We start from the raw sequence: 115343 nt of genomic DNA, 5'->3' as shown, positions 1-115343 counted from the left end.
GCAACCACAGCCATTATCAAACAGGTACAGCAGTTAGCAAACTCTCGAAAAGGTGTATTAATTTTTGCAGCCACCGTTCGTCATGCTAAAGAGGTCCTTAAATTATTGAATGATGATGCCGCGCTTATTACGGCAGACACACCTCATATTGAGCGCGACGACATTATCAGTCTGTTCAAACAACAAAAACTCAAATTCATTGTCAATGTTGCGGTATTAACCACAGGCTTTGATGCTCCTCATGTGGATTTAATCGTGATATTAAGACCAACGGCATCTGTAAGCTTATTTCAGCAAATGATTGGCCGAGGCTTACGCTTAGCACCTGATAAACAAGATTGCTTAGTGATCGATTATGCGGCCAACGGTTATGACTTATATTTCCCTGAAGTGGGCCAAGCTAAACCCAATAGTAAATCCGTACCAGTGCAAGTGCATTGCCCTGTATGCAAGTTTGCCAATACTTTTTGGGGTTTAGTTGATAATGATGGCGATATCATTGAACACTTTGGTAGGCGCTGTCAGGGGCTTATAGACACTGTTAATTCTGGTGTTCAACAATGTGACTTTAGATTCCGGTCGAAAGCTTGCCCTGATTGCGGCGTAGAAAATGATATTGCTGCGCGCATTTGCCATAGCTGCCAATCAACGCTCATTGATCCTGATAAACGCTTAAAGCAGGTATTGTCATCTCAACATCATCATTTGTTTAAATGCCAAGAAATGCAGCTCATCGAAGAAAACAGCAAACTTGTGGTGCAGTACTTTGATATTGAATCAAATGATTTTAAAGAATACTTCAATATGGACACGCCAGCTCAGCGCAGAGCCTTATTTGCCATTTTTATCGCCCCTCATTCTCGCACTCCGGGCATGAAGCATCCTCAATACAAAAAACCTGCTGATTTAATTGCTCATGCTGAGCACTTCAAAATGCCTGACTTATTGCTGTTAAAGAAACAGAAACATAAATGGGATTTAGTCGAAAAGTTTTTTGACTATAAAGGCCGATATAAAACAATCAGTGATAGCAGTTTTTAACCAACGCACTGATACATTACCAATTAGATAAAACTTATGGTATAAATCGTCAAATCAAAAAAAGGAGTCACTATGTTTGTTGTTATTTTTGGCCGTCCAGGCTGCCCATATTGTGTTCGTGCTGTTGAATTATCAGAAAAATTAACTGCACAACGTGATGATTTCAAATTCAAATATGTAGACATTCATGCTGAAGGTATTTCTAAAGCTGATTTAGAGAAAACAGTGGGTAAACCAGTTGAAACTGTGCCGCAAATCTTCGTAGATGAAGTTCATGTGGGTGGTTACACTGAATATGACAAACATGTTCGTGAAAACAACTTACTTGCTTAATAAAGCACTGTTAAAGTTGATCAGCTAATAGCTTTTACTTTTCGCTGACAAATAAAAAGGGTTAATTCAATGAATTAACCCTTTTTTGTTTCTATAAGCTTTTTATACAATAGTGTCTATGAATGTCTTAACTCAAACAATTTGCAATTGTTTATAGAACATATTTCGCTGAGAATAAGATACGGCTTAAATCACCATCAGTTCCATTTTCTCTTTCATTCATTGCATACATATATTCAACACCAAATGTTAATGGCTTAGTTGGAGAATAAAGTAAGTTAATGTAACCTGAGTAAGAGCTCGAATTCACAGCATCACTTGATAGCGTCGTATCATTATCTGCTTCAAACGCTGCAAAAGTAACACTACTGCGCCACTTATCACTCCACCAATGACGATATGCTGCATAACCACCATATGATGAAATCGTTTGAATCTCACCTGATGCATCCAAGTTACCCGCATTAGCGTAATTAAGCGCCATATAACGGCCTAAACCTTCACCATAAGTTGCTGAGAATTTAAAATCATCATTCCCAACAGGAATAACACCAGCAATACTAGCGCCATAACCCATCTCAGATGAATCCACAGCTTGTGCACCTACATTTTTCTCAACGTTAAGTTGACGTAAAATAGCTGCAACAGAAATAGCTGATCCACCTTCAGATTTAAAGTTATAACGTGCGACAACATCAGGAACCATGCCACTGCCACTTGTCACTCTCGTTGCGGTTTCATACTGGTTAACTGTTGTTTCAGGATTCTCTACTGCTAACTGGAACCCACCATTGGTATATCGGACCATTGCCTGACGCACAAACGGAGTACCATCAGCAGCGCCTACAAAGTCCAAGTTTTCTGGTAATGCACCAGGATTTTGGAAAGTAGTCCAAGTTTGACCCACCGTCCAATTGTCATAACTGACAAAGGCTTGGCGAATACGTGGTGAGTAACTGTTTGATACTCGCTCATTACCATCGGAATGAGTCATAAAATCAAGTTCAATAAAACCTGATAATTTATGGCCATCAAAGTCTGAGACGGTTTTAAAGTTAAATCGCGTTTCACGGGCCTGAAAATCTACAACTTCTTTACCATTACCTTCTGTACCATAAATAGTACCTGGTACATAAAATTGTCGAGATAAGTTACCTGAGTCTGGTGCCCCATTACCATAACTGCTGAACATCACATCAGCTTTTACGTAACCACCAAATTTCATTTCCGTATCTGCATAGCTCACATTACTAAGTGCCAGTAATGAACACCCTATTACTAAACTAACCTTTGTTTGTTTCATCATGCTCTCCCTATTCTTATGATCCATAGCAATATGACCCACTTAACAAGTAAGCAACATTAGCAATAGGTCTATTAGACAAAAGTAGATAAGAGCAGACTTAAATAAATCTAAAAGATGACAGTAATATCGTTTATTTAAATCTTTAGCTTAAAATTAGAAATTGACGGAATATTAAATTGAGGTAAAACGAATAGGATAGTTGTAAAAAATGAAGATATTTTAATAAAGATAGAGTTGAAAATTAAATTTTTGAAGCGGGAACAAAGTGAGGTAATACGAGGATGAAGCTAATCTGAATTAAAGCCGGACTGGCAATCTCACTTTCAGAAAAGTGGTGGGCCGTGAAGGATTCGAACCTTCGACCAATTGGTTAAAAGCCAACTGCTCTACCAACTGAGCTAACGGCCCATCTGAGTTTTACGTAACGAGGGGTTACGTCTGAATTAAAGCCTAACGGGCAATCTCACTTTCAGAAAAGTGGTGGGCCGTGAAGGATTCGAACCTTCGACCAATTGGTTAAAAGCCAACTGCTCTACCAACTGAGCTAACGGCCCATCTGGGTTTTATCAAAACTGATGTTTTGATTGGAACATAAGCCAACTGTCTATTCTTGTAAACAAGAGCACAAGCAACTGAGCTAACGAACCATGTCCATTTTACGTAACGAGGGATTACGTCTGAATTAAAGCCTAACAGGCAATCTCACTTTCAGAGAAGTGGTGGGCCGTGAAGGATTCGAACCTTCGACCAATTGGTTAAAAGCCAACTGCTCTACCAACTGAGCTAACGGCCCATCTGAGTTTTACGTAACGAGGGGTTACGTCTGAATTAAAGCCTAACAGGCAATCTCACTTTCAGAAAAGTGGTGGGCCGTGAAGGATTCGAACCTTCGACCAATTGGTTAAAAGCCAACTGCTCTACCAACTGAGCTAACGGCCCATCTGAGTTTTACGTAACGAGGGATTACGTCTGAATTAAAGCCTAACAGGCAATCTCACTTTCAGAGAAGTGGTGGGCCGTGAAGGATTCGAACCTTCGACCAATTGGTTAAAAGCCAACTGCTCTACCAACTGAGCTAACGGCCCATCTGGGTTTTATCAAAACTGATGTTTTGATTGGAACATAAGCCAACTGTCTATTCTTGTAAACAAGAGCACAAGCAACTGAGCTAACGAACCATGTCCATTTTACGTAACGAGGGGTTACGTCTGAATTAAAGCCTAACAGGCAATCTCACTTTCAGAAAAGTGGTGGGCCGTGAAGGATTCGAACCTTCGACCAATTGGTTAAAAGCCAACTGCTCTACCAACTGAGCTAACGGCCCATCTGAGTTTTACGTAACGAGGGGTTACGTCTGAATTAAAGCCTAACGGGCAATCTCACTTTCAGAAAAGTGGTGGGCCGTGAAGGATTCGAACCTTCGACCAATTGGTTAAAAGCCAACTGCTCTACCAACTGAGCTAACGGCCCATCTAGTGAGAACGGAACAAACGTTCCATTGACTAGCGGTAGGTTAATTGAAGACTATAAATAGCTATCAATCAATCTGTCATCAAAATAAGTTAATCTAACCTGTTCAAATGACCCCAGAACGTCTCTCCGTTCTGAGGGCGCCTATAATACCTTTTTCATCTTCTCATGCAAGCGCAATTTATGGTTTTTTTCCTGTTTGCACTAAAAACAAACTAAGAGGCTGTTTTTTAGTTAAATTAGCCTTTCAAACCGGAAAGTTGTTGCTGCGCTAAACGAGCAGATGCGCTATTTGTATATTCTTTAAGCACACGATTGTAAAAAGTCGTTGCCGAGGTATTATCGCCTTCTTTTTCAGCGATCATGCCTAACTTAACTAAACTGTCTCCGCGTTTATTCGAATTTGGGTATTTAGTTACGACTGTATCGAAAGCTTGCTTAGCTTCAGCAAAGGTTCCTTTATTAAACAACAACTGTCCCAACCAGTAATTTGCATTAGCAGCGTAGGTAGAATCTGGGTATTGCTTGATGAAATCGCTAAAAGCAGGAATAGCTTCATCATATTTACGTTCTTTAAGGACTAAGTTAACCGCTTGTTCATAACTGCCAGTTTCACCAAGACTCGATTGACCTGCAGAAGCTGCACTATTATCAACCACAGTTACAGACGCAGCTGATGCACTTGCAGATAAATTAGCAATTTCTTCATATAACTGACGTTGACGCTGCAGCATTTGACTAATTTGATAATCTTGCTGTTCCGTTACACCTCGAAGATCTAGCACTTCACGTTGCAAAGCATCTAAACGTTGCTGTGCTTCAAATTCCGTTTGTTGCTTCGCTTTAATAATACGCTCTAAACGAGAGATACGATCATCACTGGAACCACTGGCAATATCTTGCACTGGCGCTGGAGCCGCGGTTGCACCAGCAGCAAAGAACATTGCAGCAACTAAAGCAGCATGTTTCATCAATAAACTCCTAAACTGGCCAGTAAGTACTGGCCTTCCTTAAACGTCTGTATTGTCGTTACGATTAGTAAACTAATACACCACGACGGTTTTTAGCAAAACCACTTTCGCTACGAGAAAAATCTAACGGTTTTTCTTCGCCGTAGCTTACTACACTCATTTGGCTAGGCTGAACACCCATGCCTTGTAGATATTTTGCGATAGCTTTAGCGCGTCTTTCACCTAATGCAATGTTGTACTCAGGCGTGCCACGTTCATCCGCGTGCCCTTCAATCAATACGCGTACATTTGGATGTTCAACTAAGTAGTTACCATGTGCTTGAATAATTGCAGCATTTTCACTTTGCACTTCACTACGGTCAAAGTCGAAATAAATAACGTTCTGAGCGCGTAGCTCTTCTTGCTCGATACGTTGTTGTTCTTCAGGGGTTAAAATTGGGGCTGCACCGCCAGTTTCGACACCACCAGAACCATACTCACCGCCAGTAGTCGTGGTTGTTGAACCGCTTGTAGAACCACTAGCATCAGTTTCAGACTCTGAAGTTGTGCTACATGCACCTAATGCCATAACAGGTACTACAACTAACATAGCTTTAAACAACTTATTCAGATTCATTGGAAATCCTTATTAATTTTATAAAAATGGAGACCAGGCTGGTGACTTAACTTCACCTTGGCCTGCAGGTAATCTTGCTTTGAATCGTCCATCCATAGATACCGCGGCTAGTACTTGCTTGCTTTGGTGTGTTGTACCATAGATAACCATGGTTCCATTTGGTGCAATACTCGGTGATTCATCAAGCGTAGTCGATGTTAACACTTGCATAAAACGGGTTTGTAAGTCCATTCGGGCAATATTATATTTACCATTTGTGCGATTAACAAAAATCATGCTGCGCCCATCAGGAGTCACTGCACCACCTAAATTCCACTCGCCTTCAAATGTCATACGTGAAATTTTACCCGTGCTTAATTTGACTTGATATATTTGCGGTTTACCACCACGTTCAGAGGTAAATATTAAAGATTCACCATCTGGCATCCACGATGCTTCGGTATCGATAGCATAATGGTTTGTGACGCGTTTAATGGCTTTAGATGCAATATTGATAACGTAAATTTCAGGCTGACCGTCTTTCGATAGTGTTACTGCCAATTTTTTACCATCTGGAGAAAAACTTGGCGCACCATTAATACCTGTATGCGAGCTAACTTTAGTCCGTTCTTGAGTATAAATGTCTTGTACGAAAATCTCAGCTTTACGGTTTTCAAAACTCACATACGCTAAACGTCTGCCATCTGGAGACCAGCTTGGTGACATTAGAGGCTCAGGCGAACGCAATAACATTTGTTCGTTGTAACCATCATAGTCAGCAATCATCAAATGATATGGTGATTTTTCACCTTGTTTCACTACCACATAAGCAATGCGACTTAAAAATGCACCACGAATGCCTGTCAGTTTCTCATAGACGATGTCACTAATACGATGACCGTATTGTCTAAACTGCGCTTCACTGATAACCGTTTCGCGGCTTTCCAGCAATAGGTCACTACTTGGCATTGGACCTTTATCTGTCGCTAACTGTGCTTTAACTAAATCAATTAGGTCAAAACTCACCAAATACTGGTTTGTACCATATGGTTTAATAGAGCCAACTAGCAATGCATCGGACAATGCTTCATTCCAGACTTGAGGCGTAAACTCTTTAACCGAACTTATATTGGTTTGTGGCAAGCCACGGGCATCAAGTGGGCTAAAAGTACCACTGCGCGCTAAATCACTGGTGACAACATCACTAATTTGTTCAGGTGCAGGACCTGTACCTTGCCATACAAATGGCATAACAGCGATTGGTCTTGCGGCATCGACACCTTCAGTAATAACAATATCAAGTGCAGCATTAACGTTGCTGCTTATCAGTACTACAAATAGTGTTAACCATTTTGCCAAAATCTTCATGTGACTCCTTTAATTAAATTCCGGTGATACGGTTAAGTTAATTTCTTTCATTTTTTCATATACATCAGCTTCGGAAGAAACGGGTAAACGCCCTGCTTTGTTTATTGCAGTTTTTGCTGCACGGCAAACCACAGGATCACCGCTTAATGTTTTACTTGAAGTCACAAAGCCATCTTTAGCCAAGCGAACGTTAACTACACAGCTCTTTCCTCGCATTGATTCATCGACAATTAAACGTCGTTGTATTGCTGATGTAATCATTGCAGTGTATTTATTAACTTCTGATACAACTTGCCTTCCACGAGTGGCGGATAAAGCGACCTGCTCAGCAGCCATTGCTTCTGCCATTTCATTTTCTTGACGTTGACGCTCTGCGTCTTCAGCTTTACGTTTACGTTCAGCCTCTTCTTTACGTTTTCTGTCGTCTTCACGCTTTTTCGCTGCTGCAGCTTCTTCACGCTTACGCTTTTCATCTGCTTTTTGCTCAGCCGCTTTACGTTCAGCTTCTTGCTGTTTACGCTGTGCAGTGGCTTTTTCTGCTTTGGCTTTTTCCGCTAACTCTTTTTGTTTAGCAGCTTTAGCTGCATTATTGGCAGTAATGGTTTCTTGTTCTTTTTGCTTACGTTGAATTTCAAGCTGTTTGATACGATTTTGTTCTTTACGAACTTCGTCTCGGGCCTTTTTAGCCTGCCTATCTAAATCTGCTTGACGCTCTTTTTCTTTACGCTGGGTATCTGCACGCTGCTTTTTAAGCTTTTCAGCATGATCGTTTATACGCTGCTGATCAACAACCACTGCTTGGACAACGGGTGCCGATTGCGCCATTGGCATATGCTTTGGTTTATCATCAAAACTAATGCCCAATGCAAGTGCAACAATAACACCGATATGTATACCAGCAGATATGACTACAGGTAAGGTTAATTCAGATTTAATGGCCACCATATTACTCCTCTGGTGAATCAGTCATTAAGCCTACTGCTGGAACACCAGCACCTTGTAGACTGACCATTAATTGAATCACGCTCTCATAAGGAATACGGCGATCGGCTTTTACAACTACAGGTCTTTCTGGCTCAAGCTGGATCATGGCGCCCACTTGAACGGATATTTCGTCTAACTCAAGAGACTCATTATTAGAACCACTACCAATATTAAGGAAGTAATCACCGTTTTGATCAATTGATGCCACTATCGGTGGCTTACTTTCAGCGGGTAAAGCCTCAGCTTCGCCCTGTGGTAATTCAACATTGACACCTTGGGATACGATGGGTGCAGTCACCATAAAGATGATCAATAACACCAACATCACGTCTATATAAGGCACAACGTTAATTTCTGCAACTGGACGACGGCGCTTACGTTGATACATTAAACAGCTTCCTTCTCGCTGTAGGCTTGGCGCTGTAATATGTTAGAAAATTCTTCCATAAAGTTAACGTGAGCCATTTCAATTTTTTCAACTTGTGTCGAGAAGCGGTTATAAGCAATAACGGCAGGAATAGCGGCAAATAACCCCATAGCAGTTGCAATCAAGGCTTCAGCAATACCAGGAGCTACCATTGCAAGCGTCGCATTTTGAACTGCGCCCAATGCAATAAATGAATTCATGATGCCCCAAACCGTGCCGAACAAGCCAATATAAGGGCTGGTTGAACCAATGGTGGCGAGTAAAGGAAGGTGTGTATCAAGCTTTTCAACTTCACGCGATAAACTTACTCGCATAGCACGTGATGTACCATCCATAACCGCTTCAGGCGATTTACTGTTTGCAGAGCTCAGACGTGAATATTCTTTAAAGCCCGCAACAAATAACGCTTCTAAACCTGCAAGCGGTTCACCACGAACGGACAATTCTTTATAAAGTTTGTTTAAATCGACACCAGACCAAAAAGTATCTTCAAATTTTATTGATTTAGCTCTGGCGGTATTCAGCAGTTTACGGCGCTGGATAATCACTGCCCAAGAAGCAATAGATAAACTCAATAACGTTAGCATTACCAGTTTAACGAGAATACTTGCCTCTAAAAAAAGACCAATAAATGAAATTTCAGCTTGCACGATTAAACTCCTGCACAATATTAGATGGAATAGCCCTTGGTCTCATTCTAGATAAAGCAATACACGCGACAATAATGGTAGCTTCGCAATATATCGTCCCTTTATCATCAACCAAGCACTGCTTAAAAACCAAAGAGGCTTTCTTTAATTCTATGACCCTTGATTCAACAGTTAAGTTCTGTTCGAATCTTGCTGCAACTTTAAAATCTAACTCAGCATGTTTCACTACGAAGGCGATATCTTCAGCTAATAGCTTACTTTGATTGACTCCCATCGCTTTTAACCATTCCGTGCGCGCACGTTCGAAAAAGTTTAAATAATTTGAATGATAAACAACACCACCAGCATCGGTATCTTCATAATAAATAGAAATAGGCCATGTAAACATAATTAGCGATTGTGAATTTTGCGTAATAAAAGATGGCTTACTATACCGAGTACCACCACGCTTGTGAACAAAGCGACGGGTTATTAAGGTCATTATTTTAGGCTTTAGAGCTTAATTTGCCATTAATAAATGGCTTTTGCAGGCATTACACTAACAAATGAAGAAACTTTAATGTTAGTGATTGATAAGTTTACATTCTGTTAACGGTAAATTTGAGATTAGCACTGCTATACGATTGGAGAAAACCAGAATAATAGTACTAACCTCAAGCGTTATTTACATACAATGATGACTAAAAATTATCACTGGCAAGATTAATCAATCTTAGCGGGGATTGATAAACCAAAGCTTTGCCATAAAAAACTATAGATATCGGCAGATTCGTCTATCTTCATCGCTGTGGGTTTGCCGGCGCCATGGCCTGCATTTGATTCAATTCGCATAATCACAGGTTTATCAGCTTGCTGATACTTTTGCATCATTGCTGCAAATTTAAAACTATGTAGCGGCACCACGCGATCATCATGATCGGCCGTCATCACCATAGTTGCAGGGTAGTTACCTTGCTTTACATTATGATATGGCGAATAAGCTAGCAAAGCAGGAAATTGCTCAGCAACTTCAGCACTGCCGTATTCACTGGTCCACGCCCAACCAATAGTGAATTTTTGAAAACGCAACATATCAAGTACGCCAACTGCAGGTAACACTGCAGCAAATAGATCAGGACGCTGGGTTAACACTGCTCCCATCAATAAACCGCCATTACTTCGACCATAGGCACCTAACTTTGATTTGTTGGTGTATCCCTTCTCGATAAGATATTCAGCTGCTGCGTAATAATCGTCAAATACATTTTGTTTTTTATCGAACATGCCCGCTTGATGCCAGCTCTCACCGTATTCAGCACCGCCACGAATACTCGGCACAGCATAGACGCCGCCCATATCTAGCCAAGCGATGTTCGCAGGGCTAAATCGTGGTGTTATCGATATCGCAAAACCACCATAGGCATAGAGTAATGTCGGGTTTTCACCGTTTAAGGTCACACCTTTTTTATACGACACCATCATCGGAATGCGAGTGCCATCTTTACTGGTGTAAAACACTTGTTCAGACACGTAATCATCAGGATTGAAGGAAACTTTAGGCTGATTATATAAACTGGTTTCGCCGGTTCTAAAATCAAACTTATAAATAGTTTGTGGTTGAACATAACTATTAAAAGCAAAATAGAAATAATCTTTGCTGCGTTTACCGTATGGTCCTAAAACGCGACCTTTACCAGGAAGTGCAACATCTTGTCTCTTTGTTCCATTTAAACCATATATTGATACTTTTCCTAATACGTCATGTAAGTAGCTCACGACAAAATGGTCATGCACAATGGCAATATCATTAATGGGATCTGCTGACTCTTCAATAATCGTTTGCCATTGTGATTTCTCTGGACGATTAATATTAATCGCAATCACTTTGCCATTAGGCGCATTTAGATCCGTTTTAAAATAGAAAAACTGGTTATCGTTACCTAAGAAAATATACTCTGCTTCTAAATCGGCAATTAGCTCTACGACATCTGTATTAGATTCAGCTAAGGATTTGTAAAAAAATCGATTTCGGCTATCAGTGCCTTGCGAGATAGACAGCAATAGATAATCCCCCTTCTCGGTCACTTCAGCTGAAAATCCCCAATCTTTATTTTGAGGACGATCATAGATAAGCGTGTCTTCACTCTGTGGTGTACCAAGCTTATGATAATAAACCTTTTGATTGAAATTCACATCCGCCAATACATCACCACCTGCTGGTGCATCGTATCGAGAATAATAAACACCTTGATTGTCTGAATCCCAATTCGCTGAGGAAAACTTAATCCAATCCAATGTGTCTGTCAGTGCTTCACCAGATTCAATATCAATAAATTTCCATTGCTGCCAATCTGAGCCAGACTTAGAAACCCCATAAGCCAGGGTTTTACCGTCATTACTTACAGAAACGCCAGAAAGCGCAACAGTTCCATTATCTGATAAGGTGTTTGGGTTAAGTATGGCTTTGGTGTTACCCGCTTTATCGGTGACATATAAAACAGACTGAGACTGCAAACCATCGTTGCGGTAGAAAAAGGTATTTTGACCATTCTCAAATGGCGCTGATACTTTTTCAAAATTCCATAGTTCAGTAATACGATCAACAACAGCCTGCTTGTTAGTAATATTATTTAAATATTGCTGACCAAAATCTTGCTGTGCTTTTACCCATGATTCAGTTTCGGGTGTGTTCTCTTCTAAATGCCGAAATGGATCAGCAACACTGACACCATGAATTGTCTCGACTAAGTTTTGCTCTCGCGTATTTGGATAAGAATATTTAGTGCTATCGATCACTTTATCGACTTCGCTATCTGGGGCATGCTGGCAACCTGCCACCGCAGTAGCCAGTACAATTGCGAGCAGTGAACCTTTTAATAAGGGGGTTTTTATTATCATTTTTGCTAACCTTGTTTTTGCATTACGGCTTCTTGCCTAAAAGTAATATACCCAAAATATGATTTTTTGCGACTTTCTCAGTTTAAATGGTGATTTCAAGCCTATTTCATGGGGTTATAAGCAGATATTTTTATCTCATTAGTTTTTATATGCAGCCCAAAGTGGAATATTTAACATTTGTTTATCAAAGAGAGTTGACTGTTTTCGATTAAATATGCACGCAGTATGCTTATAACCCAACAGATTAGGCTTTCAGGTCATCTTTAAGTGCTTACACTCATTTTCTTGATTAAACTAAGCATTAGTAATACTAATCCTAAATCGAAATTTTTCTAGTTTGCCAGATTAGAGTAATATCTCTAATATATATCTTGTTTTCAGGACATAGCTTAATTGAGTTATTGAAAACCAAGAACTTCAAGTTGATGTACCCCAATACCTCAACTTATCCCTGGTTCTTATGCTTGACTTCCTTCCTTGAATTTGTGAATACAAATTATTTTGCCTACTTACTTTAAGTAGGCTTTTTTTTGTCTTTTTTTCGGACCAAAATTTTGTTTCGCCCATAAAAAATGACTCAATCAATTGAGCCATTCTTTCCTGCGGGTTATCTAAATTTTAAATAGACTTGGATATTTTGATCACGACCCTTCGGTTACGCGCTCTTTCTTCAGTTAATTGATTCGACGCCACGTGCCTTCTTTCTCCGTGGCCCGTTTTATGGATTCGACTTTGTTCGATTCCGCTTGCGACTAATATGTCAGCCACGTTATCTGCACGCTTATCTGAAACTCTTTGGTTAGTTGAGCGACCGCCATAACTGTCTGTATATGCATCAACAAAAACTAAATCCACATCTGAATCATATGACAAATATTCCTGTACACGACTTAACTGATGTTTAGAGAAACGAGTAAGTTGTGTGCCACCTTCTTCATAATTCAATACAGTAAAAGCTATATCATCAAAACTGTACGGTAATAAGGTTGATAAACAAGAACGAAACTGGCGATATTGGCCACCAAAATTTGCCGCAGACAGCCCTACTGCCACTTTATCCGACTGGTTATACCAATCAGCATAGTAAAAGGTGGGTTGCATACCTTTACTTAACTCAGACAGCATAGACCAGGCAGCTTTCTTTGGTACTTCACCATTAAACTGTTTATGGTATTGAAGTTTGGTAATTTCTTTCGCGTTTACACCTGGGCGCCATTGTGGTGCCTTACTGATAAGGTGTGCATCGGTTATTTGATCAGGCTTATTCCACATATCTAACGTGAAATTCAAATTTAAATCTTTGCCCGCTGTGCTAGTAAAAATGGCTTTGCCATAATCTGGGATATCGTGCTCGAGGCGACATTCGATGGGGCTATTCTCACTAATACGCCACATTGAGTTATCTAGGGATGCTACATAGTGTTGCAAATCAGCTTGCGCTGAAGAGACAAAACAAAAACTCGATAATAAAAGAAGGTTACGCCACATAAAATCATCCCGATTATTGGTCACATTACTTTATCGGCTCTATTTAATTAATCTTTAGCAGATAAATTAGCAATCGAGCATGACACTTGGGCGCAGTTTTAGCATAATAGCCGACATAATGAAGAATGAGGTTTTTAATGAGCGATATCTGCGACGCAAACAAATTCAAACACCGCTTTAGAGGTTACTTCCCTGTCGTCATCGATGTTGAGACTGCTGGATTTAATGCTGCAACTGATGCGTTGCTAGAAATAGCTGTCACCACCCTTAAAATGAATGATGATGGAGTAATCGAATTAGATAAAACGATTCACTTTCATATAGAGCCTTTTGAAGGGGCTAACCTTGAGCCTGAAGCATTAGCGTTTAATGGTATTGATCCAACTAATCCATTACGCGGTGCTATTGATGAGAAACAAGCTTTTCTCGAAATTTTTAAGATGGTGAAGAAAGCCCAAAAAGCGGTTGATTGCCATCGAAGCATCATTGTGGCCCATAACGCGGCATTTGATATTGGCTTTGTGAATAAAGCCATTGAACGTTGTGATTTAAAACGTTCACCTTTCCACCCTTTTGCGACTTTTGATACTGCAACACTTGCAGGTCTTGCTATTGGACATACCGTATTAGCTAAAGCTTGTAAGATGGCAGGTATCGATTTTGATAACAAAGAAGCACATTCAGCACTATACGACACAGAACGCACGGCTGAGTTATTTTGTTACATCGTCAATAGATGGAAAGCGCTAGGTGGTTGGCCAATGCCAACAGCTGATGAAACAGAAGATGGGGAAGATAAAGAGAAACTTGTTGAGTCAACGAGTGCTGAATCTACCGAAACAAATTCTATCGAGTCTGACTCAGAGTAATAGATTTTTTGGTAATAACCATTCAAACTAATTTTTGAAACTTTGTTATGGAACAGATTGTTTAACAATGATAACTGAATCTTTATTTGCCTAAAACTGAAATAAAAAAAGCTGCCAATGGCAGCTTTTTTTGTTCTAATTCGCTAACTTAAAGCTGGTCAGAATTATCTTTTAAGTAAGAAGCAACACCTTCAGTTGTTGCAGTCATACCTTTATCGCCTTTTTCCCAACCAGCTGGACAAACTTCACCATGCTCTTCGTGGAATTGTAATGCGTCGATCATACGCAGCATTTCATCAACGTTACGACCTAGTGGAAGATCGTTAACCACTTGATGACGAACCTGACCTTCTTTGTCAATTAAGAAAGAAGCACGGAAAGCAACACCTGCTTCTGGATGCTCAACATCGTATGCTTTACAGATTTCGTGTTTAACGTCAGCAACTAGTGTGTAGTTAACTTCGCCAATACCGCCTTTATCTACTGAAGTGTTTCTCCAAGCGTTGTGTGAGAACTGAGAATCGATTGAAACACCGATAACTTCAACACCACGTTTAGTGAACTCTTCAATACGGTGATCAAATGCAATCAACTCTGAAGGACACACGAAAGTGAAATCGAGTGGGTAGAAGAAAACAACTGCTGGCTTACCTTTAATCGCTGTAGATAGGTTAAAACTATCAACAATCTCACCAGTACCAAGAACCGCTGCGGCAGTAAAATCTGGGGCCGGACGGCCTACTAATACGCTCATTTTGTATCTCCATCTATGGATTGAAAAAATTTAAAACAATGCCTGTTAATCTGAGTAGCATTATACTTAAACTTGAGCAATATGCGAGGCAGCTCGCATAAATGCATACCTAAATATGTATATCAATTCGATAATCGGTCTACACTTTACCGCTAATTGATTAAAGAGATAAGCCCTTTAAGATGAAATATGTTTTACCTGCTTAAAAATACTTCTTTTAAATTACTCGCTGATGACAAAGAGATTAAAATCAACATTACTACAAGCCCTGTTACATCAATGAAAAACCCTACTTACATGCATACAATAAATTTAAACTCCTTATAGATAAACTGGACATGTATTCCTATACAGACAAGAATAAGCTCAGAATAATTATCAAAACATAACTTAATAAGAATTAAATAATATGAATGCAGTCGTAATTGCTGTCACCTTAATGCTTGCATTAAGTCTCATGCGTGTGAATGTTGTCATTGCGCTTACTGTTAGTGCCCTTGCAGCGGGTCTTTTTGGTGGTTTAGATATCCATCAAACAATCACAGCGTTTAATGATGGACTTGGAGGCGGGGCTCAAATCGCGTTAAGTTATGCGTTGTTAGGTGCTTTTGCTGCAGCATTGTCCCATTCTGGTTTAACCACACTTATTTCACACAGTATAATTAAGAAAGTAGGCAAAGAGCCGAACAGTACTAATACGCTAGTCGTACGCTGGTTAATCTTGGTCGCTATTCTATCAATGGCAATCAGCTCACAGAATATTTTACCTATCCATATCGCATTCATCCCGATCCTCATTCCACCACTTTTACACGTATTAAGTAAATTGCAGATAGATCGTCGTTTGGTGGCTTGTATCATTACATTTGGTCTTGTAACCACTTATATGATTTTACCTATCGGTTTTGGCGGGATCTTCTTAAATGATATCTTACTGGCTAATTTGAACAATAACGGCTTAGGTGCAGTTAAAGAACAAATCCCTATGGCAATGATGCTGCCAGCGTTAGGTATGATTACCGGTTTATTAGTCGCTGTTTTCATTACTTACCGCAAGCCTCGTCAATATGCGATAACTGAAGTTGAATCAGCAGAAAAAGAAGTCAGCATTAATAAGAAAACCATCTTCATTTCACTATTTGCCATTTTTGCTACCTTAGTGGTGCAACTGCAGACTGATTCAATGATTTTTGGTGCCTTAACCGGTTTTATCATCTTTAGATTCTCAGGCATTATTAAGCCCGATGTTAGACAAGATATGTTTAACCAAGGCGTATTGATGATGGCAAATATTGGTTTTATTATGATTGCTGCCGCGGGCTTTGCAGCGGTGGTAAAATCTACCGGTGAAGTCAGCACCTTAGTGACTTCATTAGGCGATATCATTGGTGATAATAAAGCGCTTGCGGCATTACTAATGCTCATTGTGGGCTTATTAATTACCATGGGGATTGGCTCTTCTTTCTCTACGATCCCCATTATTGCCACTATATATGTACCACTTGCACTGACATTCGGTTTTTCTGTGGCGGCAACCATTGCATTAGTCGGCACAGCTGCGGCACTTGGAGATGCAGGCTCCCCAGCATCAGATTCAACCTTAGGGCCTACGGCTGGTTTGAACGCTGATGGCCAACATGATCATATTCGTGACAGTGTTATTCCAACATTTATTCATTACAACATCCCACTGATTGGATTCGGTTGGATTGCAGCAATGGTGTTGTAGTTCGTACTACAAGCATAAAAAAGGGAGCCAATTGGCTCCCTTTTATCGATTATATATTTGGACTTATCACCAGATTAAGCGCTAAATAAATTAAGCCTTATTTAGTTCCAAATATTTTGTCACCCGCATCACCTAAACCAGGTAAAATATAACCTTGTTCATTTAAGCAATCATCAATAGATGCGGTATAAAGCTCAATGTCTGGATGAGCAATCTCTAGCGCTTTAATACCTTCTGGCGCAGCAACAAGCACTAAGGCTTTAATTGACACACAACCACGACTTTTCAATAAGTCGATAGTCGCAATCATTGAGCCGCCAGTTGCAAGCATTGGGTCAACAACAATCGCTACACGCTCATCGACATTACTAACAAGCTTGTCAAAATAAGGTACTGGCTCAAGTGTTTCTTCATCGCGGTAAATACCGACAACTGAGATTTTTGCACTTGGCATATGTTCGAGAACACCATCCATCATACCAAGACCAGCTCGCAGGATAGGAACAACGGTGACCTTCTTACCTTTGATTTGCTCAATTTCAACAGGACCGTTCCAACCTTCGATGGTCACTTTCTCTGTTTCAAAATCAGAAGTAGCTTCATAAGTTAATAAACTACCAACTTCTGTGGCAAGCTCACGAAACCTTTTAGTACTAATATCAGCTTCACGCATTAAGCCAACTTTATGGCGAATAAGCGGATGTTTTACTTCAACGACTTTCATTTTGCACTCCTAATAATGAGATATTTTTCGCAAATTGTTCAAATTCTAGTTTATTTATCCTCGGTATAAAACATAAAGTTTCATATTTGCAGGCAATCTCACGCTAAACCAATAAATCTATTACGAAAAACTGTTTTCATAAACGTATAAAGCTAAATCATGGCTTTCGACTAGTAACACAAGCTGTTAGAATATCGCCGCATAAAATCCCATAAAACGATGTACCCTAGAGGAAACTCCGTGACTACTCCTACACCACTTAGTTACAAAGATGCTGGCGTTGATATTGATGCTGGTAATGCATTAGTCGATAACATTAAAACTGCGGTAAAGCGCACTCATCGTCCAGAAGTTATGGGCAATTTAGGTGGTTTCGGCGCATTGTGCGAGTTACCCACTAAATATAAACATCCAGTTTTAGTTTCTGGTACTGACGGCGTTGGTACAAAGTTACGCTTAGCCATTGATTACAAAAAGCATGACACTGTTGGTGTCGATTTAGTTGCTATGTGTGTTAATGACTTAATCGTATCTGGTGCTGAACCATTATTTTTCCTTGATTACTACGCAACCGGCAAACTTGATGTTGAAACAGCAACATCCGTTGTTAACGGTATCGCTGAAGGTTGTTTTCAGTCGGGCTGTGCACTAATCGGTGGTGAAACTGCTGAAATGCCAGGCATGTACGAAGGTGAAGATTACGATTTAGCCGGCTTTTGTGTTGGCGTTGCTGAAAAAGAAAACCTCATCGATGGTACTAAAGTAAAATCAGGCGATGCACTAATTGCACTGGGTTCTACTGGTCCTCATTCAAATGGTTATTCTTTAATTCGTAAAGTACTTGAAGTGAGCAAAGCGGATCCTAAGCAAGATTTAGCCGGTAAGCCGCTCATTGACCATCTTTTAGAGCCAACAAGAATTTACGTTAAGCCATTATTAAAATTGCTAGAACAAACTGAAGTTCATGCAATGGCTCACATCACTGGTGGTGGATTCTGGGAAAATATTCCTCGTGTACTTCCTGCTGATTGTAAAGCCGTCGTCAAAGGTGACTCTTGGCAGTGGCCTGTTGTTTTCGATTGGTTAATGGAAAACGGCAATATCGAACAATTTGAAATGTACCGCACCTTTAACTGTGGTGTTGGTATGATTATCGCTCTTCCTGCAGAAAATGTTGATGCTGCATTAACATTGTTAAAAGCTGAAGGCGAAAACGCTTGGTTAATCGGTGATATTGCTGCTCGTCAAGGCGACGAAGAGCAAGTGGAGATTAACTAAATGACTGAATGCTGTCGTGTTTTAGTTCTCATCTCTGGCAATGGTAGTAATTTACAAGCCATTATTGATGGTTGTGATGACAATGTCAGCGCTGAAGTTGTTGGTGTTATTAGTAACAAACCTGATGCGTACGGGTTAACACGTGCACATCAAGGTGAAATTGACACCAGTTGCGTGATTGTGCGCAAAGATGAAACACGCCAGCAATACGATCAACGCCTACAGCAAGCTATAGAAAAATATCAACCTGATTTAATCGTGCTTGCTGGCTTTATGCGTATTCTATCTGATGAATTTGTTAGCCAATATATGGGGAGGATGATAAACATCCACCCTTCTTTATTGCCTAAATATGCTGGATTGAATACCCATCAAAGAGCAATCGATGCTAAGGATGCTGAACATGGTGCCAGTGTGCACTTTGTCATTCCAGAGCTTGATGCAGGTCCTGTTATTCTTCAAGCTAAAGTACCGGTTTATGAAGAAGACAATGTTGAGACACTTTCTGCACGTGTACATGAACAAGAACATGCCATTTATCCTTTAGTGGTTAAATGGTTCAGCTTACAACGTTTAAAAATGGTTGACAACATCGCCTATTTAGACAATGAAAGTATTGGTATCCATGGCTTTGCACCTGATTAAACCAATTTAGTTCTGTATCTTGCTTAAATAAAAAATCTCGCTAAGGCGAGATTTTTTATTTCTGATGGATTATGTTTTGGCCGTTTTACCTTACAGGTAAATCCATATCAGCAAACATGCCATCAATTAATTGTTGGTCTCTTAACGCAACCGCTTTTTCTACCACATCTCGTGTCAGGTGCGGCGCAAAGTTATACATAAAGTCATACATATAACTTCTTAAGAAACTACCTCGTCTAAAGCCAATTTTAGTGGTGCTATGGGCAAATAAATGTCTCGCATCTATCGCCACAAGATCTTTATCAATCACCGGATCAATAGCCATAGAAGCAATCACTCCAACACCTAAACCTAATCGCACGTAAGTTTTAAGTACATCAGCACTTGTTGCACTGAAGACGACTCTTGGCTCAAGATTAGCCTCATTAAATGATTTTTCAATTTCAGACGCTTTATCGAAACCAAAAACATAAGTAACAAGTGGAAATTCAGCTAAATCTTCAATGCTTAGGGTTTTACGGTTTGCAAGTGGATGATCTTTGGTGACGACGATAGAGCGATTCCAGTGATAACAAGGCAACATAATCAAGTCTGAATACAGATGCATGGCTTCAGTCGCAATCGCAAAATCTGCATCACCGCGGGCTGCTTGCTCACTGATTTGTGATGGAGTACCTTGATGCATATGCAAATTAACTTTTGGATAGCGTTTTATGAAAGGTTTAATGACTTGTGGCAAGGCATATCGAGCCTGAGTGTCTGTAGTCGCAATATTCAACTCGCCCTGATTTGGCTGAGTGTATTCTTCAGATACTTTTTTAATGCTTTCAACTTTACCTAAGATATCATTCGAGATATCAATGACAAGCTGGCCGGCTGGTGTAACATGAGTGAGGTGTTTACCACTTCGACCAAATATCTGAATACCTAGCTCATCTTCTAGCATTCGCACTTGCTTGCTAATACCCGGTTGAGAAGTATAAAGATCTTCAGCAGTGGCTGAGACATTCAAATTATGCTTTACCACTTCGGCAATATATCTTAGTTGCTGTAATTTCATGTTACTACCTTCACCTTTGCCATACACATTTCATTTTAACCTTATATCTAAATGTTATAGAACATCTAGATTATTAATGCAAATAGTAATAACGAGTTTGAGAATTTTGCATGATGCAAGTCACTAATGGTAATCTTGAGGTCTGTGTCGATATTTATGATAATTTTCGCTATATAGTACGACTTTTTTACGACACACTCTTTGTCATAAGCTAGAATGTAAGCTTTAGATGTACATAAAAGTGGCCTGTTAGCCACTCTGCAATTTTAATTAATGGATCCCATATGACCTTTACTTTGGTATTGATTCTTTTAGGTGCACTTTTCATCCTAATTATCGGTATAAGTGTTATTCAACAGCAAAAAGAGCGTGCCGAAGCCGAACGACGTACGGAACTAAAACGTCAGCGTGCGATAATTGATGAAACCGAAACGGTTCTGTCAAACACGGGGTTAGCTTCTTTTCCTAGTAGCATTATTCTTGTTTTATATAAAAGGATAAGTGAAGCGCTAGAAGTGTCTATTTCACATCTAGAGAAACAACCTCAACAAGCAGATTACCAGCGCAGACTTAATGATATACAAGCTCAAATAACCACATTAGCGTCTAGCCAGACTCAAGCACTTGCCATAGAAAACTTTCGTTTACCTGATAATGACAAACAAATCCTTGAACTGGTTCAAATGCTCAAGAAGTTAAAGGCTATTGTCCGTGCAGAAAACAACAAAGGTAAACTGGACCCACAGGTATTTGGTGAAGCAGAGAATAGAATTGATAGCTATCAGCTTCGAATAAATGTTGAATCTATGCTTTCAAGAGCTAGAGCGGCAAATTCATTAAAGCAGTTTGGTTCATCGAAACAAATGGTCTCTAAAGCGCTTTCAACTCTCCAAGCCATCAAGGCTAAAACACCTAATGATCCTTTTATCACTAAAAAAGTAGATGAAGCAAAAGAGCTACTAGCTGAAATTAATGCCCAGCAAAAACAACTCAACCCTGAAATCGTCACAGCACAAAAAGATGATGGTGATGATATCGATATGTTGTTCCAGCCGAAAAAGAAATGGTAAAGATTTAACCAGTAAATATTTCTAATTAAAGCCTCTTCGGAGGCTTTTTTATTGCATGAAATTAATTTACTCCAGTGTTTTTAATACTGACCTTTTAATACTGAGCTTTTACTTCGACGCTAGCTTATTAGTGTGACCAACATAAGCCTACGAAAAACAGTTAACTTTTCATTGCAGGCTTGCTGGGATAGATACTTAATGGGAGATAGTTTGAGTTTAGAAAAATATCTTAATGCTCATACCTGAATAACTGAATATAGGTATTAGATTTATAAATCTAAAGTTAATTGGCTTTATCGAGTTAGCGTCATTAACTAAAGCGACTTAAACTAATGCGTTCTAAACTAGAACGCTATTTTTAGTTTCATTTTAGAAACCATTTCATATTGAAAAAATAAGCCATAAAAATGGGACCCTAAGGTCCCATTTTCTGTTCAATAGCCAACTTGATAGTAAAGAATATTAATCCTCTTTCTTCTTCACTGCCTTCTTCGCAGCAGGCTTTTTAGCCGCTGCTTTCTTAGCTGGTTTCTTCTTAGTCGACTCGCTTACCCACTTACCGCCAATAAACTTAGATGACCAACCAGTGGCTTTACCATCAACTTCAGTAGCAACATATTGCTCTTTGGTTTTACGGCTAAATTTAACTGACGCTTTATTACCATCATCATCTGTTACTGGCGCATCGGCTAGGAACATATACTTAGGCCATAATTGCTCACGGTAGTGAACTAACTCTTCAACAAGCGGAGCACGCGTCTCTCGAGATTTAGGGAACGTACTTGCAGCCAGGAAAATACCCGCAGCGCCGTCACGCAACACGAAGTGTGCATCAGACTTAGTACATTTTAAATCAGGTAAGAAGATAGGATCTTCTTTAGGCGGCGCAGCTTCACCAGATCTCAATAATTTACGCGTATTTTTACATTCGGTATTAGTACAACCAAAATATTTACCGAAACGACCATTTTTAAGTTCCATGTCATTGCCGCACTTATCGCACTCAATGATTGGACCTTCATAGCCTTTGATCTTGAACTGACCCGCTTCAATTTCGTAACCAACACACGTTGGGTTATTACCACAAACATGAAGTTTACGTTCTTCATCGATGAGGTAACTGTCCATGGCAGTGCCACAAATACCGCAGCGATGCTTAGCACGCAGTGCATCTGTTTCAGCATCTTCATTATCGCTGACAGCTTCTTCACCTGGCGTTAGGTTCATCGTAGTTTTGCAGCGCTCTTTTGGCGGCAATGCATAACCAGAACAACCCAAGAACACACCTGTTGTACCAGTACGAATACCCATAGGGCGTCCACAGGTTGGGCACTTAATGTCTTCAGCAAGCACCATGTCATTAAGACGCATGCCGCCTTCTTCAGGATCTAACTCAGCATGTTTAAGTTGCTTGGTTAAATCACCGTAGAAACCATCAAGCACTTTTTTCCACTCAAGTTTACCTTGAGCGACATCATCGAGTGTCTGTTCCATGCCAGCAGTAAAGTCAAAGTTCATAATGTCACTGAAACTTTCAACTAAACGGTCACTGACAATCTCGCCCATTTTTTCAGCAAAGAATCGACGGTTTTCAACTTTAACGTAACCGCGGTCTTGAATAGTTGAAATAATCGTTGCATAAGTCGACGGACGACCAATACCGCGTTTTTCAAGCTCTTTAACCAATGATGCTTCACTAAAGCGCGCAGGCGGCTTGGTAAAATGTTGTTTAGGCAGTAATTCATTCAGATCTAATACATCACCTTTGTTCACAACCGGTAAGGTATTATCTTCTTCATTCTTTTTACCCATTGGCGGCTGAACTTTAGTCCAACCGTCAAAACGCAGCGTACGACCACTGGCTTTTAAATCATATTCACCCGCTGTAACAGTCAGGCGAGTTGCATCGTATTTAGCTGGGTTCATTTGGCAAGAAACAAATTGGCGCCAAATCAACTCATAAAGACGCTGAGCGTCTCTTTCCATATCAGACATCGTAGCTGACTGAATTTTCACATTAGACGGTCTGATAGCCTCATGCGCCTCTTGAGCACCTTCTTTGCTACCATATCGAATAGGATTCTCAGGTAAATACGCATCACCGTATTCTGCAGCAATCATTTCCCTTACGCCTTCTACCGCTTCTTGACTTAAATTAGTCGAGTCGGTACGCATATAGGTAATATGACCAGCTTCATAAAGGCGCTGTGCCATCATCATGGTTTTCTTCACCCCAAAACCAAGGCGCGTACTCGCAGCTTGTTGCAGTGTAGAAGTGATATACGGCGCAGATGGCTTGCTTGATGTTGCTTTATCATCACGACCGGTGACGACAAACTTCTCACCTTTTAACGCATCTAACGCAACTTGTGCTTGGGCTTCATTAATCGGACTAAACGCTGCCGATTGAAACTTTGCCACTTGCATCTTAATTTTTTGCGCTTTAGGTGTTGCTAAGTCGGCATGTACATCCCAAAACTCTTCAGGAACAAATGCCTTAATCTCACCTTCACGTTCGACCACAAGCCTTACTGCCACAGATTGAACGCGACCTGCGGATAAACCACGGGCCACTTTCTTCCATAACAATGGTGAAACCATAAAGCCAACAACACGGTCGAGGAAACGACGTGCTTGTTGTGCATTTACCATATTGGTATCAAGTACTGATGGTTTGCTAAAGGCATCTTGGATGGCTGTTTTGGTGATTTCATTGAAAACAACGCGTTGATAGCGAGATTCGTCACCACCAATAATTTCCTGCAAATGCCAAGCAATGGCCTCACCCTCTCTATCCAAATCGGTTGCGAGATAGATGTGGTCAGCATTTTCAGCTAAAGCTTGTAGTTCTTTAACTACTTTTTCTTTGCCTGGAAGAATTTGATATTTGGCAGCCCAGCCTTTTTCAGGGTTTATCCCCATACGAGCCACTAGCGCACGTTTATCGCGCTGTAGTTTGTACTTGGCTTTCTCTTCAGGCTCCATTTTCCTAACTTCAGCAGGCGTTTTAGTCGCAACCTTGCTGTCAGGAGAAGATGATGTAGGCAAATCACGGATATGACCTACACTCGATTTAACGATGAATTCTTTACCAAGGTACTTATTAATAGTCTTGGCTTTGGCCGGCGATTCGACAATAACTAGCGATTTACCCATAGTTTTATTTGCGCCAAAAAGTCTCTAACAGATATAAATTGGTTCCATATATAGAGTGTTGAGACGAATGTTTCAAGTAAATACCTCTAATATGTGTCCAGCGAGCCATTTTTTAATCAATTATAAAAAAAGGAGAAAAAATAATATTCGTTTATAAAAAGTAATATTTCATTATTTGGGGTCTAGCAAGTAAAACTTGTGCATGTTTAGTCACTTTTTCAATATTTGCGACAATCGTCACTGCTTGTTAACCCTTCTATCATAAGTATACTGGCAATAATCTCGCACAACCTAACAGCAATAAACGCAAATTCATAACAATAATAAATACTTTATTAAGGAAAATAGATGAAGCACTTCGAAGCAAACTTCGATGGTCTTGTGGGACCGACGCACAATTATGCAGGTTTATCTTTCGGTAATGTCGCCTCATATAGCAATGCGGCGCAAGCATCAAATCCAAAGGCTGCTGCGAAACAAGGTCTTCAAAAAGCCAAAGCGCTAGCCGATCTTGGTATGATTCAAGGTGTATTAGCACCTCAAGAGCGCCCAGACCTTTATTCACTGCGACGTATAGGTTTTACAGGTTCAGATGCTGAAGTCTTAAACCAGGCAGCTAAACACGCTCCTGCATTACTCAATGCTTGTTGCAGTGCATCATCTATGTGGACAGCCAATGCAGCAACCGTTTCACCAAGTGCAGACAGCCGCGACGGTAAAGTTCACTTCACCCCAGCCAATTTAGTTGATAAATTACATCGTAGTATAGAGCCTATTACTACAGGTAACATTTTAAAAGCCACATTTAAAGACGAACGATTCTTTAAACATCATCAACATTTACCGGAACATGCAAGTTTTGGTGATGAAGGCGCAGCTAACCATACCCGTTTGTGTAATGATTATGGCCATGCTGGTGTTGAGCTTTTTGCCTATGGTCAAGAAGCGACAAATCCAAATACAGTAAGACCTAAAAAATTTCCTGCTAGGCAAACGTTAGAAGCCTCAAAAGCCGTTGCGCGTTTACATCAACTAGATGAAGAAAGCTGTGTTTTCATGCAGCAAAACCCTGACGTTATTGATCAAGGTGTTTTTCATAATGATGTCATTTCGGTGGGTAACCAAAATGTATTGTTCTATCACGAACAAGCATTTTTAAATACTGCTGAGAAGTTTGAAGAAATTAGCCGAAAAATGAATACGGATGTTCACTTTATTAAAGTGGCGACTTCACAAGTGTCCATTAATGATGCGGTTAAAAGCTATTTATTTAACACGCAAATCGTCACTTTACCTAACGGTGAAATGGCAATTATCGCGCCAACTAACTGTCAAGAAAATCCTGCCGTACATGCTTATTTAAATGAACTTGTGACTTTAGGTACCCCAATTAAGCAAGTGAAATACTTTGATGTAAAACAAAGCATGCAAAATGGCGGAGGCCCTGCTTGTTTACGTTTACGCGTTGCAATGAGTGAGTTAGAAATTTCAGCGGTAAATCAAAATACATTAATGAATGATGCTTTATTTAATCGCTTGAACCTTTGGGTAGATAAGCATTACCGTGACAGTTTAGTCGTTGCCGACTTAGCAGACCCTCAATTAATTATTGAATCACGTAATGCATTAGATGAACTGACTCAAATATTGAAACTTGGCAGTGTTTACCAATTTCAGAAGTAAGTGAATTTCAGCTAAATCTATAAACAAAAATGCCGCTCAACGAGCGGCATTTTTATAGAGAATAGCTAACTAAAGAATATTGATTCCTATCGCTAATACTTCAGTTAAGACTTCTCCAGGAGTTTCTGTTGTTACAGAGAACACTCCAGAATTGGGTTCATCTTCACCTTTTAGCGATACTGCAAAATTTCTACCGCCGTTATGGTTAGAGCTTGGCCAAGTAATAGTTGAAGTACTCGTTACAGATCCTGCAGAAGCTGAAAAGGTAACTTTAGTACCAGCTGGTAATTGCTGATTATGTAAATCAGAAAGAGTAAAGTAAACCGTTGCAGCTCCTTTACCTGTAATCACTATCGGGCTTGTTCCGTTATGTACGCCATCATCAACGATTAAAATTTCAGAAGGTAACGTCTTAACAGCGGTACTTCCAGACATAACAAGAACGAGGCTACGTCTAACAAATAATGACTTAGAATCATTAACTCCATCAGCACAACCGTCATGTACAGGGTCGGAACAAAGCACACCATTATACAAGCCGTCAGCTTTATCAAAAACAGTATTAACATTAAAGTCGATTAGTTCTTCAAGCGAACCGCCATCAAGACCTTTTAGTGCATCATCAGCTTGTGGGTTAAAAACAGTATCTTCATTGTAATCATTGAACGCATCGTCTAAATCAAACTTCTCACCTGTCACATCAGTTCCAGTTAAAAACTCATTCATTTCATCAGCGTCAAAACGACCATTACCATTTAAATCTGGAAATGATTCTTCTCCAATGGCTGTAGCAGTGATAGTTGCGCGGCCACCGTATGGTTGTCCATAATAGTTACCGTAAACAATGTTGTCTTCTTCACAAGTTGGATCTTCTGATTTATCCGCTAACTTATAACATTTTTGATTTTGAACAGGGCTTAATATTTGATTACCTAAAGCGTCATAAAAACTCTTACCTTCCGGACGTGGCATCTGAGAAGTCCACGTCACCGAACAAGCACCATTGATAGTTTGACAAGCATCTTCGATTGAACCACCTTCAGTGGTAAACGAAACAGTTGTTCCATCAGGCACAGGGTTATTAAATGCATCTGCCATACGCGCAGTCACTTGAACCTCTGTTCCATCTTTATTCCAGCCTTCAGCATTTAGAACTGTTGAAGACAATGAAAAGCTATCTTGATCAGGAATACCCGTTGAGATAACTAGCTGGCTTGACTGACTTGATATAACAGGTGATGATCCTTGGATAGTACCAGTTACACGTACTGATGTTGCTACCGTACCTGTAGTGACAACAGTTTGAACAATACCTTCATTGTTTGTTGTTGCCGTAACAGGGTCAATTGAAATACCACCCACGACTGTATTTAATGAAAAATCTACAGCTTGATTCGCTACCACATTACTATTTTTGTCTAAGACACGAAATTTAACAATTGATGATTCAATACCACCTGTACCTAGAATTCCAATGTTTTCAGGCTGTGCAGATACAAACACAATACTACCAATATCAGCTTGTAAAATATCCAGAGTTGCTACTGCAGATAAACTAATGCCACCCGCATTGGCTGTTACATTAATTTGATCTTCACCTACACAACCTTGAGCAAGATAGGTAGAAATTGCAATACCATTTGACGATGAGACAGGCGAACTTAGCTCAGCTTGCGCTGGCGATTTAGTCGCACAAGTCGATGAGAAATTAACATCGATAGGCTGAGTGAACGGATTACCACTTTCATCTTGAATAAGTACTGTAATAGTTGCCGTGCCACCTGCAGACAAACTATCAGTACTGACTTCTGCTACGCCTTTTTCAAAAGGGGAGCCGCTGCCCATTTCGACATTAGTTGCACCTACTACAACAATCGTCTCACCTTTTTCACCAGACGAGAGACTTGCTGTTACAATGCCCGCCCCAAGTGAACTACCGGCATAAATATCAACCGATGCTTTACCTTCATTATTGGTTACAGCTGATGTAATCGGCAAATCTCCGATTTCAGATGAAAAAGAAACGATAGTTGCTTTATTGATACCAGTTACTGTCGCAACTAATACGCCAGGAGACAATGTACTAATCGTATCCACTGATTCACCAGCAGCATTGAATAATTGAACACTAACTTGTGCCCCGCCACCTGCTTCACCACCATCTCCAACCATTGAGAATGCAACGCTTGCACTTTCGCCGGTAGCGATAGACGCAACCACTGAACCTGAACCAGCGATTTCAGCTGAATACAGATTGATTGTTGCAATACCATCAGCATTAGTGACTGCCGATGCTGTAGCATTGTCAAAAGAACCTAAATCAGAATTATTAAGTTCGAAGGAAACTAAAGTACCATCAACTGCCCCTGTAGACGAATTAGTAACTGTTGCAGTTAATACTGCGCCATTGGTCGCATCTACATCTTGTGTTGAAATACTTAAACCAACTAAAATAGTTTCAGGAGTCGGTGTCCCTCCATCGCCATCATCAGTAATGCTTCCTCCTCCACTACAAGCAAAAAGAAATATTGAACTTAAAAGCGCTAAAAATAGTCTTTGTGCTGACCTCATTGTCAGTCTCCCTGTTACATTAAAATCGTACTTAAGATTTATAATAGTTACTTATAACGTTATGTTACACAAAAATTTGGTAACTTTTTTGTTACTGTACTGTTTTATTCGGCATTTTTCCTCATAAACTTTAACTTTTATGCCATTTCATAAGATTTATTTTCCTGCTAGGCTTTAAAACGTAAAAAATATACTTATAAAAATAATGGGAAGGATGTAGTTTTGATTAATAAAAGTAAGCTTGGTCTAACAAGCAAAATACTGATAGGCATGGCAGCGGGTATTATTCTCGGTTTAATACTGAGAAATGGTTTCCCCGATAGTCTATTCGTAGAAGATTACATTACCGAAGGTATACTTCATGTTGTAGGTACCATCTTTATTTCAAGTTTAAAAATGTTAGTTGTGCCGTTGGTGTTTGTATCACTGGTTTGTGGTACCTGTTCATTAAGCGACCCATCCAAATTAGGGAGACTTGGTGGTAAAACAATTGCGTTTTATATGTTCACAACAGCAATTGCATTAACCGTTGCTATCTCATTAGCCATTTTAGTACATCCTGGTAATGCATCTCTTGCAACATCAGCAATGGAGTTCAGTGCAAAGGATGCTCCCAGTCTTGCTGAAGTTGTCATTAACATTGTTCCAACAAACCCTATTGAAGCTATGAGCCAAGGCAACATGCTGCAAATCATTATTTTTGCGGTTATCTTTGGTTTCGCTATTTCACACATTGGTGAACGCGGTGCACGAGTTTCTGCTTTATTTAATGATTTAAATGAAGTCATCATGCGCGTTGTAACATTGATTATGCAGTTAGCGCCGTACGGCGTATTTGCCCTAATGGCCAAACTCAGTTTAACCCTTGGGTTAGAAACGCTGGGCAGTGTTGTTCAATATTTCTTCTTGGTTATCTTTGTTTTACTTGTCCAAGCATTGGTTGTATACCCAACACTATTAAAAGCATTCTCAGGCTTAAGCCCACTAATGTTTTTGCGTAAGATGCGTGATGTGCAATTATTTGCATTCAGTACCGCAAGTTCTAATGCAACATTACCTGTCACCATTGAAACCTGTGAACACCGTTTAGGTGCTGACAATAAAGTAGCTTCATTCACATTGCCACTAGGTGCGACTATCAACATGGATGGCACCGCCATTATGCAAGGTGTTGCAACCGTGTTTATCGCACAAGTATTCGGTATCGAATTAAGCTTGATGGACTATGTAACTGTCGTCGTTACAGCAACTCTTGCATCGATTGGTACGGCTGGAGTTCCTGGTGTTGGTCTTATCATGCTTGCCATGGTACTCAACCAAGTTGGTTTACCTGTTGAAGGCATCGCGCTTATTATCGGCGTTGACCGTTTATTAGATATGCTACGAACCGCTGTTAACGTAACAGGTGATTCTGTTGCAACGATTGTTATTGCTAAATCTGAAGGCGAGTTCAATGAAGAAGTATTCAATGACTCACAAGCTGGTAAGGTGAGCGCAACTTTTGAAGAACAAGTTAAGAAAGCATAGATAACTCGCTTTTAGAAATAAACTCTTAGAAATAGACTTTAAGGCGCCATTTTATGGCGCCTTTTTTATTTCTGTTATAACCTACTCAATCTATTGATTTACTGATGAGATAAAAATGGATTTTGCCCTCCTTTCAACCCTTGCGGTTATTCACGCTCTTGCTTTAGTCAGTCCAGGTCCCGATTTTGCCATTATTGTAAAAACGGCGACACAACAAAGCCGTACAACGGCAATCATGTGTGCAGTAGGTATAAGTGCAGCTATATTAGTTCACTGTCTTTTATCTCTGTTGGGGATAAGCATCATGATCCAACAATCGGAAGTTGCATATATTCTTGTACAAGTTATTGGATTAAGCTATTTGGCATGGATGGGCTATGGGGCATTAACGGCAGCGATAACTGCATTTAAAAGTAACCCAAATCAAGCTAGTAATAATGAAGATATCCTCACTGATAATTCAACATCAATATTGTCCACTTTTACATTACCTCCTCTCAAAGGTTTTCAAATAGGCCTTTATACCAACTTACTAAACCCTAAAGCGTTAATTTTCTTTATCACTATTTTTACCGTATTAGTCACCCCACAAGTGACAATCGAAACAAAAATCGCCTCAGCGACCATGCTGTTTGTATTGTCATTAATGTGGTTCTGCTTTTTGGCAGTCATTTTAACAAACCCTAAGGTTCAACGAAAAATGGCCAAAGGTAACAATATTATCAATGCAATAACTGGCATCATCTTTATCGGCGTAGCAATGACTATTGCTATATCATTAATTTCAGAGCATATTTTAAATTAAAATAAACGCCATAAAAGTCAGCTATCGTTAAGGATTTACCTGATAATATCTAATAATTAACCGTTATAGAGAAGTAAACATGAGAATTTTGGTAATCGAAGATGATCCTATTTTGTCGCATCATCTAAATGTGCAGTTGACTGAGCTTGGCAATCAAGTCCAAGTGGCCTTAACGGCAAAAGAAGGCTTTTATCAAGCAACAAATTACCCCATTGATATCGCAATTGTTGATCTTGGTTTACCCGATAAAGACGGTATGACACTCATCTCTGATATTCGTAATGCTGATGTCAAAGCTCCAATTTTAATTCTAACCGCCCGTGTTAATTGGCAAGATAAAGTTGAAGGGCTTAATGCTGGCGCAGATGATTACCTGGTTAAACCGTTTCAAAAAGAAGAATTAGTTGCAAGACTTGACGCATTGGTTAGACGCAGTGCAGGCTTTGTAAAACCGACCATTAGCTCAGGTGCGCTTCAAATTGATTTGGCCGCTAAACAAGTGACATTAAATCAAGAGCACATGGAAGTAACCGCCTTTGAATATTTAATTCTTGAGTATTTAATGCGCCATTGTCATGAAGTCGTGGCTAAGCAGCGATTACTCGATGTTGTCTATGGTGATAAAGAAGGTGACCCAAATACTATCGAAGTGATGGTCAGCAGAATACGTAAGAAATTAAATAACGGCGGTATCGATAACCCTATCGCAACGATTCGCGGCCAAGGATATAAATTTAATTTACCATGCGCTTAATATTCAAACCCAAGAAACGCCTGCTCACGAGGATGTTGATTACCTCTTTAGCCATTATCGCACTGGTTGGGTTTGGTCTTGCGTGGTCAGTGACTATTTTGCATGCCCAAAATAGTTATAACAAAGAAACCTCGCAGCTTATTGCTGAAATGCCACAAATTGCAGCTGAGCTCAGAGAGAATGATTTAATCCCGCAAAACAATGATTGGCTGCAAGAAAATAACAAACAAAAACGTTATCTCATGGCCAGTTGTGATGAGAACTACCAAGGCGTTTGGACTTCATCTTTAGCCATAGATAACAACCTAGTTGATATATGTGAGCGTTTTAAGTCGATAGCGGACACTACTCCTCCTTACTACATCAATATGGCAGATAATAAATCCTATTTCGCCTTCAAGTTACCTGTTGAACTGAACCAAAATCAATACAATATGGTGGTATTGAAAGATGCCGACTCAGTAGAAAATGACTTTAAACGCTTTAAACGATTAACTTATTTACGTCTAGCTGTCGTATTAGGATTAGCCTTTATCCTATTGATAAGTGCCGCTTATTGGGGAATGCGTCCAATGGTACGACTTAAGCAAGAATTACAAGCTATTACTGATGGTAAAAAACAAGCCTTATCAGATGGATACCCTCAAGAGTTGGAAGGTGTAACTCAAGCGCTTAACCAGCTTCTTATACAATCAAGCGAGCAGCAAACTCGCTATCAAAATGCCATGAATGATTTAGCCCATAGCTTAAAAACACGCCTTGCGGCTGTGTATGCCATTACTGATGACGACAAACTCAGTAAAGCCGATGCCAGTGAAAAAATTATGCAACAGGTGGGTCAAATGGATCAGCTGGTTAAGTATCAACTAAAGCGAGCTATGTTAGGGCGCCAGGGCTTGATACATGAACAAACTCAAGTATTACCTATGGTTGAACAACTATCACAAATGTTATTCAAAATTTACCATGAGAAATCAGTGAAATTTAGTTGTGATATTGAATCAAGCATTAGCTTCCCGATGAATAAAGGCGACTTAATGGAGATTTGCGGGAATCTAATGGAAAACGCATTTAGACTCTGTATAAGCCAAGTCAGCATTTCAGCCCAAATTGACCACAGTGGTAACGCAATACTCATAGTTGAAGATGATGGACCGGGTGTTGAAGAAGCACTTAAAGAAAGAATTATTCAGCGAGGAGTACGCGCCGATACACAATCGCCAGGACAAGGTATCGGACTTGCGGTTTGTAATGAAATAGTCAACAGTTACCACGGTATTTTATCGATCAACGAAAGCCATCTGGAAGGGGCAAAGTTCACGATTAAAATACCCAATAATTAACCTGTTAACTGTTATACAAACAGATTAAGACTGATAAGAATGGTGACTTTATTGTCACCATTTTTTATGACTGCCATCCATAACCAATAAACTCGTTAAATCAATTTGGTGTTATCGGAGCATAAAGCTGCTCTGCTCGATTAAACATAATCCATGAAGTGGCAATATACTTATCATTACTAACTGGTGTATTACCCTTGTGCGTATGGGTAAATCCAGCTGGTGCGATAACCATGGTTCCTTTTTGGGGTTTTATCAGCTTGTTCTGATAATAAAACTCGGTTTCGCCACCCTCTTCGACATCATTCAGATAAAACATATAAAGCAAAACTCGATGTAAAGCTTCATGAGAACCTTGCTGGGGAAAGTGCTCTGAATGCCAATGGGGGTATCCGCCTACATTCTGCAGATACTTTTGCAAATTAATACTACCGCTTCGATATAAATACTTTGTTAAAACCTCTGCCCTATGAGCTCCTAGCTTATTAAAATTATCAGGGGTTAATGTGACAGGATCACCTTTTTCATCAGCAACTGTAACCGATACAGCCCCCATTAAAGCTATAGGATATTGTTTAAAATAATTTGCTGTTAATTTTAACGTATTCTGTAAAAGCTCATTTTTCAAACCGGTGAGATTATTATGTAAATCAAGGGTTAAATCTAAACTTTTCTTTTTTTCGTGATCTACACCCTGCCCAGTTTTCCCTTCTGTGACAGAAGGGTGCTTGTCAAACGCCTCACGCAATCTATCGCATAAATCATCGCTAATAGCATTGGGAATAATTTCAATAAAATCCATATTAAATAAGCACTTTTTAATTTTGTAATGATATTATGCTGCATGCTTTATCTTAATCTGTAAAGCAAACTGCTTTTATATCGCTGTAATTATTAAAATCAATCTTGGCAGACCATGTTTAACTTATGAATAAAAATACAAAAGTATCGGTTGATCACATTCAAGTAGGTAACTTTATCCGCTTACCGGTTTCTTGGAAAGATCACCCTTTTCTCTTCAGTAGTTTCAAGGTTAAATCACAATCACAGATTGAATTAATCAAAAGTTTAGGTATTAAAGACGTCATCTTTGATTCTGAGCGCAGTGATACAGATCTGCTTAACACTCCAAATCAAGCATCGATAACATCAACAGATATTAAAAGCGATGTAAGTCAGCTTAAAGATCAAATGGAAGCCTATAAACAGGCTCAAATTGAATCCCAGAAAAAATTACGTCGAAGCTTAAAGAAAACAGAACAACAATTTGATCGTTCCTTAGCCATGATGCGCTCAACCGTTTCAAAACTCGGCAGTCGCCCTTTAAACTCCGTCAATGATGCTAAAGACATGATCTCTAACATGACAAGTATGCTAATGAGTTCTGATGATTTAGTTTTACATTTAATGAGCGATGTCAAACCTGGAGATTTAATTTATCACCATTCGATGAATGTCTCAGTCATGTGTATGATGCTGGCTAAGGGTTTAAAATGGGAACGCGAAGAGATCGAGTTGGTCGGCCTTGGGGCGCTATTTCATGATGTCGGCAAACTAAAAATTCCCAGTAATATTCTTAATAAACAAGTTCCCTTAAGCACACCTGAAAAAAACTTGCTTAAACAACACCCATTGATGAGTCTGAATTTTTTAAAATTAGCCGACACCTTTCCTGAACCAGCAAAAGCGATGATTGCAAACCATCACGAGTTTCTTGACGGCAGCGGCTACCCTAAAGGGTTAAAAGCTGACAAATTAGATAAATTTTCACAACTCATTACTGTCGTCAATGAATACGATGACCTTTGTAATGGCACCAAATTATCTAAGTCTAAAACGCCTTATGCATCCCTTGGGTTAATTTATAAAAACTATCAAGAAAAGCTCAATCCTGAGTACGTAGGAAAACTCATCAAAACCATTGGTGTGTATCCGCCAGGCAGCATTATTGAATTATCAAGCGGCCAGTTTGGAATTGTCATGTCAGTTAATCTCAATAAAATTTTATTCCCACAAATCATGGTCTACGACCCAATAGTGCCAAAAGAACAGGCTCCAATCATTGATTTAGAAAAAGAAGAAATTAGCATAGTACGATGTTTGCCGGTATCGGCGTTGCCAGAAAATATAATGAAGTATCTTAGTCCACGCGAAAGAATAAGTTATGGGATTGGAAACGCTTAAATTGCAAGCAAAAATAAAGCCATTAACTGCAACAGTTAATGGCTTTAATCAAAATAGATTTTTAACAAATAAGTACTCGCTAAAGTTAATCCAAACTAAGCTATATAGGTTATAACCAACCCTTACGCTTAAAGAAAAAGTAAGTCCCTGCGGCACTTGCTAACATCATCCCAATTGCCATAGGATAACCGAAACGCCAATCTAACTCAGGCATATTAGCGAAGTTCATACCATAGCTGCTGGCAATAACTGTCGGCGGTAAAAATACCACGGCGGCAACTGAGAATATTTTAATAATTTTAGTCTGCTGAATACCACTAAAGCCCATTGCAGCATCCAGTAAAAAATTCAACTTGTCGAAAATAAACTGACTGTGCGGCATTAATGATTCGATATCAGATAACATTTCACGTAAGTCTTTCATGTTCTCTTCAGACAAATTCTCACGGTAATAGCGCTGTATGTAGCGCAATGAACGTTGAGTATCAAGCAAACTTAAGCGGATTTTACCGTTAGAGTCTTCCTGTCTAGTGATGAGCTTAAATACGTCATCAAGTTCCTGATCTTCAAAAACCTCTTCGCCCACGCTTTCAAGTACTGAATACACATCTTCAATTAAATCAGATAAATAATCGACTTTTAATGTGAATAATTCCAACATTAACCCTTGAGGCGATGTCACATCAAGTTTACCTAAACGCAGGTAGTTTCGAAGTAAACGGATCAGGCCAACATCATCCTCACGAATTGTCAGTAAAAAATCTTTACGTAAATTGAATGAAACGTTAATCCCTTTTACTTCAGTTCCTACACGTTGGGGAAATAAAGAATTGATGTGTAATCCATCTTTACTCTGGAAAAAACGTGCTGAAGCTTCAATCTCATTAATGTCTTCTTCGTCGGGAACTTCCTCTACGGAAAATCGGCTTAACCATTCCCTTTCATCATCATTGGGCTTGAACATGTCTAACCATAATGTTTGTTCGGGTATACTGTCTTGAACATTCAGTTCGTGAACAGTTAACTTGCGATCTTTATAAACATAGGCAGTAATCATGTATCCCCCAAAGTGGTCGCGTTGATTGCGTCCACCGCTATTAGGCTAAAAATTTTGGCTAGTGTACTAAATAGAACAAAAATTGAAATGATTAAAATGTATTAATAGCCAAATATGCCGAATTATGTATTGAAATGGTTAAATACATATATTAATTGCAAAAAAAAACGCCCGAAAGGACGCTTTAATTGTAGATAGATGATTTATTCACCTTTAAGACGACGGTCTAATTGGTCTTTCAAATTAGCGGGAACGCCTTTGATCAAAAGTGTATCAGAAATAGGATCATAGATAACCCGCTCGCCTAAATGGCCACCGTCAAAACTTAAAGTTACACCGCCACCTGTACCCGAAAACTTCTTCAAGGTACGTAGACTCGCCTTATCAGCAGGAAACTCTTCATCAAGCTCGTATGAACCACCACAAGCAAAATCATAGAATGAATCCATGCCAGTATCAGCAAGTTCATCAGCTAAATCTTTAACTTCAATGTCCGCGCCTTCGTCAGCTCTTTCAGAGCAGTAGTCAAAAACTTTATCACGACACTGTTGGCGCTCATCTTTGGTCAATTCACTGCTAGCAACAAAATCTTCAACGGCATGCATCAAGGTTTTATTTTGCGCTTTAGTATTCACGCCTTCAACACAACCCATAAAATCAAGGAAGAAGTCAGCAACTTTACGCCCCGCTCTGCCTCTGACAAAAGAGATATACTTACGTGATGCTTTATCAGCTTGCCATTCAGTTAAATCAATGCGAGCAGCAAGCTGAACATTGGTAAGATCTAAATGGTTATTTTGAGATAATTCCATGTCATCAAGCACTGTCATTGATGGCTTAGCATTAAGTAAAGCAACAAATAAATAATCACTAGTCATATTGGTATAGCAAGACATCAATAAAAATCCGCCTTGGCTAAAATCATATTTTGCTAATTCTTCTTGCAGTAACTTGCTCGCGGCACTACTAAATTCAACAAATCCCAGCTCGCCACTACGGTAATCAGTTAATGCATCTGAAAAAGCTGGATTTGCTTCACCATCTTCTCCATGAGTACCAAAAAAACCAAACCCTTTACCTGCTTTACCTGTATAGGTTTGGTGTAACTCTTCGAGCATGCTCTCAACAGCGCTGCTATTTAATAATGGCTGAGGTCTTAAGCGACAACTTAATTGACCCTGACTATCTTGAGAGATTTCGTGAATAATTGCTTGTTCGATATTGATGCTCATAAGCCCTAACTGATCTGTGTAATGGAAGCGAAATAGCGATAGATATCATAACAGACCCATTTCATAAATCTAAAAATAAAATACTTAAATAATCAGGAATTGTTATCTGTCACTAATCTCATTAAATCGTTAATCACGATTTAATATCAAACATGAATAACTGACAACATTCTTACTAATTTAGCTCAATAGAAACTTGCAGCGTAGTAGAGGTAAATCCGATATAATAATTAGCCAATTCATTACTTTTTGAACTTTTTCGAATATGGCTATCCAATCTAAATACACTAACACCCAAGTTGAAGCATTAATTTCAGAGTTATTAGCTGTGCTAAATAAGCATCAAGCGCCAACAGATTTAAGCTTGATGGTTCTGGGTAACTGCGTTTCTCACTTACTAGAAAACAAAGTACCAAGTGAGTCTCGTCAAGCTGTTGCAGAACAATTTGCTAAAGCATTAGCACGCTCTGTAAAAGTCGATTAAGTACGACTATCAGTAGTATTAAAAGCAGTAAAATTAATCCATTTTATTGCTACTTTTGATTAATCAGGATTAGGAAAACGACTTCACATGGTTGAGCGTAAAAAACAAATGGCGCGCGACAAAGTGTCGCAACTTGTTAATTGGGGCCACTGGTTCGCCTTCTTCAATGGCTTTTTGGCCATGATTGTTGGAGCTCGATATCTCAGTAGTGTCGGTTACCCAGAAAGCTTAATTGGTTGGAGCTATCTTGCGATTAGCACCATTAGTCATTTCAGTTTTCTAGCATTTATCGTTTATGTCGTTTTTCTGTTTCCTGCCACGTTATTATTACCCTACTCCAAAATACTCAGAGGTTATGGCGCACTTATCGCGACCTTAGGTCTGTGTGTATTGTTATATGACACCTTAGTTTATGATGATTATGGCATTCATTTAAGCCCATTTGCATTTGATCTGGCGTGGACCGATCTCAATGCGATATTGGGTAGCACCTCTTATATTGCGACTCCAATAGCCATCATACTCATTGAGTTAACTGCAGCTAATTTCATCTGGAAACGGGTTACAAAAATTGAGAAGAAACAATTGGGTAATAAAGCTATCGCCATTATTGGAGTTTGTTTTATTGCCAGTCATTTGGTGCACATTTGGGCAGATGCGTCGGATGTCACTCAAATCACCCGCTTTGATGATACCTATCCACTATCTTATCCAGCCACAGCTCGGTCATTCATGGAAAGTCATGGAATTGAAGGCGCGTCCATTTCAAGTAAAAGTTACCAAACTAAAGCCAGAAAGCTCAGTTACCCCATAGCACCGCTTCAATGTCAGGCGCAAGAGCAGCTAAATGTTCTTATTATTTCAATTGACGGTTTAAGGGCTGACATGGTTAATGCTCAGACAATGCCTTTTATGACTCAATATCAACAAAATAATAAACAGTTTACAGAACACTTTAGTGGTGGAAACCAATTTGAATCTGGAATGTTTACCTTATTATATGGCCTTCAAGGAAACTACAGCGATAGAAAAGAGTTCTTTCATACTCCCCCTGTAATGACTCAAGTTTTAGCACAACAAGGTTACCAACAAGCCATATTTCTGCCCCAAGAAAATGCCGACACTTTTGCCCATAAAGACATATTTTACGGTGTTGAGGTGCATACCAGCCAAAGTGATGAAGGCAGTGCGAAAACGGATATTCAATCAATTAATAAGTTTACTGAATGGCAATCTAAGCAAGATTCACATTGGTTTTCTTTAGTTAACCTTACAGCAACCAAGCACTACGACACCCCGGTCGGATTTTTAGGTATTGAAACGATTAAGCCTCATATTGACATAAAGCCAGCCCAAAAAGTGCTATATAACCAATATCGACAATCGCTATTCTTCATTGACCAACAATTAGCAAAGTTACTGAGTGATGTTGATGACCAAACCGTGGTTATTATCACAGGCACCCATGGTCAAGTATTTAGTAGTAATCCTACTGAAGTAAATCAAAACCTTTCTCCAGGTAATGTCAAAGTGCCGTTTGTGATGCATTTACCCAATACTGCCGCTGATACGGTTAAATATCGCACCAGTAACTACGGTGTAGTACCCACCATTATGGGGCAAGTTCTTCATTGCACGAACCCTGTAACTGATTACAGCTCTGGCTATAGTTTGTTAGAGCCAAATGAACAAAGTTGGATTTATATTGGTAACAGTCGCACATTCGCTATTTACCAAGAAAATGAAATCACCGTCCTCGACAGACACGGAAAATATCGTATTTACGACATCAATTACGATAAACGTCTCAAGCGAAAAATGAGTGCGCCTGAGCTTATTCAAGTGATGCGAGAAGGAAGAAGACTATATAATCAATAAAAGGAGGTAGGCAGGAAATAATTATGCCTAAATAGTCCAATTAACCTCACGGTAAATGACTGTTTTATCATCACTTAGCACCTTTTATGTCTATTTTATCTTGCACTATAAAAACCTTATTGCTAATTTACGATTAGAGTAATGCTCGGGATATGGCCTAGTCCGGTAAGGCGCTTGTCTGGGGGACAAGAGATCACAGGTTCAAATCCTGTTATCCCGACCAATTCTCTAATTCTACCCCTCTTGAATATTCTGATGACTTTATTATCCAAAACACAGCAATATCATCAAATATTCAATCGTTCTTCTGAATAAAACAGTCTTTTTATGTTGTTGTCTAAAACTGTTATTTTGCCTATTTCCTTCCATACTTTGAACTGTATCCTCCTATTAGCTATTCACCATTTGAATATGTGATTCAGATACAAGAAATCAAGCTCTCATAACGCTATATTGCGCACATATAGTGTTATATTTTGGAGAATACATTTATGTGGTGGCGCATAGCATTAATAACATTCGCGTACATTCTTCTTAGTGCACATTTTTTACGATACGGGCAAACCTCACTCGCGATTACTTGTGCGGCTTTACCCTTGTTGCTCACCTTAAGAATCAATATTATTAGTCGTTTAATACAAGTCGGTCTGGTATTTGCTACCGTCTCAGTTTGGGGCGTCAGCACATTTCAATACATTGATTTTAGAATGTCAGTGGAACAACCTTGGTACCTACTTGCTGTCATTATGGGCTCTGTCATACTCTTTAGTTTGTTTGCCAGTTACTCCATTAACGGCTTACTTAAGCAAACTAAGCGTAAAGATTGCCTATTCAGATAAGTAATCTACAGACATAAAAATACCGACATCATGTCGGTATTTTTTATTGAAAATGATAACCAAGCTCTTAGGTAGCATTAGCTCTGTGAATCAGCTTTCGCACTTACCTTTGACACTTCTGTTGGCGTTTCTTTTTTAATTAGCCACATTTTGATTTGCCTTCTTCGGATCCACAACAAAAACATAATAATGCCTATATAAATACTCGGTTCTATAATCTCAGATTTCACAGACCAGTAGAAATGAATCGGCGCTAATACGGCCAGAACATATACCCAATTATGTAATGACTGCCAACGTTTACCCATATTACGCTTAACAGCTTGAAATGAAGTAATAGTAAGTAATGAAGCGATAACAAATCCCGTAAAGCCCACTAAAATATAAGGCCGTTTGATAATCTCTTCAAACAAAAATCCCCAAGCAAATAATAAATCTAAGCTGATGAACGCAGCGATATGCAAACAAGCATAAGCAAACACGTACAAACCCACTAAACGTCTTGTTTGAAGTAGTAAACCTTGTTTAAATTTCTTCGCTATAGGCGAAATCAATAGGGTGACTATTAGTGAGTTAATCGCCCCCATACCTGTAAAGTGAATTATGTACTGCACCGGGTCGCCACCGGCATTATCTGTTAATACTTGCACGATTAAGTAAATTATTGGCGACATAAAACAAAGGTGTAAAAAACCTTTAAGCCAAAATAATCCACGTGACGTTAATCGCATTAATAATACTTCCTCAAGTCTAGGTTTTTGTATAAGTCAGCCACTGAATCACCATAGCCATTAAACATTTGAGTAGGTATACGTTTAGCCGAGAATAAACCGCCTTCGCCAATACTGCGTTCAGATGCTTGTGACCAACGTGGATGGTCAACTTCAGGGTTCACATTGGCATAAAAGCCATATTCACTGGATGCTAACTGATTCCAACTGGTTGGTGGCTGTTTGTCAGTAACACGGATTTTAACCACTGACTTAATGCTTTTGAAACCATACTTCCAAGGTAATACCAATCTCACTGGCGCACCGTTTTGTGGTGGCAGTGTTTTACCATACAGCCCGACAGCAAGAAACGGTAACTCATTCATCGCTTCAGCAATGGTTACGCCTTCAACATAAGGGTAATGAATACCCCCGCCCATTAAGCGATTTTTCTGTCCTGGCATTTGGTCAGGGTCAAACAAAGTTTCAAACGCAACGTGGGTCGCCTTGTTAGACACCCCAGCCATCTTCAATAATTCCGCTAGTGAAAAACCAACCCAAGGCACCACCATCGACCAGGCCTCAACGCAACGTAAACGATACGTTCTTTCCTCAAGTCCGAACTTAGTGGTCAAATCATGCAAATTCAACGTTAACGGTTTATCAACTAAGCCTTCAATTTTCAGTTCCCAAGGGTCCACTTGAAAAGACTGCGCATTATCAAAAGGATCTTGTTTACTGGTGCCAAATTCATAAAAATTGTTATGACGAATAATTTTATCTTCAGGGGTTAATTTATCATTGATTTGAAAAGCGCTCGGTTTTGAATAATCAAGACCTTGCACAGCAAAAGCGGGTTTATCGTCACTGCCAAACAAATCAAATAAACCTGCTTGAACTTGCCCTGGCAAGCTTGCCCCTAAAGACCCCAACCCAAGTGCTTTGACAATATTGCGGCGGTCTCGAAAAACCCCTTCAGGGGTAACTTGATGATCTTTTAATGCCCATGATGGTGGGTTCGCAATCCCTTTAAAAAAACCTTTCTTTGACACCATAGGTCACCTCTTTCAATTATTGTTAGATTATTAAAATAGTAGACAGTCTAATACGCGTTAAAATTTCAAAGAGTTTACTATTTTTATCCTTTGAGTTTAATAATTAAGCGCTTAAGTAATAATTAGCCCCTTTGTATCTTGCACAGTGCTCCCCTGCATGAGAATCTTAAGCATCATTTTTTGCAGGGTTGCAGTATGCCTTTTCCGCCGAATTTAACTATCCCAGAAATTATCGTTTTAGCCGCCGTCGCTTTTCTATCTTTACTCATAGGCGCTTTACTTAATCAACGATTAACCCGTCTTCGTTGGGAGCAGCATAAACAACGCATCACCGAAGAAATGGCCCAGTTAACCAATGACTCCAACATCAAACAACAAGCATTAACTGAACAAATCGATGATAAACAAGATGCACTGATTTTGGTGCAAAATAAAGTAGAAACATTAATTGCTCAGTTCGCAAAAATGGAAGCACAAGCAGAGCGTATTCCATCACTGGAACAACAACTAAATGATGGCCAGCGAAAGTTCATGGAAACCCAGCTCGCGCTTTCTAAATCAAATGCCATGCAACAAAGTATACAAGCACAAGCCGATATCGAAAAAACGGCACTGAATGACAAAATAGTTTTACTTGAAACCGCAGAAGAAAGACTCAAGCTGCAATTTGAAAATCTGGCAAACCGTATATTTGAAGAAAAAACTGAAAATTTCAAAAAGCAAAACGTGACTCAAATGGACGGCGTGCTTGGACCATTAAAGCAACAGTTAGAAGGTTTCAGGCAACAAGTTAGGGAATCCTACAGCCAAGAGCAGACCGAGCGCAGTGCCTTAAAACATCAACTGGATGACCTTAAAGCCCTTAACCTTCAAATGAGTCAAGACGCGGTTAACTTAACCAAAGCATTAAAGGGTGATAATAAACAACAAGGCAATTGGGGAGAAGTCATTCTTGAGCGCGTACTGCAAGAAAGCGGCCTGCGTGAAGGACATGAATACGATACCCAACAAGATTTAAAAGATGAACAAGGCAAACGCTTTAAACCCGATGTCATCGTCCACTTACCTGAACAAAAAGACGTTGTTATTGATGCAAAAATGTCTCTTATTGCCTATGAGCGCTTTTTCAACAGTGAAGATGAGCTGGTGCAGCAACAAGCGATTAAAGAATTAGCCTTATCAATTCGTCAGCACATTAAAGGCCTGAGCCATAAGGACTATCACAAGCTCCATGGCCTAAAAAGTCTTGATTATGTATTAATGTTTATTCCCATTGAACCGGCATTTTTACTCGCGTTAGAGTCAGATCCCAGCTTAGTCAATTTCGCACTGGATCATAATATTATGCTAGTGAGCCCAACTAATCTACTGGTTGCGCTGCGGACCATTAATAATATTTGGCGCTATGAATACCAAAATCAAAATGCCCAAACTATTGCTGCACAAGCGGGTAAAATCTACGACAAACTGTGTAGTTATGTCGATGACATGGATAAACTGGGCCGCGCGCTAGAAACCGCCGATAAAACCTACCAACAAGCCATGAACAAGCTATCCCAGGGTAAAGGTAACTTAATCAGACAAGCCCATGTCATGCAAAAACTTGGCGTTGAGACCAGCAAAAACCTCGACCCACAATTGATCAATAAAGCCATGGATGATTCAAAAGAGTCATAACGGTATTCATAAAAAATTATAAGTATATTGATTAAAACTATGAGCAATAAAATGTGATTGCACTATCATTTCCCTTGCAGTGAAAACACTTTAAGGGAAATAATAGACTCTCGACTTATATCGATAAATTTGATTTATCGATATGATTCAAGAAAGTTAGTTCGCAAAGATGTCGTACTGAGGCGGAGATTCTCATTATTATGCGCAACATGTTAGTTAATTCATTTATAGTAATGGCGTTTCTGAGCATTGCAGTTCTCCCTAAACTGGCAGATGCAAAAGAATCAAGCTATACCACTGCGCAGCAACAATACCTTGATGCTCGAAAAGCGTTAGATAAAAAACAGATGACCACTTACCAAAAGCTGCGTAAGCAACTGGGTGATTATCCTTTAACCGTCTATCTTGATTACCATGAACAACTAGCCAACATTCTTACACTACCAGGCAGCGAAGCTCATGAAGCCATCGAACACTTTAATACCACTCCGCTTTATAACAACTTACGTTACCGTTACTTAAAAAATGCCGGAAAACGCAAACAGTGGCAGAACTTTCTCGCCATCTCCCCGACCACGCCTAATGATGTCACATTGCAATGCTATTACTATCGAGCACAACTTGCACAAGGTAATGAAAAAGCCGCTTATGACGGCGCTGAAAAACTGTGGTTATATGGCCGTTCGCGTCCCGAAGAGTGTGATGTTTTATTTGATGAATGGACTAAAGCAGGTAAACGAACTCAACCCTTAATTTGGTCGAGAATGCTGCTGAGTTTTAATGACAGCCAATATGGACTCATGCAATACCTCGCCAGAAAAATAACCAAAAACACTGACTATGCTGATTTATTAATATCAGTTTATCGCGATCCTAACAGTTTGCGCCACACCAAAAAGTTTTCCTCTAAAGCGCCGATAGTGGCTGACATTGTCAATGTCGGGCTGAGAAAGCTTGCAAGAAAAGACTTAAAACAAGCCGTTAAACTGTATAATAAATATGATAAAGCCAATCGATTTACCGCCATTAAAGGCCAGCAATTAAATCGATATATTGTTCGCCGCGCTTTAATCAGAAAAGAGAGCGACTTACTTGATCACATTGATGCTAGCCTGCCGATATTGGATTCAGATGATTTGTTTCAAATCCGCTTGCGCTGGGCCATTAGCGACCAAGACACCAAGACCATCACACATTACCTTGGCTTACTCAGTGATGATGTTATCGATGATGCTCGTTGGCAATATTGGTCTGCCCGAGATCTAAAAACATCAGATAAAGTCAAAGCCGAAAAAGTCACAACACAACTAAGTCAGGCAAGAAACTTCTATGGCTTCCACGCAGCTCAATCTATCATTGCGCCATTAGCGTTAAATGACGACAAGTTACAATCATCACCTGAACTTGCCAGTAAACTCAATGATGATCCTGGACTTGCCAGAATCATAGAGTTAATAGCCATAGATAAAACCCGTGATGCCCGCAGCGAATGGGTTCATCTATTACGTCGGCACAATAAAGACATGCAAGCTGAATACGGTTTATTAGCCCTTAAAAACGGCTGGTTTGATTACAGCGTTGAAGCCAGCATCCAAGCAAGACAATGGAACAGCTTAGCGCTGCGCTTTCCTGATGCTGCCCAACAAGATTTTGAGCAAGCCAGTAAGCAATACAAGGTCAATATTGACGAAATTCGCGCTATCGCCCGTCGTGAAAGTGCTTTTTATCCTTATGCCACCTCTGGTGTAGGCGCACGCGGCTTAATGCAGCTCATGCCAGCGACAGCAAAAGAAACCGCTCGCAAAAATAAGTTAAGTTTCAAAAATAAGAATGACCTTTATAAGGTTAATTATAATATCCAACTCGGTAGTGCTTATTACGGCCAATTACTGAAACAGTTTGATCAAAACCGCGTATTAGCTACAGCAGCTTATAATGCAGGCCCACATCGAGTAACACGTTGGTTAAAAGAATCGGATGGCAAACTCGATGTCATGAGTTTTATTGAAACCATACCGTTTAAAGAAACCCGCGAATATGTCCAAGCTGTCATCAGTTACCGCATGATTTACCAACAACAAAAAGGCGCTGATGCATCCATGTTCACCGATGCTGAAAAACAATACTTGTACTGATCACAACAGACTAACCCTTGTACTTTCGATGTTTATTATTGAAGTTGGCCATTAAGCGTGTAGCAGTGATTATTTGAATTGCAGAATAGTCACTAGATTCCCCCACTCAGGTTAATTACTTTTTTAAAGCCGAATCACTTTCCTTATTTCGTTTAGCAGGTTAACGTTAAGTATTCGATGTTTTTGTTATCAAAATCGCACATTTATTAAGCGCTTTAGTTAACTAACGGAGTGCTTAGTGCCTGCAACAAAACTACAATCGCTATTAAAACAATTAGAAACTGTATTATTAGGTAAGCCTGAGCAAATTAAACTTGCCCTCGCCTGTATCTTAGCGAAAGGTCATTTGCTGATTGAAGATCTACCTGGAATGGGTAAAACCAGCCTGTCTCAAGCCTTAGCAACATCGCTAGGAATGAGTTATCAGCGCATTCAATTTACCAGCGATATGTTGCCAGCCGATATACTAGGAGTATCGATATACCAACAACAGCAACAACAGTTTCAATTCCATCCTGGTCCAATTTTTAATCAAATGCTGTTAGCGGATGAAATTAACCGCGCCAGTCCGAAAACCCAAAGTGCCTTGCTTGAAGCTATGGCAGAAAGACAAATCACCATTGATGGTGAAACACATCCATTGCCACAACCCTTTTTTGTTATCGCAACCCAGAACCCTATTGAACAATCAGGTACGTTCCCATTGCCCGAGTCGCAGCTCGATCGCTTTATGATGAGAATATCTATCGGTTATCCAAATGAACAAGCTGAACTCGAAATGCTCAAAGGATTAAACCAAAGAAGCTCTGCTGCGCCCATAGAGCAATGTATCAGCCCAGCCGAGCTGATGAGCTTACAAAGCCAAGTACAAAAAGTCAGTGCATCTGATGCCGTGCTCAAATACTTAATCAACCTTGCGCAATATTCTCGCCATCAAATCCCAGGAAATGGACTGTCACCGCGGGCAAGTATTGCCTTACTTGATGCATCTAAAGCATGGGCATTATTAAACCATCGTAATTATGTCGTCCCAGAAGATATTCAAGCGGTATTTCATTGTGTGGCAGAACATCGGATCAGAACTAATAGCCAGCAACGTGGCCAAGCGCTGTCAGATCAAATCCTTGCTAGCGTTAATCCTATTAGCTGAACAAACGAGAACTAGTGCGAATAATTTAATATGACCAATTCAATATGACCTTTTCAACGACTTCGAATAAGTGGTATTCACGCTTTATTCCGGCGCGCATTAAACAGCGCTGGAACCGTTGGTTAGATAAACGCATTCCTGCTAAAAAACAAATCACCTTAACTCACAGAAGTATTTTCATTCTGCCAAGTGGCTTTGGTGTTGCTTGGTTTGTATTGATTATCGTCTTGTATTTATTCGGCACCAACTATCAAAACAATCTCGTTATTGGCTTAAGTTTATTGCTCGCCAGCGTGTTTCACAGCTGTATTATTTACAGTTACAAAAACCTTGCAGGCCTAACACTTACCTCATCTACACCTGAAGAAAGTTATGCCCATACCAGTATGAGCTTCCCACTCACTTTATCGGGTAAAGTCACCAAAGATAATAGTCACACCAGCCACCAGCAAATCTGTTTAAACCTCGCGGGTCAACGTCATAGTCGTATTACCGATGTGGGCGAAAGCTTTGACACTAGCGTCAGTTGTTCAGAGCAATCTCGTGGTCGTTATAATCCAGGTAGAATTGAAGTGTCATCTAACTTTCCTCTCGGATTATTTAGAGCTTGGTCATACGTTGATTTGAATATAAACCACATTATTTATGCCGCACCGATGTCCAGTAATGTCTCCCTAACCAGCGTAAACAGTGACAATCAAACTGAATTTGAACATGGTAAATTGCAACCTGGCGTCGATGATTACAAAGGGCTCAAGCCTTACGTCGAAGGAGAATCTCTAAAACAAGTCGCTTGGAAACAATGGGCCCAAGGACGCGGCATGTTGACTAAAGAGTTTGCTCAACCTGAAGGCAAACCTGTGTGGCTAAGTTTGCAGCGCACACAAGGTGACAGTATTGAACAAAAGCTGAGTAAATTAGCTTACCAAGTCGACCTACTGTCTCAATCCCAACAGGTTTTCGGCTTAGCCCTGCATCAACAAATTATTGAGCAAGACAGCGGCGAATCTCATAGAAAACGATGCCAACAACTAATCGCCCTATATGGTTCAACACCTCATCAGCACACCCAAGCTAAAGCTGGCTCTGACTCACAATCACAATCACAATCACAATCAAACTCTAATTCAAGTTCTAATCCAAGCTCGAATAAAGAGCCGACACAAAATGCAGGGAGCAAAATATGAAGTTCCGCTCAGCTGCATTGTCAACAAAACACAGCAAATACAATGATGAGTTTAATGAAAACATTGGCAGAAACACCCTTTTCTGGCTGCTCATCACCAACGTGGTGGTGCTGTTACCGCTCTATACCAATGCCACATTGTGGAGTTTAGGTATTTGCGCAATTTGTTTTGTTTGGCGAGTGGGTATCTACCTAGGTAAAGTCGCCGCACCGCCTAAATTGCTGGTCACAGGTTTGGCCATTGGCGCAGCCATCACGCTGGCTTTGGTGTCACAACAAATAGGCTTACTTAACGCATTCGTTAATTTACTGCTGCTAGGCTATGCCCTTAAATACATTGAAATGCGCCAAATACGTGATGTCAAAATCGTCGTGCTTGTGGGCTATTTTTTAATTGGCTTTGCGCTGTTAGATCACCAATCAATCTTAGATACGTTGCATTTAAGCTTTGTCGCCATGATCAATACCTGCGTGCTCATCAGTATTTATCAGCACTCAAGTAAAAAAACCAACTTCAAATTTGGCCTCAAATTATTCGCCCAAAGCCTGCCTTTGGCGATTCTACTGTTTGTGGTATTTCCGCGTATTCCGCCACTGTGGTTATCACCCAGTATGAAAAATGCCACTACAGGTCTGTCTGACGAAATCTCATTAGGCGATATCAGTAAATTGACACGCTCACCGGATCTGGCCTTTAGAGTCGGCTTTGATAATGAGATCAATAACACCAATAAACAGCAGCTCATCACCAATGATCAACTCTATTGGCGTGCATTAGTCATGGAAGATTATGATGGTCGAAGTTGGACCCAATCAGAAGCACGCAAAAGTGAACAGCGCAGCGCCTATGGGATGCGTCCTAAGCGTACAAAACCAACAGGTAGCGGCTTAGCATCATCACTCAGTTATCAAGTAATCACCGAGCCGACATATCAAAAGTGGCTATTTGGCTTAGACCAAGCCTATAGCCAGTCTGACAATATTGTTGAGTTAGCTGATTTTCGTTTATTTTCATTGCGTAACATTGACCAAAGGTTGAGTTATCAAGTCAGTTCTTACCCAAGCAGTGTACTTGACCCCTTTTTGTTGCCATATTCAAAACGAACTAACCTAGCACTGCCACAAAACACTAATTTGAAAACAAGAGAACTTGCGGCGCAATTTGCACAGGACTACCCGCAACCAGAACAACGCATTAATGCCATGATGCGCTACTTTGCCGAGCAAGCATTCTATTACACCTTAAGCCCGCCAAGGCTAGGCCAGCAGCAAGTGGATGATTTCTTATTTACTAATCAAGCAGGGTTTTGCTCCCATTATGCTTCTGCACTGGTGTTTATGGCCCGTGCTAGCGGTATTCCGGCAAGAATGGTCGCTGGATATCAAGGCGGCGAATATAACCCAAAAGCTGGCTATTACAGTGTTTATCAATATATGGCACATGCATGGACTGAAGTTTGGATTAAAGGCAAAGGCTGGGTAAGGTTTGACCCTACCGCAATGATTGCACCGGAGCGGATCCTTGATGGCTTTGATGCCACCTTTACAGGCCAAGACAGTTATCTTCAAGACAGTCTATTTACCAGCCTGCAAGTAAAGAATATTCCATGGTTAAATGATATTCGTCTGCAACTGGCCAGTGTCGATTTTTATTGGAGTGTCTGGGTTCTGGGCTTTGATGAACAACGTAAGCAACAAATACTCAGTAAACTGCTGGGCGAAGTCACCAGCAGTAAAATAATCATCATGATGATTATAAGCTTTGGCTTAATCGCCTTGGTCATCGCTTATTTTGCAGGGGTATTTACACTGCAGCCCAAACAAGATCCTTACATTAAGCGCTACAAGCAAATTCGTACAAAATTGGCTAAGAAGGGATATCAGCAAGACACTTTGCCAGCGGGGGCGTTTGCTGAATATATCGATCAAGCAATAGGTGAAAAACATCCGAAACTTGCAGAAAATTTTAATACCATGAGTGAGCATTTTATCGCGTTGCAATATCAACCTTTGTCGGTGAAACAAGTTGTGTTTCATCAACGTTTGTTTAAGCGCTATTTTAGAAAGGTTAAAATGAATTTGCTTAGCTAAATCTATTTTTAGATTAAATTTTAAAGTTGAAGCGTCTGAAACTAATGAAGTTTTAACTTTTGGTTTGTTACCTTATTAATGAGGTTTGAAATAGATCAAAGTCGTGGCGCTTCGCCCACACCAGAGCCAAGGGGGAAAACACTTGTCCCCCTTAACAATCCCTCAGCGCCTCAACGAAATTATTCTTTCAAAGCGAATAAGCCTCATACTTATTCGAAAATAACTAACGCTTCAGATAGGCCATCCATGGCCAACTAAAGCTAACCTGACGTCCTGTCAGGTTTACGCTATTTCCTTCAACGTATTTCAGCAATTTCAATGAGGACTATTTGAGCCTGCGAGTTTATTTTCTCAGCATCTAATATGCTGCTTAAAAACTTCCTGTAGCTACAAATAAAGTCAAATCGAAGAGGTAACAATTCCGGTGTAAGCGCGGCAGTGACCGTCCATGACAAGGCTAAGTTTCACAGTGTGCAACGCTCTGAGCGAGAGGCAAGTAAATGCATCATATAAGCTAGCCTGACTTGCTGTCAGGCTCATGCTATTTCTCTGTTCTTACTATTTATAAATAAACTAAAGTACGTATTTAGCAGAAAACATCACGCGATTAAGTTCGCCTTCAATACCGTTTTCTTTGCTATTTTTAGCGTACATATATTCAACACCCACAGTTAAGGGTTTCACGGGTGAATAAAGTAAATTCACATAGCCAGAATATGAGTCTTTATTAACATTTTCGCCCATCAAGCTGACATCATTATCCGCGCTAAATGCTGATGCTGTCACACTGGTTCGCCATTGGTCATTCCACCAATGGCGATATGCAATAAAGCCACCATAAGAGGTAATCGCCTCAATATCGCCATCGGCATCGATAACTCCCGCATTAACATAATTAAGCGCCATATATCGGCCAAGACCTTCACCGTAAGTCGCAGTAAATTTAATATCATCTGCACCTACGGGTAAAATACCGCTAAAACTGACGCCGTAACCCATAGCCGTTGAATCAAATTGAGTATCGCTAATGCGCGTTTCAATCTTAAGTTGCCTTGCAATACCAGCAACAGACAATTTAGCACCAGCCTCTGTTTTGAAGTTATAGCGGGCAACAACATCAGGTACCATGCCACTACCACTGACAATTCGGCTAGCGCTTTGGTAATCATTTAAGGTTGTTTCTGGATTTTCTACCGAAAATTGAAAACCGCCATTGGTATAGCGTATTTGAGTTTGGCGCACAAATGGGGTGCCTTCTGCAGCACCAACAAAATCAAGGTTCTCAGGTAAAGCGGCTGGGTTTTGAAAAGTGGTCCATGATTGACCAACAGTCCAATTATCAAAACTCACAAAAGCATGGCGAATACGTGGCGAATAGCTGTTTGACACACGTTCGTTACCGTCAGCATGAGTCATAAAATCCAGCTCGATAAAGCCGGTTAACTTATGGTCATTAATATCTGTAATCGTTTTAAAGTTAAATCGCGTTTCTCTCGCCTGAAAATCGACCACCTGATTGCCGTTACCCTCTACGCCATATATTGTCCCAGGTACATAAAACTGTCTAGAAATCGACCCAGAATCGGGAGCACCATTACTATAATCACTAAACATAGTGTCGACTTTAATGTAACCACCAAAGTGTACATCGGTATTTTCAATAACTGACGCGTTTGCACCTGTCACTGAAAGCGCACTAGCGACCAATACTCCAATTAAACTCAATCCTATTTTAGTATTATTAAATTGACTATTTTCCGAGTTGTTATTGATTCCGAATAAACGTTTTTTCATCACATCACCATTATTTTTATTGTTAAAAAAACCTTCTCTAATAATTGGGGCTTTAAAGAAGGTGCCTTACCTAGAAACTATGTGTAATCAATGATGTGATCATAAAACTGGAACCAATTCCAAAACGAGGGTTGCTATAGGGTTTACAAAAAACACCTAAACTGTAATCAATAAGTTAAATCTTGGTTCCATAATTGTATTTAAAGTGACAGCGGTTGCATTTTGGCATTAATGCCAAAATGTGGACTAACGCTTATTAAACATAGAAGTGAATCTAATGAGGATTGACTGGTAACTTTTAGACTTTTAGACTTTTAGAGAGCATTTTATTGCGCTGTTGTACCAACCTTTACCGGTGAAACAAGTTGTGTTTCATCAACGGTTTTTTAAGCGCTATTTTAGGAAGGTTAAGATGGGTCTGTTTATTTCTAAACTTCGTTTAGATTAATGATTAGATCAAAGTCGTGGTGCTTCGCCCACACCAGAGCCAAGGGGAAAAGCGCTTGTCCCCCTTAACAATCCCTCAGCGCCCCAGACGAAAAATGCTGAAAGGCGCATGATTTTCGATGGGGATTAATCCAGCTTTTAACTTCGTTTGTAGATGGCTTTGGCCATTGTCGAAAAAACCTAACGCTTCCGATGGGCCTTCCCTGGCCCAACGAAAGCTAGCTTGGCATCCATGCCAAGATCACGGTCTTTTCTCGATGACCTCAATTAAAGTTGAGCCAGAGACAAAAAGATATTCAACTTTTTTCGCTGTTACTAATCGCAATATATAAAGTTAAATCGAAGAGATGAAAATTCCGGTGTAGATGCAGCAGCGAGCTTCCAAAACAGGGACGTTTTGGCAGAGCTTACACGGATGTACTTGCAGCGTCTCGCAGTTGTATCTGCACATAAGCCTGCGGCAGGCAATAAGTTAAAATGAAGCTATTTGTTTCCCATAACCTAACCAATACAATTACGGTAACTTACCTATGCCCCCAAAAAGTTGATAATTGAAAAGTTAATTATGGGTGTCACAAATAATTAAAGTTTTGTATGGCTTTTAGTTTAACCCACTGCAACAGTTTGATTTATAAGAACAAATAATATAAGGTGAATATAAAGATTTAAGTAAGCTTTGTTATTAATAAAAAAGCAGAGAAACATATAAAACAATGCTGTTTAAAGTAATCAAACTGGAGTAAAAAAATGCCAAATGTTAATTTGGACGCGTTAATTTCTCGTGAAGATTTTGAAGTAATCGAAAGTAATTCAAGAGCATCATCTTTTAATCAAAATGTTAGTGTTAAAGACTTAGAAAGAGGTGAATTTTTTTATGCTGGGTTAAGAAAACCGGATTTTCAACGTGAAACATCTGATTGGACTGATGATCAACTATGTGAATTTATTCAAAGTTTTATTGATGGAGACCTTATTCCCGCTGTCATTTTGTGGAACTCTGGCCCTTACAACTTTGTAATAGATGGTGCACATCGATTAGGTGCATTAATCTCTTGGATTAATGATGACTACGGTGATGGTGCACTTTCTCAAAAATTTTTTAATAATGATATAGATGAAGAACAAAAAGATATTGCAAATAAAACAAGAGAAAAAATAAATAACTCTGTAAAGTCATATAGTGAATATAAAAATGCGATTTCAGATAGTTCCAACTGCGATAGGGAAATACTCGAGAAAGCTCTTAGCTTAGGAAGAACTTCTATACAACTACAATGGGTGACTGGTGGAGCAGAAAAAGCTGAGCTTTCTTTTTTCAAAATAAACCAAAAAGCATCAAAAATTAACGATACTGAAATTGAATTACTAAAATCACGTAGAAAAGCTTTCGCAATAACATCGAGAGCGATAATTAGAGCTGGGACAGGACACCAATATTGGTCCAAGTTTGATTCTATTATTATGAAAGACATTGAACGCTTAGCAAAAGAAATTCACAGTTTAATATTTCTTCCTAAGACTCCTGGGACAATAAGAACACTTGACTTACCTTTAATAAAGAAACATAACTCACCTCAAACTAATAGTTTCATATTTGACTTGGTAAAAAAATGTAACGACGTTCCAACTAATACGAATAAAATATCTGATGACGAGGATGGGATTTTAACTGTTCAGTATCTAAAAAAGGTTCGTAAATTTCTAAATAGGATTAATTCTTCACATCCTTCTTCATTAGGCTTACATCCTTTAGTCTATTTTTATAATAAACGTGGTAACCATATATATTCTGCAATTCTCGCATGGGTTGATGTGATTAAGAACGTTGAGAAGTCAGCACAAACATTAAACTCTTTTACTGTTATCCGATACGACTTAGAAAAGTTCCTTATTAAATATAAGCATTTCATTTCGGGAGTCAATGCTAAATATGGAAGCGGAACAAAGAGTTATAAACACATATCTAAAATTTACATATTGGTTATTAGCCAGTTACAGAAACAAGAATTAGAAAAAACAATCGTTGACTCAATTTTAAATGAATACGGTTTTCTGAGTGAGTTAGATGAAATTAATATCACATCTACAAGGTTTTCTATGGACGTAAAATCACAAATATACATTCAAGAAACATTACCTAAGAGCTCTACCTGTTCCCATTGTCGAGGTTTAATTCACCAAAATTCAATTTCTTTTGACCACATCATACGAAAACAAGATGGCGGTACAGGGAATCCTAATAATGGAGCTTTGATGCATCCATATTGCAATACATCAGCGAAAAACTAACATTTCTAATATTATCTAAAACGGTAAAACAGTTAATTTTACCAACGAATGCTTATAGCATTTGGTTGGTAAATTAGCGCTTAAACCCTCGATGTGATAAAAGCCTTTCAAACCTAATAACAACCTCTTAGAATGGTTTTTATCATCATTTGTAGAGTCGATTAATGCTTAGATTAATTCAATCAAATCAGATGGAAGTTCTTTCTGAACAGCTGTCTAAAATGTTAGCAATTCCATTGGATAACGCTAATTTGCTCGCAAATGAACATATATTGGTACAAAGTCCGGGGATGTCGACTTGGCTGCGCTTAGAAGTGGCCAAATATAATGGTATCGCTGCAGCCCTTTCCTTTCCGCTGCCTTCAAGTTTTACCTGGCAGTTATGCCATGAACTGTTGCCAGATGTGCCTAAAGACAATGCCTTTACTAAAGCGGCGATGACGTGGAAGTTAATGGATTTATTACCGCCATTACTTGATGACCCAGATTTTGCCCCGCTGCAAGCCTATTTAGCCCCTGTTGAAAATCAGCACGCCAATAACACTGATGAAGCGCTACCTTATGTGCAAGCGGGCAGTTTTGATGCGATTAAGCTGTATCAATTATGTGGCCGTATTGCTGATATTTTTGATCAATACTTGGTGTATCGCCCTGAGTGGATTTTAGCTTGGGAGCAAAATGAGCAGCCACTAAAGCTGGAAGAAAACCAGCGCTGGCAGCCTAAGCTCTGGTGTGCGCTGATTGAATATAACCAGCACCACCTTCATGCCAGTACTTACCATCGCGCTAACTTACATCAACATTTGATTGCGGCGCTGCAAAACCCTGAAACGGTGATTAAGTCACTGCCTGAGCGTTTATTTGTGTTTGGTATTTCTTCTATGCCGCCACAAACCTTGCAAGTGCTTTACCACTTAGCTGAACGCATTGAAGTGATTATGTTCTCCTTGAGTCCGTGTCAGCACTATTGGGGCGATATTGTTGACCCTAAAGCCCGCGCGCGAATGGCGCTGCAATACAGCGACAGAAAACAGCTGGGTGAGGATTGGGAAAACAAGCTTGAGGTGGGTAATCCGATACTGGCTAACAATGGCAAGATGGGCCGTGAATTACTGGATTTAATGCTCGAACTGCCGCCAGAACATACTGACTTTAGTTACGACTGTTATATTGAACCCGATCAATCGCCTGACAGTTTAAACCTGCTGCAAGGGGTGCAATACGATATTCTGCAAATGGAAACCCTAGGCCAAGCTCTTGGCCCTGATGCTACGCTTTATCAAAATGTCAGTAATAGACGCTCACTCAAGCAGCAAGACCAATCCATTACCTTACGCAGTTGCCATAGTCCGCTACGCGAAGTCGAAACCCTGCACGATCATTTACTCGAATTGCTGTCAACCAATGCGAATGACAATGGTAAAGAGTCACTAAAACCCAAAGATATCGTGGTGATGATGCCCGATGTGGCGGCTTATGCGCCTTATATTGATGCGGTGTTTGGCACCAGTAATAGCGGTTTACATAGAAGTAATGACGATTCAGGCAAAGCAGCCAACTACTATATTCCTTATGCGATTGCGGATAGAGGCGCGGCCCAAGAGTCACCACTAATTAACAGCTTTCTAAATTTACTCAATATTAACCAAAGCCGTTTTGGCCTCACTGACATTATCAGTATTCTCGAAGTCCCAGCGATTTTACGCAAGTTTCAGCTTGATGATGATGCCCTACAACTCATTAGACGTTGGCTAGATGATGCCAATGTGCGTTGGGGGCGAGATGAAAAAACCAGATTACAACAAGGGGTTCCGGCATTTAAGCAGAACTCTTGGGCATTTGGTATTAGCCGCTTAATTCAAGGTTACGCCTTTAACGATGAATCAGCGCTGTATCATGACTCCCTGTTAGTTCAAGGGGTTGAAGGACAATCGGCGCAAATCCTTGGTTACTTACTCAACTTCTTAGAAGCCATTGATGAGTACCAACTGCAACTGGCTAGCCAATGTCCAACCCTTGAACGTATTGAGCAGTTACAAGGTTTATTAGAGGTGTTCTTTGATGCTGATGATGACGAACGAGAACAAGTTCAAACCATTCGCGAAGCCTTAGTCACCTTAAGCACTGAACTTGAAGATGCGGGTCATCAAGGTGAACTCGATGTTGAAGTGCTCAAGCAATGGTTTAATCAAAACCTTAATGAATCTCGAGTTGGTCAACGCTACCTTGCCGGTAGTGTTAACTTTTGTACCTTGATGCCGATGCGCTCAATTCCTTTTAAAGTGGTGTGTTTACTAGGTATGAATGACGGGGTTTATCCACGAGTACAGCATCCTGTTGGTTTTGACTTAATGGCCCACAATGGCGCCATTAAGGGTGACCGTTCACGTCGATTAGACGATCGTTACTTGTTTTTAGAAGCCTTATTATCCGCTAGAGAGCAATTTTATATCAGCTACATTGGGCACTCTGAGCGGGATAATGCTGAGCGTATCCCTTCTATGCTGGTGTCTGAATTAACCGAGTATTGTCAACTGTGTTATTTTGCCGACTACTTTTTTAATAAACAGAGTGCGTTTAATAAAGAAAATGGCAATAACCAAGAGCTGGAACTAGAACTAGAACTAGAAAATCGCCAAGGCTTACGCCAAACCATTGCAGTCAGTGATGCCGATAAGGCGCTATTAACTCATTTGATACAGCAACAACCTTTGCAGCCTTTTGACGCCAAACTGTTCACCCCAAGAGATGCCAATGACCATCAAGATAAACATGTTCTGCAGCAAAGTTATAATCATCAATGGTGTCCACCTAATGCAAGCGATGCCAAAGCCTTACGTAATAACAGCCGCTTCTTTAACTCTGCAGCGCCGTTAGATTTATCCGCTGATGACAACTTACTTGAAGCACTATCAGGCCAAGACTTACAGATGCAAGTCATCGAAGTCTCTGCCCTATTACGATTTTTTAGAAGTCCGGCGCAATTCTTTTTTAATCGCAGCCTAAAAATTGATTTCAATTTACGCATTCAAGCTGACGATAATGATGAGCCATTTAACTTAGATGCCTTAGAGCGCTATAAACTGCAATCAGCACTGATTGATAGCGCCGTTAATAATCAACTTGAACATGCGGATGTGGCGTTCATTAATCAACTTAAAGCCAGTGGTAGTCTACCGATGGCGCCATTTGATGATGTACTACTCAACCGCTATCAAAATGACATTAAATACGTGATTGGTAGAGTGCTGTATCTGACTGGCGACATGAAGCACAGTCAAGAAGTGGATATTGATTTAGTGTTTGAAGGGCTGTGCAGCTCTCAAATCTCCGATACCACTAAGATCAATCTTATTGGTCGCATCGATGATATTTACGCAAAAGGGCAAATCAATTATCGCCCTGGCACGGCCCATGGCCGAGATTTCATCAGGGTTTATTTACGTCACTTATGCCTCAATGCTGCAGGAATCGATAAACATAGCTACCTGCTGGATATTGGTCACTTCCATGCATTTACCGCGATTACAGCAGGATCTGCTCAGCAATTATTACAACAATTCATTCAGGCTTATCTCAATGGCCAAGCGCAGCCGTTATGCTTTATGCCACGTACCGCACTGGCCTATGTAGAAACTGATGGTGACCATGTGGAAAAACTCCGTGCAGCTCAAGCATTATGGCTAGATGAACAGTCTGGTTTTGGTGAAGGTAACGACCCCCATAACCGCCGCTTATTTAGTTTCCCAGAGGACTTTAGTGAAGATGAATTTGGTAAAACAGCCGCCATGTTATTACAACCCATGCTGAGTATTTATCACAAAGGCACCCTCGCCGAGCTTGATGAATATGTTAACCAAACGCTCAACGTATCAAGTTCATCAGGGGAGCAAGCTTAATGACTCAATTACAGAACGATGACATCACTAACGTTGAAGCTGCTAGCTCTGAAACTAATAATTCAGAAACAAATAGCTCAAAATTAGAAAATAAAGTCATTAAACTGGATCCACTGACGCTACCTTTTGCCGGTTCAAGCTTAATTGAAGCCAGTGCCGGAACCGGAAAAACCTACACCATTTCGGGGCTATATTTACGGCTATTATTGGGTGATAAAGACAAAGCCCCGCTGACTTGTGAGCAAATATTGGTTGTGACCTTCACCAATGCCGCCACTGAAGAGCTGCGGGATAGAATTCGTAAACGGATTCAAATTGCCTTTAAATGCTTTATTGGTTTAGACACCAATGATGAATTTGTAGAAGCTTTATACCGACAAGTACCCGAGTCTGAGCGAGCTATTGCCCTTAGACGCTTAGATCTGGCATTAAAGTCCCTTGATGAGTCAGCCATTTTTACCATTCATGGTTTTTGTCAGCGAATTTTATCTGACATGGCTTTTGAGTCATCGCTATTATTTGAATCAGAATTCACCCTCGATGACAGTGAGTTTTTACACCATGCGGTGCGCGATTTTTGGCGCGAGGTGTGCTATCCGCTGCCGCAAGTATTAGCCCAGGTGATTGATAACGAGTTTGGCGACCCTGACACGCTTGCATGGCAACTCAAACCACTACTTGGCGCCACACAAGCTCAAATATCGTTTGCGCCTAAAGACTTTGGCAAATTATCCGATGAGCTAATACAAAGCCTTGCGCGATTTAAAATACGCTGGCCAAAAGACAGTGAAACCGAATTAGAGTTACTCCACAGCCTGCCGCTCAATGGCGCTCGATTTGGCAAAAAAGCCGACAACTATCCCAAGCTTGCGGTGATGTTAGATCGCTTAACCAACTGGGTTGCCTCTGGTCATGGTTTACCGCCAGTCAAAGATTTAGAGATGTTGGCGCTTTCAGGGTTAAAACTTAATAAAGGCGGCACTGTACCGACCCCATCTGAAGCGCCCTTATTGGATCATATTGAACGTTTATTTGAGCTAATAAACCAGATAAAACCGGCCTTTTTAATCCGTGCTCGTGACGGTATACGTCTGCGGTTTATGCTGCAAAAAGCCCAACGCAACTTAATGACCCCAGATGATCTATTGATCACCTTGGCAGCAGCCCTTGAATCAGGAACTGGATCAGAAGCTGAATCAGAAGCTGATGCTGAGTCATCAACAGCGCACCATTTAGCCAAAGCGATTGCGACGCGCTTTCCGGTAGCACTCATTGACGAATTCCAAGATACCGACCCGCTGCAATTCAACATTTTCTCAGCCATTTACCAGCAGCAAGCACAACATGATGGTTTGAGCTTATTAATGATTGGCGATCCAAAACAGGCCATTTATGCCTTTCGCGGCGCAGATATACACACTTATATCCATGCCCGTAAGCAAACTAAAGCGCACTATAATCTCGAAACCAATTACCGTTCATCCACAGCATTAGTCAACGGCGTTAACCAACTATTTAGCCAACATAAAGACCCGTTCATCAGCGATGCGATTCCATACGATGTGGTCAATACCCCTGCGAGTGCTGACAATAAAAGGCTCACCGAAGCCAATGACAATCAATCAGCGCTGCGGATAAAACTGTTATCAGAAGATGAAAATGGTTTAAACAAAACCACTGCGCGTCATGTACTTGCAAATGATGCCGCCAGTGAAATAAAACGCTTATTAACTGAAGCGCAAACTAATCAATGCCACATGAATGGCAAACCACTAATTGCCAAAGATATCGCGGTATTAGTACGAGATAAAAACGAAGCCTCGGTGATTAAACAAGCGCTGAGTGATCGTAATATCGGCGCAGTATTTTTAAGTCGAGATAGCGTATTCAATACCCAAGAAGCCTTTGAACTGGCCATTATCTTGCGCGCCATAGCCAGCCCCAAAGACGAGCGTTGCCTACGAGCAGCATTAGCCACTGAGTTAATGGGTTATAGCGCTCAAAAAATTCATCTGTTCAACCAAGATGAAGAGCAGCGACAATTTTTACTCGACCAATTCGCTGACTGGCATCAAACCTGGGTTAAGCGCGGCATCATGCCAGCGTTGTTGAGTTTGGCTAACCAAACTCAACTGATTAAGCGCTATTTATCTAAACAGCTTTCTAGTTTTTCAGCTAACTCAAGTGCCAAGTCAACAACTGATAACCAAGCTGAATCAAGCCTAGATAGCGTGCCTGAAAGTGGTGAACGCCGACTAACTGACTTCCGCCACCTGTGTGAGCTTTTACAACAAAAAGCCACTGAACTTGATGGTAGCAGCGCATTAATGAATTGGTTTGAGCAACAACTGATTGATGCTCAAGGTAATGATGAACAACAGTTACGTCTTGAAAGCGAACAGAACCTGGTTCAAATTGTCACCATTCATAAAAGTAAGGGACTTGAATACCCTGTATGTATGGTGCCTTTTATTAGTTTAGCCCGGGACAATCGCCGCAAGCCTGCACCTATGCTTTACCATCAAGATGAACAGTTGATCTGGGATGTTGAAGGCAGCAAAGAAGGTTGGGAGCAATTCAAACAAGAGAATCTAGCTGAAGATTTACGACTTTTATATGTAGCCCTCACTCGCCCTGTTTATGTGTGCTACTTGTACATTGCTAACCACAGCCGCATGCTTAAAGCGGGGGTAAGTAGTCACTTATACGAAACCGCCATTGGTTACTTATTGGGTGTTATCAGTAAGGACTGCGATTTTGAGCAACTGTCACAAAAAGCCCAAGCGATTAAAACCAGTGGCGCCGATATCGATGCCATCAGCATTGATATTATTGAAGATATTGATGAATCGGTATTAACTGAGATCAATAATAACCAACAGCAACTGGCCGCGAAACGCTTACAACGTGATTACCATACGCCATGGCGAGTCGGCAGTTACTCAGGTTTAGTCAAACACCTCGCCCATGAAAAAGTCGCGCCAGGTGCTGACGATGAAGACTTTAGTCAAGAAACGCTGCCACAATTTGAAACGGCAACCGACATAAACCCATTTGATACTGATGTTGAAGATAACGCGATTAATCGTTTTACCTTCGAGCGCGGCGCCAATGCAGGTAGCTTCATGCATTTAGTCTTAGAGCTGTTTGATTTCACCAATGCGGATGTGGAATTGCCTGAAGCATTACCCAAGGCCATGGATCAATATGGTTTTGATAAAGAGATTTGGACAGATACCTTAATCGAGTGGTATCAGCAAATATTACATAGTCCCCTCATTACAGGTAATGCCGCGCAAGATAACCAGCTGCTAAACCATCAAGGTTTACCACTGACATTAGCCCAGCTAACCCCTGAACAAAAATTGGTGGAGATGGAGTTTTATCTGCCAATTAATCAATTAAAAGCCCAGCAGCTTAATCAGTTATTACAACAATACGGCTACGATTCAGGACTTGAATTTGACGAGCTACAAGGCATGTTAAAAGGCTTTATCGATTTAACCTTTGAGTATAAAGGACAATATTTTATTGCTGATTATAAATCTAACCATTTGGGTGATGATTTAACTTGTTATGACCATGATGCGATGGCAACAGCCATTAGTAGCCACCGTTATAATCTGCAATATATTCTTTATACCTTGGCACTGCATCGTTACTTGTCACTGCGAATGCCAAGTTATGATTATCAGCGCCATATCGGCGGCAGTTTTTACCTTTTCTTACGTGGTATGAGCCCTGAAGCCGCCGGAGCTGGAATATTTTTTGATAAACCGCCTTTGGCATTAATCACTGATTTAGATGCACTATTTACAAACAACAATGCATTGGAGCAAAAATAATGATCACCCTTAGCGCTCCAATGACACAGTTACTTAAAAATTGGCAACAACAAGGGTTAATTACCCCATTAGATCGTCACTTTGCCCTTGAAATGGCCAGCTCTCAGCTCGCTCAAGTTGATACCACTGATGATGCTGACAACGAGTTTTTATTATTAATCTGTGCGCTATTAAGCCAGCAACTATCTAGCCAACATAGCTGCTTAGTTATCGATAATATCGATCTGAATAACCCTTTTTGCGAACAAGAGTCCCATTGCCAGTTAACAATGACCCACCAGCAACTTAGTGTCGCTATTGAAGCATTAGCCTGTGTTGGCCAGCCTGATGAAAATCAGCCATTGATTGTTGAGCACAATCGGTTGTACTTAAATAAGTATTATCACTTTGAAACCCAAGTGGCGGCGCGATTAAACCAATTGGCACAAGTAAACTTAACTGTTGATACTGCGACGTTACCACAATATTTAAATGACTTGTTCGACGAAAAAACCGATGTAAATAACACAAGCAATGCTATTAGCCAAAGCACTAGCATCAACTGGCAAAAGGTCGCCACAGCAACGGCGCTAACCAAAGCCTTAGCGGTGATTACTGGCGGCCCCGGCACAGGTAAAACCACCACGGTCACCAAGCTATTATTGCTACTGTTAACCCAATCAGCATTAACCATCCGACTGGTTGCGCCAACGGGTAAAGCAGCTGCGCGATTAAGTGAATCCATTAAAGCCTCTAAAGCCAGATTAGTTAAACAAGTTGAAGCGACCGGTAAACAAGAGCTCATTGATGCGCTCAGTAAAATCCCGGAAGAAGCTGCTACGCTGCACCGTTTGTTGGGAGTGATCCCTAACTCACATTTATTTAGGCACCATAAAGATAACCCATTGAGGTTAGATTTATTAGTAGTCGATGAAGCATCAATGGTGGATTTACCCATGATGCATAAACTATTAAGTGCCCTGCCTCAAAAGGCACGACTGATATTATTGGGCGATCAAGACCAACTAGCATCCGTTGAAGCGGGCGCAGTATTAGCTGATATTTGTGCAGGGTTAAAAGTAACTGACATCCAAAGTCAACTGCCGTCCTCCATGGCAACAGCATCACCATGGCGAATGCGTTATTCGGCTCAACAAGCACTGCTATTGCAACAATTAACCCAACAAGACACTGGCCAATTTACACATAACAACCCGATGCTGGGCGATAATTTATGTATGTTAATGCACAGCCATCGCTTTAAAGGAGATGGCGGCATTGGCTTGTTAGCCAATGCGGTTAACTACGTCGACATCAAGGGAATTCGCCGCGAATGGCGACATGGTCATCAAGAACTCACTTGGATTGAGCATCAAGCTGACAACCAAAGCTTAGCGTTATTACAAGCTGCTGTAGCGGCTTATGCAGAGTATTTACAAAAGGTACTCGATAACCAGTATGCCTATTCAGAACAGTTAACAGCGGTGAATAACGCCGAAGACATCATCAATACCTTTAACAAATTTCGTATCCTTTGCGCTATGCGATCCGGTGAGTTTGGCGTCGATGGCATGAACCTAGCCATTACCAATGTGCTCAAACAGAATCAGTGGATTAAACCCACTCAAGAGTTTTACCTTGGCAGACCGATTATTATTCAAAGTAATGATTACAACTTAGGCTTGTTTAACGGTGATATTGGTTTGATATTACAAGATGAACACAAGCCAGAAAGGTTAATGGCCTACTTCGTTAAAGCCGATGGCAGCTTGTTGAAAGTACAACCTGCAAGACTCCCAAATCACGACAGCTGCTTTGCGATGACCGTACATAAAAGCCAAGGCAGTGAGTTTGAAAAAGTCGCCTTTGTGTTGCCACAAAAACCCAGTAATGCCCAGTGGCAGCTACTCACTAAAGAGTTGGTTTATACCGCGATCACCCGCGCCAAAGAGCATTTTATTTGCTTAGGCACACCTTACGTATTTGAGCGTGCCAGCAAACAGGTGACATCGCGGGCATCAGGTTTAGCGCTGAGATTATGGGGCGAAGATCTGCATTAAGATTGCTAGTTGCTGATAGCTAGTGGCTACTAGCTAAAAACATGATAATTCAGGCCAATGGGATGACATTGTCCCTTTTTATCGCTTCAGTTTTTTACTTGAATAATATTGTCCGAGCACTACCATCAATATGCCGCCGAGCACCACTATGGATGAAATTATTAACCGAGCAGTGATGGCTTCAGAAACAAATATCACCCCTCCGATAGCAGCAATAATGGGCACAGACAGTTGAATAACAGCTGCTTGAGTTGAAGTGAGCCCTGTAAGAGCAATATACCAAATCGTATAGCCAATGCCTGAAGTCAGCCCGCCTGCAATCAACGCCAGTAAGATCCCTTCTGATGAAAAGTGCATATCGTTTATGGTCAGCAGCACTAACACCAAGACTAAGGGCATGGTGCGTATAAAATTGTAGGTAGTATCAAGTAACGGATTTAGTGAATCACGGCCTTTAAGTGTGTAAATACCCCAAGCCATACCCGATAACGTCATCAGTAATAAGCCTTCAAATGAAGGAGAGCTGATATCAGGTAATACAAGGTAAATAAAACCGATAAATGCCGTCACCACGCCCAGCCACTCGGTGAAATGTAAACGCGTACCCGCGAAAAGTGATAACAGAATCATCGTCAGCTGCACTGCGCCAAATAGTATCAAAGCGCCCGTACCAGTATCGACTGACAAGTAAGCATAAGAGAACGTCACGGCATAAATGAACAACATCAAGCTCGCCAGCCAACTGCCAGAAGTTTGGTCTGTAGATGAAGAGGCTGAACTCTTTTCTTCTAAAAGCCTCGTTTTAAGTTGTTTACGTGTTAAAAAAGACTTGAGGCTTACAATAGCCAATAATGTGAACGCGCCTGCACCCAATCGAATAGCAGTAAAACTGGCGGCATCGATAACTTCGCCTCCCAACGCTAAACGGCTTAATACCGAATTTGCCGCGAATGCGATGATAGCTAACGCTGTGAGTAAACAGGTTTTAAACAGAGCACTAATAATAAACGCACCTTATTGATTTAGTTAAACTAGGCTTGAGTTTATGGACTTATTAACCCTAGTATTCGATAAAATCGGCATGAGGTAAAAGCACTAAAAGACATGGATTAGATGAGTAAACACTATTGACGGATATTTATCTCAATCTATTTTTGTTCATTCAATAAAAATGGCACTGAAAATAAGCTTATCAGTGCCATAGCGTCAACAATTGAGTGAGTGAAAAATTAGCAGTTAAACCTAAAAGCTGTCGCCGGGTATTCTTACCCAACCTTCCATTAGCACTCTAGCGCTGCGGCTCATAATGGCTTTATTCACTTGCCATTGACCGTCAACAAAACTGGCCTGCGCGCCCACTTTAAGGGTGCCTGATGGATGACCAAAATGAACACTTTCACGCTCAAGATTACCTGCTGCTAAACTGACTAGCGTGCCCGGTATTGCTGCCGCAGTACCAATGGCAACAGCTGCCGTGCCCATCATGGCATGATGTAACTTGCCCATGGATAACGCGCGGACATTAAGATCAATGCTCTGTTTTGAAATCGCCTTACCACTTGATGATGTGTAATCAACAGGCTCAGCAACGATAGCCACTTTAGGGGTGTGTTGTCTGGCAGCGGCTTCATCAATATGCTTAATAAGCCCCATTTTAACCGCGCCGTAAGCACGAATAGTCTCGAACATCGCCAATGCTTTTTCATCGCTATTAATGGCTTGTTGCAACTCTGCGCCGCTATAACCCAGTTCACTGGCATTAATAAATACTGTCGGAATACCGGCATTAATCATGGTCGCTTTTAAGCTACCACTGGCAACAACATCCGTTGGCACTACAAGGTCATCGACTAAGTTACCGGTTGGGAACATTGCCCCTGCACCATCAGCAGGATCAAGAAACTCGACTTTCACTTCGGCTGCTGGAAAAGTCACCCCGTCTAATTCAAAGTCACCTGTTTCTTGCACTGCGCCGTTAACCATTGGCACGTGAGCAATAATGGTTTTTCCAATATTCGCCTGCCAAATACGCACTACCGCAATGCCATTTTCGGGTACTCGGCTGCTGTCAATTAAGCCATTGGATATGGCAAATGAACCCACGGCCGCAGTTAAATTACCGCAATTACCACTCCAATCAACAAAGGGCTTATCAATGGCCACTTGGCCAAAAAGGTAATCGACATCGTGATCGGCTTGGGTGCTTTTAGACAATATGACCGTCTTGCTGGTACTTGAAGTTGCGCCGCCCATGCCATCAGTTTGTTTACCATAAGGATCAGGACTGCCAATGACTCTAAGTAGCATGGCATCGCGGGCATCGCCCGCTACTTGAGCCGCTTTTGGTAAATCAGTTAGATTGAAAAACACCCCTTTACTGGTGCCGCCACGCATATAGGTCGCTGGTATTTTTATTTGTGGAATATGAGACATCATCTTTCCTAAAATCAATCAGCACAATGAGTGAGAGGCGCTCATTGTGCTGATATTTGTTAAGTTTAACTAAGCTATGATTACTTATGACTAATCACTAATCACTAATGGCTGGCATCTAAAAAGTCCTGAGCGAAGCGCTGTAAAATGCCGCCTGCTTCATAGATAGACACTTCTTCAGCAGTGTCTAAACGACACTTAACAGGGACGGTTATTTGCTCACCATTATGGCGCGCGATAATAACCGTGAGTGCTGCACCAGGAGTACGTTCACCGATAACATCATAGGTTTCTGTACCGTCAATTTGATAGGTGTGACGATTCTCGCCATTGGTAAATTCAAGCGGTAAAACGCCCATGCCAACGAGGTTAGTACGATGGATTCGCTCAAAACCTTCAGCGACAATCACTTCAACGCCGGCTAAACGTACGCCTTTGGCGGCCCAGTCACGGCTTGAACCTTGACCATAATCTGCACCAGCTATGATGATAAGCGGCTGCTTACGTTCCATGTAGGTTTCAATGGCTTCCCACATGCGCGACTCTTGCCCTTCAGGCTCTATTCGAGCGTAAGAACCTTGCTTAATAACTTGTTTGCCGTCTTTACCTAAGGTGGTCACCATTTCATTAAACAATTTAGGATTAGCAAATGTGGCGCGCTGGGCGGTTAAATGGTCACCGCGATGAGTGGCATATGAGTTGAAATCAACTTCAGGCAAGCCCATTTTATCAAGGTATGCACCAGCGGCACTATCAAGCATGATCGCATTTGATGGTGATAAATGATCGGTAGTAATGTTGTCACCTAATACCGCTAATGGACGCATGCCTTTCATGGCGCGCTCACCCGCTAATGCGCCTTCCCAATAAGGAGGACGACGGATATAGGTACTCTCAGGACGCCAATCATACTGTGGATCAATCTTTGCTGAAGAGCCGCTGCCGTATTCAACTTTGATATCAAACATTGGCTCATACACTTTGCGGAATTGCTCAGGCTTAACGCTAGCAGCAATGACCGAATCAATTTCAGCATCTGATGGCCAGATGTCTTTAAGTCTTATATCGTTACCTTGTTGATCCTTGCCTAAGATATCTTTTTCAATATCAAAACGAATGGTGCCAGCAATAGCATAAGCAACAACCAAAGGCGGCGAGGCTAAGAACGCTTGCTTAGCATAAGGATGAATACGGCCATCAAAATTTCGGTTACCCGATAACACTGCGGTGGTATATAAATCGCGTTCGATCACTTCTTTTTGAATCACTGGATCGAGTGCGCCACTCATACCATTACAGGTGGTACAGGCAAAACCGACAATACCAAAGCCTAAGGCTTCAAGTTCGGTTAATAGATTGGCATCTTCAAGATACAGCTGCACTGCTTTTGAACCTGGTGCTAATGAAGTTTTAACCCAAGGTTTACGTGTAAGCCCTTTGGCATTGGCGTTACGGGCGATTAAGCCTGCAGCAATCACATTGCGTGGGTTAGACGTGTTAGTACAACTGGTAATGGCGGCAATAATACAAGCGCCATCAGGCATTAAGCCGTCTTCATTTTCAACAACACCGCTAATACCTTTAGCGGCTAAATCACTGGTCGATACGCGGCGATGTGGGTTTGAAGGACCTGCAATGTTACGTCCAACACTGGATAAGTCAAAACGCAGCACGCGTTCATATTCTGCATTCACTAGGGTGTCAGCCCATAGGCCATTTTGTTTGGCGTAAGTCTCAACAAGTTCAACTTGTTTATCGTCACGGCCTGTCAGTTTTAAGTAATCAATGGTTTTATCATCGATATAAAACATCGCTGCTGTGGCGCCAAATTCTGGCGTCATATTTGAAATAGTGGCGCGATCGCCTAATGTCAGATTAGCGGCGCCTTCACCATAAAACTCAAGGTAGGTTGATACTACTTTTTGCTCGCGTAAAAACTCGGTAATCGCCAAGACAATATCTGTTGCAGTAATGCCTGATTGACGCTCGCCGACCAGCTCAACACCGACAATATCTGGCAGACGCATATAAGATGGGCGACCTAACATTACGCTTTCAGCTTCAAGCCCACCAACACCAATAGCGATAACGCCTAAAGCATCAACATGGGGGGTATGGCTATCCGTGCCCACCAAGGTATCAGGAAATGCCACGCCTTCACGGGCTTGCACCACGGGCGACATTTTCTCTAAATTAATCTGATGCATGATGCCGTTGCCGGGCTGGATCACATCAATATTTTTAAAGGCCGTTTTAGTCCAGTTGATAAAATGAAATCTGTCTTCATTACGTCGGTCTTCAATGGCGCGGTTTTTTTCAAAGGCATCTTTTTCAAAACCTGCATGTTCGACAGCCAGAGAGTGATCGACAATTAATTGAGTTGGCACTACTGGGTTCACTTTTGATGGGTCGCCACCTTTTTCAGCGATAGCATCACGCAAACCCGCTAAATCAACTAATGCAGTTTGACCAAGAATGTCGTGACAAACTACGCGGGCAGGAAACCAAGGAAAATCGAGATCTCGCTTACGTTCAATAATTTGTTTTAAGCAATCTGTTAGCGTCTCAGGTGGGCAACGGCGCACAAGGTTCTCGGCATAAACGCGAGAACTATATGGCAGTTTGTCGAATGCGCCTGCTTGGATATCATCAACAGCAGCTTTGGTATCAAAGTAATCAAGCTCTGTACCTGGTAACGGTTTTCTATAATTTGAATTCATAACCCAATCCATCAAGTTTGGTAATTGTTAGCTCGTTTGCAATTTGCATGCTCAACAAGGTCTGAAAAACAAAAAGGCTGACCCATGGGCCAGCCTTTGACTGTTTATCTTTCGCTAATTGGCGTTACAGTACGTGGCTCTGAACCGATGTAATCAGCACTTGGTCTAATAATACGATTGTTTGAACGTTGCTCCATCACATGCGCTGCCCAGCCAGTAAGACGTGAACACACAAAAATAGGCGTGAATAGCTTGGTTGGAATACCCATGAAATGATAAGCCGAGGCATGGAAGAAATCAGCATTACAAAATAGCTTTTTGCTATCCCACATGAACTCCTCACAGGCAACAGAGATGTCGTACAAACTGGTATCACCATTTTCCTGAGCCAGTTTTTCTGACCATGCTTTGATAATCACATTACGTGGATCTGAAGTGCGATAAATCGCATGACCAAAGCCCATGATTTTTTCTTTACGCTCTAGCATGCCTGCCATTTGCGCTTTAGCATCGCTTGGCGAAGTAAACTTTTGGATCATGTCCATTGCAGCTTCATTAGCACCGCCGTGAAGCGGCCCTCGAAGTGTACCGATAGCACCCGTAATACACGAGAACATGTCCGATAAGGTTGATGCACATACGCGCGCAGTAAAGGTAGAAGCGTTAAACTCATGCTCAGCATAAAGAATTAACGATACGTCCATCACTTTACGATGTTGCTCTGATGGCGTTTTACCATTTAAAAGTTTTAAGAAGTGACCACCAATTGATGCTTCATCAGTGACACAGTCAATTTCAACGCCTTCATGGCTGAAACGATACCAGTAACACATGATCGCAGGGAAAGCTGCGAGTAAGCGGTTTGCTGCTTTATGTTGATCAGCAAAATCAGCTTCTGGCTCAAGGTTACCTAGAAATGAGCAACCAGTGCGCATCACATCCATTGGGTGAGCATCTGCAGGAATACGTTGTAATACTTCTTTTAATGCTTGAGGTAAATCACGCTGAGTCGTCAATACTGATTTGTATGTATCTAGCTGAGCTTGATTTGGTAATTCACCATTAAATAATAAATAGGCGACTTCCTCAAAGGTGGCGTTTTCAGATAAATCAGCAACGTCATAACCACAATAGGTTAATCCTGAGCCAGATTGACCCACTGTACATAACGCTGTATCACCTGCACTTTGGCCGCGAAGACCTGCACCACTTAATTTCTTGTCTACCATAATGATTTCCTATTCTTTTATATTTTTATTTATATTAATCGGGTACTTTCTGGTTATCTTTTAAGCTAACGGTTTGCCTAGCTGCAATCTTTGTTTAAGAACAACATTTGTGCGTTTATTATACAATCACTATTAAACTCTATTGCAACAACGACTGTTTATTGGCACTGCTTATCGACACAGCTAAACAAGAGCACAAACCGCTTTTTTGTCTTATCAGTAATTACTTATTTTTGCCTTCAGCAAATAAGCTATCAAGCTTTTGTTCGTAATCGTGGTAGCCAAGATAATCGTATAAATCCATGCGTGTTTGCATAGAGTCAATGACCGCCTTTTGATCGCCATCGGTTAGAATCGCTGTGTAAACATTTTCAGCGGCTTTATTCATCGCTCTAAATGCGCTTAACGGATAAAGCACCATGGCAGCTCCCCACTGACCGAGTTGCTCTTTATTCCATAATTCTGTTTGACCAAACTCAGTGATATTGGCCAAAATAGGCACATCAAGTGCATCTGAAAAGGCGCGATAATGTGCTTCAGTTTTCACCGCTTCGGCAAAAATTCCATCAGCACCAGCCGCAACATAGGCCTTTGCACGGGCAATAGCGGCTTCTAAACCTTCTTGAGCAAATGAGTCGGTTCTTGCCATGATGAAAAAGTCAGGATCAATACGCGCATCAACTGCCGCTTTAATCCGATCAACCATCTCTTCAGTCGAGACGATCTCTTTATTTGGACGGTGACCACAACGTTTTTGCGCCACTTGGTCTTCCATATGCACTGCAGCAGCGCCGGCTTTTTCCATATCTCGAACGGTTTTAGCAATGTTAAATGCCCCGCCCCAACCGGTATCGATATCCACTAGAAGTGGTAGATCACATGCAGAGGTAATACGTTGTACATCAACGATGACATCATTGAGTGATGTCATACCTAAATCAGGTAAACCATAGGATGCATTCGCGACACCACCACCTGATAAATATATTGCTTGATGGCCAATTTGTTTCGCCATCATGGCTGAATAAGCATTAATGGTGCCGACGATTTGTAATGGTTTGTTGTCAACTAATGCTTGACGGAATTTTTTGCCTGCGCTCATGATATCCCTCTCTATATTTGTTTAAGTGTTGGTTTAGGTATTTGAACCGAATACCAACTTCACATTTATCTAATGATATTGTTCAACTGAATTTATTGATTTTTTATTTAACGTTTTTTAATTGATTAATTTATTTTCGATATTATTTTTTGAGTACATAATGTGGCGACGCATGAGTATTTCAGCTAACTCTTCATCACGATTTGAAATGGCTTTTACGATATGGGTATGCTCTTCAAATGCGGTAGTCACTCTTGGCCCCGCCATACCTAATTGAACGCGGTACATGCGAATAAGGTGATACATTCCGTCTATGAGCACTGAAATGAGGTGTTTATTCTTACTACCGATGATAATGCGGTAATGAAAGTCCACATCTCCCGCTTCCTGGTAATAAGATTCTCCAGATTGCACTTCATCGGAGTGCTGGGTCAGTAAGTTTGATAACGCTGCAATCTCTTCGTCGGACATATTTTTAGCTGCAAGTCTTGCAGCCATACCCTCAAGCGATTCGCGCACTTGATATAATTCAATGAGTCCTTCGGGTGTTAATGCAACCACACGCGCACCCACATTGGCCTTTCTTTCTACTAAGTGGCATGACTCTAAGCGATTAATGGCTTCTCGGATCACAGCACGGCTAACGGCGTACTTTGTCGACAGTTCTGTTTCACTCAGTTTTGACCCTGCTTGAATATCACCTTCAACGATATCTTTTCTTAACTCGTAAAAAGTCTTATCCGCTGCAGTAATGGGCTTTTCTGTAAAAAATGTCATTATATTATGCTGTCTGACCAAATATTGATTGTCGACAATATAGGTTGTTTTTAACTTATGGTCAACACAATACACCCACATTGTCGACAAAAGTATAATACTGCAGCGCGATTTAATGATGACAAAAATTATTTCAAACAAGCAACATCTGGGCATTGTTATTTATTAACAATAAAAGCACAATAAGCTTACATAAGAGTTGTTTAGCTAAATAACAATAAAATCAGGGCGTAATATGTCAGATAGCACCACTGCGACACCGGCAGTTAAACCCGCTAAGAAAAAGGGCTTTTTAAACAGCATTAACCACTTTCGCGGTATTGCGATTATTTTTATCGTCATGGCACATTGCTACCGTCCAGCGGGATGGGAAGTTGAAACACTGGCTGATAAAGCGTGGTTTAATTTAATGATGAACGGCACGGTGTTTTTTGTGTTTATCTCAGGTTTTTTATTCCACCATGTTTTTTATCATCGCTGGGATTATCAGAAATATATGAAAAACAAAACTAAGTTTGTTTTTCTTCCTTACTTGATTCTTTCTTTACCTTGGATAATTTGGCATTTAACAACGGGCACAGATCCTGCTCTACATATTTTATATGCTGAGATTCAAAACCCAGTTAAAGCTGCCAGTTGGTATGTCATTACTGGACGCACATTAACCGCTTATTGGTATATTCCCATGGGCATGATGCTATTTGCCCTTTCACCTTGGGTGATGCACTTAATCAAACGAGGCCACTTACTAACAGTGTCCTTACCACTATTTATTATCGCTATGTTAATCCATCGCCCTGAGTCTAACTTAAATGCCATTCAGTCATTATTTTACTTTCTGCCGGTATATTTATTCGGGGTTTGGGGCTCAGCTCATCGCGACAAACTTTTCCCCTTCATAGATAAGTTTTGGATTGTAATGCTGATTGCCGCGATTGCATTAGCGATTGGTCAAGCTCATTGGTTTGGCGCTGGAGTACTTAATAAGGATGCATTTGACGTCACTGTACCGGACTTAATGTTGCCGCAAAAAATGTTGTTAGCATTAGTCATTCTGGCTATTTTGAATAAGTTTGAACACATCAGTATTACGCCTTTGCAAAAACTGGCTGATGTCAGCTTTGCGATATATTTTATTCACCCTTGGATAACTACGCCTTGGTGGATGATATACGAAAGTCCCGATATATTTGGCTTTGATGAACAAGGTAATATTTTCACGACTCTGATTGTGACCATGGGCGTTATTGTTATTTCGTATTTCATTGCCATTCTTATCAAGAAATTATTAAACAAACGCAGTCGTTATTTTATTGGTTGGTAAGTTTTTAAAGTAAAGCCAAATATTCACTGTTTACAGCTGATGGAAGATCTGAGTGTTAGATCATTCATCTGCTAATTAGTGCACTAATTCAGCATTCAGGCGTGGTTAATCCCTAATTGTCCATTTGTTCACCATTTACTCAATGTCCCTCTTGCCTAGTAGGTCACCTGTTCATTATGATGAGTTCAATTAGGCACATTAAGCAACAAACCATCAGCTATTTAGCGGAGCAAAAATGACAACAATTAACTTACTTTTAATCTGTGGCGGTGGCAGTGCAGAGCATGATGTATCTTTGTTATCAGCTGATTTTTTTGAATCTTCACTCGCTAAAAGTGATGAGATAAATGTATTGAGAGTAGAGCTCGATAAAAATGGCCATTACCACGACCAACAGGGCAATATTTGTGAGTTAACCAACAAACGTGAGATCCGTTTCGAGAATCAAGATATCACGCCTTGGTCAGTGGATTATGCCATCCCTTGCATTCATGGCTTTCCTGGCGAAACAGGTGACATACAATCCTATTTTAACCTGATCCAACTACCTTACTTTGGCTGTGAATCAGAAGCCTCAAGTAACTGTTTTAATAAGATTACTGCAAAAATGTGGTTCAGTGCCTTAGGTATCCCCAATACCCCTTATATATTCCTCAATGATTTAAATGATGATGCTATTCAGCAAACCACTGCAGCATTATCTGAATGGGGCTCTGTATTTGTAAAAGCGGCATCCCAAGGTTCATCTGTAGGTTGCTACAAAGTAGATGATGCTTCGCAAATACAGCAAGTATTAACCGATGCCTTTAGCTTTGCACCATCTGTGGTGGTAGAAAAAACTATTATTGCTAGAGAATTAGAAGTCGCTGTTTATGAGTATCAAGGGAAAGTAATTGCGACACTGCCTGGTGAGATAATTTGTGCGAATAATACGTTTTATACTTTTGAAGAAAAATATAATGCATCAAGTAAGGCGACTACTGATGTGGTTGCTAAAAACTTGTCAAAAGAGATGTCAGATACTATTCGCGCATATGCAATTAAAGCATTTAGAGGAATGAAGTTACGTCATTTATCAAGAATTGATTTCTTCTTAACTGATGACAATAACATTTTACTTAACGAAATTAATACCTTCCCAGGCTCTACGCCAATTTCTATGTTTCCAAAAATGTTACAAAACCATGGTCATACATTCGAAGATTACTTGGTAACAAACATCAAAAATCAACTTTAATGCTGTCGTAAAATCTAAAGCGGAAATATTCGCTTCTATTAATGAGAATTTATCTAGTCATATTAATTGAAATAACATTGGAGAATGTTTGCTGATTGCCAGCATTTTCCAATTCTTCACGCCACGGAGTATCTTGTATTCTCACCATGTAAAAACGCTCTCTGTAGGTATCTGTTACAAAGGCAATACCGTGCTGCATTAATTCATAATGAATATCATGAACAAACACCAAAGAAAAATTTTGTCGGCCTGTTAATTGATTAATATCCTCCCGAGTTAAACTAACCCCATCATCTAATCGTTCAAACTGAACCATTAGCCAATTAGCAAAATCTTTTGAACTCACCATCGACATTGGGTTACCCTCGCTTTTAATTTTGACGATAAAAGTCAAATTGATAACATTAAGTCTAGTTTAAATTTTCGAAGAGGTTTATCTACTTACGGGGGATTTATGATGATTTTTTATAATAAGTAATCAACAAATAATAAGTAACAGCGACAAGGCATTGATTACAAATAATTTTAATGAGAAGAATCAATTAAAATCAAAATACAAAAGAGTCAATTATTTGTCACCTGTCAATTTGATGTCCAAAGTCGTTACAAGGATACTCCATAGGCTGTATTTATTTTCTGCATGAACCCATCTTGGTACATCGACTTCAATCCATCCATTAATGCCCTATGTTTCACTTTTTCTAATCCCTTATTACAGGCCATCGCACGTAAAGATGTGTGATAAATTAATTCAGGCTCTCCTAAACGGATATTTGTTTGCATCATTATAGACTTGGCAGTGATTAATTCCGCCGCCCACAAATCAATTCGACCTTTTTGTAGCTTCTTAAGATTAAGATTATCAGCACTGGTAAGTTGAACTTCATGGCTGAAGGAAACGAGGTATTCACTTATTCCGCTCCCTAAAAACGTACCTATCGAATACTCTCTAGCATCATGTAATGTCACTAATGGAATGCTATTTTTTGTATCGCTAAACAGACCATATCGAGAGATCAAAACAGGCCCTACCCAAACAAAATCACTTTCTCTTTGCTGAGTCCTTTCAATAGGCAAGACACAAACATTGGGACTTCTTGCGGTCATGGTTAAACCGCGCTTTAAAGGGTTAAATACCACTTCATAATCCAGTTCAGCTCGAGTGAAAAGCTCTGCAACGATTTCAATAATCATGCCCCGATGATTATTATCAGTCTGCTCAGCAAAAGGGGCATTTTGATAGGTGTATACCGTTATCTTTTCTGCCTTTAATTCGGTTATAAACAAACACAAACTCAAAGTTATCAATAAGGTGATTAATCGCATGCTACTGCCAGACATTTATCGCCTCCTTATAGGTCAGCGTCTTACCCTTTTGTTCGGTATCTATCTGTCTTTTAGGCGACAGAGGCCTATCTAACCAAATCTGGGGATTAACCTTTGGATTCACTTTCGGGCCACAGGTTAAATTTTGTGTTTGAAGCTGAATTAAATACTCATCCAGATTACTCGCCAATTGATCCAAACCAGCCTTTACAGTTAGCTTGCCTTCCATAATCTGGCTGATGGATTGCCACCAAAACCCCGCCATTCCAGGGTAATCAGGTACGTTAGTCCCTGTTGGCGTCCATACATTACGCGCTTGGCTTCTATAAAACTCAACGAGTCCACCGAGGTAAGGTGCTCTTTCGGTTAAGTAGTCAGAGTCAATATCCGATTGACGAATAGGCGTTAGTCCCACAATCGTCTTTTTCAGAGACACTGTTTTAGACACAACAAACTGAGCATATAGCCATGCGGCAAGTTGTTGCTTTTCTTCTGTGTGATTCAAAAAGGTCCAAGAGCCAGTGTCTTGATAGCCTGATTTCATTCCCTTCTGCCAATATTTTCCTACGGGTGATGGGGCTACTCGCCATTTAGGTGTGCCATCTTTATTCATTACCGCTAAGTCACTTTGGGTAAAATCCCGCACAAATGCTGTATACCAAAAAATCTGCTGAGCAATATTCCCTTTTGCAGCCCAATCACCTGCTTCCGAAAATGCAAGCTCCATAGCTTCAGGCGGCGCATATAGACTTAGCCACTGTTTGTATTTCTCTATAGCGTAAACTGCTGCTGGACTATTCAACGCACCACCACGTTCTATACTGGCACCTACCGGGTGACAATCTTCAACTCTAATACCCCATTCGTCAACGGGCAGACCATTTGGTAATCCTTTATCGCCAACACCAGCCATTGACAGCCAGGCATCAGAGATTCGCCAGCCTAGTGAAGGATCTGATTTGGCATAATCCATATGGCCATAAACTTTTACACCATTAATACTGCCGATATCATTAGAAAAAAAGTTGGCAATATCTTCATATGCTTGCCAATTTTGAGGAACACCTAATGGATAACCATACTTATTTTCGAACTGACGTTGATAGTTAGCATTTGAAAACCAATCGCTGCGATACCAATACAAATTGGCAAATTGTTGGTCTGGCAACTGGTATATTTGCCCATCAGGACCTGTTGTAAACGCCAAACCAATAAAGTCAGCTAAGTCCAACGTAGGCAAAGTATAATCTTTCTCATATTGACTCAAAATAGCAGTAATTGACTTAACATGTTGCTGACGAAAGAGGCTTCCGATTAGATCACTATCATTGATATAAGCATCATAAAGTGGCTGGTCTGTCATTAACTGTGCTGACAATTTTTTTATTACATCATCTTCATTAGTGAGTTCATGAATGACGTGTATACCTGTTAAGTCATAAAAGGCTTTAGCCAATACTTCTGATTCATATTGGTGGGTATATATCCTTTCAGAAACAACTCTAATGGTCTTGCCTTTAAATGGTTTAGAAACGGTTTTAAACCAGGTTAACTCTTCTTTTTGCTGGTCTAGTGAAAGCGTCGATGGTTGAAACTCTGTTTCAAGCCATTGTATGTCTTTACTGGTGAGAGATGATTGCGGAAAAACAAAACTGGAAAAAACTAAAAATGGACACAAAAGTATTGTGTTAAAAAGCGAAAATGATGAAATTAATTTTTGCATGTATCCTGCTTCATCTATTAAATTCAAATTGAATTACTAAATCAAGTGATGATGAATACTACTTACATCTTTTTCAGTGGTTTAGACCATTCTATATAAGTACTACTATAGTCATGAATTAAATAAAAAGGCCAGCATTTGCTGACCTTTTTTTATTGAGCAGTGAGGTTAAAAACCTTCTACGCCAGCCATATCAGGTAATTCATGTGCAATACCTTTATGACAGTCTATACAAGTCTTTTCACCGCTAGCAAGCGATGTTGAGTGCATCTGCGAAGCACGCTTAGATTGACGAGTGAAATCCATGTAATCGAAATTATGACAATTACGACATTCTAGGGAATCATTCGCCTTCAACCTGTTCCATTCATTTTCAGCTAAATGTCGACGCTTAGCTTCGAACTTTTCACGGGTGTTAATGGTGCCAAATACTTTACCCCAAACTTCTTTAGAAGCTTGCATTTTACGGGCAATTTTATCAGTCCAATTGTGAGGGACATGACAATCAGGACATGTTGCTCTCACACCGCTTCGGTTAGTGAAGTGAATAGTCGTTTTTAACTCTTCGTAAACGTTATTCTCCATCTCGTGGCAGCTAATACAAAATGCTTCAGTATTAGAAACTGATAACGCTGTATTAAAACCACCCCAGAAGATCACACCAGCAACAAAGCCACCTAGCGTTAGAAAACCAAGACTGTAGTGCACACTTGGACGGTTAAGCACCTTCCAAATTAACTTCAGGTTTCCGAGTAATTTTGCAATCATATTCGCTCCTAGTGCTCAGCTTTTGAAGATTCTTTCATGAGTTCTTTAACATCCACGAAATCATTTTCAACTAACAAGTTGGCATCTAACTGAGGGACATGACATTGAGTACAGTTATAACGGCGCGGCGACAATGACGCCAAGAAGTTATTATCTCTATCCATATAATGGGTCACACTCACCATCGGTGCTTGAGAATGCCCGGTACTGTTACGTGCATGACATTGCATACATTTATTCACTTTCAAATCGATTTGGTAACCATCAATTTTGTGCGGAATAATAGGTGGTTGCATTGGATAGTTTCGCACTTGCTTAACATCAGAATTAATCACCTTCTGCATCGCAGGAGGTGTTAGCTCAACGTCAAGTGGTGCAAGACGTAATGTCGCAATTTTCTCTTCAGGCACTGTTGCAGCCATCAGACCAAAAGAGAAACCAACTAACGCAATGATTGACATAATTTTACATGCTTTCATGGTGTGTCTCCTTAGGCTTTGACGATTTTAACCGCACATTTCTTAAAGTCAGTTTGTTTTGACAGTGGATCTGTCGCATCTAACGTCACTTTGTTAATGAGCTGGCTAGCATCAAACCAAGGAACAAATACCAAACCAATTGGTGGCTTGTTACGACCTCGGGTTTCTATACGGGTCTTGATTTCACCACGACGAGAAATAACCTTCACTTCGTCACCACGACGTAATCCGCGTTTTTTAGCATCATCTGGATGCATGAAACAAACTGCATCAGGGAAGGCTTTATAAAGCTCTGGTACACGTTGTGTCATAGAACCTGAATGCCAATGCTCTAGTACACGACCGGTTGATAACCAGATATCGTATTCTTCATCAGGCATCTCTGGTGCAGGCTCATAAGGCAGTGCAAAAATTACCGCTTTTCCATCAGGTTTACCATAAAACTCATAACCTTTACCGGCTTTAACATAAGGATCAGCTCCTTCGCGGAAACGCCATTTGGTTTCTTTACCATCAACAACTGGCCAGCGTAAACCGTGCTCTTCATGATAGCGATCGAAGTCAGCTAAATCATGTCCATGTCCACGACCAAATGTTGCATATTCTTCAAATAAGCCTTTTTGAACGTAGAAACCGAAATGTTTCGCTTCATCATTCATGAACTTAGGATCAGCATCACTTAAAGGGAACTTTTCAACATTACCGTTTTGGTAAAGGACTTCGAATAATGTTTTGCCCTTAAACTGAGGATTGGCATCTAAAACGTCTTGAGGCCAAACTTCATCAGTAGTAAAGCGTTTTGAGAATTCCATCAACTGCCATAAGTCAGACATGGACTCGCCTGGCGCTTTAACCATTTGATGCCAGAATTGAGTACGACGCTCAGCGTTACCGTAAGCTCCTTCTTTCTCAACCCACATCGCTGAAGGTAATATCAAATCACCCGCTTGAGTCGTCACAGTTGGATAAGCATCTGACACAACGATGAAGTTATCTGGATTACGGTAACCCGGTAATCCTTCTTCATTCATGTTAGCCGCAGCTTGCATGTTGTTGTTCACTTGCACCCAATAACAGTTCAAATCACCATCTTTAAGGCGACGGTTTTGCTCAACAGCATGATAACCCGGTTTTGGCGGGATAATGCCACTTGGAATATTCCAGATATCCTCAGCGATTTTACGATGCTTAGGATTGGTGACCACTAAATCTGCAGGTAAACGATGTGAGAATGTACCCACTTCACGAGCGGTACCACAAGCTGATGGTTGACCCGTTAACGAGAATGGACTGTTACCAGGAGTAGAAATTTTACCCACTAATAAATGAATGTTGTAAATAAGGTTATTACACCACACACCACGAGTATGTTGGTTAAACCCCATAGTCCAGAAAGAGGTGACTTTCTTTTTAGGGTCTGCATACAATTCAGCAAGTTCAATCAACTTGTGCTCAGGTACACCAGAAAGCTCGCTTACTGATTTAACATCGTAGTCAGCTACAAACGCTTTAAACTGTTCAAAATCTATTGGTGTTGAATCACCAGCAGTATCAACATTCTTCGCTTTTTTCTGTAATGGATGAGTGGCACGTAAACCATAACCAATATCCGTTTCACCTTTACGGAAATTAACATGCTTACTGATAAAATCTTTGTCTACTTTATCGTTTTGAATAATGTAATTGGCGATAAAGTTAAGCATGGCTAAATCGGTTTGCGGTGTGAAAATAATACCCAAATCTGCTAAATCGAAAGAACGATGTTCAAAAGTCGATAACACAGCAACTTTGACATGTGGCGCGCTTAAGCGGCGATCTGTCACACGAGTCCAAAGGATCGGGTGCATTTCGGCCATATTAGAACCCCATAATACGAAAGCATCTGCCGCTTCCATATCATCATAACAACCCATAGGTTCATCAATACCAAAGGTACGCATGAATCCACCTACTGCAGAAGCCATACAATGACGTGCATTCGGATCGATATTGTTTGAGCCAAAGCCTGCTTTCATTAATTTAACGGCAGCGTAGCCTTCCCAAACAGTCCATTGGCCAGAACCAAACATGCCGACAGCTGTAGGTCCTTTAGCTTTGATGGTTTTTTTCCATTTTTCAGCCATGGTATCAAACGCGGTATCCCAACTTACAGGAGTGAACTCACCGTTCTTGTCGTACTTACCGTCTGTCATTCTTAACATTGGTGTTTGAAGGCGATCACGGCCATACATGATTTTTGATAAGAAGTAGCCTTTAATACAATTCAGGCCTTTATTCACTTCACTTTTCGCATCGCCATGTGTCGCAACCACTTTACCATCACGGGTAGCAACGATAACTGAACAACCGGTACCACAAAAACGACACGGTGCTTTGTTCCACTCTAATTTTGTCTGCTCAGAGCTAGTAATTAAGTTACTTGCTGATGCAGGTAAAGCCATACCAGCTACGCTGGCAGCAGCCATCGCAGCGTTAGCTTTCATAAACTCACGTCTGTTCATACTCATTCTTCACCCTCTTCTAGCTCTTCGCTTTGGTGATAAACCATAGTGGCAGTTAGCACACCAGGTATAGCGTTAATAGTTGAAATGTCATCCATTAAAGAACGCTGACTAGGTCCTTCAATCACTACGACTATCTTCATCTCGTTGTTAACTGATAATTCTGCATTTTCCATTGCCATAATTTTTTGGCGTACTTCAGCCATTTGTTCTGGGTGAACCTGCACAATCAAGCTAGTTACATGGATCTCTTTTTTGCTCATCAACAATACTTCTCTAGTTGTTTTTATTATAAAATTTTTATGATTATCCAGCGCCAGGAGGGCCTGAAAGGATTTGACTGAACCAAATGGTGAAACCTAACGCGCTAACGAGTAACGCTGACAAGATGGGCGCTAAAAAAACCGTTAAAAATATAAATATTTTAAATTCTAGGCTTTTCTCGCTTTTAGGATCTGTACTCATGGAGCCTCCGGCAGAGGTTTCTGATGAAAGTTATGTAACTTGATTGTTACTAAATTAAGATTCGGGCAAATTCTATCTTTTATCAACGACTAAACTATATACTCACAAATTGGTAAAACGCATTTTTGTTGATCTAGATCATAAAAACAAATCAAAACGTTACATCAATTGGCTGAATATTAACCGAACAAAACCCGAAATGTGAAAAAGCTAAATCAATGTATGAGATCAGCTTATGATTAGACTTACTAATACTTAAGTATTTATAGTCGCTATAGCAAAAGTTATCAACTTGTTAACGCCTATTTTGCAGGTTAATTTATTCGCAACTGTTTCGAAAATTGATAATCAGTTAACTTGTTTGACTAATTGTCCGACGTTTACTAGATCTTTTTTGATGTAAAAATAAAAAAGTGCAATTGAATGGCTATTCAATTGCACTTAAGAATCAGGTATTAATAGGGATAGACGATAGACGATAAAATCTAAAATGTGAAATCTAAGAAATTAACTTGTAACGCAGCACTTTTAATGATTTTTGCTCATCAACATCGGCGAAGACTTCTGGGTTATCAATTCGTTCGACAAATTCTAGGGTTTCAGCCGTTTCTGCGACTTGTTGCATTAAAAAGTCACAACCCAGCTCTGGTGCATTCAAGCACAACAGTACTTCACCATTTGGCGCCAGTAACTCAGGTAAACGTCTTAAAATCCTGACATAATCCTTTGTTGCGACAAAACTGCCCTTTTGATTACTCGGCGGATCCGCCACAATTAAATCGTATGGACCCAACTTGGTTAATTTACCCCATGACTTAAAAATATCGTGGCCAAGGAAACGCGCCCCCGAAGTAAAACCATTTAATAAATGATTCTGCTTTCCAATACTCAGAGCCCCTTTACTCATGTCCATATTCACCACTTCTGTAGCTTCAGCTTGCAAAGCCACAACAGAAAAAGCGCATGTATAAGCAAATAGATTCAATACTTTTTTATCTTTAGCATGCTGTTTAACCCACTTACGGCCATTAGCCATATCGAGGAAAATACCGTGGTTTTGACCACGTAATAAATGCACTAAAAAATCTGCGCCATTTTCTGTTACTACATGTTTTTCAGGTATATCACCAGCAACTAAGTCAGTAATGGTTCTGCCTGCATTACGATATTGAAATACCAAGTTGAACGGTTTATCAGCATGGTGTTGTTTCCATACTGTTTCAATATCAGCCACCATTTGCTCTCTTTGTGCTTCTGATAACTCTTTAAAGCTGGTGAGTAACAACACTGGGTTAAACCAATCTAAACAAATATGTTCGTAACCTAAGAATAATCCCCCTCGGCCATGAAATAAGCGGCAAAGCTCATCATTTAATATGGCATTAGCTAATGCATTCGCCGCGGGAAAGTTTGAATCATTTGAATTCATTACTACTGCTCATTTATGTTATTTATACTTGACTGCTTTCAGGCTTCTCAGCCGTTTCACTATTTTCTGAAAGCAATTCATCGGTATTGGTTAGCTCGTCATCATGAGCTTTTAGTTCATCTTGTGGTTGTTTTTCTGGTTCATCCTGGATTTCATCAGAAAGTAAAATTGCCAACCACTTACCACTTTCACTAGACTCTAGAGCAATTTTCACAATCATGGTTAAAGGCACCGACAACAGCATACCTACCGATCCTAACAACCAGCCCCAGAAAATTAATGACAAGAAAACGACTAAGGTCGATAGACCTAAGCCACGGCCCATAAATCGGGGTTCAACGACATTGCCCATCACGGTGTTAGTGCCAAAGTATAGGGCAGCGGTAATACCTGCAGCGCCCGGGCCCATTTGAATAAAGGCTAAAAGCACAGCTGGAATAGCAGCAATGATTGAACCAATATTTGGAATATAATTAAATAGGAAAGCTAAAACAGCCCACAACAGTGCATAGTCAACACCGATAATGGTTAACCCAATACCAACAATTATACCGGTACCAATGCTGACCAATGTTTTGATCACCATATATTGATTTACGGAGTGTAAAAACTTATCAACTTGCTTTAAGCGCATGTCAGGATCGTCAAGCGCAAAGTGAAACTTCTTCGGTAAAGACTGTGCCTCAAACAACATGAAGATAATGGTTAGGATAATCAAAAATAGATTAGCCATTACATTGCCCAAACCAGATAACATGTTGGTGGTCATGCTCAACGCCATACCAGGGTCGAAGTACTCTAAAACTTTGTCTTTGGAGATATTGATGTTTAAGCCATTTAGCTTTTCTAAAATCCACGAAAACTGTTCAATTAATTGCTGGCGATAAACCGGCATTTGCTTTGAGAATTCATTTATAGAGCTGCCCACTAAACTTGCTAGCCAAAGCCCCATTAACACGATCATTCCCATTAACAGAATAATCGACAACCATTTAGGCACTCTGTAACGGCTCATAAATTGAATGGCGGGATTACAAATTACAGCTAGAAAAGCCGATAATACAAACGGTACTACTATCGGGCTTGCTGTTTTAATCCCCGCCAGAATGACAACTAAACAAGCCATTATGGCAAAACCGCGTAAGGCCATCGAAGAGGAATTGGCGCCATTCATAAGTTAAAACCTTTTTAGTGCTTAAAATGAAATAAAATACGACTCAAGTAAACTGCAACTATATGCATAATCACTTGAATAAACAAAAATAAACAAAAATAAACAAAAATAAACATCCCAGCAGATAATTATACCTGTAAAATTTTCGGATGAAGTATTTAAACTGTATCAAATATTTAATTATCCTATCAGCTATCCCCTAAACTCAAGCTAAATGTTCTTTAATCACGGCATTAAAGAACTTAGAAAGTTTTGCGACACGAGTAAGTGCACATAGTGCAAAGCCAAATAGTACATGCCTAAAGTTGAATTGATCTAAATGGCTTTTTAGTGCGTAATATTGACTATTGAAGCTAATAAAATAGTGAGCTAATTATGAAAATGTTAATTACTGGTGCCACAGGGTTTGTCGGTCAGAAATTAGTAACATTATTGACAGAACATGATCTCACTATCGTGACAAGAAATGTTAATCATGCGAAATCAATATTAGGCCAACAGCATCAATATTTAAACGGTTTGGACTCGCTGGATAACTTAGATGGTTTTGACAGCGTGATTAATCTTGCGGGCGAACCCATTGTAGGGAAACGCTGGAGTCAGCAACAAAAGCAGCGTATTTGCGACAGTCGCTGGAATATCACAGCGAGATTAACTCAGCTCATTAATCAAAGTGACACTCCACCTGCCAGTTTTATTAGTGCATCAGCCATAGGCTTTTACGGCAGACAAGGCGAAACGCCAGTGGATGAACATAGCCAAGCCCACAACGAATTTAGCCACCAAGTTTGCAGTGAGTGGGAGCATTTAGCCCTCAAAGCTCAATCAGATAAAACCCGAGTTTGTGTGCTTAGAATTGGCATTGTATTAGGCAAAAATGGCGGCGCACTCGCTAAAATGTTACCGCCATTTAAGTTAGGCCTTGGCGGACCTATAGGAAAAGGAACTCATGGAGTCAGTTGGATTCATATAGATGACTTAACCCACCTAATTGAGCATTTGATTAACAATGATGAGGCGCGAGGTATTTTTAATGCTACGGCACCAAATCCTGTTAATCATAAGCAATTTGCTCAGTCGTTAGGTTTTACCCTTAAACGCCCTGCAAAAATCCCGACTCCGGTTTTAGCGCTGCGTTTAGCAATGGGAGAAATGGCTGACTTAATTGTTGAAGGTCAATTTGTACTACCGACTCGTACTCTTGCCACAGGCTTTAACTTCAAATACACCCATATCGATCCCGCTCTGGATTCGATTTTAAATGCTTAAAAGTTTATTCAATTTTATATTAGCTATTCACTAAATCAGTGGTTTTATCCATAAACCACTTATAACGTTTCGCTAACGGACGGTGCTTTTTATAAATCATATAAAGCGGCTCTTTAACTGGCTTAGCTAATTGAGCAACTGTGATTGATTCATTATCACTAAAGCTCTTCACTGCAAATTCAGGTAAAACGGTAAAACCCAGTCCTTTCGACACAGGTATTAATATCTGATTGAGTTGGTTCACATAGCTAACGACATTGATATTGGTAGCCAGTTTATCCGCATAATTACTTGCTACCACTTGCTGCCAATAATGCATTGCATCTGGGTGAGCGATCATGCCCAAATGAGTTAATTCATCATAGTTAACCGTTGTAGAATGAGATTTTGGAACGACCAAACATAACTGCTCAAAACCAATAGATACCACCTCAAGCTCTGGATCTGAAACAAGCTGCGTCACTATTCCAATATCAATCTCATTATTGATTAATTGCTCGATAACCCTTCTATTAGGGCCTGCTTCAATTGAAACTGAAAGCTGCTGATGCGCTATCTGATGCTCGATGAAATGTGGATAAAGCAATGATGCCAAAGAGCCTGAGCAAGCAAAGCGACACTCACCTATGTATTCAGAATCAATTTGTAAGTCGCTAAGTAATTGCATTTGATCTTTAACGAGCACTTGTCCGTATTGCTGTAATTGCATACCTGCTGAAGTTAATTCGAAACGCTTACCAAAACGTTGAATGAGCTTTACGTTGAGTTGTTGTTCTAATTTCTGTACATGTTGACTAACACCGGGTTGAGTCATGAATAACTGCTCAGCAGTTTGAGTAAAGTGGCCTACTTCAGCCAGTTTTAAAAAAGTTGTTAACCATTTTTGATTAATCATCAAAAGTCACCATTAGTATTTAGCGCAAACGTATTTGAGTATGTTTTCATAATAGCAAAATCATCAATAACAAAAAATTATAAAAATAACATATTTTAATAATTAATAGTTCTATCAGCATGAATGTCCATTCAAGATTACGATAAAACCAAATATTGAGGTCAAACCTATGTCATCAGATTCACTTACAAATCAACAGCCATCAACTTATCCACGTAGCTTTTCACATATTGGCATTTCAGTACCCGACTTAGAAGCTGCAGTTAAGTTTTATACAGAAGTGTTGGGTTGGTACAAAATTATGGAACCAACCACGATTGTCGAGGAAGACAGCGCTATTGGCGAAATGTGTACCGATGTCTTTGGGGCTGGTTGGGGCTCATTCAAAATAGCTCACCTTTCTACGGGAGACAGGATCGGCGTTGAGTTATTTCAATTTAATAATCAACAAAACCCAGAAGACAATTTTGAATACTGGAAAACTGGCATATTTCACTTTTGCGTTCAAGATCCTGATGTTGAGGGTTTAGCAGAAAAGATTGTGGCTGCTGGCGGTAAAAAACGCATGAAAGCGCCACGATATTATTACCCTGGAGAAAAACCCTACCGCATGATTTATATGGAAGATCCATTCGGAAATATTCTAGAGATTTATAGCCACAGCTACGAATTACACTATGCAAGTGGCGCTTATACTTAACAACAAGAATGTGGCTCAAGGCTAATCAAGTATAAAAATAGGGAGCAATGCTCCCTGTTTAATTGTCAATATTGTAGCCAATCTAACCCGCTTTAAGAAGCTCTCCACAAGAACGGTTTAATAGCTGTCTACAGCGCCACATCCCTAAGAATGACACCACTGCAGCACCCGAGATAGGAGCTATTGCCCACCAAGGCCAATGCATATAAACCACCAGTTCAAACACTTGGGTTTTAAGCATATACAAGGCAAATTCAGCAACGATGACCGCAAGAATGCCTGCAATAGCACCTAAAATGGCAAACTCGAGCCCTGTAGCGGATCGCAGCAACCACCCAGATGCACCAAATGTACGCAGCACCGCAAGTTCTCGTTGCCTTGTTGCCATTCCTGCTTCAGTTTGGGCAATCAACACTAGTGCACTTGCCAGTAAAACGAGTGCTAATACTAAAGTTAATGACAGTGAAACCTGGTCAATAATCTGCCTGAGTTGTTGCACCATAGCGCCAACATCGATGACTGAAATAGTCGGAAACTGCTGTATCAGCTGCAGTACCACCGCATTTGCAGTTAAGTCGCTGCCCGCCATTTTCAAGTCTTCATCATTTAAATGAAAACTTGCCATAGACGTGTATGAAAAACCTTCAAGTGCCTTAGGCCTAAAAATCATGAAGAAGTTGGGTTGCAAGGTTTCCCACTGAACCTGTCTAAAACTGGTCACTTTAACAGTCACAGGCCGATTATCCATATTAAAGGTCATGGTATCGTTAAGCGCTAACCCTAATCTTTCAGCGACGCCAGATTCTACAGACACTTCGTCATCAGCCTGATTGAACGTGCCTTGGGTAATCTCATTGTTCGGTGGCAAGGTGTCACGATAAGTCAGGTTTAATTCTCTTGATATTCCGACACGCCCTTCTTGGCCATTCTTTTCTTCGTCCCTGGAGATCAGTTCTTCATCATTAATATGGGTTAAACGGCCACGGATCACCGGATAAATATCAGTAGCAATTATTTTGTTGATATCTAAGAAGTCATCTAATGGTTTGGTATCTTCAGGAGCAATATTAACTAAGAAATAGTTAGGCGCATCTTCAGGTAATTGCTTTTGCCATTCATTAAGCAAATCTTGTCTTAATGCTAAAATGGTTAACAACAACACTAGCGCACTACTAAAACCAACCAGCTGCACTGCATTTTCTCTCGCTCGGCGGCGAAGTCCGGCTAATGCGAGTTGCAATGGATTGGTAGTTTTCATTCCAACACCATGACCTAAACGAATCATGACAAAACCGAGTACACTGAGTAAAACGCCTAATAACAATACTGCCAACACCACTGTCATGGTGAGTTCGATACTGCGAGAGTACAAATACCCCAACAAAGCCATTGCACTTAAGCTAAGCAATAAGTGTAACCACATGCCAAGCTGCAAGCCTTCTAATTGCCGTTGAAGTACACGCAAAGGTGGAATCGCTAGCAAACGCATCAGCGGATAAGCAGAGAACATAAACGCACTTATTAAGCCCGTACTCACACCCAAAATGACTGGGCGGCTATAAGGCGGAGAATAAGCTGCTATTTCGGCAGGTAAAAATTGAGTAATACCGATATCCAATAAAAAGCCGCCGATTAAACCAAGAGCAATACCTAGTACTGTCACCAACATGAGGTGAATACCGAACAGACTGCGAATTTGTTTAGCTGAAGCCCCGAAGGTTTTAAGCATTGCTACCACGTCATAATGACGTTGGCAGTATCGCTGTGCAGCAATACCTATTGCCGCGCAAGCAAGGGCAATACCCAATAAACTGGCTAGCAATAAAAAGCGTTCAGCGCGTTTTACTGCAGAGGCAATGGGTGAATCACCACTTTGGACATCTACCCAGCGCTGACTGTTATTTAATAGCGGTTTGACTTGTTCTTCAAACAAAGCAAGTTGCGTAGCATTACCCGCAAATTGATAAACATAACTCACACGGCTGCCAGGCTGAATAATCCCTGTTGCTTCAACATCGTCTAGGCGCATCAACAGCACGGGTGAGGAGGCAAAAGGGTTAAATCCAGCATCAGGTAAACGGCTTATTTCAGCAGATAAATCCAGCTCAACATTACCGAGTTCGAGTGTTTTAGGGTATCCCAACAAACCACCTAAACGATTTTCGAACCATGCTTGGCCTGTTTTCGGTAGTGCTTGAGTGGCCCCTGATGAAAGTTCAATTTCACCGCGAAGTGGATATCCATCACCTACCGCTTTAATGGTAACGAGTTGAAATTTATCTCCAGAGTAAACCATGGAGTTAAACTTCATATTCGTCACATGATCAACTGATAGCGATTCAGCTATCGCTAAAACTTTGTCATCAATTTTAACGGGAGAATCGATAATGCGATCTGCGGCAATGAAAGTAGCAGCCTCGCCATTAATGGCAACTTGCAGCCTTTCGCTGACCCTAGCAAGACCACTGACCGACAACACAGCTAAAGTGATGGCTAAAACAATCAGAATGAGTTGCCCTTGCATTAACTCTCTTTTGAAAAGACGCCAAGCTAATTGCATCTCCATTAACTGACCTCCTCTGTTACGTTTTTCGAGGTGATATCAGACTCATTTTCAGAGTGAGAGCCAGAATTAATAGAAGATAAATTATCATTCGATTCGGTAGCAGGTTCTGACAAGTGGCCACTTTCCATGACAAATTGGCGCTTGCAGCGTTTTGCTAGTTCTAAGTCATGGGTGACCAACACCAATGTGGTGTCACTTTCTTGGTTTAAAGCAAACAACATGTCGGCAATTTTATCGCCATTTACGCTGTCTAAGTTACCCGTAGGCTCGTCGGCAAACAGCACTTTTGGCTCACAGATAAACGCTCTCGCGATAGCAACACGCTGTTGTTCACCACCAGAAAGTTGCTTTGGAAGGTGAGTTAATCGGTGCGAAAGCCCCACTCTATCAAGCATATTTTGCGCTTTTTCTTTGGCATTGCTCACACCAGCAAGTTCAGCTGGGAGCATGACATTCTCGAGTGCTGTAAGGGTGTCCACCAGCATGAAAGATTGGAAGATGAAGCTGACCTTTTGTTTTCGTAGCGCCGCTTTTTGTTCTTCATTGAGACCTGATAAAGCTTGTCCATCAAGGTAGATTTCACCAGATGTCGGCGTATCAAGCGCTGCAAGTAAACCGAGTAATGTAGACTTGCCAGATCCAGATGGTCCGAGAATCGCAATACTGTCCCCCTGCTTGACATCCATATTAATGCCATTGAGGATAGTAAGCTCTCCCTCTTGGGTCACCACTGTTTTATTGAGGTTAGTAACATTAATGGCACTGGAATTATTTGCAAAATTAGTAGACATACGATCCTTCTTTATATTACCGGCGAAACGCCTGCTAAATGCGGCCTTCATCTTGGTTGTTGTTTCAACATTCTCTGTTGCAACACCTAGCTATGCTGCCACGATTTTGATCTTAGGTGATAGTTTAAGTGCTGGTTACGGTATGTCGGAAGAGCAAGGTTGGGTACAATTGTTACGTAATGACCTCACCGAACATCAAATTATTAATGGCTCAGTTAGCGGTGAAACAACCGCAGGAGGTTTACGTAGACTCCCTAATTTACTGGCTTCTAGCGACATTGACCTTGTTGTTATCGAGCTTGGTGGTAACGACGGATTACGTGGTTTCCCACCGAATAAATTGAAATCAAATCTTACAAAAATCATTGAGTTGTCACAAGACAACGGCGCACAAGTGTTACTCACTGAGATTATGGTGCCACCCAATTATGGCCCTCGATATACAAATATGTTCAATAGTGTCTATCATGAGTTATCGGACCAATTTGATATCACGCTGGTGCCATTTTTTATGTTAGAAATTGCGCCTAATCCTGAATTAATGCAACGTGATGGCATTCATCCTAACCAAGACGCACAACCTCAAATTACGCAATGGATGAGCCCATGGATCAAAGATGCGCTAAAAAAGTAACTTAAGTTAAAGTATTTCATTAAAAATGTGCAATAAAACCAAAAAAAGTAATTTTATTTTAAGCTTTACGATTTAGAATGATAATTAAATGGAATTATATAAAAATTATTACAAAATACTAACTCTTAGTGGCCCAGTTAGAGCTATAAGATTTGGTATAAACCCTATGACTAAAAGGAAAAGTTATGTCCATAAGTCGTCAAAAGAAAGTTTATTTACCGACCGCTACACGTAAAAACCAATACATCACTGTTGGCTTTACGCTTACAGATGAATTACTCGGCTCATACAGTGACCTAAACAACTGTTATGAAGAGTTTAGTAAACTGGTCTTTAAAGTTGCTGATAAGCATGAACTGTTCAACGTTCATATTGTCGCTAGCGACAAGTTACCTATGGTTCGTTTCCACAGTGAAGCTTATTGTTTATCAACTGAAGAGCAATTACGTTTTTTCTATAACCCTGCGCATCATGAAGCTAACCGTTTACATACGCTTCCAGGTTATAGAGCTAAAAAGCTTAAAGTTGTTTTCCTTGCGACAGGGACAGAACTTCGCACCCATTCAGCTGAGTTCCATGCAAAAACTCAAGCTTTCTTAGCTGAAATAAAACCTTTGCTTCCAGTTCAAGATGTACCAGTTAAAATACGTGACCATCAACATATCTCTTATGATTTTTTTGCAAAATCAAAAGGACTCAAAGAAACCTATGGTTATAAACTACGTGCTGTAGATAATCGTTACAAGCGCCGTGAATGTAACTTACCTGAAACGGTAAGTGCACTGAACTACGTTACGGTCAGCCTTCCTATGGGTCGTCGTATTAAAAAGCAATTAATGTCTGAAAATACGACCCAGTTTGGCGACAAGTACCAAAGCGTTGCTGATAGTTTTATTAACGCGGCTCATGCTAATAAATTGACTCGTATTGCTATGGTCGCCAACGGTAAAGTACCGTTAGTCCGTAACAGTAAGTACGAACAACTTAACAGTACTGAAGAGTTTCAAATGGTAGGTTTTGACCCTAACGAAGAAGCGCCAGCGCCTATTTGCCATTGGGATGACAACAAACTCGCTGAAGCGATTCGATTTGTGATTGTGGCTTCTAAAGCTAACGAAACTGATGAAGGCTACGGCCGCTTTATGAATCAAGTACAAGATGCGATTCGTCAATTTACATCTCATTTTGATATTGATAAAGAACATATCGATGTGATTGTTCGCTTCCATCAACATCTGAGTTATAAAGCTTAATTTACGCGATAAATTAATTGCGCAATACTATAAACGACAGCTATGGCTGTCGTTTTTTTATCTCTAAATTCCGCATAAACACCTCAATATCTTATATCAATAAAACATATGTTATGAAATTGTGGCCAGATTTCACATTGATTAACAATTGTCAAACAAGGCATCTTGAACAACATACGAAATAATCGTATCCACTTCGTTATCTTGCATATCGGAGTAGGAAACTAAGAATAAAAAGCAGGAGATGCTATGTTCAACAAGAAAATGCCTTGGTTAGTGCCTACGCTCGTAGCCACAGCCGTTACCATAAGTTTAGCAGGCTGTGGTTCAGATGATGACGATTCACCAGTAACAGAAACACCACCCGTTGTTCAGCCTCCTGTTGAAGTTGGCCCTACCTTTCCTGAAGGTGCGATAATGGTCGAAGCAGGTGACAATCTCACCATTAGTATCCAAGAAGCGCTTATCAATGCACAAAGTAATGATGTTATTGTGCTACCTAAAGGAAGCTTTAAAATAGAGTCGACGCTCTTGTTTGATGGTGATGTTGATGGTGATGGTAGTTTTGCTAAAAATATTACCATTATGGGTTACGGCCAAGACGAAACCATTCTAGATTTTTCAGAAGCCAACTCCGGTGACGGTATTTTTGTTCAAAATGCCATGAACATTATTATTCAAGACTTATCAGTCAACGAAGCCAAAAACAACGGTATTAAACTCAAAAATACCAATGGTATTATCCTCAGAAGACTTGCAACGGTTTGGGAAGGTGAGCTTGACGAAGGAAATGGCGCATACGGCTTATATCCTGTTGAGTGTGAAAATATCCTCATTGAAGATACTTACGTACGAGGCAGCGCAGATGCGGGTATATATGTTGGTCAGTCGCAATACATCGTTGTTCGTCGCAACATTGCTAAAGAAAACGTTGCCGGTATCGAAATTGAAAACTCGAAATATGCTGACGTTTACGATAACGAAGCTATGGGTAATACCGGTGGTATTTTAGTATTCGACTTACCGATTAATAACCATAGATATGGTTCAAGCGTACGTATTTTTAATAACAAAGTTTACGATAATAATACCTTAAATTTTGCTAACGCTTCATCAAACCCAGCTGGAGTACATATTGTACCGCCAGGAACTGGGGTCATCGTTTTATCCACTGACGATGTTGAAATTTTTAATAATGAAATTACCAATCACGACACCGTTGGCCTAACGATTTCGAGCTTCTTTATTGCTGAACCCGATATTGGTACTTTTGTCGGAAATTATGGTCAACCAGGCCAAGCCATTGAAGATGGCTGGCGTCCAACACCACGCAATATATCCATTCATGATAATGTCATCAGCGATTATGGCACTAAGCCAAAAGGCTACTTAATTAAAGACATTATCACCGCCTATGTGTTAACCCATGGTGCACTTCCGGGGATTTTATATGACGGTTTAGGGGAAATGTTCTCTAACAATGGCACCGCTGCATACTTAGGCTTACAAGAGTTACCATTTGCCGCTGACGGTAGTGATAACGTTTGTGCTCAAAACAATGGTGATGTCAGTATTGGACGTTTATATGCCAATAATAATACCGATGCCAGCATTGCAGATGTGTTGTATGAAAAAACACAAACAGACTTACTGAATTGTGCGCAAGTTAGCTTGCCGGTTCATACCGTTACTTTTGGTGATGAAATATTTGGCTGTGGTGTCGATGATGATACCGCAGGGTGTGATGGCGGCAGCTTAATCGGCGGCGGCGGCACTATTGGTGAAGGTGAAGGCGGATTAGCCGGCGATGGTGACTTAGCATTATGTGAAGCCAGTGGCACCAATGTCAGCTGGGATGCACTATTAAAAGCTAACTGCCCTAATCTGTCTGATTATAATTTATTTGCTGATATGGCTAATCCAACTACTGGCGCCAATTCAGGCGGTCTAGCTTATGATCTCAATACACCGTTATTTACCGATCATGCCAGTAAGTACCGTTTTGTTTACCTTCCTGATGGCACTACAGCACAATACAGTGAGAATGAATCATTTGATTTCCCTGTGGGCTCAGTGATCAGCAAAACCTTCTCATTACCTTCAAATACCAATAATCGAGGGTTTGAAAACGAAGATTTAATTGAAACACGATTACTGATCCATCGTGACACTGGTTGGACTGCACTGCCTTATGTTTGGAAAGCGGATAAGTCTGATGCTGTCCTTGCAAAAGCAGGCGCGATTCAAGGTAAAACAGTGACCCATAAAGGCAATGAGTTAGCATTCGATTACGTTGTTCCTAGCATGAACCAGTGTAAACAGTGCCATCAATTTAAAGCAGATGATGACAGTAACGCGGTATTTATGCCCATTGGACCAAAGGCACGTCACCTCAACAAGAGTTATGAATATGCTGATGGCGCGATGAACCAATTGACCAAATGGGAAGCGCTAGGAATATTACAAGGTGTTCCTGAGTTAGATACTGTGCCAATGGTGCCTCAATACCAAGACGGTGATGAAGCCAATATTGATTCAATGTCAGACACTGAGCTTATGGCTGCAGCTAAAGGATACTTAGATATTAACTGCGCCCATTGTCACCGACCTGAAGGTAATGCTTCAAATACCGGCTTAAAACTTGAGTACTGGCGCAGTTATGCTGAAGATGCAGGTTTCTCTCACGGTACTTGTAAGTCTCCTGTCGCATACGGCGGCGGAAGCTTAGGCTTTGATGTGGTTCCAGGCAATCCTGAAGAGTCGATCTTACATTTCCGCATGGAAACCAATGAACCAGGCGATAGAATGCCTGAAATTGGCCGCAGCTTGTCCCATGACGAAGGTGTAGCACTCATTAATGAGTGGATTAAACGATTACCCGCTGCAACATGTTCATAGGGTAGCAATGACCGTGCCTAGTTTGCACGGTTTAATCGTCTTGGCTAAGCCGAGTTTAGAATAAGCCAAGTTTAGTATAAGCCAAGTTTAGTATAAGCCAAGTTTAGTATAAGCCGAGTGAACTCGGCTTATACCTCCTAACTATTCACGTATTACATAATAATTTTAATCAATATCCGCTAAAGGATGCCATCAATGTTAGGTTTCAGATCCCCTCGTATTGTTTACTTCATTCTTTTGTCAGTATTCATTTCACTATCAGCCTGTGGCGGTGGAGATTCAAAAGACAATAATACCGACAGTAATGATGACAACGCTGCTGTTATCCCTCCGATTGATTCAATACCCGATCCTGAAATTGATCCCGATGATGTATGCCAACAAAGCAGCACTGAAATTAACTGGCAAGCCTTAATGACAAAGGACTGTAATAACCTTTCCGACTACAGTTTATTTATTGAATCGAGTATTCCAACCACATCGCCTAGAGAGCCTGGTAAGAGCTATCAACTATCCACTGAGCTTTTCTCAAATTATGCCAGTAAGTATCGTTTTGTTTTCCTGCCTGATAACAAAGCAATGCAGTTCCAAGCACAAACCAGCTTCGATTTTCCTGTAGGCAGCGTACTAGTCAAAACCTTTGCACTCCCTTTTGATACACAAGTCACCACCCCCGATAATGAAAAACTCATAGAAACCCGTTTATTAATCCATCGTGAAACAGGTTGGACTGCGTTAACTTATCAATGGCAACAAGGACAAGCTTTACTGTCAATTGCCGGCGCAAATGTCATGCACACCATGAATAATCAAGGCGAGAGCATTAGCTTTGAATATCACATTCCTAATAAAGCTGAGTGTAAAATATGCCATCAAGTCACTGATAAAGAGATAAGTAGAATCAACCCTATTGGTTTGAAGGCGCATTTGTTGAATCGATTAATCCCAGCATCCAACGGTGAGCTCGTTAACCAACTCAGCAGATGGTCTTCACAGGGAATGTTGAATGGCTTACCTGAATTAGATTCAGTGGCTCAATCTTTTGCGCTCAGTAATGACGCAGCAAGCTTAACCAATAGAGCCAAAGGCTATTTAGATGTTAACTGTGCTCATTGCCATAGCGCTGATGGTTTTGCCAGTATTTCAGGTTTGAGACTGAATTATCATATAGACCACTCCACATTTGAATACGGAGTTTGTAAGCAGCCACCTGGCTGGGATGGCGGTCCAAAAGGACTAGCCTATGATATCGTGCCAGGCAGTGGCGAACGTTCGATAGTTCATTATAGGCAGACGCTATCAAGCCCCAAAGATAGAATGCCACCCATAGGACGTGAAATAACCCACAATGAGGGTGCAGAGTTAATTAAGCGTTGGATTGATGATATGTCGATAACAGCGGGGAACTGCTATTAGCAGCTTTACTGCATCTAAAAGAATAAAAGTTATACACAATTATCAGTTAGCTTGGTTTATCCGCAAGAAGTGTCCTGGAGGATGACCAAGCCAATGTTTAAAACTTTGCCTAAAATGACTAACATCACCATAACCCAGTGCCTCTGATATCTCTTCAACTGTTAGTTCGTCAGCCAAAATTAAATTAATTGCCGCTTGGCAGCGCACTTGATCCACCAGTTTTTGATAACTGGTGCCCGCAGCTGATAATTTTCGTCGTAAGCTTCTATCACTCATATGTTGTTTTTCAGCTAATTGCTCTAATTTAGGCGGCTTAGGCATACCTAAACGAATATCGTTTAGCACTTTATCAATGAATGACACACCATCAGGAACAATTGCATCTGTTGTATTTTGTTCAAATTGAAAAGCTAACGGCGTACTGAGTAAAGCAATATCAATGCCCCACTCATAAAAATCACAATCAAAGATTATGTTAGCCCCCGTTTCATGACTTAAAAAAGGCATGTCACATTGCGGTTGAGCAAAATGAATTTCATCAATATTTATCGGGATATCAACTAATTGCCTAGCGACACCTAACAGCGCACAAACACTATGTTGAAATTGAAACGAGAACTTTTCGGCATCGACTTTACCGGTATTGACCCATCTAACCCAAAGTTTAGTTTCATCAAAGCGGATTAACGTATCAGCGAAGCTTCCGGCTAAGTCAGGATTTTTAATGACAAACTGTAAGCATTCATTCAGGGCCGTGAATTTATCAAAGAATGGCAGTAACACATCAAGACTGGCAACTTGGTAACTGGTGCCCAATCGAGCGCCAATTTCAGGATCTTTTGAGCTTGTTCGTAAGACCTCCATAGCAAACTCGACTTGCCATACATAAACAAACTGCATGGCATTGAGTTCTTGTGGACCTAAACCTATTTTTTGGTAGGTATCAGCAGCAACACTGCCACCGAGATGCTGTGTAATAAAACTAAGCAAATTGCGTAATTCAAAGGCGGGATAGCATTGGTCACCCACCATCATATTTGCTTTATAGCCTAATTCTCTTTGCATCAATACCTTATCAAAAGTGGTTTATTTCACAGCGCTTTCGCGTTCCATCAAACGATTTATAACACTATCAATTGATAAAGAAGCGCCATGGGCAATTTTATCTGCCAACTTCTTTTTCATTTGATATTTAATCTTTATCACCTGGTGTTCTTTTGCAAGTTTTAATACCACATCATCACTGGTAGAAATTGCATCAACCAAGCCTAATTCAATGGCTTGTTGCCCATACCAATGCTCGCCAGTAGCGACTTTTTCTATGTCCATATCAGGGCGGTACTTACTGACAAACTCTTTAAACAACACATGAGTTTCTTCAAGCTCTTCTTGAAACTTCTCACGCCCTTCATCGGTATTTTCACCAAATACAGTCAATGTACGTTTGAAGTTACCTGCTGTATGTTGCTCATAATCAATGTCGTGTTTTTTCAGTAAGCGGCTGAAGTTAGGTAGTTGAGCCACTACGCCAATTGAGCCAACAATGGCAAAAGGAGCAGCGTAAATTTTATTTGCTACACAGGCCATCATATAGCCGCCGCTGGCAGCGACTTTATCGATACAAATGGTCAGAGGAATATTAGCTTGCTTCAAACGGTCAAGCTGGCTAGATGCCAAACCGTAACCATGAACCATACCACCGCCACTTTCAACATTGACTAACACTTGATCGTTTTCATCAGCAACGGTTAATACAGCAGTAATTTCTTCTCTTAAAGAGGCTACTTCACTTGCATCGATACTGCCATTAAAATCAATAACAAAGACTTTTGATTTTGGCGTGTCTTCTTTTTCAGCCGCTTTATCTTCGGCTTTAAGTTTTTTCTCATAAGCCTTTAACTGCTTTTTAGACAACAGTTCTTGCTTTAGTTCTTTTTCAAGTTCCTTAAGCTCATCAGTCACATCAGTAAGCTTCAACTCACCTTTATCAGATTTATGCTTAATACTGCTTGCTAGAACAACAATAACAACAGCAAGAATTGCGGCAACTATAGTGACGGCTTTAGCTAAAAACATGCCGTACTCAGATAAAAACTCCAAAATACACTCCAAATGGGAAAAGTTAATTAGGGTTATCTTAGCAGGAAGTTAAACACTGTAGACAATAAAAAACCCAGCAATTGCTGGGTTTTTAACCGAAAGAATAAATTAATCCAGCTTAGTTACATTCTTGAAGCACTTCGTCGTTATCAACTAAAATGGTTGCAACACCTAAGCCTGCTGATTTTGCAAAACCAGCAACTTGAGTTTGCATTTCCACTGTAGCTGCGCCAGCCATACCGTCAGTCACACCATCAATTTCAGCAGGGCTTACTATTGAACTGTGATGACCTTTGCTAAAGCGAACTGCACCAGAACCTGCATTAGTTGAACTTACACAATCTAAACCAAGTGCCGCTATTAACGGTTCAGTTCCTGATAATGGAAAGCCTTCTACTGCATTGGGTAAAACTTGGTCAGATAAGTTACCTGCGCCATCACCTACTACTTCAATTAAATGAACTGGCAACTGTGTTGCAGCAAGCATTGACCCATGGTTAATCGGATCTGCAGAATCAACCGCTGTTTGAACTGCAAAAGCAAATGTTGGAATAAACTCAGCATATACGGCTTGAACTAAAGCAGCGTACTCTGGTGTACCAGGCTCATACCCACCAACATTAGCTTCTTCAACTAATGCCATGAAATCATCTGTTGCTGTCACAGTTTGAAATAGTACCGGACCAAATGTTGGAGAGCCTGCGAACGACCCCGCTAAACCACCAGATGGAGCCACTAACGAAGCAGCATTAATGGCATAAGCATTTGGTAATGCGCTACCGTCAGCAGGGTTAACTAAACCAGTAGATGCATAAGTTGAGAGTGTCGTACCGACGATGCCACCTAAACTTAGACCTTGTACACTAATCTTGCTGATATCAAACACTTGCTGACCACCAGCTTGAGCGATTTGTGAATACATTCCTGTTAATAACAAACGAAGACCTAAATGATCCATGGTTGCTTGGCGGAAATTATCACGCACCGTTAAAGTGCTGGCTACGTTCACAAACACTAATGGATTACCATTGGCATATTGCGGACCAAATACATCACTAGTGGCTGATATATCATAAATACCATTACCACTAGCATCGTAAGAACGGTCACCATGCAATGGCATATCAATAGCAATAGTTGCAATGCCTGCTGCTGCGTATGTACCGGCATAAGCCAAGGCCATTTGCTTAGTGCCACCTAAACCATGCAATGCCATTGTGGTTGGCCAGCCGTTAGTTGGTGCTACAAATGGTAAACCAGCTTGCGCACTAAAAGCGGCAAGTTTAGCGGCATTTGGCAGGGTAATTTGTACCGTTACATCGTCATAGCTCATGATTTTTGGAATGGGATTAAACTTGGTTAAATGTTTTGAAGGATCAGCAGCTGTTCCATCATCTAACATCCAAGTTTTACCTGCCATTAAAGCTGGGTTTTGCAACGCAGCAGCAGGGTCAACACCTTGCGCTACAGCTTGTTGGCTAAAGTTACCCACCGTCATAGTGCCTGATTGAAGCGCTAATAATACTGAAACAGGGCTATCACCTTGAGCAAACCAACGGCCATTAGGCGCAGTAGGCGCACCATCTACAATTGGAATGACACAACTAGCAGATGAACAATCACCATAAAATGGTAAACGTACCACTGCGGTATAAATTTCAGCTATGTCAGAAACAACATAAGCAAGTCCATCAGCAGGAGTTAAACCAGCAGCTTGCGCTACGGTAACAGTGCCTCCAAACCCATTATCCATAGGCATTGGCGGTTGGACAAAAGAAGGTTTATACGGATCGCTCGAAGCCATCAATAATTTGCTGGTTTCATATACATCTGCAACCGACTGGGTAGTAAACAAACCAGAATATGAAATAGTTTCAGCATCAACACCATGCTCTGCTGCTAAGCCCTTTTCATAACTATTAACTAAACCTTGAAGGAATAATTGGTCAGGTGTTTCAAGAGGCTTAGTGTCGATATCAAGTTTTAATAAGTTATATGTGCTCGATGGTTCAACTGCACGACCCGCTGAGTCTTGAACTAAGCTAGTCGTTGCATAAATATACGATTGATTTGCTTTTAGCGGTTTTAAAGGCACTATTGCAATTTTATTGCCTGAAGCTAGTGCTACAAAATCAACACCAAATTGCAGTTCAGCACCAACTTTACATGCTGATACAGAAGGCGCATCGCTACATTCAGGATCAGAAGATAAAGCGCCGCCAACAGTGGCTTCAAATAATCTTACTGCACCAGGTTGAGAAACAGAGGCTTCATCAAGTGTAAGCATTGCACCATCAGAGTCTGTTGCTAAATCAACACTAAGCGAAATTGGTGATGAAGTTGACCAGCCATCTAATGCCCCCAAAGCAAGCGATGGATCAACATAATCAATACCGTCTTCTCCAGGTATTGCGAGGGTGCCGTCTAATGTTCCATTGAATAATAAGTCGTTTGGTAAAGGTACATCTCCGTTGGCTGGGTCAAAAACCACTTGAGATGATGGAATAAGCGGTTGTACATTATCTTTTGCTTCGTTAGAACTATCTTCACTACAGCCGCTAAGCCCAAGAGCAGATGCAATTGCAACACCCAATATGAGTCTTTTCATCTTTTTTTCCCCAAATCTTGTTGTAATAATTTTAATTTCCCCAAAAATTGGTCACAATAGTGTAAACGCATGACCATAAGGACATATTTTTGTCCTTAACTAATCTCAAGTTAACGTAAAATTATAGAGTTAGCTACAAGTTTGTTACATGAGAAAGTGGTACTTACTAACATTTATCAGTCATTTGTTTGAAACGAGCGTTTAACTTTTGTTCGAATTGAGATTTGACGCGCTTTTGCAGTCCAAGGAAAAAATGAACCATGTTGGAATATCAAGCTGAAAAAGATTTACTAAAAAATAAAACAATCCTTGTTACAGGTGCAGGTGCTGGAATTGGTCGAACTGCAGCGATAAACTTTGCAAAACATGGCGCAACCGTCATCCTATTAGGTAAAACAGTAAAAAAACTTGAAGCTGTTTACGATGAAATAGAACAAGCTGGTTATCCTAAACCTGCCATTGTGCCGTTAGATTTAAAAGGTGCAACAGAACAAAACTACAAAGACATGGCAGAAACAATCGCTGAACAATTCAATCATTTAGATGGTTTACTACACAATGCAAGCTTATTAGGCGCGCTTGGTCCGTTTGAACATATTGACCTTGAATCACTAGAAGATGTTATGAAAGTGAACGTCACCGCCCAAGTCATCTTAACTAAAGCCTTATTACCGATCATGCGAAGCGCACCATCAGCATCTATTATCTTCACTTCTAGCGGTGTTGGTCGTCAAGGACGTGCATATTGGGGGCCTTACGCTTTTTCTAAATTTGCCACCGAAGGTATGATGCAAGTGCTTGCCCATGAATGTGATGGTACCAATCTTCGTGTTAATAGTATTAACCCAGGTGCAACGCGCACAGAAATGCGCGCTAAAGCTTATCCTGGTGAAGATCCACAAACATTAAAAACGGCCCAAGATATAATGCCGACGTACTTATACCTCATGGGTGAAGATTCAGTTGCAGTCAATGGACAACAATTGAGCGCACAATAATAAGACCCAAATAAGACCAAATACAGTAATATCGCTATCGATTATTTTTGAGCGAAAAAAAGGGAGCATTAGCTCCCTTTTTCGCTTTTAGGTATTTATAGCTGATCTTAAAGGCTAATTACTTGGGTATTTTTCTCAACCAGTTTTTCACCTATTCCTGCCACTTGTGTCAATTGCTGCACGCTTTTGAATTTACCGTTCTTTTTTCGATATTCGACAATAGCTTTAGCTTTCGCCTCCCCTACGCCGTTAAGGGCTTGCAGCTCTACAACTGTCGCCTTATTAATATTGATTTTACTAACCACATTTTTAGCAGGCTTTTTTACCTGTGTTGTTTGGGATGTAGATTTAACTTCTTTTGTGGCTGCATTGACGTTTATGCTCATTAGTGACAGTGCACCAACCAATATAACGCCCATGAGTAATGGATGTTTCATAGCTTTATTAGACATTGTTAACTCCTGTTAAGTCCTATTTATAAACCGATCTGCTTCCATATCCGTGATCGGTATCTTTCAGCATAAGATGATGTGTTATTCAATGAACAATACACACATCAATCCGAGCCGTCATAAAACTGTAGTCAACAATTTATATTTTGCATAAAAAATACCCAGCTATTTTTCTGCAAACTGTTTTTCTTTGGTTTTATTGCTGTGTAATACAGAACTTGAAAAAGACTTTAACTCGCCTAATAGCTGCTGATGAACTTGACTCAGCTTAGGACGATTTTGCTCTTTAAAGCTGAGCGGTCGGCATAAGCTCATGGCCTGATAGCCTAGACGTGCGGTAAGCAAGCCGCCACCTAGACCTTGAGCAAGTCTTGCTGATAATTTTCCTGTCATCTCAACTGACAGTAATTGCGTCCCCAAATCAGTAACCACTTCGGTTGTACCTGCATAAACAATGTTAAGTACAATGCTTTTAATCAGTTTAATCCGGCTCCAATAACCCAGCTCGATGCCATAAACATCAGCAATTGCATTGATCATCCGCTGGTTTCGCCACAAAATAATCGCCATATCTAATACAGCGAGGGGGCTTGCCGCCAATAGCAATGCTGATTCTGCAGCAAATCGACCGACAATCTTTTTCGCTTTTTCATCTCGTTCAGATAAAACTAATTCATCAAATAGCAACACCATTTCAGCATCATTATGCTCCCTACCATCAATGGCTAAATATTGCTTTTTACCTTGGCTATTTGGGTATTTTTGTAATAAAGGCGTTATAAATTTTCCGGCTTCACCACGCTGCATACTCAGTGCTAAGCGCTCACCTGCAGCTTGCGTATCAGCAACATGCTTGAGCTTAACCAGTTTGCGCCATTCTGATAATGTTATTGCTCCAGCCCAAGCAACAACAATGCCTGTTACTGCCAGATAAAAACCAAATAACCATGGGCTTTGTAAGTAAGCATTTTGCAAACCCTGTAGTGACTGCACGATAACCACAAGGATTAATGCAATAAAAGACAGCTTGGCGAGCAAAGACAAATTTCGCGGTTTATCGTCTTGCTGACTAATCGATTCAAGCCCATCAATCGCTTGTGGAAGATCTGCTAAATTTGATTCGCAAATGAAATCAACATCAGCAAATGACTGTTGTGCTTTGACATCTTGCTCAGTGGTATCTTTATCATTCGCAGAGTCGAGACTTTCAGTTTCAAAAACATGTTGTTTTCTCAGTTGAGTGTCATTGGCATCTGTATATTTAGGATTAGGATTATTTTTAGTCATGTTATTGCAACTTATCGCCCAAAAGGAACTGTAATAAATGGTCTAAGCGAATATGCTCAAAACGTGGATCTGATAGTGACGAATTGGGTAACTTAGGCGGATTAAATGAAACAAAATTAAAACCTTGTTTATCCCAGAAGCTGTCTTCAGGTAGATGTTGCGGTACTTCTCCAGGAAATATCGTTAACATTTGCTGATTCTCGTCAATCCCCCTAACCACCTCTTGCTCACCGGTTGATGTCGACACCATCCCATGTTGAGTCGCCTTTATCGCACTAATGGCCATGGTTTCAACTTCACAACCTTCATAGTTAGCAAAATGCTGACTATGTTTTAGCATGTCGGTTAATAAGCTTAATACCTGGCCTTGCTGATCACGAGTAACACGATCAACTTTACTTGCCGCAAACAGTAGCTTGTCTATTTTAGGGGAAAATAATCGCCTTAATAAACTGGACTGCCCAAAATGAAAACTTTCAACAATGCTATTAAGTGCATTACCCATGTCCTCAAACTGCGCTTTACCGCTATTTAAACCGTTAAAACAGTCCACCAGCACCAATTGACGGTCAAAACTGGCAAAATAGTCACGATAAAAAGGCTTTACCACCACTGAAACATACTCGTCGTAACGGCGTTTTAGTACTTGGTAATAACTATCATCAGCAGCGTTTTCTAGCTCGGATAATGCCTCTTTATCAAGATGAATCAACGGAAAGAAGGCCAGTAAAGGGGTATCAGCAAACTCACCAGGCAACAACATTCTTCCTGGCTGCGCTAAATAAAAGCCTTGGTTATTCACTAAATCGAGCAGTAGCGTTTGATAAAGATCAGCGATTTGTTTTAACTTATGCTCATCAGCAACATCAGTTAGATTAATGGCGGCTAACTCACTGGCAAAATCTGAATAACAACCGGAGACCTCTAGGCGCTTTTTAACCGCAGCTTGGGCTTCACTCCATTGAACAAAATTTTGTTTCATCATCGGTAAGTCGAGCAACCACTCACCGGGGTAATCGACGATATCGACATATAAAGTGGCGGTTTCAGACAGTTTTGCCAATATCCCCTTTCTCGGTCGATATTTTATCGCCAATCTTAATTCGGAAATATTTCTTGTTGATGCCGGCCAAGTTGCAGGAGTTTGAGTTAAAGAATTCATCCCACCTTGATAATCAAAACTGGCAATAGCCAAATCTGGCTGCATAGCTCGCTTTATGCCAACTAGACGGTTTTCACGACATACTTGCCATAAAGGCAGTGGATTTTGTTTTTGGCCTTTATCTGAGTGCTGACCAGCATGGAGCATTTGATTAACTAAACCGGTAATAAATGCCGTTTTCCCTGCACCAGACAGCCCCGTAACAGCCAAGCGCACATGCCTATCTGTTGAACGATGAACTAATTGCTGGGTTTTCTGGGAAATCTTATTAATTGAACGATCAATAAAACTCATAGTTAATCTCAATTTAACAACAGGCGAAAAGTTTATGATTAGATTTTAATACAATTCGTATTGAATTTAATACTGTAATGTTTAATCAGTAATGTGAATACTGCAGATTAAATCTGCATGACTAGCGGGGAAAATAAACAAGGGCGGTAAACCGCCCATTGGAATTATATGAAGATATTAGTTTGAATCGAGTTAAAGATTGTTAATTTCTCTTTTCAAATCAAAATTATCTGAAGTGACATGTCGCTCAAGTCGCTGCAATCTAATCTCGAGTGCATAAAACTGACTATTTACATCATGTAGAGCGCGCTTTGCTGGCTCTCCTGCCTGCCAAACTTTTTTCTTCACTTCAATATCTTTATGGCCTTTAGCATGTGTTGTACTTTCAGGTTTGATATCCAGTATCATCCACAATGCAACGTAGATAACGACTACTGGTCCTCCACCGCCCAATAACAAAATTGAAATGGCTAAGACACGTACTAACCATGTCTCAAAGTTAAAGTAATCTGCAATCCCTGCACATACGCCTGATATTTTACCTGTTTTGGGGATGCGGTATAAAGTACGACCGTTAGCTTTGTTCATCTTTACCCCTCCACTCAGGTGCCTCTGTATCTAAAATAGCTTCCAATGTTTCGATTCGTTGGCCCATTTTATCTGCTTGAGCAATTAAATCGTTTAATTGAGTAAACTCCGCCTCAGTGAGCCCCTGACTCACTTGTCGCTTACTGCGATAATGAAGAATCAACCAGATAGGCGCCACAATAACTAAAAATATAATGATTGGGGCAATAAGAAGATCCATATCCATAACTCACCTCTGAAAAAGTTTACTTGTTTGATTTAGGTTGTGATTTAGCTTTAACTTTCGCTTTTAATGCTTCGAACTCATCATTGACTGAATCTTCAGCTTCAAGTGCGGCAAATTCATCTGCAAGATTACCTTTCTTGCCTAAATCATAAGCTTCAACTTGTGACTCTAATCCTTCAACGCGACGTTCATATTGTTCGAACTTCACCATTGCATCATCAATTTTGCTTGAATCAAGCTGCTTTTTTACTTCTAAACGCGAAGTGGCAGTTTGCTTACGCATGATAATGGTCTTTTGACGTGCTCTTGCATCATTAAGCTTCTCTTGTAGTTGCTCAACTTCTTGTTTTAGACGAGCAATGTGCTCTTCTACAACTTGAAGTTCCATCTCAAGTGTTTCTAATAATGCGACTGTCTTTTGTTTTTCAACTAACGCTGCTTTTGCTAAGTCTTCTCTATCTTTCGATAAAGCTAATTCAGCTTTAGTTTGCCAATCGATGACTTGTTCTTGCACACGGCTAATACGTCTTAGTAACTCTTTCTTTTCTGCTAATACTTTTGCAGATGTAGAACGTACTTCAACTAACGTATCTTCCATTTCCTGAATAATCAGACGAACCATTTTTTCTGGGTCTTCAGCCTTATCTAATAAAGCGCTGATGTTAGAATTAATGATATCTGCAAAGCGTGAAAAGATTCCCATAATGTTTTCCTCAAATATATTGTTAATGTCGAAGAATATAATACACAAGTCATGCCAACTTTTTAAAAGCTTTATTTTTCAACTAGTTAACCAATTTATTAACTTTTACTTCCTTTTGTAGCTTTAGCCAACTATTATGATTTTCACCACTTGTTAGCGTAATAGACTAAAAATTACAGTGCCTAGACAATTTGAGCAAGATAATCTTATCGGACAATCTAATGCTTTATTAGAAGTTTTAGAACATGTGTCCAAAGTAGCCCCCCTTTCGAAGCCGGTACTCATTATCGGTGAGCGCGGAACGGGAAAAGAACTTATTGCAGAACGTTTGCATTATCTTTCAGCCCGTTGGGACCAAGAATTTATAAAACTAAATTGTTCATCACTAAGTGAGTCATTACTAGAAAGTGAGCTATTTGGTCATGAGTCTGGCGCCTTTACCGGTGCTAAAGGCAAGCATGAAGGCCGCTTTGAACGTGCAGATGAAGGGACGCTGTTTTTAGATGAGCTTGCTAATACCTCAGGTTTAATTCAAGAAAAGTTATTGCGAGTAATCGAATACGGCGAGTTTGAGCGTGTTGGCGGCAGTAAAACCGTTAGAACAAACGTCAGACTAATTTGTGCAGCCAATGAAGATTTACCTTCTTTAGCTGAAAATGGGGAATTCAGGGCTGATTTGCTCGATCGCTTAGCATTTGATGTTATTACCCTACCGCCACTGCGCTGCCGTACAGAAGATATCATGCCATTAGCGGAATACTTTGCTATCAGCATGGCAAGACAACTGGGCTTAGAGTTCTTTACTGGTTTTAGCCCCGTGGCGATAGAGCAACTCATGTCACATCGTTGGCCAGGTAATATCCGTGAACTCAAAAACGTGGTTGAGCGAAGTGTTTATCGCCGTGGATCTGATGGCGAAGAAATCGATCATATTATTGTCGATCCATTTGCTTCACCTTATCGCCCTATGTCTAGAGTTAAAACTAGGGAAAGACAACAAGCAAGTTCAACCAATGATCACGCGCCTAGCCAACAAGCTCCAGCAGACATCAACCAGTCTGAAGCAATTGATACAGCAGACTTAAACCAAGCTCAACCCTTAGCAATCAGCTTTCCATTGGACTTTAAGGATCACACTGAAAATTACGAGGTCGAGTTACTTAAAAGAGCGTTAGCTGAAAGCCAATATAATCAGAAGAAAACCGCGGAAATGCTTAACTTAAGTTATCACCAATTACGTGGGATATTGAAAAAATACAATTTACTTGAAAAAGCATGAGTGTGATATTTGCTCCTAAGTTATTAACACTGCTAAAATAGTCTCTCAGAGTCTAAAATAATGATAATAAAATGCGTGATAAACTAGAACGCTGGTTCCCGGCAACACTAATGTGCTTATTGTCTTTATTGATAACGGGTTGTGGAGAGTTAAATGTCCCTTCTGGCATTGTTTATTGTTCAGAAGGCAACCCAGAAACATTTAACCCCCAACTGGTGACTTCCGGCACCACCATAGATGCGAGCTCTCATCAGCTCTATAATCGCCTTCTTGATTATAATAACGACTCTTCTGACTTTACTGCTGGGCTTGCTACTCAATGGACCGTTTCTGATGATGGTTTGAAATATCATTTCATTTTACGCCAAGGTGTGCAATTCCAATATAGCGACATTTTTAGCCCATCTCGCCCCTTCAATGCTGACGATGTATTATTTTCATTTAACCGCATTATTGATACTAAACACCCTTATCACCTTGTCAGTCGCACGGGCTATCCCTTTTTCCAAAGTATTGGCTTTTCAAACCTAGTAACAAACATTGAAAAAGTTAATGATTACGAAGTGGTATTTCATTTGGCGAATAAAGATGCATCATTTTTAGCTAATCTAGCCACTGATTTCGCTGTCATTCTTTCTGCCGAATATGCACAGCAACAGCTACAAAAAGGGACACCTGAAAATATTGATTATTTTGCCGTAGGAACGGGACCCTTCTATCTCGCGGGTTACGTCAAAAATGAATATATCCGCTTTAAGCGTAATCAATATTACTGGGGAGAACCCGCTAAAATAGATCTGCTTGTTTTCGATATAACCCCTAAGAGTACGAGTCGATTAGCAAAAATCATCACCAAAGACTGTCAAATTTCGGCATTACCTAAACCCAATGAACTAGCGGTTATCAAGAAACACAAACACCTAGAACTCAGTAGTAAACCTGGGTTGAACGTTGCATTTTGGGCTTTTAACACCCAAAAGCCGCCACTTGATGATGTTAGGGTTCGACATGCCCTTGCTCACGCCATTGATAAACAGAATATTTTAGATGTGGTATACCATGATACCGCTGATGCTGCGACAGGCATGTTGCCACCAAACTCTTGGGCATATTCAGAGGCTCTGGACAGTAATGAATACAATCCTGAAGAAGCAAAGCAGCTACTAAAAGAGGCTGGAGTCAGCAATCTATCATTTGATATTTGGGCAATGCCTGTCGTTCGTATCTATAACCCAAATGCATTAATAACAGCCGAATTGATACAAGCTGATTTGGCTAAAATTGGCGTCACTGTCAATATTGTCAGTTATGACTGGAGCGTTTTTTCACAAAAACTCATTTCAAATGATTACGACTCTGTTTTAATCGGTTGGAATGCTGATAACACTGATCCTGATAATTTTTTCACGCCGCTACTCAGCTGCAGCGCAAATGAGTCAAATAATAATCGCTCTAAATGGTGTTCGTCAGAATTAGACTCAGTACTGACACAAGCCAAGGCAACTCAATCTAAAGCTGCAAGAAAAATCCTTTATCAAGAGGCTGAAAAAATCATTCATCAACAAGTCCCCTTGGTCAATATTGCCCATGCCAGAAAGCTCATACTGAAAAATACTTCGGTGTCAGCTAAAAACCTCAATTCTTATGGCGGAATATCTTTATCTAATGTGGTACTAAAACAACAGGAGAAACAACCCTAATGTGGCGTTACTTCTTAAGACGGATTAATTTATTTTTTGCCACCTCATTAGTGATGATTGCGGTTTTATTTTTTGCTACAGGAATGTTCCCGGTTGATAAGGGGTATGCCTTAACGGGTGTGCAATTCCCATCAGTGGAACAACAAATTCAAACGGTTGAAGACTATAAACTCGAAAGCAATCAATTGAATCAGTTCATCGCGTATTTATCTCAACGGTTATCTGGTGATTTCGGTATTTCAGTTAACTCTCAACAAAGTGTTGCCACTGAACTCCAAAGTGTATTACCAGCTTCTTTTGAGCTATCACTTTTTGCCGGTGTTATAGCGGTTTTCTTTGGCGTGCCACTAGGTGTACTTGCCTCCCTCAGTGAAAGTAAGTCAATACAGCGTAGTATTTTGGCATTAACGCTGACAGGCTACTCCATTCCCGTTTTTTGGTTAGGATTAACCTTATCTCTGTGGTTTGGGGTAAGGCTAGAATGGCTGCCAATATCAGGACAAATTAACTTACTTTATGAAATTGAACCGGTAACCGGCTTTATGCTTATTGATACTTTGCTTTCGACGGAAAGCTATCGTATTTCAGCGTTTAAAGATGCACTTTTGCATATCATTTTACCTGCCGTTACTTTGGCGGTATTGCCTTTTACTGTAGTAGTACGTAACACCAGACAAGCGATGATGACGGTTATGACCCAAACTTACATCCGTGCAGCAGAGGCTCGGGGGCTCAATACCTACAGTATATTAATAAAACATGCCTTACCGAATGCACTCATCCCAGTGCTAAAAGCCTTTGGTTTAATGCTAGGTTCATTTGCAAGTTACGGTATTGTGGTTGAGGTCATATTTTCTTGGCCCGGTGTTGGCACATGGCTCATTGCCGGTATTTACCAACGAGATTACACCGTCATTCAGGCAGGTATTCTTTCAGTATCATTGTTAATTATCTTTTTGAGTATTGTGATTGATTTAGTGCATACCACTATTAACCCGATTAATAGGAAAGAATTGTATGCAAACAAATAAGATTTACCAGGAAGAACACATTGTTTCTCCAATGTGGCAGTTATGGAAAGCCTTCGCCAGTAATCCCTTTGCAGTTGCTGGGTTATGGGCGGTTATATTTTTATTGCTGTTAGTGTTATTAGGTCCAATACTTGCCCCTTTCCCACCTGAAATGCAAAACCCTGAAGTCATATTGCTACCGCCCTCTTGGGATGCATTAGGCCATGTATCCCATTTTCTAGGTACTGATGATTTAGGCCGAGATTTATTTAGCCGTATACTCCACGGTGTGAGATTGACCTTTGGAATGTCATTAGTAGTCGTGCTGTTTGCATTGATAGTAGGCTTCGTTATCGGTTCACTATCAGGCATGATGCGAGGCTTAAAATCCAGTATTCTAGGTCATTTACTCGATGCACTCCTGTCGATTCCATCTTTATTATTAGCTATTTTGGTGGTCGCGGTAACAGGCCCTGGATTAAGCAACATATTCTGGGCTGTTGGTATTGCTTTGACGCCGCAATTTGTCCGAGCCATTCATCAAGCGATTCATGAAGAACTGCAAAAAGAGTACGTGATTGCAGCAAAACTTGACGGAGCGAGTCAGTTACAAATTTTTTGGTACGTCATTATGCCCAACGTCTGGGAGGTCGTGATAATCCAGACTACCATCGCGATTTCAGTGGCTATTTTGGACATTGCCGCTTTAGGTTTTCTTAACCTCGGAGCCCAAGCTCCAAGTCCTGAATGGGGCGCGATGATACACCAAGGTTTGAACAGCCTTTTAATAGCACCTTGGTCGATTACAATCCCGGGTCTTGCGATCTTATTTACCGTGTTATCCATTAATTTAGTGGGTGACGGATTACGCTCGGCATTAGCGCCGATAAGAAATTAGCTTATGCCATTACTTGATATAAGAAACCTCACCATTGAACTCGATACCCCCCAAGGCACTGTTAAAGTGCTTGAGAAGGTCAGTCTGACCATCAATCCAGGTGAAATACATGGTTTAGTCGGAGAGTCAGGCTCAGGCAGAAGCTTATTAGCAAAAGCCATTTTGGGTGTCTTAGGCCCCAATTGGAGAATTATTGCAGATCGGATGATGTGGGATGGTCAGAATTTACTTGAGATGAGTAAAAAGCAACGCCGCAGTTTAATGGGTTGTGATATGACCATGATTTTTCAAGATCCATCGGGTAGCTTGGATCCTGTAAAAACCATTGGCAGTCAATTAATCGAGTCGTTAACACCCAATAAAGCCGTGCCCTTTTGGCGAAGAGCAAAAGACACTAATCTTACTGCGCAAAAATGGCTTCACAAAGTGGGCATTAAAAACCCTAAAGCAATAATGAAAAGTTATCCGTGGGAGCTTTCTGAAGGTGAATGTCAAAAGGTCATGATTGCCATGGCCGTAGCCAATTACCCTAAGTTACTTATTGCCGATGAGCCCACAAATGCCATGGAGTTAAAAACTCAGGCACAGATTTTTAGGCTGCTATCCCAATTAAACCAACTGCAAAATGTGTCTATTCTATTAGTCAGTCACGATTTAGAGACATTAGTAAAATGGTGTGATCGCATTAGTATTTTATACAGCGGTCAAATCATGGAGTCTGGCCCAGTAGGCGAGTTAGTGAAGCAACCCTATCACCCATACACTAAAGCCTTATTTAAAAACTTACCTGATCATACAGGTCAAATGCGCCACAAAGCTTACTTACCTTCCCTGCAAGGTTCTTCGCCATCATTGCAACATTTACCAGCAGGTTGCAGGCTTGGACCTCGTTGCCCAGATGCTGAGCGGTCATGCGTAATTCAACCCAGTTTAGTCCATGAAAAAGATCGCTATTTCGCCTGCCACTTCCCATATCAAAATGAGGTAGAAGATGACAACTCCATTACTTAAAGTAAATGGGTTAAGTAAACGCTACTTCACTGGTTATAAGAGTTTCAAAGCTCAATATAACCAGGCTCTTTCGCCGATTTCGTTCGAGTTAGAGCGCGGACAAACCTTAGCGGTTGTTGGTGAAGTGAGTTCAGGTAAAAGTACCTTAGCGAGAATATTGGTTGGTGCAGAGCCACGCACTACCGGTGAGATATTATTTGAAGGAGAGGCATTAGAAGCGCGCAATTTCAAACAGCGTAGCCGCTCAATAAGAATGATTTTTCAAGATCCTAATACATCACTGAACCCGAGACTCACTATTGGCAGTTTGCTCGAAGAGCCGTTGAGGTTTAATACAAACTTGTCAGCTGCTGAACGCATAGCACAGGTCACCGATACATTAAGAAAAGTTGGCTTACTGCCAGAACATGCCAGCTTTTATCCCCATATGGTATCTGAAGGTCAAAAAC

The 115343-nt window shown here is 40.5% G+C and carries 89 protein-coding genes and 8 tRNA genes (2 of these 97 cut by a window edge); 41 read left to right on the top strand and 56 right to left on the bottom strand.

Features of this window, described 5'->3' with window-relative positions; genetic code table 11:
• Both FPK91_RS00725 and FPK91_RS00720 read left to right on the top strand, forming a co-directional pair.
• Positions 1 to 1041: the 3' portion of a DEAD/DEAH box helicase gene (locus tag FPK91_RS00725; RefSeq protein ID WP_144206746.1), read on the top strand. Its footprint begins 714 nt before the window's first position; the window shows 1041 of its 1755 coding nt (coding positions 715-1755); its start codon lies beyond the left edge, outside the window; the stop codon is at positions 1039 to 1041.
• 72 nt (positions 1042 to 1113) lie between these two features.
• On the top strand, positions 1114 to 1374 hold the full coding sequence (locus tag FPK91_RS00720) for a GrxA family glutaredoxin (RefSeq protein WP_144206744.1): 261 nt from the start codon (positions 1114 to 1116) through the stop codon (positions 1372 to 1374).
• Between the two features lie 151 nt (positions 1375 to 1525).
• Here FPK91_RS00720 and FPK91_RS00715 read toward each other — a convergent pair whose 3' ends face one another.
• The 17 genes from FPK91_RS00715 to FPK91_RS00635 all read right to left on the bottom strand — a co-directional run bounded on the left by FPK91_RS00715 (position 1526) and on the right by FPK91_RS00635 (position 13510).
• Complete coding sequence (locus tag FPK91_RS00715; protein ID WP_144214043.1) at positions 1526 to 2677, bottom strand: DcaP family trimeric outer membrane transporter; 1152 nt, start codon at positions 2675 to 2677, stop codon at positions 1526 to 1528.
• Positions 2678 to 3012: 335 nt separating this feature from the next.
• Positions 3013 to 3088, bottom strand: a tRNA-Lys gene (locus FPK91_RS00710).
• 70 nt (positions 3089 to 3158) lie between these two features.
• A tRNA-Lys gene (locus FPK91_RS00705) sits at positions 3159 to 3234 on the bottom strand.
• 163 nt (positions 3235 to 3397) lie between these two features.
• A tRNA-Lys gene (locus FPK91_RS00700) sits at positions 3398 to 3473 on the bottom strand.
• Between the two features lie 70 nt (positions 3474 to 3543).
• Positions 3544 to 3619, bottom strand: a tRNA-Lys gene (locus tag FPK91_RS00695).
• 70 nt (positions 3620 to 3689) lie between these two features.
• A tRNA-Lys gene (locus tag FPK91_RS00690) sits at positions 3690 to 3765 on the bottom strand.
• Positions 3766 to 3928: 163 nt separating this feature from the next.
• Positions 3929 to 4004 (bottom strand) — tRNA-Lys (locus tag FPK91_RS00685).
• Positions 4005 to 4074: 70 nt separating this feature from the next.
• Positions 4075 to 4150 (bottom strand) — tRNA-Lys (locus FPK91_RS00680).
• A 239-nt stretch (positions 4151 to 4389) separates the two neighbouring features.
• On the bottom strand, positions 4390 to 5121 hold the full coding sequence (ybgF, locus tag FPK91_RS00675) for a tol-pal system protein YbgF (protein ID WP_144206743.1): 732 nt from the start codon (positions 5119 to 5121) through the stop codon (positions 4390 to 4392).
• 64 nt (positions 5122 to 5185) lie between these two features.
• Positions 5186 to 5737: a peptidoglycan-associated lipoprotein Pal gene (pal, locus tag FPK91_RS00670; RefSeq protein WP_144206741.1), complete on the bottom strand. Its 552-nt coding sequence runs from the start codon at positions 5735 to 5737 to the stop codon at positions 5186 to 5188.
• Between the two features lie 18 nt (positions 5738 to 5755).
• Complete coding sequence (tolB, locus tag FPK91_RS00665) at positions 5756 to 7084, bottom strand: Tol-Pal system beta propeller repeat protein TolB (protein ID WP_144206739.1); 1329 nt, start codon at positions 7082 to 7084, stop codon at positions 5756 to 5758.
• A gap of 9 nt (positions 7085 to 7093) precedes the next feature.
• Positions 7094 to 8026, bottom strand: coding sequence for a cell envelope integrity protein TolA (gene tolA, locus FPK91_RS00660; RefSeq protein WP_144214041.1), 933 nt, complete (start codon positions 8024 to 8026; stop codon positions 7094 to 7096).
• Between the two features lie 4 nt (positions 8027 to 8030).
• Positions 8031 to 8456, bottom strand: a complete 426-nt coding sequence (gene tolR, locus FPK91_RS00655) for a protein TolR (RefSeq protein ID WP_144206737.1) — start codon at positions 8454 to 8456, stop codon at positions 8031 to 8033.
• Entirely contained in the window at positions 8456 to 9145 is a 690-nt protein-coding gene (tolQ, locus tag FPK91_RS00650; RefSeq protein ID WP_144206735.1) for a protein TolQ, read from the bottom strand. Before tolQ ends, tolR begins: the two co-directional genes overlap by 1 nt.
• Positions 9135 to 9536, bottom strand: coding sequence for a tol-pal system-associated acyl-CoA thioesterase (ybgC, locus tag FPK91_RS00645; RefSeq protein WP_144214039.1), 402 nt, complete (start codon positions 9534 to 9536; stop codon positions 9135 to 9137). Before ybgC ends, tolQ begins: the two co-directional genes overlap by 11 nt.
• Positions 9537 to 9847: 311 nt before the next feature.
• Positions 9848 to 12022 carry a prolyl oligopeptidase family serine peptidase gene (locus FPK91_RS00640; RefSeq protein WP_144206733.1) on the bottom strand — a complete coding sequence of 725 codons (2175 nt, stop codon included), beginning with the start codon at positions 12020 to 12022 and terminating at the stop codon, positions 9848 to 9850.
• A gap of 618 nt (positions 12023 to 12640) precedes the next feature.
• Entirely contained in the window at positions 12641 to 13510 is an 870-nt protein-coding gene (locus FPK91_RS00635) for a flagellar protein MotY (RefSeq protein WP_144206732.1), read from the bottom strand.
• Between the two features lie 137 nt (positions 13511 to 13647).
• On the opposite strand from FPK91_RS00635, the gene rnt reads away from it, so the two are divergent.
• Positions 13648 to 14379, top strand: a complete 732-nt coding sequence (rnt, locus tag FPK91_RS00630) for a ribonuclease T (protein ID WP_144206730.1) — start codon at positions 13648 to 13650, stop codon at positions 14377 to 14379.
• Positions 14380 to 14527: 148 nt separating this feature from the next.
• Here the strand turns inward: rnt and FPK91_RS00625 are convergent, their stop codons facing one another.
• Positions 14528 to 15133, bottom strand: coding sequence for a peroxiredoxin (locus tag FPK91_RS00625; protein WP_144206728.1), 606 nt, complete (start codon positions 15131 to 15133; stop codon positions 14528 to 14530).
• A 409-nt stretch (positions 15134 to 15542) separates the two neighbouring features.
• On the opposite strand from FPK91_RS00625, the gene FPK91_RS00620 reads away from it, so the two are divergent.
• Positions 15543 to 16862, top strand: a complete 1320-nt coding sequence (locus FPK91_RS00620) for a Na+/H+ antiporter family protein (protein WP_144206726.1) — start codon at positions 15543 to 15545, stop codon at positions 16860 to 16862.
• 97 nt (positions 16863 to 16959) lie between these two features.
• On the opposite strand, the gene upp is transcribed toward FPK91_RS00620, so the two are convergent.
• Entirely contained in the window at positions 16960 to 17586 is a 627-nt protein-coding gene (upp, locus tag FPK91_RS00615) for a uracil phosphoribosyltransferase (RefSeq protein WP_144206724.1), read from the bottom strand.
• 240 nt (positions 17587 to 17826) lie between these two features.
• On the opposite strand from upp, the gene purM reads away from it, so the two are divergent.
• Both purM and purN read left to right on the top strand, forming a co-directional pair.
• Complete coding sequence (purM, locus tag FPK91_RS00610) at positions 17827 to 18864, top strand: phosphoribosylformylglycinamidine cyclo-ligase (RefSeq protein ID WP_144206722.1); 1038 nt, start codon at positions 17827 to 17829, stop codon at positions 18862 to 18864.
• Positions 18865 to 19509, top strand: coding sequence for a phosphoribosylglycinamide formyltransferase (gene purN / locus FPK91_RS00605; protein ID WP_144206720.1), 645 nt, complete (start codon positions 18865 to 18867; stop codon positions 19507 to 19509). It begins immediately after the preceding gene.
• A gap of 85 nt (positions 19510 to 19594) precedes the next feature.
• On the opposite strand, the gene cysB is transcribed toward purN, so the two are convergent.
• On the bottom strand, positions 19595 to 20569 hold the full coding sequence (gene cysB / locus FPK91_RS00600; RefSeq protein ID WP_144206718.1) for an HTH-type transcriptional regulator CysB: 975 nt from the start codon (positions 20567 to 20569) through the stop codon (positions 19595 to 19597).
• A 284-nt stretch (positions 20570 to 20853) separates the two neighbouring features.
• Between cysB and FPK91_RS00595 the strand changes: the two genes are divergently transcribed.
• Positions 20854 to 21639 carry a hypothetical protein gene (locus FPK91_RS00595; RefSeq protein ID WP_144206716.1) on the top strand — a complete coding sequence of 262 codons (786 nt, stop codon included), beginning with the start codon at positions 20854 to 20856 and terminating at the stop codon, positions 21637 to 21639.
• Positions 21640 to 22101: 462 nt separating this feature from the next.
• Here FPK91_RS00595 and topA read toward each other — a convergent pair whose 3' ends face one another.
• Positions 22102 to 24795 carry a type I DNA topoisomerase gene (gene topA, locus FPK91_RS00590; protein WP_144206714.1) on the bottom strand — a complete coding sequence of 898 codons (2694 nt, stop codon included), beginning with the start codon at positions 24793 to 24795 and terminating at the stop codon, positions 22102 to 22104.
• Positions 24796 to 25143: 348 nt separating this feature from the next.
• Between topA and astB the strand changes: the two genes are divergently transcribed.
• Positions 25144 to 26478 carry an N-succinylarginine dihydrolase gene (gene astB / locus FPK91_RS00585; protein ID WP_144206712.1) on the top strand — a complete coding sequence of 445 codons (1335 nt, stop codon included), beginning with the start codon at positions 25144 to 25146 and terminating at the stop codon, positions 26476 to 26478.
• Positions 26479 to 26547: 69 nt separating this feature from the next.
• On the opposite strand, the gene FPK91_RS00580 is transcribed toward astB, so the two are convergent.
• The gene (locus FPK91_RS00580) at positions 26548 to 29049 is read right to left on the bottom strand and encodes an Ig-like domain-containing protein (RefSeq protein WP_144206710.1); all 2502 of its coding nucleotides are present in this window, start codon (positions 29047 to 29049) and stop codon (positions 26548 to 26550) included.
• Positions 29050 to 29319: 270 nt separating this feature from the next.
• Between FPK91_RS00580 and FPK91_RS00575 the strand changes: the two genes are divergently transcribed.
• From FPK91_RS00575 to FPK91_RS00560, 4 genes are all read left to right on the top strand, one after another.
• Positions 29320 to 30576: a dicarboxylate/amino acid:cation symporter gene (locus tag FPK91_RS00575; protein ID WP_264371782.1), complete on the top strand. Its 1257-nt coding sequence runs from the start codon at positions 29320 to 29322 to the stop codon at positions 30574 to 30576.
• Positions 30577 to 30691: 115 nt separating this feature from the next.
• Positions 30692 to 31381 carry a LysE family transporter gene (locus FPK91_RS00570; RefSeq protein WP_144206706.1) on the top strand — a complete coding sequence of 230 codons (690 nt, stop codon included), beginning with the start codon at positions 30692 to 30694 and terminating at the stop codon, positions 31379 to 31381.
• Between the two features lie 79 nt (positions 31382 to 31460).
• Positions 31461 to 32135, top strand: coding sequence for a response regulator (locus FPK91_RS00565; protein WP_144206704.1), 675 nt, complete (start codon positions 31461 to 31463; stop codon positions 32133 to 32135).
• Entirely contained in the window at positions 32126 to 33478 is a 1353-nt protein-coding gene (locus FPK91_RS00560) for an ATP-binding protein (RefSeq protein ID WP_144206702.1), read from the top strand. Before FPK91_RS00565 ends, FPK91_RS00560 begins: the two co-directional genes overlap by 10 nt.
• Positions 33479 to 33578: 100 nt before the next feature.
• Here FPK91_RS00560 and FPK91_RS00555 read toward each other — a convergent pair whose 3' ends face one another.
• A complete protein-coding gene (locus tag FPK91_RS00555) occupies positions 33579 to 34280 on the bottom strand; it encodes a 2OG-Fe(II) oxygenase (RefSeq protein ID WP_144206700.1) in 702 nt (233 codons plus the stop codon).
• A 125-nt stretch (positions 34281 to 34405) separates the two neighbouring features.
• On the opposite strand from FPK91_RS00555, the gene FPK91_RS00550 reads away from it, so the two are divergent.
• Complete coding sequence (locus FPK91_RS00550; RefSeq protein WP_144206698.1) at positions 34406 to 35662, top strand: HD-GYP domain-containing protein; 1257 nt, start codon at positions 34406 to 34408, stop codon at positions 35660 to 35662.
• Positions 35663 to 35771: 109 nt separating this feature from the next.
• On the opposite strand, the gene corA is transcribed toward FPK91_RS00550, so the two are convergent.
• Positions 35772 to 36719: a magnesium/cobalt transporter CorA gene (gene corA, locus FPK91_RS00545; RefSeq protein WP_144206696.1), complete on the bottom strand. Its 948-nt coding sequence runs from the start codon at positions 36717 to 36719 to the stop codon at positions 35772 to 35774.
• 203 nt (positions 36720 to 36922) lie between these two features.
• Positions 36923 to 37951 carry a nucleoid-associated protein YejK gene (yejK, locus tag FPK91_RS00540; protein WP_144206694.1) on the bottom strand — a complete coding sequence of 343 codons (1029 nt, stop codon included), beginning with the start codon at positions 37949 to 37951 and terminating at the stop codon, positions 36923 to 36925.
• A 265-nt stretch (positions 37952 to 38216) separates the two neighbouring features.
• Here yejK and FPK91_RS00535 point away from each other — a divergent pair, with 265 nt between their 5' ends.
• The 4 genes from FPK91_RS00535 to FPK91_RS00520 all read left to right on the top strand — a co-directional run bounded on the left by FPK91_RS00535 (position 38217) and on the right by FPK91_RS00520 (position 41152).
• Complete coding sequence (locus tag FPK91_RS00535; RefSeq protein WP_144206691.1) at positions 38217 to 38435, top strand: YejL family protein; 219 nt, start codon at positions 38217 to 38219, stop codon at positions 38433 to 38435.
• An 87-nt stretch (positions 38436 to 38522) separates the two neighbouring features.
• Positions 38523 to 40313 carry a DUF3413 domain-containing protein gene (locus FPK91_RS00530; RefSeq protein ID WP_144206689.1) on the top strand — a complete coding sequence of 597 codons (1791 nt, stop codon included), beginning with the start codon at positions 38523 to 38525 and terminating at the stop codon, positions 40311 to 40313.
• Between the two features lie 146 nt (positions 40314 to 40459).
• Positions 40460 to 40536: transfer RNA gene (locus tag FPK91_RS00525), tRNA-Pro, on the top strand.
• Positions 40537 to 40804: 268 nt separating this feature from the next.
• Complete coding sequence (locus tag FPK91_RS00520; protein ID WP_144206687.1) at positions 40805 to 41152, top strand: hypothetical protein; 348 nt, start codon at positions 40805 to 40807, stop codon at positions 41150 to 41152.
• A gap of 77 nt (positions 41153 to 41229) precedes the next feature.
• On the opposite strand, the gene msrQ is transcribed toward FPK91_RS00520, so the two are convergent.
• A complete protein-coding gene (gene msrQ, locus FPK91_RS00515) occupies positions 41230 to 41883 on the bottom strand; it encodes a protein-methionine-sulfoxide reductase heme-binding subunit MsrQ (RefSeq protein ID WP_144206685.1) in 654 nt (217 codons plus the stop codon).
• The gene (gene msrP, locus FPK91_RS00510) at positions 41883 to 42917 is read right to left on the bottom strand and encodes a protein-methionine-sulfoxide reductase catalytic subunit MsrP (RefSeq protein ID WP_144206683.1); all 1035 of its coding nucleotides are present in this window, start codon (positions 42915 to 42917) and stop codon (positions 41883 to 41885) included. The genes msrQ and msrP overlap by 1 nt, the downstream gene beginning before the upstream one ends.
• A gap of 195 nt (positions 42918 to 43112) precedes the next feature.
• Here msrP and rmuC point away from each other — a divergent pair, with 195 nt between their 5' ends.
• From rmuC to FPK91_RS00485, 5 genes are all read left to right on the top strand, one after another.
• The gene (gene rmuC / locus FPK91_RS00505) at positions 43113 to 44594 is read left to right on the top strand and encodes a DNA recombination protein RmuC (protein ID WP_144206681.1); all 1482 of its coding nucleotides are present in this window, start codon (positions 43113 to 43115) and stop codon (positions 44592 to 44594) included.
• Positions 44595 to 44794: 200 nt separating this feature from the next.
• Positions 44795 to 46729 (top strand): transglycosylase SLT domain-containing protein, encoded by a 1935-nt coding sequence (locus tag FPK91_RS00500; RefSeq protein ID WP_144206679.1) that lies wholly within the window; start codon positions 44795 to 44797, stop codon positions 46727 to 46729.
• Positions 46730 to 46967: 238 nt separating this feature from the next.
• Positions 46968 to 47879 (top strand): AAA family ATPase, encoded by a 912-nt coding sequence (locus FPK91_RS00495; RefSeq protein WP_144206677.1) that lies wholly within the window; start codon positions 46968 to 46970, stop codon positions 47877 to 47879.
• Between the two features lie 44 nt (positions 47880 to 47923).
• Positions 47924 to 49066 (top strand): DUF58 domain-containing protein, encoded by a 1143-nt coding sequence (locus FPK91_RS00490; RefSeq protein ID WP_144206675.1) that lies wholly within the window; start codon positions 47924 to 47926, stop codon positions 49064 to 49066.
• Positions 49063 to 51156 carry a transglutaminase family protein gene (locus FPK91_RS00485; protein ID WP_144206673.1) on the top strand — a complete coding sequence of 698 codons (2094 nt, stop codon included), beginning with the start codon at positions 49063 to 49065 and terminating at the stop codon, positions 51154 to 51156. The genes FPK91_RS00490 and FPK91_RS00485 overlap by 4 nt, the downstream gene beginning before the upstream one ends.
• A 573-nt stretch (positions 51157 to 51729) precedes the next feature.
• Here the strand turns inward: FPK91_RS00485 and FPK91_RS00480 are convergent.
• Positions 51730 to 52950, bottom strand: a complete 1221-nt coding sequence (locus FPK91_RS00480) for a DcaP family trimeric outer membrane transporter (RefSeq protein WP_227006646.1) — start codon at positions 52948 to 52950, stop codon at positions 51730 to 51732.
• A gap of 1194 nt (positions 52951 to 54144) precedes the next feature.
• On the opposite strand from FPK91_RS00480, the gene FPK91_RS00475 reads away from it, so the two are divergent.
• The 4 genes from FPK91_RS00475 (at position 54145) to recD (ending at position 65469) form a co-directional block, all read left to right on the top strand.
• Positions 54145 to 55686, top strand: a complete 1542-nt coding sequence (locus tag FPK91_RS00475) for an HNH endonuclease (RefSeq protein ID WP_144206671.1) — start codon at positions 54145 to 54147, stop codon at positions 55684 to 55686.
• 164 nt (positions 55687 to 55850) lie between these two features.
• Positions 55851 to 59585, top strand: coding sequence for an exodeoxyribonuclease V subunit gamma (gene recC / locus FPK91_RS00470; RefSeq protein ID WP_144206669.1), 3735 nt, complete (start codon positions 55851 to 55853; stop codon positions 59583 to 59585).
• On the top strand, positions 59585 to 63430 hold the full coding sequence (gene recB, locus FPK91_RS00465) for an exodeoxyribonuclease V subunit beta (RefSeq protein ID WP_144206667.1): 3846 nt from the start codon (positions 59585 to 59587) through the stop codon (positions 63428 to 63430). The genes recC and recB overlap by 1 nt, the downstream gene beginning before the upstream one ends.
• Positions 63430 to 65469 (top strand): exodeoxyribonuclease V subunit alpha, encoded by a 2040-nt coding sequence (gene recD, locus FPK91_RS00460; protein ID WP_144206665.1) that lies wholly within the window; start codon positions 63430 to 63432, stop codon positions 65467 to 65469. Before recB ends, recD begins: the two co-directional genes overlap by 1 nt.
• Before the next feature lie 78 nt (positions 65470 to 65547).
• Here recD and FPK91_RS00455 read toward each other — a convergent pair whose 3' ends face one another.
• The 6 genes from FPK91_RS00455 to FPK91_RS00430 form a co-directional block, all read right to left on the bottom strand.
• Complete coding sequence (locus tag FPK91_RS00455; RefSeq protein ID WP_227006734.1) at positions 65548 to 66471, bottom strand: DMT family transporter; 924 nt, start codon at positions 66469 to 66471, stop codon at positions 65548 to 65550.
• 240 nt (positions 66472 to 66711) lie between these two features.
• Complete coding sequence (prpF, locus tag FPK91_RS00450; RefSeq protein WP_144214035.1) at positions 66712 to 67902, bottom strand: 2-methylaconitate cis-trans isomerase PrpF; 1191 nt, start codon at positions 67900 to 67902, stop codon at positions 66712 to 66714.
• A 104-nt stretch (positions 67903 to 68006) separates the two neighbouring features.
• Positions 68007 to 70622, bottom strand: coding sequence for a Fe/S-dependent 2-methylisocitrate dehydratase AcnD (gene acnD / locus FPK91_RS00445; RefSeq protein WP_144206661.1), 2616 nt, complete (start codon positions 70620 to 70622; stop codon positions 68007 to 68009).
• A 104-nt stretch (positions 70623 to 70726) separates the two neighbouring features.
• Positions 70727 to 71851: a bifunctional 2-methylcitrate synthase/citrate synthase gene (gene prpC / locus FPK91_RS00440; RefSeq protein WP_144206659.1), complete on the bottom strand. Its 1125-nt coding sequence runs from the start codon at positions 71849 to 71851 to the stop codon at positions 70727 to 70729.
• Between the two features lie 223 nt (positions 71852 to 72074).
• On the bottom strand, positions 72075 to 72953 hold the full coding sequence (gene prpB, locus FPK91_RS00435) for a methylisocitrate lyase (protein WP_144206657.1): 879 nt from the start codon (positions 72951 to 72953) through the stop codon (positions 72075 to 72077).
• 117 nt (positions 72954 to 73070) lie between these two features.
• Positions 73071 to 73730 carry a GntR family transcriptional regulator gene (locus tag FPK91_RS00430; RefSeq protein WP_144206655.1) on the bottom strand — a complete coding sequence of 220 codons (660 nt, stop codon included), beginning with the start codon at positions 73728 to 73730 and terminating at the stop codon, positions 73071 to 73073.
• Between the two features lie 235 nt (positions 73731 to 73965).
• On the opposite strand from FPK91_RS00430, the gene FPK91_RS00425 reads away from it, so the two are divergent.
• Positions 73966 to 75054, top strand: coding sequence for an acyltransferase family protein (locus FPK91_RS00425; RefSeq protein ID WP_144206653.1), 1089 nt, complete (start codon positions 73966 to 73968; stop codon positions 75052 to 75054).
• 235 nt (positions 75055 to 75289) lie between these two features.
• On the top strand, positions 75290 to 76291 hold the full coding sequence (locus tag FPK91_RS00420; protein WP_144206651.1) for a D-alanine--D-alanine ligase: 1002 nt from the start codon (positions 75290 to 75292) through the stop codon (positions 76289 to 76291).
• Between the two features lie 49 nt (positions 76292 to 76340).
• On the opposite strand, the gene FPK91_RS00415 is transcribed toward FPK91_RS00420, so the two are convergent.
• The 10 genes from FPK91_RS00415 to FPK91_RS00370 form a co-directional block, all read right to left on the bottom strand.
• On the bottom strand, positions 76341 to 76646 hold the full coding sequence (locus FPK91_RS00415; RefSeq protein ID WP_144206649.1) for a hypothetical protein: 306 nt from the start codon (positions 76644 to 76646) through the stop codon (positions 76341 to 76343).
• Positions 76647 to 76894: 248 nt separating this feature from the next.
• Positions 76895 to 77632, bottom strand: a complete 738-nt coding sequence (locus FPK91_RS00410; RefSeq protein ID WP_144206647.1) for a substrate-binding periplasmic protein — start codon at positions 77630 to 77632, stop codon at positions 76895 to 76897.
• Complete coding sequence (locus FPK91_RS00405; protein ID WP_144206645.1) at positions 77619 to 79340, bottom strand: ABC transporter substrate-binding protein; 1722 nt, start codon at positions 79338 to 79340, stop codon at positions 77619 to 77621. Before FPK91_RS00405 ends, FPK91_RS00410 begins: the two co-directional genes overlap by 14 nt.
• Before the next feature lie 168 nt (positions 79341 to 79508).
• Entirely contained in the window at positions 79509 to 80108 is a 600-nt protein-coding gene (locus FPK91_RS00400; protein WP_144206643.1) for a cytochrome c3 family protein, read from the bottom strand.
• Between the two features lie 8 nt (positions 80109 to 80116).
• Entirely contained in the window at positions 80117 to 80587 is a 471-nt protein-coding gene (locus FPK91_RS00395; RefSeq protein ID WP_144206639.1) for a nitrate reductase cytochrome c-type subunit, read from the bottom strand.
• An 11-nt stretch (positions 80588 to 80598) separates the two neighbouring features.
• Entirely contained in the window at positions 80599 to 83088 is a 2490-nt protein-coding gene (gene napA / locus FPK91_RS00390) for a nitrate reductase catalytic subunit NapA (RefSeq protein WP_144214033.1), read from the bottom strand.
• Between the two features lie 2 nt (positions 83089 to 83090).
• Positions 83091 to 83351, bottom strand: a complete 261-nt coding sequence (locus FPK91_RS00385) for a chaperone NapD (protein WP_144206637.1) — start codon at positions 83349 to 83351, stop codon at positions 83091 to 83093.
• 43 nt (positions 83352 to 83394) lie between these two features.
• Entirely contained in the window at positions 83395 to 83553 is a 159-nt protein-coding gene (locus tag FPK91_RS00380; protein WP_144206635.1) for a periplasmic nitrate reductase, NapE protein, read from the bottom strand.
• A 499-nt stretch (positions 83554 to 84052) separates the two neighbouring features.
• Positions 84053 to 84982, bottom strand: a complete 930-nt coding sequence (locus tag FPK91_RS00375) for a class I SAM-dependent methyltransferase (RefSeq protein ID WP_144206633.1) — start codon at positions 84980 to 84982, stop codon at positions 84053 to 84055.
• 22 nt (positions 84983 to 85004) lie between these two features.
• Entirely contained in the window at positions 85005 to 86156 is a 1152-nt protein-coding gene (locus tag FPK91_RS00370; RefSeq protein WP_144206631.1) for an AI-2E family transporter, read from the bottom strand.
• A gap of 375 nt (positions 86157 to 86531) precedes the next feature.
• On the opposite strand from FPK91_RS00370, the gene FPK91_RS00365 reads away from it, so the two are divergent.
• A complete protein-coding gene (locus tag FPK91_RS00365; protein ID WP_144206629.1) occupies positions 86532 to 87425 on the top strand; it encodes a TIGR01777 family oxidoreductase in 894 nt (297 codons plus the stop codon).
• A gap of 19 nt (positions 87426 to 87444) precedes the next feature.
• Here the strand turns inward: FPK91_RS00365 and FPK91_RS00360 are convergent, their stop codons facing one another.
• Positions 87445 to 88320: a LysR family transcriptional regulator gene (locus FPK91_RS00360; RefSeq protein WP_144206627.1), complete on the bottom strand. Its 876-nt coding sequence runs from the start codon at positions 88318 to 88320 to the stop codon at positions 87445 to 87447.
• Between the two features lie 169 nt (positions 88321 to 88489).
• Here FPK91_RS00360 and FPK91_RS00355 point away from each other — a divergent pair, with 169 nt between their 5' ends.
• Positions 88490 to 89020 carry a lactoylglutathione lyase family protein gene (locus FPK91_RS00355; RefSeq protein ID WP_144206625.1) on the top strand — a complete coding sequence of 177 codons (531 nt, stop codon included), beginning with the start codon at positions 88490 to 88492 and terminating at the stop codon, positions 89018 to 89020.
• Between the two features lie 82 nt (positions 89021 to 89102).
• On the opposite strand, the gene FPK91_RS00350 is transcribed toward FPK91_RS00355, so the two are convergent.
• Entirely contained in the window at positions 89103 to 91586 is a 2484-nt protein-coding gene (locus tag FPK91_RS00350) for an ABC transporter permease (protein ID WP_144206623.1), read from the bottom strand.
• The gene (locus FPK91_RS00345; protein WP_144206621.1) at positions 91586 to 92377 is read right to left on the bottom strand and encodes an ABC transporter ATP-binding protein; all 792 of its coding nucleotides are present in this window, start codon (positions 92375 to 92377) and stop codon (positions 91586 to 91588) included. Before FPK91_RS00345 ends, FPK91_RS00350 begins: the two co-directional genes overlap by 1 nt.
• A 31-nt stretch (positions 92378 to 92408) precedes the next feature.
• Here FPK91_RS00345 and FPK91_RS00340 point away from each other — a divergent pair, with 31 nt between their 5' ends.
• The 4 genes from FPK91_RS00340 (at position 92409) to FPK91_RS00325 (ending at position 98578) form a co-directional block, all read left to right on the top strand.
• Entirely contained in the window at positions 92409 to 93011 is a 603-nt protein-coding gene (locus tag FPK91_RS00340; RefSeq protein ID WP_405127351.1) for an arylesterase, read from the top strand.
• A gap of 185 nt (positions 93012 to 93196) precedes the next feature.
• Complete coding sequence (locus tag FPK91_RS00335) at positions 93197 to 94264, top strand: DUF3083 family protein (RefSeq protein ID WP_144206617.1); 1068 nt, start codon at positions 93197 to 93199, stop codon at positions 94262 to 94264.
• A gap of 249 nt (positions 94265 to 94513) precedes the next feature.
• Positions 94514 to 97162 (top strand): parallel beta-helix domain-containing protein, encoded by a 2649-nt coding sequence (locus tag FPK91_RS00330; protein ID WP_144206615.1) that lies wholly within the window; start codon positions 94514 to 94516, stop codon positions 97160 to 97162.
• A 195-nt stretch (positions 97163 to 97357) separates the two neighbouring features.
• A complete protein-coding gene (locus FPK91_RS00325; protein WP_144206613.1) occupies positions 97358 to 98578 on the top strand; it encodes an SO2930 family diheme c-type cytochrome in 1221 nt (406 codons plus the stop codon).
• 42 nt (positions 98579 to 98620) lie between these two features.
• Here the strand turns inward: FPK91_RS00325 and FPK91_RS00320 are convergent, their stop codons facing one another.
• The 3 genes from FPK91_RS00320 to FPK91_RS00310 form a co-directional block, all read right to left on the bottom strand.
• Entirely contained in the window at positions 98621 to 99643 is a 1023-nt protein-coding gene (locus FPK91_RS00320; RefSeq protein ID WP_144206611.1) for an AraC family transcriptional regulator, read from the bottom strand.
• A 21-nt stretch (positions 99644 to 99664) separates the two neighbouring features.
• A complete protein-coding gene (gene sohB / locus FPK91_RS00315; RefSeq protein WP_168926903.1) occupies positions 99665 to 100678 on the bottom strand; it encodes a protease SohB in 1014 nt (337 codons plus the stop codon).
• A gap of 118 nt (positions 100679 to 100796) precedes the next feature.
• A complete protein-coding gene (locus FPK91_RS00310) occupies positions 100797 to 103286 on the bottom strand; it encodes a VolA/Pla-1 family phospholipase (protein WP_144206607.1) in 2490 nt (829 codons plus the stop codon).
• Between the two features lie 260 nt (positions 103287 to 103546).
• Here FPK91_RS00310 and FPK91_RS00305 point away from each other — a divergent pair, with 260 nt between their 5' ends.
• Positions 103547 to 104284 carry a YciK family oxidoreductase gene (locus FPK91_RS00305; protein ID WP_144206605.1) on the top strand — a complete coding sequence of 246 codons (738 nt, stop codon included), beginning with the start codon at positions 103547 to 103549 and terminating at the stop codon, positions 104282 to 104284.
• Positions 104285 to 104391: 107 nt separating this feature from the next.
• Here FPK91_RS00305 and FPK91_RS00300 read toward each other — a convergent pair whose 3' ends face one another.
• The 6 genes from FPK91_RS00300 to pspA all read right to left on the bottom strand — a co-directional run bounded on the left by FPK91_RS00300 (position 104392) and on the right by pspA (position 108996).
• Positions 104392 to 104736 carry a ComEA family DNA-binding protein gene (locus FPK91_RS00300; protein WP_227006645.1) on the bottom strand — a complete coding sequence of 115 codons (345 nt, stop codon included), beginning with the start codon at positions 104734 to 104736 and terminating at the stop codon, positions 104392 to 104394.
• 165 nt (positions 104737 to 104901) lie between these two features.
• Positions 104902 to 106023 carry a TIGR01620 family protein gene (locus tag FPK91_RS00295; protein WP_144206603.1) on the bottom strand — a complete coding sequence of 374 codons (1122 nt, stop codon included), beginning with the start codon at positions 106021 to 106023 and terminating at the stop codon, positions 104902 to 104904.
• 1 nt (position 106024) lies between these two features.
• Positions 106025 to 107479, bottom strand: coding sequence for a YcjX family GTP-binding protein (locus tag FPK91_RS00290; RefSeq protein ID WP_144206602.1), 1455 nt, complete (start codon positions 107477 to 107479; stop codon positions 106025 to 106027).
• 192 nt (positions 107480 to 107671) lie between these two features.
• Complete coding sequence (gene pspC / locus FPK91_RS00285; RefSeq protein ID WP_144206600.1) at positions 107672 to 108067, bottom strand: envelope stress response membrane protein PspC; 396 nt, start codon at positions 108065 to 108067, stop codon at positions 107672 to 107674.
• Positions 108054 to 108293 carry an envelope stress response membrane protein PspB gene (gene pspB, locus FPK91_RS00280; RefSeq protein WP_144206598.1) on the bottom strand — a complete coding sequence of 80 codons (240 nt, stop codon included), beginning with the start codon at positions 108291 to 108293 and terminating at the stop codon, positions 108054 to 108056. Before pspB ends, pspC begins: the two co-directional genes overlap by 14 nt.
• 19 nt (positions 108294 to 108312) lie before the next feature.
• Positions 108313 to 108996 carry a phage shock protein PspA gene (gene pspA, locus FPK91_RS00275; protein WP_144206596.1) on the bottom strand — a complete coding sequence of 228 codons (684 nt, stop codon included), beginning with the start codon at positions 108994 to 108996 and terminating at the stop codon, positions 108313 to 108315.
• 178 nt (positions 108997 to 109174) lie between these two features.
• On the opposite strand from pspA, the gene pspF reads away from it, so the two are divergent.
• The 6 genes from pspF to FPK91_RS00245 all read left to right on the top strand — a co-directional run.
• On the top strand, positions 109175 to 110275 hold the full coding sequence (gene pspF, locus FPK91_RS00270) for a phage shock protein operon transcriptional activator (RefSeq protein WP_144206594.1): 1101 nt from the start codon (positions 109175 to 109177) through the stop codon (positions 110273 to 110275).
• Positions 110276 to 110346: 71 nt separating this feature from the next.
• Entirely contained in the window at positions 110347 to 111975 is a 1629-nt protein-coding gene (locus FPK91_RS00265; protein WP_144206592.1) for an ABC transporter substrate-binding protein, read from the top strand.
• Positions 111975 to 113006, top strand: a complete 1032-nt coding sequence (locus tag FPK91_RS00260) for an ABC transporter permease subunit (protein ID WP_144206590.1) — start codon at positions 111975 to 111977, stop codon at positions 113004 to 113006. Before FPK91_RS00265 ends, FPK91_RS00260 begins: the two co-directional genes overlap by 1 nt.
• Positions 112993 to 113883 (top strand): ABC transporter permease subunit, encoded by an 891-nt coding sequence (locus FPK91_RS00255; RefSeq protein WP_144206588.1) that lies wholly within the window; start codon positions 112993 to 112995, stop codon positions 113881 to 113883. The genes FPK91_RS00260 and FPK91_RS00255 overlap by 14 nt, the downstream gene beginning before the upstream one ends.
• A gap of 3 nt (positions 113884 to 113886) precedes the next feature.
• Positions 113887 to 114894, top strand: a complete 1008-nt coding sequence (locus FPK91_RS00250; RefSeq protein ID WP_144206586.1) for an oligopeptide/dipeptide ABC transporter ATP-binding protein — start codon at positions 113887 to 113889, stop codon at positions 114892 to 114894.
• Positions 114875 to 115343, top strand: the 5' portion of a protein-coding gene (locus FPK91_RS00245) for a peptide ABC transporter ATP-binding protein (RefSeq protein ID WP_144206584.1). The gene runs 317 nt beyond the window's last position; the window shows 469 of its 786 coding nt (coding positions 1-469); it begins with the start codon at positions 114875 to 114877; its stop codon lies beyond the right edge, outside the window. The genes FPK91_RS00250 and FPK91_RS00245 overlap by 20 nt, the downstream gene beginning before the upstream one ends.

This window comes from Shewanella donghaensis (assembly GCF_007567505.1).
Lineage (GTDB): Bacteria > Pseudomonadota > Gammaproteobacteria > Enterobacterales > Shewanellaceae > Shewanella > Shewanella donghaensis.
The sequence above is the reverse complement of the archived record's forward strand: the minus strand, read 5'-3'. Positions and strand labels throughout refer to the sequence as shown.

What these genes read in the sequence shown, in the direction of transcription:
- FPK91_RS00485 (WP_144206673.1), top strand. Translation starts at nt 49,063, where the DNA reads ATGAAGTTCCGCTCAGCTGCATTGTCAACAAAACACAGCAAATACAAT.
- FPK91_RS00715 (WP_144214043.1), bottom strand. Translation starts at nt 2,677, where the DNA reads ATGAAACAAACAAAGGTTAGTTTAGTAATAGGGTGTTCATTACTGGCA.
- rnt (WP_144206730.1), top strand. Translation starts at nt 13,648, where the DNA reads ATGAGCGATATCTGCGACGCAAACAAATTCAAACACCGCTTTAGAGGT.
- recD (WP_144206665.1), top strand. Translation starts at nt 63,430, where the DNA reads ATGATCACCCTTAGCGCTCCAATGACACAGTTACTTAAAAATTGGCAA.
- FPK91_RS00295 (WP_144206603.1), bottom strand. Translation starts at nt 106,023, where the DNA reads ATGACTAAAAATAATCCTAATCCTAAATATACAGATGCCAATGACACT.
- msrQ (WP_144206685.1), bottom strand. Translation starts at nt 41,883, where the DNA reads ATGCGATTAACGTCACGTGGATTATTTTGGCTTAAAGGTTTTTTACAC.
- acnD (WP_144206661.1), bottom strand. Translation starts at nt 70,622, where the DNA reads ATGAATTCAAATTATAGAAAACCGTTACCAGGTACAGAGCTTGATTAC.
- FPK91_RS00290 (WP_144206602.1), bottom strand. Translation starts at nt 107,479, where the DNA reads ATGAGTTTTATTGATCGTTCAATTAATAAGATTTCCCAGAAAACCCAG.
- yejK (WP_144206694.1), bottom strand. Translation starts at nt 37,951, where the DNA reads ATGAGCATCAATATCGAACAAGCAATTATTCACGAAATCTCTCAAGAT.
- FPK91_RS00255 (WP_144206588.1), top strand. Translation starts at nt 112,993, where the DNA reads ATGCAAACAAATAAGATTTACCAGGAAGAACACATTGTTTCTCCAATG.
- FPK91_RS00345 (WP_144206621.1), bottom strand. Translation starts at nt 92,377, where the DNA reads ATGTCTACTAATTTTGCAAATAATTCCAGTGCCATTAATGTTACTAAC.
- prpF (WP_144214035.1), bottom strand. Translation starts at nt 67,902, where the DNA reads ATGTCTCATATTCCACAAATAAAAATACCAGCGACCTATATGCGTGGC.
- FPK91_RS00310 (WP_144206607.1), bottom strand. Translation starts at nt 103,286, where the DNA reads ATGAAAAGACTCATATTGGGTGTTGCAATTGCATCTGCTCTTGGGCTT.
- napA (WP_144214033.1), bottom strand. Translation starts at nt 83,088, where the DNA reads ATGAACAGACGTGAGTTTATGAAAGCTAACGCTGCGATGGCTGCTGCC.
- purN (WP_144206720.1), top strand. Translation starts at nt 18,865, where the DNA reads ATGACTGAATGCTGTCGTGTTTTAGTTCTCATCTCTGGCAATGGTAGT.
- pspC (WP_144206600.1), bottom strand. Translation starts at nt 108,067, where the DNA reads ATGAACAAAGCTAACGGTCGTACTTTATACCGCATCCCCAAAACAGGT.
- FPK91_RS00305 (WP_144206605.1), top strand. Translation starts at nt 103,547, where the DNA reads ATGTTGGAATATCAAGCTGAAAAAGATTTACTAAAAAATAAAACAATC.
- FPK91_RS00420 (WP_144206651.1), top strand. Translation starts at nt 75,290, where the DNA reads ATGACAACAATTAACTTACTTTTAATCTGTGGCGGTGGCAGTGCAGAG.
- FPK91_RS00380 (WP_144206635.1), bottom strand. Translation starts at nt 83,553, where the DNA reads ATGAGTACAGATCCTAAAAGCGAGAAAAGCCTAGAATTTAAAATATTT.
- pspA (WP_144206596.1), bottom strand. Translation starts at nt 108,996, where the DNA reads ATGGGAATCTTTTCACGCTTTGCAGATATCATTAATTCTAACATCAGC.
- msrP (WP_144206683.1), bottom strand. Translation starts at nt 42,917, where the DNA reads ATGGTGTCAAAGAAAGGTTTTTTTAAAGGGATTGCGAACCCACCATCA.
- FPK91_RS00250 (WP_144206586.1), top strand. Translation starts at nt 113,887, where the DNA reads ATGCCATTACTTGATATAAGAAACCTCACCATTGAACTCGATACCCCC.
- FPK91_RS00410 (WP_144206647.1), bottom strand. Translation starts at nt 77,632, where the DNA reads ATGTCTGGCAGTAGCATGCGATTAATCACCTTATTGATAACTTTGAGT.
- FPK91_RS00635 (WP_144206732.1), bottom strand. Translation starts at nt 13,510, where the DNA reads ATGTGGCGTAACCTTCTTTTATTATCGAGTTTTTGTTTTGTCTCTTCA.
- FPK91_RS00520 (WP_144206687.1), top strand. Translation starts at nt 40,805, where the DNA reads ATGTGGTGGCGCATAGCATTAATAACATTCGCGTACATTCTTCTTAGT.
- FPK91_RS00385 (WP_144206637.1), bottom strand. Translation starts at nt 83,351, where the DNA reads ATGAGCAAAAAAGAGATCCATGTAACTAGCTTGATTGTGCAGGTTCAC.
- FPK91_RS00565 (WP_144206704.1), top strand. Translation starts at nt 31,461, where the DNA reads ATGAGAATTTTGGTAATCGAAGATGATCCTATTTTGTCGCATCATCTA.
- FPK91_RS00395 (WP_144206639.1), bottom strand. Translation starts at nt 80,587, where the DNA reads ATGAAAGCATGTAAAATTATGTCAATCATTGCGTTAGTTGGTTTCTCT.
- FPK91_RS00320 (WP_144206611.1), bottom strand. Translation starts at nt 99,643, where the DNA reads ATGCAAAGAGAATTAGGCTATAAAGCAAATATGATGGTGGGTGACCAA.
- prpC (WP_144206659.1), bottom strand. Translation starts at nt 71,851, where the DNA reads ATGGTAGACAAGAAATTAAGTGGTGCAGGTCTTCGCGGCCAAAGTGCA.
- upp (WP_144206724.1), bottom strand. Translation starts at nt 17,586, where the DNA reads ATGAAAGTCGTTGAAGTAAAACATCCGCTTATTCGCCATAAAGTTGGC.
- recB (WP_144206667.1), top strand. Translation starts at nt 59,585, where the DNA reads ATGACTCAATTACAGAACGATGACATCACTAACGTTGAAGCTGCTAGC.
- FPK91_RS00570 (WP_144206706.1), top strand. Translation starts at nt 30,692, where the DNA reads ATGGATTTTGCCCTCCTTTCAACCCTTGCGGTTATTCACGCTCTTGCT.
- FPK91_RS00355 (WP_144206625.1), top strand. Translation starts at nt 88,490, where the DNA reads ATGTCATCAGATTCACTTACAAATCAACAGCCATCAACTTATCCACGT.
- tolR (WP_144206737.1), bottom strand. Translation starts at nt 8,456, where the DNA reads ATGTATCAACGTAAGCGCCGTCGTCCAGTTGCAGAAATTAACGTTGTG.
- corA (WP_144206696.1), bottom strand. Translation starts at nt 36,719, where the DNA reads ATGATTACTGCCTATGTTTATAAAGATCGCAAGTTAACTGTTCACGAA.
- FPK91_RS00550 (WP_144206698.1), top strand. Translation starts at nt 34,406, where the DNA reads ATGAATAAAAATACAAAAGTATCGGTTGATCACATTCAAGTAGGTAAC.
- FPK91_RS00560 (WP_144206702.1), top strand. Translation starts at nt 32,126, where the DNA reads ATGCGCTTAATATTCAAACCCAAGAAACGCCTGCTCACGAGGATGTTG.
- FPK91_RS00425 (WP_144206653.1), top strand. Translation starts at nt 73,966, where the DNA reads ATGTCAGATAGCACCACTGCGACACCGGCAGTTAAACCCGCTAAGAAA.
- FPK91_RS00330 (WP_144206615.1), top strand. Translation starts at nt 94,514, where the DNA reads ATGTTCAACAAGAAAATGCCTTGGTTAGTGCCTACGCTCGTAGCCACA.
- FPK91_RS00475 (WP_144206671.1), top strand. Translation starts at nt 54,145, where the DNA reads ATGCCAAATGTTAATTTGGACGCGTTAATTTCTCGTGAAGATTTTGAA.
- FPK91_RS00360 (WP_144206627.1), bottom strand. Translation starts at nt 88,320, where the DNA reads ATGATTAATCAAAAATGGTTAACAACTTTTTTAAAACTGGCTGAAGTA.
- FPK91_RS00370 (WP_144206631.1), bottom strand. Translation starts at nt 86,156, where the DNA reads ATGAATGGCGCCAATTCCTCTTCGATGGCCTTACGCGGTTTTGCCATA.
- FPK91_RS00595 (WP_144206716.1), top strand. Translation starts at nt 20,854, where the DNA reads ATGACCTTTACTTTGGTATTGATTCTTTTAGGTGCACTTTTCATCCTA.
- astB (WP_144206712.1), top strand. Translation starts at nt 25,144, where the DNA reads ATGAAGCACTTCGAAGCAAACTTCGATGGTCTTGTGGGACCGACGCAC.
- topA (WP_144206714.1), bottom strand. Translation starts at nt 24,795, where the DNA reads ATGGGTAAATCGCTAGTTATTGTCGAATCGCCGGCCAAAGCCAAGACT.
- FPK91_RS00625 (WP_144206728.1), bottom strand. Translation starts at nt 15,133, where the DNA reads ATGAGCGTATTAGTAGGCCGTCCGGCCCCAGATTTTACTGCCGCAGCG.
- FPK91_RS00265 (WP_144206592.1), top strand. Translation starts at nt 110,347, where the DNA reads ATGCGTGATAAACTAGAACGCTGGTTCCCGGCAACACTAATGTGCTTA.
- FPK91_RS00415 (WP_144206649.1), bottom strand. Translation starts at nt 76,646, where the DNA reads ATGTCGATGGTGAGTTCAAAAGATTTTGCTAATTGGCTAATGGTTCAG.
- FPK91_RS00620 (WP_144206726.1), top strand. Translation starts at nt 15,543, where the DNA reads ATGAATGCAGTCGTAATTGCTGTCACCTTAATGCTTGCATTAAGTCTC.
- FPK91_RS00335 (WP_144206617.1), top strand. Translation starts at nt 93,197, where the DNA reads ATGTCCATAAGTCGTCAAAAGAAAGTTTATTTACCGACCGCTACACGT.
- FPK91_RS00480 (WP_227006646.1), bottom strand. Translation starts at nt 52,950, where the DNA reads ATGAAAAAACGTTTATTCGGAATCAATAACAACTCGGAAAATAGTCAA.
- FPK91_RS00720 (WP_144206744.1), top strand. Translation starts at nt 1,114, where the DNA reads ATGTTTGTTGTTATTTTTGGCCGTCCAGGCTGCCCATATTGTGTTCGT.
- FPK91_RS00260 (WP_144206590.1), top strand. Translation starts at nt 111,975, where the DNA reads ATGTGGCGTTACTTCTTAAGACGGATTAATTTATTTTTTGCCACCTCA.
- tolB (WP_144206739.1), bottom strand. Translation starts at nt 7,084, where the DNA reads ATGAAGATTTTGGCAAAATGGTTAACACTATTTGTAGTACTGATAAGC.
- prpB (WP_144206657.1), bottom strand. Translation starts at nt 72,953, where the DNA reads ATGAGCGCAGGCAAAAAATTCCGTCAAGCATTAGTTGACAACAAACCA.
- FPK91_RS00375 (WP_144206633.1), bottom strand. Translation starts at nt 84,982, where the DNA reads ATGAATTCAAATGATTCAAACTTTCCCGCGGCGAATGCATTAGCTAAT.
- FPK91_RS00400 (WP_144206643.1), bottom strand. Translation starts at nt 80,108, where the DNA reads ATGATTGCAAAATTACTCGGAAACCTGAAGTTAATTTGGAAGGTGCTT.
- FPK91_RS00325 (WP_144206613.1), top strand. Translation starts at nt 97,358, where the DNA reads ATGTTAGGTTTCAGATCCCCTCGTATTGTTTACTTCATTCTTTTGTCA.
- cysB (WP_144206718.1), bottom strand. Translation starts at nt 20,569, where the DNA reads ATGAAATTACAGCAACTAAGATATATTGCCGAAGTGGTAAAGCATAAT.
- FPK91_RS00430 (WP_144206655.1), bottom strand. Translation starts at nt 73,730, where the DNA reads ATGACATTTTTTACAGAAAAGCCCATTACTGCAGCGGATAAGACTTTT.
- FPK91_RS00530 (WP_144206689.1), top strand. Translation starts at nt 38,523, where the DNA reads ATGGTTGAGCGTAAAAAACAAATGGCGCGCGACAAAGTGTCGCAACTT.
- ybgF (WP_144206743.1), bottom strand. Translation starts at nt 5,121, where the DNA reads ATGAAACATGCTGCTTTAGTTGCTGCAATGTTCTTTGCTGCTGGTGCA.
- FPK91_RS00580 (WP_144206710.1), bottom strand. Translation starts at nt 29,049, where the DNA reads ATGAGGTCAGCACAAAGACTATTTTTAGCGCTTTTAAGTTCAATATTT.
- recC (WP_144206669.1), top strand. Translation starts at nt 55,851, where the DNA reads ATGCTTAGATTAATTCAATCAAATCAGATGGAAGTTCTTTCTGAACAG.
- rmuC (WP_144206681.1), top strand. Translation starts at nt 43,113, where the DNA reads ATGCCTTTTCCGCCGAATTTAACTATCCCAGAAATTATCGTTTTAGCC.
- FPK91_RS00575 (WP_264371782.1), top strand. Translation starts at nt 29,320, where the DNA reads ATGGCAGCGGGTATTATTCTCGGTTTAATACTGAGAAATGGTTTCCCC.
- pal (WP_144206741.1), bottom strand. Translation starts at nt 5,737, where the DNA reads ATGAATCTGAATAAGTTGTTTAAAGCTATGTTAGTTGTAGTACCTGTT.
- FPK91_RS00500 (WP_144206679.1), top strand. Translation starts at nt 44,795, where the DNA reads ATGCGCAACATGTTAGTTAATTCATTTATAGTAATGGCGTTTCTGAGC.
- FPK91_RS00350 (WP_144206623.1), bottom strand. Translation starts at nt 91,586, where the DNA reads ATGGAGATGCAATTAGCTTGGCGTCTTTTCAAAAGAGAGTTAATGCAA.
- FPK91_RS00640 (WP_144206733.1), bottom strand. Translation starts at nt 12,022, where the DNA reads ATGATAATAAAAACCCCCTTATTAAAAGGTTCACTGCTCGCAATTGTA.
- FPK91_RS00300 (WP_227006645.1), bottom strand. Translation starts at nt 104,736, where the DNA reads ATGTCTAATAAAGCTATGAAACATCCATTACTCATGGGCGTTATATTG.
- FPK91_RS00535 (WP_144206691.1), top strand. Translation starts at nt 38,217, where the DNA reads ATGGCTATCCAATCTAAATACACTAACACCCAAGTTGAAGCATTAATT.
- FPK91_RS00490 (WP_144206675.1), top strand. Translation starts at nt 47,924, where the DNA reads ATGACCTTTTCAACGACTTCGAATAAGTGGTATTCACGCTTTATTCCG.
- pspB (WP_144206598.1), bottom strand. Translation starts at nt 108,293, where the DNA reads ATGGATATGGATCTTCTTATTGCCCCAATCATTATATTTTTAGTTATT.
- FPK91_RS00365 (WP_144206629.1), top strand. Translation starts at nt 86,532, where the DNA reads ATGAAAATGTTAATTACTGGTGCCACAGGGTTTGTCGGTCAGAAATTA.
- FPK91_RS00405 (WP_144206645.1), bottom strand. Translation starts at nt 79,340, where the DNA reads ATGCAAAAATTAATTTCATCATTTTCGCTTTTTAACACAATACTTTTG.
- FPK91_RS00555 (WP_144206700.1), bottom strand. Translation starts at nt 34,280, where the DNA reads ATGGATTTTATTGAAATTATTCCCAATGCTATTAGCGATGATTTATGC.